The 112,219-nt window shown below is 68.6% G+C and carries 108 protein-coding genes and 2 tRNA genes (1 of these 110 cut by a window edge); 53 read left to right on the top strand and 57 right to left on the bottom strand.

Going from position 1 to position 112,219, the window contains the following annotated elements; translation table 11 throughout:
• Positions 1–631: the 3' portion of an ABC transporter permease gene (locus ABFX50_RS28070; RefSeq protein ID WP_346150342.1), read on the top strand. 44 nt of this gene lie to the left of the window's left edge; the window shows 631 of its 675 coding nt (coding positions 45–675); the start codon falls outside the window, past its left edge; its stop codon occupies positions 629–631.
• Here ABFX50_RS28070 and ABFX50_RS28065 read toward each other — a convergent pair.
• Positions 609–1,505 carry an SMP-30/gluconolactonase/LRE family protein gene (locus ABFX50_RS28065; protein ID WP_183653271.1) on the bottom strand — a complete coding sequence of 299 codons (897 nt, stop codon included), beginning with the start codon at positions 1,503–1,505 and terminating at the stop codon, positions 609–611. The genes ABFX50_RS28070 and ABFX50_RS28065 overlap by 23 nt on opposite strands.
• A 35-nt stretch (positions 1,506–1,540) precedes the next feature.
• Here ABFX50_RS28065 and ABFX50_RS28060 point away from each other — a divergent pair, with 35 nt between their 5' ends.
• Both ABFX50_RS28060 and soxR read left to right on the top strand, forming a co-directional pair.
• Complete coding sequence (locus ABFX50_RS28060) at positions 1,541–2,269, top strand: metallophosphoesterase (RefSeq protein ID WP_346150340.1); 729 nt, start codon at positions 1,541–1,543, stop codon at positions 2,267–2,269.
• Positions 2,266–2,796 (top strand): redox-sensitive transcriptional activator SoxR, encoded by a 531-nt coding sequence (soxR, locus tag ABFX50_RS28055; RefSeq protein WP_346150338.1) that lies wholly within the window; start codon positions 2,266–2,268, stop codon positions 2,794–2,796. Before ABFX50_RS28060 ends, soxR begins: the two co-directional genes overlap by 4 nt.
• Here the strand turns inward: soxR and ABFX50_RS28050 are convergent.
• Positions 2,735–3,181: a universal stress protein gene (locus tag ABFX50_RS28050; RefSeq protein WP_183653261.1), complete on the bottom strand. Its 447-nt coding sequence runs from the start codon at positions 3,179–3,181 to the stop codon at positions 2,735–2,737. The two genes, soxR and ABFX50_RS28050, sit on opposite strands and share 62 nt — an antisense overlap.
• Positions 3,182–3,356: 175 nt before the next feature.
• Between ABFX50_RS28050 and ABFX50_RS28045 the strand changes: the two genes are divergently transcribed.
• Positions 3,357–4,019: a TetR/AcrR family transcriptional regulator gene (locus ABFX50_RS28045; protein ID WP_346150335.1), complete on the top strand. Its 663-nt coding sequence runs from the start codon at positions 3,357–3,359 to the stop codon at positions 4,017–4,019.
• Here the strand turns inward: ABFX50_RS28045 and ABFX50_RS28040 are convergent.
• Positions 3,982–4,704: an HAD family hydrolase gene (locus ABFX50_RS28040; protein WP_346150333.1), complete on the bottom strand. Its 723-nt coding sequence runs from the start codon at positions 4,702–4,704 to the stop codon at positions 3,982–3,984. The genes ABFX50_RS28045 and ABFX50_RS28040 overlap by 38 nt on opposite strands.
• 228 nt (positions 4,705–4,932) lie before the next feature.
• Positions 4,933–7,752, bottom strand: a complete 2,820-nt coding sequence (gene dnaB / locus ABFX50_RS28035) for a replicative DNA helicase (protein ID WP_346150331.1) — start codon at positions 7,750–7,752, stop codon at positions 4,933–4,935.
• A gap of 304 nt (positions 7,753–8,056) precedes the next feature.
• Between dnaB and ABFX50_RS28030 the strand changes: the two genes are divergently transcribed.
• On the top strand, positions 8,057–9,352 hold the full coding sequence (locus ABFX50_RS28030; protein ID WP_346150329.1) for an MATE family efflux transporter: 1,296 nt from the start codon (positions 8,057–8,059) through the stop codon (positions 9,350–9,352).
• A gap of 81 nt (positions 9,353–9,433) precedes the next feature.
• The gene (locus tag ABFX50_RS28025; protein WP_346150327.1) at positions 9,434–10,873 is read left to right on the top strand and encodes an APC family permease; all 1,440 of its coding nucleotides are present in this window, start codon (positions 9,434–9,436) and stop codon (positions 10,871–10,873) included.
• A 7-nt stretch (positions 10,874–10,880) separates the two neighbouring features.
• Here the strand turns inward: ABFX50_RS28025 and ABFX50_RS28020 are convergent, their stop codons facing one another.
• From ABFX50_RS28020 to rpsF, 7 genes are all read right to left on the bottom strand, one after another.
• Positions 10,881–11,624 carry an amino acid ABC transporter ATP-binding protein gene (locus tag ABFX50_RS28020; protein ID WP_183653244.1) on the bottom strand — a complete coding sequence of 248 codons (744 nt, stop codon included), beginning with the start codon at positions 11,622–11,624 and terminating at the stop codon, positions 10,881–10,883.
• Positions 11,625–11,799: 175 nt separating this feature from the next.
• Positions 11,800–12,654: an amino acid ABC transporter permease gene (locus ABFX50_RS28015; protein ID WP_346150325.1), complete on the bottom strand. Its 855-nt coding sequence runs from the start codon at positions 12,652–12,654 to the stop codon at positions 11,800–11,802.
• A 119-nt stretch (positions 12,655–12,773) separates the two neighbouring features.
• Positions 12,774–13,640, bottom strand: a complete 867-nt coding sequence (locus ABFX50_RS28010) for an ABC transporter substrate-binding protein (protein ID WP_346150323.1) — start codon at positions 13,638–13,640, stop codon at positions 12,774–12,776.
• Positions 13,641–13,996: 356 nt separating this feature from the next.
• Positions 13,997–14,443 (bottom strand): 50S ribosomal protein L9, encoded by a 447-nt coding sequence (gene rplI, locus ABFX50_RS28005; RefSeq protein WP_183653235.1) that lies wholly within the window; start codon positions 14,441–14,443, stop codon positions 13,997–13,999.
• A gap of 14 nt (positions 14,444–14,457) precedes the next feature.
• Positions 14,458–14,694, bottom strand: a complete 237-nt coding sequence (rpsR, locus tag ABFX50_RS28000; protein ID WP_020543048.1) for a 30S ribosomal protein S18 — start codon at positions 14,692–14,694, stop codon at positions 14,458–14,460.
• Positions 14,695–14,807: 113 nt separating this feature from the next.
• Positions 14,808–15,398 (bottom strand): single-stranded DNA-binding protein, encoded by a 591-nt coding sequence (locus ABFX50_RS27995; protein ID WP_346150320.1) that lies wholly within the window; start codon positions 15,396–15,398, stop codon positions 14,808–14,810.
• Between the two features lie 79 nt (positions 15,399–15,477).
• Positions 15,478–15,768, bottom strand: coding sequence for a 30S ribosomal protein S6 (rpsF, locus tag ABFX50_RS27990; RefSeq protein ID WP_183653229.1), 291 nt, complete (start codon positions 15,766–15,768; stop codon positions 15,478–15,480).
• Positions 15,769–15,958: 190 nt separating this feature from the next.
• Here rpsF and ABFX50_RS27985 point away from each other — a divergent pair, with 190 nt between their 5' ends.
• Positions 15,959–16,270, top strand: coding sequence for a hypothetical protein (locus tag ABFX50_RS27985; RefSeq protein ID WP_346150317.1), 312 nt, complete (start codon positions 15,959–15,961; stop codon positions 16,268–16,270).
• Positions 16,271–16,315: 45 nt separating this feature from the next.
• On the opposite strand, the gene ABFX50_RS27980 is transcribed toward ABFX50_RS27985, so the two are convergent.
• Together ABFX50_RS27980 and ABFX50_RS27975 are read right to left on the bottom strand one after the other, a co-directional pair.
• A complete protein-coding gene (locus ABFX50_RS27980; RefSeq protein WP_346150315.1) occupies positions 16,316–19,405 on the bottom strand; it encodes a phosphocholine-specific phospholipase C in 3,090 nt (1,029 codons plus the stop codon).
• A 127-nt stretch (positions 19,406–19,532) separates the two neighbouring features.
• Entirely contained in the window at positions 19,533–19,709 is a 177-nt protein-coding gene (locus ABFX50_RS27975; RefSeq protein WP_183653220.1) for a hypothetical protein, read from the bottom strand.
• 77 nt (positions 19,710–19,786) lie between these two features.
• Between ABFX50_RS27975 and ABFX50_RS27970 the strand changes: the two genes are divergently transcribed.
• Entirely contained in the window at positions 19,787–20,530 is a 744-nt protein-coding gene (locus ABFX50_RS27970) for a deoxyribonuclease IV (protein ID WP_346150313.1), read from the top strand.
• 63 nt (positions 20,531–20,593) lie between these two features.
• Here ABFX50_RS27970 and ABFX50_RS27965 read toward each other — a convergent pair whose 3' ends face one another.
• The 4 genes from ABFX50_RS27965 to ABFX50_RS27950 all read right to left on the bottom strand — a co-directional run bounded on the left by ABFX50_RS27965 (position 20,594) and on the right by ABFX50_RS27950 (position 26,087).
• On the bottom strand, positions 20,594–21,640 hold the full coding sequence (locus ABFX50_RS27965) for a mannosyltransferase family protein (protein ID WP_346150311.1): 1,047 nt from the start codon (positions 21,638–21,640) through the stop codon (positions 20,594–20,596).
• Positions 21,640–22,968: a glycosyltransferase family 87 protein gene (locus ABFX50_RS27960; protein ID WP_346150309.1), complete on the bottom strand. Its 1,329-nt coding sequence runs from the start codon at positions 22,966–22,968 to the stop codon at positions 21,640–21,642. Before ABFX50_RS27960 ends, ABFX50_RS27965 begins: the two co-directional genes overlap by 1 nt.
• On the bottom strand, positions 22,965–25,559 hold the full coding sequence (locus tag ABFX50_RS27955) for a transglycosylase domain-containing protein (protein WP_346150307.1): 2,595 nt from the start codon (positions 25,557–25,559) through the stop codon (positions 22,965–22,967). Before ABFX50_RS27955 ends, ABFX50_RS27960 begins: the two co-directional genes overlap by 4 nt.
• Before the next feature lie 141 nt (positions 25,560–25,700).
• Positions 25,701–26,087: a DUF5318 family protein gene (locus ABFX50_RS27950; protein WP_346150305.1), complete on the bottom strand. Its 387-nt coding sequence runs from the start codon at positions 26,085–26,087 to the stop codon at positions 25,701–25,703.
• A 133-nt stretch (positions 26,088–26,220) separates the two neighbouring features.
• Here ABFX50_RS27950 and ABFX50_RS27945 point away from each other — a divergent pair, with 133 nt between their 5' ends.
• Both ABFX50_RS27945 and ABFX50_RS27940 read left to right on the top strand, forming a co-directional pair.
• Positions 26,221–26,793: a PadR family transcriptional regulator gene (locus ABFX50_RS27945; protein WP_183653205.1), complete on the top strand. Its 573-nt coding sequence runs from the start codon at positions 26,221–26,223 to the stop codon at positions 26,791–26,793.
• Positions 26,794–26,805: 12 nt separating this feature from the next.
• Complete coding sequence (locus tag ABFX50_RS27940; protein ID WP_183653202.1) at positions 26,806–27,885, top strand: inositol-3-phosphate synthase; 1,080 nt, start codon at positions 26,806–26,808, stop codon at positions 27,883–27,885.
• Positions 27,886–28,102: 217 nt separating this feature from the next.
• On the opposite strand, the gene idi is transcribed toward ABFX50_RS27940, so the two are convergent.
• Positions 28,103–28,687: an isopentenyl-diphosphate Delta-isomerase gene (gene idi, locus ABFX50_RS27935; RefSeq protein ID WP_183653200.1), complete on the bottom strand. Its 585-nt coding sequence runs from the start codon at positions 28,685–28,687 to the stop codon at positions 28,103–28,105.
• A gap of 117 nt (positions 28,688–28,804) precedes the next feature.
• Here idi and ABFX50_RS27930 point away from each other — a divergent pair, with 117 nt between their 5' ends.
• Positions 28,805–30,100: an MFS transporter gene (locus tag ABFX50_RS27930; RefSeq protein WP_183653196.1), complete on the top strand. Its 1,296-nt coding sequence runs from the start codon at positions 28,805–28,807 to the stop codon at positions 30,098–30,100.
• On the opposite strand, the gene ABFX50_RS27925 is transcribed toward ABFX50_RS27930, so the two are convergent.
• A complete protein-coding gene (locus ABFX50_RS27925) occupies positions 30,060–31,490 on the bottom strand; it encodes a CCA tRNA nucleotidyltransferase (RefSeq protein ID WP_346150301.1) in 1,431 nt (476 codons plus the stop codon). The two genes, ABFX50_RS27930 and ABFX50_RS27925, sit on opposite strands and share 41 nt — an antisense overlap.
• Positions 31,491–31,571: 81 nt before the next feature.
• Between ABFX50_RS27925 and ABFX50_RS27920 the strand changes: the two genes are divergently transcribed.
• The 8 genes from ABFX50_RS27920 to trxA all read left to right on the top strand — a co-directional run bounded on the left by ABFX50_RS27920 (position 31,572) and on the right by trxA (position 40,391).
• Positions 31,572–32,081 (top strand): YbaK/EbsC family protein, encoded by a 510-nt coding sequence (locus ABFX50_RS27920; protein ID WP_346150299.1) that lies wholly within the window; start codon positions 31,572–31,574, stop codon positions 32,079–32,081.
• 47 nt (positions 32,082–32,128) lie between these two features.
• Positions 32,129–34,213: a DUF6049 family protein gene (locus ABFX50_RS27915; protein ID WP_346150297.1), complete on the top strand. Its 2,085-nt coding sequence runs from the start codon at positions 32,129–32,131 to the stop codon at positions 34,211–34,213.
• Complete coding sequence (gene murJ / locus ABFX50_RS27910) at positions 34,210–35,817, top strand: murein biosynthesis integral membrane protein MurJ (protein ID WP_346150295.1); 1,608 nt, start codon at positions 34,210–34,212, stop codon at positions 35,815–35,817. Before ABFX50_RS27915 ends, murJ begins: the two co-directional genes overlap by 4 nt.
• 130 nt (positions 35,818–35,947) lie before the next feature.
• Positions 35,948–37,438 carry a protein kinase family protein gene (locus ABFX50_RS27905; protein WP_346150293.1) on the top strand — a complete coding sequence of 497 codons (1,491 nt, stop codon included), beginning with the start codon at positions 35,948–35,950 and terminating at the stop codon, positions 37,436–37,438.
• 5 nt (positions 37,439–37,443) lie between these two features.
• A complete protein-coding gene (sigM, locus tag ABFX50_RS27900) occupies positions 37,444–38,055 on the top strand; it encodes an RNA polymerase sigma factor SigM (protein ID WP_376773230.1) in 612 nt (203 codons plus the stop codon).
• Positions 38,045–38,992 carry a zf-HC2 domain-containing protein gene (locus ABFX50_RS27895; protein ID WP_183653183.1) on the top strand — a complete coding sequence of 316 codons (948 nt, stop codon included), beginning with the start codon at positions 38,045–38,047 and terminating at the stop codon, positions 38,990–38,992. The genes sigM and ABFX50_RS27895 overlap by 11 nt, the downstream gene beginning before the upstream one ends.
• A 137-nt stretch (positions 38,993–39,129) precedes the next feature.
• Positions 39,130–40,062, top strand: a complete 933-nt coding sequence (trxB, locus tag ABFX50_RS27890) for a thioredoxin-disulfide reductase (protein ID WP_183653180.1) — start codon at positions 39,130–39,132, stop codon at positions 40,060–40,062.
• A gap of 14 nt (positions 40,063–40,076) precedes the next feature.
• The gene (trxA, locus tag ABFX50_RS27885) at positions 40,077–40,391 is read left to right on the top strand and encodes a thioredoxin (protein ID WP_312895737.1); all 315 of its coding nucleotides are present in this window, start codon (positions 40,077–40,079) and stop codon (positions 40,389–40,391) included.
• Positions 40,392–40,503: 112 nt separating this feature from the next.
• Here the strand turns inward: trxA and ABFX50_RS27880 are convergent, their stop codons facing one another.
• Positions 40,504–41,121, bottom strand: coding sequence for a GNAT family N-acetyltransferase (locus ABFX50_RS27880; protein ID WP_183653177.1), 618 nt, complete (start codon positions 41,119–41,121; stop codon positions 40,504–40,506).
• A gap of 259 nt (positions 41,122–41,380) precedes the next feature.
• On the opposite strand from ABFX50_RS27880, the gene ABFX50_RS27875 reads away from it, so the two are divergent.
• The 3 genes from ABFX50_RS27875 (at position 41,381) to ABFX50_RS27865 (ending at position 46,263) form a co-directional block, all read left to right on the top strand.
• Positions 41,381–42,613 (top strand): aminotransferase-like domain-containing protein, encoded by a 1,233-nt coding sequence (locus ABFX50_RS27875; RefSeq protein WP_346150460.1) that lies wholly within the window; start codon positions 41,381–41,383, stop codon positions 42,611–42,613.
• A gap of 1,165 nt (positions 42,614–43,778) precedes the next feature.
• Positions 43,779–44,726: a D-alanine--D-alanine ligase family protein gene (locus tag ABFX50_RS27870; protein ID WP_183653172.1), complete on the top strand. Its 948-nt coding sequence runs from the start codon at positions 43,779–43,781 to the stop codon at positions 44,724–44,726.
• Between the two features lie 490 nt (positions 44,727–45,216).
• A complete protein-coding gene (locus tag ABFX50_RS27865; protein WP_346150290.1) occupies positions 45,217–46,263 on the top strand; it encodes a threonine aldolase family protein in 1,047 nt (348 codons plus the stop codon).
• 1,068 nt (positions 46,264–47,331) lie between these two features.
• Here the strand turns inward: ABFX50_RS27865 and ABFX50_RS27860 are convergent.
• From ABFX50_RS27860 to rpmH, 9 genes are all read right to left on the bottom strand, one after another.
• Positions 47,332–48,297: a ParB/RepB/Spo0J family partition protein gene (locus ABFX50_RS27860; RefSeq protein ID WP_346150288.1), complete on the bottom strand. Its 966-nt coding sequence runs from the start codon at positions 48,295–48,297 to the stop codon at positions 47,332–47,334.
• Positions 48,298–48,488: 191 nt separating this feature from the next.
• Positions 48,489–48,617, bottom strand: coding sequence for a hypothetical protein (locus ABFX50_RS27855; protein ID WP_346150286.1), 129 nt, complete (start codon positions 48,615–48,617; stop codon positions 48,489–48,491).
• 816 nt (positions 48,618–49,433) lie between these two features.
• Positions 49,434–50,390 (bottom strand): ParA family protein, encoded by a 957-nt coding sequence (locus tag ABFX50_RS27850; protein WP_376773298.1) that lies wholly within the window; start codon positions 50,388–50,390, stop codon positions 49,434–49,436.
• Positions 50,391–50,536: 146 nt separating this feature from the next.
• The gene (gene rsmG / locus ABFX50_RS27845; RefSeq protein ID WP_183653163.1) at positions 50,537–51,208 is read right to left on the bottom strand and encodes a 16S rRNA (guanine(527)-N(7))-methyltransferase RsmG; all 672 of its coding nucleotides are present in this window, start codon (positions 51,206–51,208) and stop codon (positions 50,537–50,539) included.
• 173 nt (positions 51,209–51,381) lie between these two features.
• On the bottom strand, positions 51,382–51,870 hold the full coding sequence (locus ABFX50_RS27840) for a R3H domain-containing nucleic acid-binding protein (protein WP_183660311.1): 489 nt from the start codon (positions 51,868–51,870) through the stop codon (positions 51,382–51,384).
• 44 nt (positions 51,871–51,914) lie between these two features.
• Entirely contained in the window at positions 51,915–52,868 is a 954-nt protein-coding gene (yidC, locus tag ABFX50_RS27835) for a membrane protein insertase YidC (RefSeq protein WP_346150283.1), read from the bottom strand.
• Between the two features lie 4 nt (positions 52,869–52,872).
• Positions 52,873–53,139 (bottom strand): membrane protein insertion efficiency factor YidD, encoded by a 267-nt coding sequence (gene yidD / locus ABFX50_RS27830; RefSeq protein WP_183653157.1) that lies wholly within the window; start codon positions 53,137–53,139, stop codon positions 52,873–52,875.
• Positions 53,136–53,480: a ribonuclease P protein component gene (gene rnpA, locus ABFX50_RS27825; RefSeq protein WP_183653154.1), complete on the bottom strand. Its 345-nt coding sequence runs from the start codon at positions 53,478–53,480 to the stop codon at positions 53,136–53,138. The genes yidD and rnpA overlap by 4 nt, the downstream gene beginning before the upstream one ends.
• Positions 53,481–53,550: 70 nt before the next feature.
• Positions 53,551–53,688, bottom strand: coding sequence for a 50S ribosomal protein L34 (gene rpmH / locus ABFX50_RS27820; protein WP_043614899.1), 138 nt, complete (start codon positions 53,686–53,688; stop codon positions 53,551–53,553).
• Between the two features lie 435 nt (positions 53,689–54,123).
• Between rpmH and dnaA the strand changes: the two genes are divergently transcribed.
• The 14 genes from dnaA (at position 54,124) to ABFX50_RS27750 (ending at position 70,134) form a co-directional block, all read left to right on the top strand.
• A complete protein-coding gene (gene dnaA / locus ABFX50_RS27815; RefSeq protein WP_346150280.1) occupies positions 54,124–55,641 on the top strand; it encodes a chromosomal replication initiator protein DnaA in 1,518 nt (505 codons plus the stop codon).
• A 524-nt stretch (positions 55,642–56,165) separates the two neighbouring features.
• The gene (dnaN, locus tag ABFX50_RS27810; protein ID WP_346150278.1) at positions 56,166–57,305 is read left to right on the top strand and encodes a DNA polymerase III subunit beta; all 1,140 of its coding nucleotides are present in this window, start codon (positions 56,166–56,168) and stop codon (positions 57,303–57,305) included.
• 45 nt (positions 57,306–57,350) lie between these two features.
• Entirely contained in the window at positions 57,351–58,292 is a 942-nt protein-coding gene (gene gnd / locus ABFX50_RS27805; protein ID WP_183653148.1) for a phosphogluconate dehydrogenase (NAD(+)-dependent, decarboxylating), read from the top strand.
• An 80-nt stretch (positions 58,293–58,372) separates the two neighbouring features.
• Positions 58,373–59,605, top strand: a complete 1,233-nt coding sequence (gene recF / locus ABFX50_RS27800) for a DNA replication/repair protein RecF (RefSeq protein WP_183653145.1) — start codon at positions 58,373–58,375, stop codon at positions 59,603–59,605.
• Positions 59,595–60,086, top strand: a complete 492-nt coding sequence (locus tag ABFX50_RS27795) for a DciA family protein (protein ID WP_346150276.1) — start codon at positions 59,595–59,597, stop codon at positions 60,084–60,086. The genes recF and ABFX50_RS27795 overlap by 11 nt, the downstream gene beginning before the upstream one ends.
• A 305-nt stretch (positions 60,087–60,391) precedes the next feature.
• Positions 60,392–62,335: a DNA topoisomerase (ATP-hydrolyzing) subunit B gene (gene gyrB, locus ABFX50_RS27790; RefSeq protein WP_183653143.1), complete on the top strand. Its 1,944-nt coding sequence runs from the start codon at positions 60,392–60,394 to the stop codon at positions 62,333–62,335.
• Positions 62,336–62,368: 33 nt separating this feature from the next.
• On the top strand, positions 62,369–64,870 hold the full coding sequence (gyrA, locus tag ABFX50_RS27785) for a DNA gyrase subunit A (protein ID WP_183653141.1): 2,502 nt from the start codon (positions 62,369–62,371) through the stop codon (positions 64,868–64,870).
• Between the two features lie 3 nt (positions 64,871–64,873).
• Positions 64,874–65,473: a DUF3566 domain-containing protein gene (locus ABFX50_RS27780; RefSeq protein WP_346150273.1), complete on the top strand. Its 600-nt coding sequence runs from the start codon at positions 64,874–64,876 to the stop codon at positions 65,471–65,473.
• A gap of 130 nt (positions 65,474–65,603) precedes the next feature.
• Positions 65,604–65,677, top strand: a tRNA-Ile gene (locus ABFX50_RS27775).
• Between the two features lie 646 nt (positions 65,678–66,323).
• Positions 66,324–67,073, top strand: coding sequence for a class I SAM-dependent methyltransferase (locus ABFX50_RS27770; protein ID WP_346150271.1), 750 nt, complete (start codon positions 66,324–66,326; stop codon positions 67,071–67,073).
• Positions 67,074–67,245: 172 nt separating this feature from the next.
• On the top strand, positions 67,246–67,440 hold the full coding sequence (locus tag ABFX50_RS27765; protein ID WP_346150269.1) for a helix-turn-helix transcriptional regulator: 195 nt from the start codon (positions 67,246–67,248) through the stop codon (positions 67,438–67,440).
• Positions 67,430–67,810 (top strand): hypothetical protein, encoded by a 381-nt coding sequence (locus tag ABFX50_RS27760; protein WP_183653135.1) that lies wholly within the window; start codon positions 67,430–67,432, stop codon positions 67,808–67,810. The genes ABFX50_RS27765 and ABFX50_RS27760 overlap by 11 nt, the downstream gene beginning before the upstream one ends.
• A 177-nt stretch (positions 67,811–67,987) precedes the next feature.
• The gene (locus ABFX50_RS27755; protein WP_346150267.1) at positions 67,988–69,451 is read left to right on the top strand and encodes a serine hydrolase domain-containing protein; all 1,464 of its coding nucleotides are present in this window, start codon (positions 67,988–67,990) and stop codon (positions 69,449–69,451) included.
• Between the two features lie 47 nt (positions 69,452–69,498).
• A complete protein-coding gene (locus ABFX50_RS27750; RefSeq protein ID WP_346150265.1) occupies positions 69,499–70,134 on the top strand; it encodes a class I SAM-dependent methyltransferase in 636 nt (211 codons plus the stop codon).
• A 110-nt stretch (positions 70,135–70,244) separates the two neighbouring features.
• Here ABFX50_RS27750 and ABFX50_RS27745 read toward each other — a convergent pair whose 3' ends face one another.
• Positions 70,245–71,501 (bottom strand): epoxide hydrolase family protein, encoded by a 1,257-nt coding sequence (locus tag ABFX50_RS27745; RefSeq protein ID WP_346150263.1) that lies wholly within the window; start codon positions 71,499–71,501, stop codon positions 70,245–70,247.
• A 186-nt stretch (positions 71,502–71,687) separates the two neighbouring features.
• On the opposite strand from ABFX50_RS27745, the gene ABFX50_RS27740 reads away from it, so the two are divergent.
• Complete coding sequence (locus tag ABFX50_RS27740; protein WP_346150261.1) at positions 71,688–72,302, top strand: HNH endonuclease family protein; 615 nt, start codon at positions 71,688–71,690, stop codon at positions 72,300–72,302.
• A gap of 45 nt (positions 72,303–72,347) precedes the next feature.
• Positions 72,348–73,043 (top strand): alpha/beta fold hydrolase, encoded by a 696-nt coding sequence (locus ABFX50_RS27735; RefSeq protein ID WP_346150259.1) that lies wholly within the window; start codon positions 72,348–72,350, stop codon positions 73,041–73,043.
• A gap of 225 nt (positions 73,044–73,268) precedes the next feature.
• Here the strand turns inward: ABFX50_RS27735 and ABFX50_RS27730 are convergent, their stop codons facing one another.
• Positions 73,269–74,141, bottom strand: a complete 873-nt coding sequence (locus ABFX50_RS27730; protein ID WP_346150257.1) for an NAD(P)-dependent oxidoreductase — start codon at positions 74,139–74,141, stop codon at positions 73,269–73,271.
• An 81-nt stretch (positions 74,142–74,222) separates the two neighbouring features.
• On the opposite strand from ABFX50_RS27730, the gene ABFX50_RS27725 reads away from it, so the two are divergent.
• Positions 74,223–74,804, top strand: coding sequence for a TetR/AcrR family transcriptional regulator (locus ABFX50_RS27725; protein ID WP_346150255.1), 582 nt, complete (start codon positions 74,223–74,225; stop codon positions 74,802–74,804).
• Positions 74,805–74,824: 20 nt separating this feature from the next.
• On the opposite strand, the gene ABFX50_RS27720 is transcribed toward ABFX50_RS27725, so the two are convergent.
• Genes ABFX50_RS27720 through ABFX50_RS27710 form a run of 3 tightly spaced genes read right to left on the bottom strand, consistent with a single transcriptional unit; the run spans position 74,825 to position 77,987 of the window.
• A complete protein-coding gene (locus ABFX50_RS27720) occupies positions 74,825–75,481 on the bottom strand; it encodes a TetR family transcriptional regulator (protein WP_346150253.1) in 657 nt (218 codons plus the stop codon).
• Positions 75,444–77,132, bottom strand: a complete 1,689-nt coding sequence (locus ABFX50_RS27715; protein WP_346150252.1) for a sugar phosphate isomerase/epimerase and 4-hydroxyphenylpyruvate domain-containing protein — start codon at positions 77,130–77,132, stop codon at positions 75,444–75,446. The genes ABFX50_RS27720 and ABFX50_RS27715 overlap by 38 nt, the downstream gene beginning before the upstream one ends.
• Before the next feature lie 9 nt (positions 77,133–77,141).
• Entirely contained in the window at positions 77,142–77,987 is an 846-nt protein-coding gene (locus tag ABFX50_RS27710) for a shikimate dehydrogenase (RefSeq protein ID WP_346150251.1), read from the bottom strand.
• Between the two features lie 145 nt (positions 77,988–78,132).
• Here ABFX50_RS27710 and ABFX50_RS27705 point away from each other — a divergent pair, with 145 nt between their 5' ends.
• The gene (locus tag ABFX50_RS27705; RefSeq protein WP_346150250.1) at positions 78,133–79,482 is read left to right on the top strand and encodes an MFS transporter; all 1,350 of its coding nucleotides are present in this window, start codon (positions 78,133–78,135) and stop codon (positions 79,480–79,482) included.
• 61 nt (positions 79,483–79,543) lie between these two features.
• On the opposite strand, the gene ABFX50_RS27700 is transcribed toward ABFX50_RS27705, so the two are convergent.
• Together ABFX50_RS27700 and ABFX50_RS27695 are read right to left on the bottom strand one after the other, a co-directional pair.
• Complete coding sequence (locus tag ABFX50_RS27700) at positions 79,544–80,932, bottom strand: sensor histidine kinase (protein ID WP_346150249.1); 1,389 nt, start codon at positions 80,930–80,932, stop codon at positions 79,544–79,546.
• Between the two features lie 52 nt (positions 80,933–80,984).
• Positions 80,985–81,389: a DUF7144 family membrane protein gene (locus ABFX50_RS27695; protein ID WP_346150248.1), complete on the bottom strand. Its 405-nt coding sequence runs from the start codon at positions 81,387–81,389 to the stop codon at positions 80,985–80,987.
• Positions 81,390–81,430: 41 nt separating this feature from the next.
• Here ABFX50_RS27695 and ABFX50_RS27690 point away from each other — a divergent pair, with 41 nt between their 5' ends.
• The 6 genes from ABFX50_RS27690 to ABFX50_RS27665 are packed head-to-tail and all read left to right on the top strand — an operon-like array spanning position 81,431 to position 88,313.
• Positions 81,431–81,607 (top strand): hypothetical protein, encoded by a 177-nt coding sequence (locus tag ABFX50_RS27690; RefSeq protein ID WP_346150247.1) that lies wholly within the window; start codon positions 81,431–81,433, stop codon positions 81,605–81,607.
• A gap of 25 nt (positions 81,608–81,632) precedes the next feature.
• On the top strand, positions 81,633–82,088 hold the full coding sequence (locus ABFX50_RS27685) for a hypothetical protein (RefSeq protein WP_183653099.1): 456 nt from the start codon (positions 81,633–81,635) through the stop codon (positions 82,086–82,088).
• A 5-nt stretch (positions 82,089–82,093) separates the two neighbouring features.
• Positions 82,094–83,344, top strand: a complete 1,251-nt coding sequence (locus ABFX50_RS27680; protein WP_346150246.1) for a hypothetical protein — start codon at positions 82,094–82,096, stop codon at positions 83,342–83,344.
• The gene (locus ABFX50_RS27675; protein ID WP_346127470.1) at positions 83,341–84,549 is read left to right on the top strand and encodes a VWA domain-containing protein; all 1,209 of its coding nucleotides are present in this window, start codon (positions 83,341–83,343) and stop codon (positions 84,547–84,549) included. Before ABFX50_RS27680 ends, ABFX50_RS27675 begins: the two co-directional genes overlap by 4 nt.
• A 9-nt stretch (positions 84,550–84,558) precedes the next feature.
• A complete protein-coding gene (locus ABFX50_RS27670; RefSeq protein ID WP_183653089.1) occupies positions 84,559–85,668 on the top strand; it encodes an ATP-binding protein in 1,110 nt (369 codons plus the stop codon).
• A complete protein-coding gene (locus tag ABFX50_RS27665; protein WP_346150245.1) occupies positions 85,665–88,313 on the top strand; it encodes a DUF5682 family protein in 2,649 nt (882 codons plus the stop codon). The genes ABFX50_RS27670 and ABFX50_RS27665 overlap by 4 nt, the downstream gene beginning before the upstream one ends.
• Positions 88,314–88,347: 34 nt before the next feature.
• Here the strand turns inward: ABFX50_RS27665 and ABFX50_RS27660 are convergent, their stop codons facing one another.
• Together ABFX50_RS27660 and pdxR are read right to left on the bottom strand one after the other, a co-directional pair.
• Positions 88,348–89,562: an MFS transporter gene (locus tag ABFX50_RS27660; RefSeq protein ID WP_346150244.1), complete on the bottom strand. Its 1,215-nt coding sequence runs from the start codon at positions 89,560–89,562 to the stop codon at positions 88,348–88,350.
• Positions 89,563–89,576: 14 nt separating this feature from the next.
• Positions 89,577–90,959 (bottom strand): MocR-like pyridoxine biosynthesis transcription factor PdxR, encoded by a 1,383-nt coding sequence (gene pdxR, locus ABFX50_RS27655; protein ID WP_346150243.1) that lies wholly within the window; start codon positions 90,957–90,959, stop codon positions 89,577–89,579.
• 68 nt (positions 90,960–91,027) lie between these two features.
• On the opposite strand from pdxR, the gene ABFX50_RS27650 reads away from it, so the two are divergent.
• Positions 91,028–91,207 carry a carboxymuconolactone decarboxylase family protein gene (locus ABFX50_RS27650; RefSeq protein ID WP_346150242.1) on the top strand — a complete coding sequence of 60 codons (180 nt, stop codon included), beginning with the start codon at positions 91,028–91,030 and terminating at the stop codon, positions 91,205–91,207.
• Complete coding sequence (locus ABFX50_RS27645; protein ID WP_183653073.1) at positions 91,208–92,452, top strand: MFS transporter; 1,245 nt, start codon at positions 91,208–91,210, stop codon at positions 92,450–92,452. It abuts the gene before it with no gap.
• Here ABFX50_RS27645 and ABFX50_RS27640 read toward each other — a convergent pair.
• The 5 genes from ABFX50_RS27640 to ABFX50_RS27620 all read right to left on the bottom strand — a co-directional run bounded on the left by ABFX50_RS27640 (position 92,348) and on the right by ABFX50_RS27620 (position 97,688).
• A complete protein-coding gene (locus tag ABFX50_RS27640; protein ID WP_346150241.1) occupies positions 92,348–94,564 on the bottom strand; it encodes a heavy metal translocating P-type ATPase in 2,217 nt (738 codons plus the stop codon). The two genes, ABFX50_RS27645 and ABFX50_RS27640, sit on opposite strands and share 105 nt — an antisense overlap.
• A gap of 31 nt (positions 94,565–94,595) precedes the next feature.
• Positions 94,596–95,636, bottom strand: a complete 1,041-nt coding sequence (locus tag ABFX50_RS27635; protein WP_346150240.1) for a hypothetical protein — start codon at positions 95,634–95,636, stop codon at positions 94,596–94,598.
• The gene (locus ABFX50_RS27630) at positions 95,633–95,845 is read right to left on the bottom strand and encodes a heavy-metal-associated domain-containing protein (RefSeq protein WP_183653068.1); all 213 of its coding nucleotides are present in this window, start codon (positions 95,843–95,845) and stop codon (positions 95,633–95,635) included. The genes ABFX50_RS27635 and ABFX50_RS27630 overlap by 4 nt, the downstream gene beginning before the upstream one ends.
• Before the next feature lie 31 nt (positions 95,846–95,876).
• Positions 95,877–96,158: a metal-sensitive transcriptional regulator gene (locus tag ABFX50_RS27625; RefSeq protein ID WP_183653066.1), complete on the bottom strand. Its 282-nt coding sequence runs from the start codon at positions 96,156–96,158 to the stop codon at positions 95,877–95,879.
• Positions 96,159–96,335: 177 nt separating this feature from the next.
• The gene (locus tag ABFX50_RS27620) at positions 96,336–97,688 is read right to left on the bottom strand and encodes an MFS transporter (protein WP_346150239.1); all 1,353 of its coding nucleotides are present in this window, start codon (positions 97,686–97,688) and stop codon (positions 96,336–96,338) included.
• Positions 97,689–97,932: 244 nt separating this feature from the next.
• Here ABFX50_RS27620 and ABFX50_RS27615 point away from each other — a divergent pair, with 244 nt between their 5' ends.
• The 4 genes from ABFX50_RS27615 (at position 97,933) to ABFX50_RS27600 (ending at position 99,564) form a co-directional block, all read left to right on the top strand.
• Positions 97,933–98,052 carry a DLW-39 family protein gene (locus ABFX50_RS27615; protein ID WP_312895735.1) on the top strand — a complete coding sequence of 40 codons (120 nt, stop codon included), beginning with the start codon at positions 97,933–97,935 and terminating at the stop codon, positions 98,050–98,052.
• A 19-nt stretch (positions 98,053–98,071) separates the two neighbouring features.
• A complete protein-coding gene (locus ABFX50_RS27610; protein WP_346150238.1) occupies positions 98,072–98,800 on the top strand; it encodes an HAD-IA family hydrolase in 729 nt (242 codons plus the stop codon).
• Between the two features lie 101 nt (positions 98,801–98,901).
• Positions 98,902–99,369: a hypothetical protein gene (locus ABFX50_RS27605; RefSeq protein WP_346150237.1), complete on the top strand. Its 468-nt coding sequence runs from the start codon at positions 98,902–98,904 to the stop codon at positions 99,367–99,369.
• Positions 99,370–99,491: 122 nt separating this feature from the next.
• Positions 99,492–99,564, top strand: a tRNA-Ala gene (locus ABFX50_RS27600).
• A 90-nt stretch (positions 99,565–99,654) separates the two neighbouring features.
• Here ABFX50_RS27600 and ABFX50_RS27595 read toward each other — a convergent pair.
• The 11 genes from ABFX50_RS27595 to ABFX50_RS27545 form a co-directional block, all read right to left on the bottom strand.
• On the bottom strand, positions 99,655–100,836 hold the full coding sequence (locus ABFX50_RS27595) for a tyrosine-type recombinase/integrase (RefSeq protein WP_346150236.1): 1,182 nt from the start codon (positions 100,834–100,836) through the stop codon (positions 99,655–99,657).
• Entirely contained in the window at positions 100,836–101,060 is a 225-nt protein-coding gene (locus tag ABFX50_RS27590) for a helix-turn-helix domain-containing protein (protein ID WP_192778829.1), read from the bottom strand. Before ABFX50_RS27590 ends, ABFX50_RS27595 begins: the two co-directional genes overlap by 1 nt.
• Before the next feature lie 16 nt (positions 101,061–101,076).
• The gene (locus tag ABFX50_RS27585) at positions 101,077–102,675 is read right to left on the bottom strand and encodes a replication initiator (RefSeq protein ID WP_346150235.1); all 1,599 of its coding nucleotides are present in this window, start codon (positions 102,673–102,675) and stop codon (positions 101,077–101,079) included.
• Positions 102,672–104,090 carry an FtsK/SpoIIIE domain-containing protein gene (locus ABFX50_RS27580; protein WP_346150234.1) on the bottom strand — a complete coding sequence of 473 codons (1,419 nt, stop codon included), beginning with the start codon at positions 104,088–104,090 and terminating at the stop codon, positions 102,672–102,674. The genes ABFX50_RS27585 and ABFX50_RS27580 overlap by 4 nt, the downstream gene beginning before the upstream one ends.
• Positions 104,091–104,175: 85 nt before the next feature.
• Positions 104,176–104,415, bottom strand: a complete 240-nt coding sequence (locus tag ABFX50_RS27575; protein ID WP_346150233.1) for a hypothetical protein — start codon at positions 104,413–104,415, stop codon at positions 104,176–104,178.
• Complete coding sequence (locus ABFX50_RS27570) at positions 104,412–104,678, bottom strand: hypothetical protein (protein ID WP_346150232.1); 267 nt, start codon at positions 104,676–104,678, stop codon at positions 104,412–104,414. The genes ABFX50_RS27575 and ABFX50_RS27570 overlap by 4 nt, the downstream gene beginning before the upstream one ends.
• Entirely contained in the window at positions 104,675–105,079 is a 405-nt protein-coding gene (locus ABFX50_RS27565) for a plasmid replication, integration and excision activator (RefSeq protein WP_346150231.1), read from the bottom strand. The genes ABFX50_RS27570 and ABFX50_RS27565 overlap by 4 nt, the downstream gene beginning before the upstream one ends.
• 128 nt (positions 105,080–105,207) lie before the next feature.
• Positions 105,208–106,029 (bottom strand): protein phosphatase 2C domain-containing protein, encoded by an 822-nt coding sequence (locus tag ABFX50_RS27560; RefSeq protein ID WP_346150230.1) that lies wholly within the window; start codon positions 106,027–106,029, stop codon positions 105,208–105,210.
• A gap of 2 nt (positions 106,030–106,031) precedes the next feature.
• The gene (locus ABFX50_RS27555) at positions 106,032–106,901 is read right to left on the bottom strand and encodes a sigma factor-like helix-turn-helix DNA-binding protein (RefSeq protein ID WP_346150229.1); all 870 of its coding nucleotides are present in this window, start codon (positions 106,899–106,901) and stop codon (positions 106,032–106,034) included.
• A 379-nt stretch (positions 106,902–107,280) separates the two neighbouring features.
• Entirely contained in the window at positions 107,281–107,688 is a 408-nt protein-coding gene (locus ABFX50_RS27550) for an ATP-binding protein (RefSeq protein ID WP_346150228.1), read from the bottom strand.
• 92 nt (positions 107,689–107,780) lie between these two features.
• A complete protein-coding gene (locus ABFX50_RS27545; RefSeq protein ID WP_346150227.1) occupies positions 107,781–108,620 on the bottom strand; it encodes a helix-turn-helix domain-containing protein in 840 nt (279 codons plus the stop codon).
• A gap of 255 nt (positions 108,621–108,875) precedes the next feature.
• Between ABFX50_RS27545 and ABFX50_RS27540 the strand changes: the two genes are divergently transcribed.
• Positions 108,876–109,406 carry a DUF4240 domain-containing protein gene (locus ABFX50_RS27540; protein ID WP_346150226.1) on the top strand — a complete coding sequence of 177 codons (531 nt, stop codon included), beginning with the start codon at positions 108,876–108,878 and terminating at the stop codon, positions 109,404–109,406.
• Between the two features lie 292 nt (positions 109,407–109,698).
• On the opposite strand, the gene ABFX50_RS27535 is transcribed toward ABFX50_RS27540, so the two are convergent.
• The 3 genes from ABFX50_RS27535 to ABFX50_RS27525 form a co-directional block, all read right to left on the bottom strand.
• Entirely contained in the window at positions 109,699–110,010 is a 312-nt protein-coding gene (locus ABFX50_RS27535) for a barstar family protein (protein ID WP_346150225.1), read from the bottom strand.
• Positions 110,011–110,205: 195 nt separating this feature from the next.
• Positions 110,206–111,072 carry an SMI1/KNR4 family protein gene (locus ABFX50_RS27530; RefSeq protein WP_346150224.1) on the bottom strand — a complete coding sequence of 289 codons (867 nt, stop codon included), beginning with the start codon at positions 111,070–111,072 and terminating at the stop codon, positions 110,206–110,208.
• Between the two features lie 222 nt (positions 111,073–111,294).
• A complete protein-coding gene (locus ABFX50_RS27525; RefSeq protein WP_346150223.1) occupies positions 111,295–111,810 on the bottom strand; it encodes a hypothetical protein in 516 nt (171 codons plus the stop codon).
• Positions 111,811–112,219: the final 409 nt, after the last annotated feature.

Below are 112,219 nucleotides of genomic sequence, written 5' to 3'. Positions count from 1 at the left end.
CGGGTGGTACCTGCTGTTCGCGATCGGGCTGCCGCTGTTGCTGCTGCAGTTCCTCGGCAAGGTGGCAGGGCCGGCTTTCCCCGCCCTGATGGTCATGCTGTCGGCGCTGACGCTGTCGTTCAGTGTGCTGCCCGGCGTGCTGGCCGCCTACAGGGAGCAGGGCGTGCTGCGCAGGATGTCCACCACGCCGGTCTCGCCGCTGCGCATGCTGACCGTCCAGCTCGTGATCAACCTGGTGGTCGGGATCGTGGCCACGACGTTGCTGGTCGCCTTCGGGCCCGGCCTCCCGCGCAACGTGGCGGGCTTCGTGCTGGTGTTCCTGCTCGGCTCGGCGGCGCTCATGGCGATGGGGCTGGTGATCGCCGCCGTGGCGCCCAACGGCAAGAGCGCGCCGATCATCGGGTCCGCGGCGATGTTCCCGCTGATGTTCGTGGCGGGGATGTGGGTGCCGAGGGAGTATCTGCCGGAGGTCGTCCGCGTGATCGGCGACTACTCGGTGGCCGGACCCTTCGCCCAGGCGCTGAGCGCCACCTGGGCGGGCCAGGCGCCGCAGCTGCCGCACCTGCTGGTGCTCGCGGCCGGGCTGGTGGTCTTCGGCGGGCTCGCCGTCAGGGTGTTCCGCTGGGAGTGAGGCCCCGCACGTTGGTCATCAGCGCGTAGAGCGAGGTGGAGGCGGCGATGAACAGCCAGTTGCCCTTGAGCCCTCCGAAGGTCAGGTTCGCGACCTTCTCGGGGATCGGCAGCCTGCCGATGAGCGTGCCGTCGGGGTCGAAGCAGAGCACGCCGCCATCGCCCGCGGCCCAGATGCGGCCCGCATCGTCGAGCCTGATGCCGTCGGAGGTTCCCTCCGCCAGCACCTTGCCTCCCGACAGCGTGCCGTCGGCGTGCACGTCGAAGGCGCGCAGGTGCTTGCGGCGGGTGTCGACGACGTACAGCAGGCTCTCGTCGGCGGAGAAGGCCAGGCCGTTGGGGCGCTCGAAGTCGTCGGTCACCTTGCGGACCTCGCCCGTGACGGGATCGGCGCGGTAGACATGGCAGCCGTCGATCTCCTGCTCGGCCCGCTGCCCCTCGTAGTCGGTAGTGATGCCGTACGGCGGGTCGGTGAACCAGATCGACCCGTCCGACTTCACGACCGCGTCGTTGGGGCTGTTGAGCCGCCTGCCCTCCCAGCGGTCGGCGATCACGGTGATCGAGCCGTCGTGCTCGGTGCGGGTGACCCTGCGGTTGCCCTGCTCGCAGGAGATGAGGCGGCCCTGGGCGTCGCGGGTGTTGCCGTTGACGTAGCCGGACGGCCGGCGGAAGGGGCCGACGTTCCCCGTCAGCTCGTCCCAGCGCAGCATCCTGTCATTGGGGATGTCGCTCCAGACGAGATAGCGGCCGGCGGGGAAGTAGCACGGGCCCTCCGCCCAGCGCGTTCCCGTGTAGAGGATCTCTATCCGCTCGTCGCCGCCGATACCGGAGAAGCGCTCGTCGAGGAGTTCGAACTCGGCTCTGATCGTGTCCACGTGCCGATGCTAGCCGTACCTTTAAGCTTGGAAAGATGCAGGTATACGCGCACATCAGTGACACCCACATCGGTGGCTCCGACCAGAGCGTCGAACGCACCCGCCTGGTCATGCGCCACCTCCTCTCCTTTCCAGGGCAGCTGGACGCCATCCTGGTCACCGGCGACATCGCCGACCACGCGCTCGTCGAGGAGTACGAAACGGCGCGCGACCTGCTGCGCTCGCCCATCCCCCTGATCATCTGCCCGGGCAACCACGACAGGGTCCCCGAGTTCGAGAAGATCATCGGCCCGGCCAACCAGGTGCTGCGGCTCGATGGCGCGACGATCGCGCTGGCCGACTCCAGCATCCCCGGCAGGGACGACGGCCGCCTGTCCGACGAGACCATCGCCTGGCTGGACGAGGTGCTGTCGGAGCGGCCCGAGGTGCCCGCCTTCGTCGGCATGCACCACCCCGCCGTGCCGCTGGGCGTGCCGTACGTCGACGAGATCCGCCTCCAGGAGCCCGAACGGCTGGCCGCGCTGCTCGACCGGCATCCGCAGGTCGTCGCCGTCTTCGTGGGCCACGCCCACACCGCCGTCGCCACCACCTTCGCGGGACGACCGCTGATCGTGGCGCCGGGCGTCGTCTCCACGCTGGTGACCCCGACGGAGAGCGGCGCGACCGTGATCGTCGACTACGACCTGCCGCCCGCCTTCGCCCTGCACCTCTTCGACGCCGACGCGGGCACACTGGTGACGCACTTCCGCCCGGTGACGCCATGACGGCACCGTGGAACGCGAAGGAGCTGACCGTGGGGCAGCTGTCCGAGCGCAGCGGCGTCGCGGTCTCGGCGCTGCACTTCTACGAGGCCAAGGGCCTGATCACCAGCCGCCGCACCACCGGTAACCAGCGCCGCTACAGCCGCGACACTCTCCGCAGGGTGGCCTTCGTCCGGCTGGCCCAGCGCATCGGCATCCCGTTGAAGACCATCAAGGACGCCCTGGCCGAGCTGCCGGAGGGCCGCACCCCGACCCGCGCCGACTGGGCGCGCCTCTCCGCCACGTGGCGCACGGAGCTGGACGACCGCATCGAGCAGTTGCTACGGCTGCGCGACGACCTCACCGACTGCATCGGCTGCGGCTGCCTGTCGCTCGACAGGTGCGTGCTGGCCAACCCGCGTGACCAGCTCGGCGAGGAGGGGCCGGGGGCCAGGCGCATCGACACCCACCTGCGGCCCCCCTCGTGTGTCACTCGCCAGGAGGAACGATCAGTGTCGGACGGCGCGCGTGGTGCAGCACGTGATTGCTGACGCTGCCGAGCAGCACCGAGCGCACGCCCGCGAGACCGCGTGAGCCGGTGATGACCAGCGAGGCGTCGAGCTCGTCCGCGAGGTCGACGATCGCCTGCCAGATCGAGCTCCTGTCGGCGACCGCGCGGTAGCCGACGTCGGTGAGACCCGAGGCGAGCGCCAGCTCCGCGCCCTCTTTGGCGTTCGCCTCCGCCTGGGCCCTGTACTCCTCGGGCTCCTCGTTCACGATCGCCGCGGCGGCCGCGGCGCCGTGCCTGGCGAGCTGCACGAGCAGCGGCTCCCATACCGTGACGATCACGGTGGGCTCCGCGGCGAGATGCTTGGCGGCGAACTCGATCGCGTGGCGCGAGTCGGCTGAGCCGTCGTAGGCGATGAGGTACGTCATGGTCCCGATTCCCTTCGCTTTACCTATCGCGTGTAGCGCTGGGATGATCAGCGGGGATTCCTGACCACGCTGTCTGCTGCGTCACACGACGCGCTCGCGCGAGGCGGGCCCAGGCCACCCACTTCGCCTTCCGGGTAATGTGACTGATCGACCAGATCGGTCACGAGGAGGGCCTGTGGAGCGCGCCGACCGCATCCTTGACGCCGCCGCCGCGCTCCTGGTGCGGCTCGGCTACCGCAAGGTGACGATCGAGGACATCGCCCAGCGCGCCGGCATCGGCAAGGGCACCGTCTACCTGCACTGGCGGACCAAGCAGCAGCTCTTCGACGCGCTGCTGCTGCGGGAGGCCATCGCCTACCTCGAGAGCCTCATGGCCGAACTGCGCCGCGACCCCGCGACCGTGCTGCCCCACCGCCTGCTGTCGTTCTCCTTCGTGGACGTCCACGGCAGGCCGGTGCTGCAGACGCTGGTCACCGGCGACACCAGGGCGCTGCAGGGCCTGCTGGCCGACAGGCCGCTGCGCAGCCAGGAGCTGCTGGCCACCAAGCGGATGTTCGAGCTGCTGGTCGGCCACGGCCTGCTCCGCGACGACGTGCCCCACCTCACCTACGCGATGAGCGCGCTCAACAGCGGCTTCTACCTCGTCGACGCCCTCGATCCGCAGGCCGCCGAGCTGGACGTGCGGGCCAAGGCCGACGCGCTGGCCTTCGTCGTCAGGCACGCGCTCGAGCCCGCGACGCCCCCGGGTCCCGAGGAGCTGGCCCAGGCCGCCGCCGAGGTCATCGCCGTCTTCGAGGAGCTCATCCCGCCCTACCGCCAGTGGATCTACCAGGGCTGAGCGCCGCCACCAACTCCTCGAGGGAGCCGATGACCGTCACCCCCTCCTCCTGGACGGCGGAGCCACCTGCCCTGTCGAGCCAGAACGCGCGCAACCCCGCGGCACGGGCGCCGAGCGCGTCGACGTCGTACTTGTCCCCCACGTAGGCGACCTGACCGGGCGGCAGGCCCAGCAGCTCGCAGCCGGCCAGGAAGATCTCGGGGTGCGGCTTGGCCCTGCCGTACTCGTGGGAGCACACGATCGCCTCGCCGAAGTGGTCGAGCAGGCCGAGCGTGGTCAGCTTGGTGCGCTGGTGCTGCAGCGAGGAGTTGGACACCACGCCCAGCTTGAAGTGCGGCGCGAGCGCCTCCAGCACGGGAGCGGCGTCGGGGAATGCCGCCCACGCCTGGGTCACCAGGGCCGAGTAGCGCCCGAACCACGCCTCCTGGTCGGGGATCGCCCTCCCGAGGAAGCGCCTGACCCTGACCATCCGCTGCTCCTCGAAGGACAGCTCGCCCCGCAGGAACCTGGTGTACTCCTCCTCCATGATCCCCCGCCAGAGCGCCACCGCCTCCTCGGGCGAGGGGAAGCTCTCCAGCAGGCCCTCGGCCGCCAGATGCCCGAGCAGACCGGTCCGCTCCGAGCTGGTGTAGTCGAAGAGGGTGTCGTCGATGTCGAACAGCACACCACGGATCTCGTCTGCCAAGGCACCACCCAGGAAGAAGCCAGCCAACGTCCACAATCTAGCCGGAACCGCTCGCGATGACCCTGGACGGCCGGGCCCGGCAGGACCGCCGGGTGCGCGCGCCGCTGCTTGGTTCTCTCGCGGTGCGGGGTGACGACGACCGTCCGATCGAGGTAGCCGGCACCAGGGTCCGGGCAGGACCGTGTCGGCCGACGCGCCGCGCCCTTCCTCCCGGCGCGCTCGGCCTTCCTAGTGCTGGGCCATGTCCACGAAGCGGCTGTAGTGGCCCTGGAAGGCCACGGTCACGGTCGCGGTGGGACCGTTACGGTGCTTGGCCACGATCAGGTCGGCCTCACCCGCCCTGGGCGACTCGCGCTCGTAGGCGTCCTCGCGGTGGAGCAGGATGACCATGTCGGCGTCCTGCTCGATCGAGCCCGACTCGCGCAGGTCGCTGACCGCAGGCCGCTTGTCGGTGCGCTGCTCGGGGCCTCGGTTGAGCTGGGAGATCGCGATGACAGGGACCTCGAGCTCCTTGGCGAGCAGCTTGATCGAACGCGAGATCTCCGAGACCTCGTTCTGCCTGGACTCTGTCTTCTTCGGCGAGCTCATCAGCTGGAGGTAGTCGATGACCACGAACCGCAGGTCGTTGCGCTGCTTCAGGCGACGGCACTTGGCGCGGATCTCCATCATCGACATGTTGGGCGAGTCGTCGATGAACAGCGGCGCCTCGGCCACCTCACTCATCCTGCGCGCGAGGCGGGTCCAGTCGTCGTCGTTCATCAGGCCCGAACGCATCGAATGCAGCGCCACGCGCGCCTCGGCCGACAGCAGACGCATGGTGATCTCGTTACGCGACATCTCCAGCGAGAAGATGACCGTGGTCATCCCATGCTTGATGGCCGCCGACCTCGCAAAATCCAATCCGAGGGTGCTGTTGTGCGTGGGGATGCAAGCCCTGCCGGCAAGGTACATGTGATCGCCGTTGTCCACTTCGACACAGCGGACTGGCACCGAGGGGATGGGTCTGACATCGACGATGTAGCGGACCCGGGTGGACGGGTGAGCGGTGCCGACCAGCCTGGCCGCCTTGCGTGAGAGCCGGAAGACCCTGTCGGCCGTCGTAAAGTTGATCATGTAGCAGACAGCGGAGTCCGGTGTCCTTCCGCGAACGGCCTTCGTCCGCATGGCCGCCTTGTATCCCAGGCTCAGGACAAGCTCCAGCACGTCCTCAGCGAGCCGTCGATCGGTGACGGCGAACTGGATCTGACCCTGCTTGTTGATCGTTCCATCGGAGTCGAGCAGCCCGGCGAGGAGGTCTCGCCGTTGGCGCTCCGAAGCCCTCAGATAGCGCGAGGGGACGTGCTTGGCGTTCAGGACCCCCAGGGACCGCAGGATGCCCTGGACGGTCCCGTGGTCACGGTGGCACGCCTGGCACCGTCGCAGACCCGAGGAGGGCCTGCCGCAGTCAGGACAGGTGGGTGACGGCACGGGGGCGGAGATCCCTGGTGCCTTGCCTCCGCAGCGCCGACCGCAGGTGCGGACCTGCGCGGTTCGCGGCACGAAGGCTGCACCGCACACCGCGCAGTCGCGGTGGGGAAGCGGCTCGGGCTTCGGCAGCGCCATGTGGAACTGCATCGGAGCCGAAGCGGAGGGAACGATGCGCAACCCCTCGGATTCAAGATGGGAGACGATCTCCGGATCCGCGGTCGTGAACCTCGCTCCGGAGCTGTGACCGTCACCCAGCCAGATCCCGAGCGCGTACGGCGACAGCGGCAGGTCCTGCTCCTCCAACTGGAAGGCCGCCGCCACCTCGACAGCGTGGTTCGGCCGCCGATCAGCCGAGGCGCAGCGCAGCGTGGCGGCGATCTCCTCAGTGGTGTGCACGGTGGCGTGCGTCGCTGTGGTGGCGGCGTTCTTCGGCCTGGTGATCCGGCTGTGCAGGGCGGCGAGCAACCGTTCGGACGGGTAGGTGGGTGCCCGGCCGACGGCTCCGGCCGCGCCGACCTGCCCCTGCACCGTGTGGAGGACGGGGCGGAACTCCTCGCCGACGAGCGCCAGGGCCTCTCGATGGGTGAGGGGTCGCTCAGGCTGCTGCGCGGCGCCCTCGTGTGCGGCTCTCACTCTCCGGATGGAGTCCTCGTGCCAGTAGAGAGCGCGCATGGGCTTGGGACGGCGGCCGGCCCTGGTGCTGGTCCGCCACTGGTGCCGGCCGTCGGCCACGATGACCGAGCCGTCGCTGAACTCCACCTCGTAGCACGGCCTGTCCGTCATGACGTCGGTGGCGGCGACGACCATGGTCGGCTTGCCGTCCGCGCCGATGAGGTAGTCACCCACACTGACCTGCCCCATGGTGGTCCATCCGGACGGCGTCGGCAGCGGGGTGTCGAGGGCCAGCGCCTTGCCGATCGCCGGGCGCGCGGCCACCACGATCATCTGGCCGGGGTGGAGGCCGTTGGTGAGGGAGTCGAGGTCCTGGAAGCCGGTGGGGACGCCGACCATCTGGCCGCCGCGGGAGCCGATCGCCTCCAGCTCGTCGAGGGCGCCGGGCATGATGTCGGACAGCGGCGCGTAGTCCTCGGAGGTGCGGCGCTCGGTGACCTTGTAGATCTCGGCCTGGGCGCGGTCGACCAGGTCGTCGACCTCTTCGTTCTGCCCGCCGTAGCCGAAGGAGACGATGCGGGTGCCGGCCTCGATGAGGCGGCGGAGGATGGCCTGCTCACGGACGATCTTGGCGTAGTAGCCGGCGTTGGCCGCGGTGGGGACGACGGCCGTGAGGGTGTGGAGGTAGGCCGCGCCACCGACCCTGGCCATCTCGCCGCGCTTCTGCAGCTCGTCGAAGACGGTGACGGCGTCGGCGGGTTCGCCCCTGCCGTACAGGTCGGTGATGACCTCGTAGATCATCTGGTGGGCTGGGCGGTAGAAGTCGTCGGATCGGATGAGTTCGACGACGTCGGCGATGGCGTCCTTCGACAGCAGCATGCCGCCGAGAACGGACTGCTCCGCCTCGATGTTGCTGGGTGGGGTGCGCTCGAATCCTGGGCCGCCGCCGCCCGGCTCTTCGTCTTCCATCGGTTACCGCGCCCCCTCGAACACACCTAGCAGGCGGTCGCACCACCCCCACTTGTAGTCGACCGGGCTGACAGTTTCGCCCGTCGTTAGACGGTACGGCAACGCAGCCTGTGGACAACCCTGGGGGCAAGCTGTGCAGGAACCGGTGGATGGTGCGCGAGTGCTGTGGACGAGCCTGGGGATAACTCGGCAGCTTGCTGTGGAAACACGCTCTGACCTGCGGAGATATTGTCCACCAGCTGTGGAGGAAAGAAAGTTGGTGCAACAGGCCGAAGGACCGGGAGGTAAGGGGCATAATGGCTAAATGCTCATTACTAGTCGGGACAGGGAGATTCTCCGACTGGCGCTCCCGGCGCTCGGCGCGCTGGTCGCCGAGCCGCTCTTCCTGATCGCCGACTACGCGATCGTGGGCCACGGGCTCGGCACCTCGGCGGTGGGCGCGCTCGGCGTGGCGGGGACCGTCCTGTCCACGTTGGTCTACCTCTGCGTGTTCCTCGCCTACGGCACCACCGCCTCGGTGGCCAGGCAGATCGGCGCAGGACACCCCGAACGGGCGATGCGCAGCGGCGTCGACGGCCTCTGGCTGGCGTTCGGGATCGGCATCGCGCTGATCGTGGTGGGCTGGCCGCTGTCCCCGGCGATCGTGGACCTGTTCGGCGCGACCGCGGCGCAGTCCGCCGACGCCGTCACCTACCTGCGCATCAGCCTGCTGGGCACGCCGGGCATGCTCGTCGTGCTGGCCGGCACCGGCGTGCTGCGCGGCATGCAGGACACCAGGACCCCGCTCGTGGTGGCGGTCGGTTCCTTCGCGCTGAACGCGCTGCTCAACGCCTGGTTCGTGCTGGGCCTGCACTGGGGCATCGCGGGCTCGGCCTGGGGCACCGTCCTGGCGCAGACCCTCGGCGCGGCCGTCTACCTGTGGGTGGTCGTCGGGGGCGCGCGGCAGGCGGGGGTGCCGCTCACGCCCGACCTCGCCGGCATCGGACAGGCGGGCACGGCCAGCGTCGCCCTCCTGATCAGGACCGTCTGCCTGCGCATCGTGCTGCTCGTCGCGACCGCCGTGGCGACCAGGATGGGCACCGCCGAACTGGCCGCCCACGCCATCGCCACCCAGCTGTGGACCCTGCTCGCCCTCGGCCTCGACGCCATCGCGATCGCGGGGCAGGCCATCACGGGACGCTCGCTCGGAGCGGGCGACGCCGACGGCACCAGGGAGGCCACCAGGCGCATGGTCTGGTGGGGCGTGTGGTCGGGTGTCGTGCTCGGGGTGCTGGTCGTGGCGGGACGCCCCTTCTTCCCCGGCGTCTTCGACGCCGATCCCCACGTGACGGGCGAACTGCTCGACGTGCTGTGGGTGGTCGCGCTCTTCCAGCCGATCTCCGGCGTCGTCTTCGTGCTCGACGGCGTGCTGATCGGCGCCGGCGACCAGCGCTACCTCGCGTGGGCGGGGGTGTGGACCACCGTCGCCTACCTGCCGGTCGCTCTCGTGGCCGACGGTCTCGTGGTCCTGTGGCTGGCGCTCGGCGTGTGGATGATCGCCAGGCTGCTCACGCTCGGGTTCAGGGCGTACGGCACCCGGTGGCTAGTTACCGGAGGGTGACCAGTCGTCAACCGGTCCGTGCTTGTCTGGCACGGTCCACGACGTGCACGGTGGAGCCTTCCTAGGGATTGGGCCCTCGACGTGCGCCGCCTTCCCCTCGCCGACGCGATCGGCCTCCGTACCGGTGCCAGGCACAGCCTCCACCGGCTCTACCGGCCTGCCGATCTGGTCGTGCTCGGCCTCGGCGTGATGATCGGCGCGGGCATCTTCAGCATGGCGGGACGGCAGGCCGCCACCACCGCGGGCCCCGGCGTGATCCTCTCCTTCATGATCGCGGGAATCGCGTGCATGCTGGCGGCCCTGTGCTACGCCGAGCTGGCCTCCGCGATCCCCGCCTCGGGCAGCGCCTACACCTTCGCCTACGTCATCTTCGGCGAGGTGTGGGCGTGGGTCGTCGGCTGGGCGCTGATCCTGGAGACGCAGCTGGCGGCGGCGGTCGTGGCACGCGTATGGGCCCTCTACGCCACCCGGACCCTCGCCGACCTCGGCTTCGGTCAGGCGATCCCGCAGGGGGCGCTGGCGGCCTTCGTGCTGGCCACGCTGACGGCCACGGTGGCGCTCAGCGCGCGCATCGGACTGCGGGCTCTCTGGGTGATCGTCGTGGCCAAGCTGCTGGCCATCGGGGCGGTGATCGTGGTCGGCGCGACACACTTCGACGCCGCCAACCTCGGCGGGTTCATCGCGCCCGCCCAGCCGTCCTCGGGGCCGGCCGACACCGTGCTCGGGCTGTTCCTGGGGCCCACGGGGAGCTTCGGGTGGTTCGGCGTGTTCGCGGCGGCTCCGGCCATCGCCTTCGCGTACGTCGGGTTCGACCTCGTCGCCACGGCTTCGGAGGAGACGGTCGAGGCGCCGCGTGCCGTACCGCAGGGAATGATCAGGAGTCTGGCGATCGCCACGGTGCTCTACATCGCCACGGCCGTGGTGATGGTGGGCATGGTGCCGTACACGCGGATCGCACAGCAGGCGCCGCTGACGGCGGCCTTCGAGACGCTCGGCGAGCACGTGATGGTGCACGTCATCAACGTCGGCGCGGTCCTCGGCCTGACGACCGTGATCCTGGTGCTGATCGCAGGACAGACGCGAATCGTGTACGCCATGGCCCGCGACGGCCTGCTGCCCCGCGGGCTCGGCAGGCTCAGCCGCCGCTACCACACCCCCTCCAGAGTGACGCTGGTGATCGGGACGGTCGCGATCCTGCTGGCCCAGCTGGCGCCCGTGCTCATGCTGGAGCAGCTGGTCGTGATCGGCACGCTGTTCGCGTTCCTCATGGTGTCGGTCGGCGTGGTCGTGGCGCGCCGCACGATGCCGTCCGCGCCCAGGGAGTTCACGGTGCCCCTGTCACCGCTGATCCCCGCGCTGTCGGTGCTGGCCACGCTGTGGCTCATGATCAACCTGCGGGTGCAGACCTGGGTGTGGTTCACCGCGTGGATGGCGGTGGGGCTGCTGGTCTACCTCGCGTACGGCAGGCGGCGCAGCCCGTTCGCCGCGGACCTGGCCCGTGGCGGCCGGCACCGCCGCTGAGGCGTGGTCAGAGCCTTCCCGCCTCGATCACGCTGCGCAGGAAGTCGCGCGTCCTCGGGTGCTGAGGGTCGGAGAAGATCTGCTCGGGGGTGCCGCGCTCCAGCAGCACGCCGCCGTCGAGGAAGCACACCGTGTCGGCGATGTCGCGGCAGAAGCCCATCTCGTGCGTGGTGAGGATCATCGTCATCCCCGACTGCTTGAGCTCCCTGATGATCCCCAGCACCTCGGTGACCAGCGCGGGGTCCAGCGCCGAGGTGACCTCGTCCAGCAGCATCAGCCTGGGCTGCATCGCCAGCGCCCTGATGATGGCCACCCGCTGCTGCTGCCCGCCCGACAGCTGGTCGGGGTAGGCCCCCGCCTTCTCCGCCAGCCCGAACCGCCCCAGCAGCTCCCTGGCCTGCTCCTCCGCCTCACCCCTGGCCACCTTGTGCACCTGTCGAGGGGCGAGGGTGATGTTGTCCAGCACGCTCATGTGCGGGAAGAGGTTGAACGCCTGGAAGACGATGCCCATCCGTTTGCGCACGTCGTCCACGTCGACGCCGGGATCGGTGATCTCCTTGCCGTCCAGGAGGATCGCGCCGTCGTCCACGGTCTCCAGCAGGTTCACGCACCGCAGCAGGGTGGACTTGCCCGACCCCGAGGCGCCGATGAGACAGACGACCTCGTGGGTGTCGACCTCGAGGTCGATCCCCCGCAGCACGTGGTGGCCGTGGTAGTTCTTCCAGACCCCGTCGACGGTCAGCACGCTCACGCCACACCTGCTCTCTTCAGTGCCGTACGGCAAGCCGTCCCACGCGCCTGCGCGGTCACCGCCGACCGCCCGTCCAGGGGACGCTCTTCGTGCGCCCCCGGCTGACCGCCGCTACGGCGCACCGGCGGGCGGCGCCGTACGGCCAGGTCGACACCTTCGCCCGTCGCGGCCGCCATCACTGCCCGCGCCGTCTCTGCGACCTGGCCGCCAGATAGTCGGTGAAACGCGCCAGCGGGATCGTCAGCAGGATGAACAGCAACGCCGCCACCAGGTAGGGCGTGTAGTTGAAGCTGGAGGCCGCGTGGATCTGCGCCTGCCTCAGCGCCTCGAGCGGCCCGATCGTGGCGACCAGCGCGGTGTCCTTCTGCAGAGAGACGAAGTCGTTCAGCAGCGGCGGCACCACCCTGCGCAGCGCCTGAGGAAGCACCACGAACCTCATGGTCTTCCCGTGGCTCAACCCCAGCGACCTGGCCGCCGCCACCTGGCTCGGGTGGACCGAGTCGATGCCCGACCTGATCACCTCGGCGACGTACGCGCCGTACGACAGGGTCAGCGCGATGATCCCCAGCGTCGCCAGGTCGCTCGGCACACCCTGCAGCTGCAGCGCGGGCAGCCCGAACCCGATCAGGTAGATCACCAGGATCGTCGGCACGCCACGGAAGATGTCGGTGTACGCCGTGGCCAGCGCCCGCAGCGGAAAGAAGATCGGCGCCTTGAGCCCGCGCGCCAGCGCCACGAGCAGGCCGACGATCAGGATCAGCGGCTCGGCGATCAGGAAAATCTTGACGTTGAGCAGGAATCCGCTGAGCACGTCGGGCAGCGCGCCGACGAACTCGTCCCAGTTGAAGAACGTCTCCTTGACGCTGGCCCAGCCGGGAGAGTTCGTCACACCCCAGACGAGAAGGATGAGGAAGACGATCGTCGAGACCGTCGCGACGGACGCCGAACGGCGGGCCCGCGTCCTGCGGACCCGCTCCCGCTCGACCTGCCGATCACTCTTGACCCACTCGGTCGCGGTTTGGCTCGTCATCGGCCTACTTCACCTTCGGTGTCCATGCCGTGCATGGCCGGACCCGTCGGTTCCACCGACGGGTCCCGGCCTGCCGACCGTGCCGCGACTCGCCGCGGCACGATCGGGAGCGGCGGCCGTTACTTGAGCTCGGGAGCGCCTGCGGCGGAACCGAGCCACTGCTGCTCGATCTTCGCCAGCTCACCCTTGGACTTCAGCGTCTCGACGGCCTTGTCGACACACGGCTTGAGCGCGCTGCCCTTGCCCATGACCAGCCCGAACTCCTCGGGGGTTCCGGACGTGGCGGCGAACTGACCGACGATCTTGGAGTTCTCCACCTGGGCGGCCGTCACGTAGAACGCCGTCGGCAGGTCCACCACGACGGCGTCGACCTGCTTGTTCTTCAGCGCGTTGACCGCGTCGATCTGCTCGTTGTAGACGTTCGGCTCGACCGACGGCTTGACGACCTCCTTCACCGCGGTCAGCGAGGTCGTGCCCACCTGGACACCGATCTTCGCCTCCTTCAGCGAGGCCAGGTCGGTGGCTCCGGCGAACTTCGACCCCTCGACCGCCACCACGGCCTGCTTGACCGTGTAGTAGCCCTTGCTGAAGTCCACCGCCTTGGCGCGGGCCGGGGTGATGGAGACCTGGTTGATGTCGAAGTCGAACTGCTTGGGGCCCGGCGCGTAGGCGGAGTCGAACTTCACCGTCGACCACTGCACCTCGTCCCGGTCGAAGCCCATCTCCCCCGCCACGGCGAAGGCGACCGCGCTCTCGAAGCCCTGGCCGTTGGAGGGGTCCTCGTCCTTGAACCACGGCGCGTAGGCGGGCTTGTCGGTGCCGATGGTCAGCTTGCCCTGGGTGACGAGCTTGAGCTGGTCCTTGGTGCAGGCGGTGGAGGGAGCCCCGCTGGGCGCGGCGGTGCTCGCGGTGTTGTCGGCGGGCGCACACGCCACGGCGGCCATAGCCATCGCTCCAAGCGCGAGCAGCATCGAAGGGCGGACCATGGGCGAGCCTCCACGTTTTACCTAGATGAACGTGCAAATTGTACGCGCCTCAAATAGAGGTACAGCCCCGACCCATATGCCCGGAACACCCTTCCCGCCGCCCACCCACACCGTCACGTCCAGACAGAACCCCCGGACAGGCGGGAGGTGAGAAAGCTGGGCGCCGAGCGGACCCGGAAGCCATGGGACCAGGACCGAGGCGACGACCCGAGGGGGACGCAGGCGCGACGGAACCCGCGAACGAAAGAGACAAGGGACCCGGAAACGAGTAGGCCGAGCCCCGGGAGCGCGAAGGCGCGGAAAAGGGAAAGGCCCCCGCGTCCTGGGGACGTGGGGGCCTGACCCGAAGGGGACCGTCAGCCGGCGACGACTTCGACGTCGACGTTGGCGGAGACCTCGGGGTGCAGCTTGACGCTGACCTTGTGGGAGCCGACGCTCTTGATCGCGTTGACGATCTCGATGCGACGACGGTCGAGGACCGGGCCACCGGCCTTCTTGACCGCGTCGGCGATGTCAGCGGTGGTGATGGAGCCGAACAGACGGCCGGACTCGCCGGCGCGCGTGGTCAGCTTCACCTTCAGAGCGCCGAGCTGGCCGGCGACTTCCTTGGCAGTGCCCAGGTCGCGGATCTCGCGGGCGTCGCGCGCCTTCTTGATCGAAGCGATCTGCTTCTCGCCGCCACGGGTCCAGAGGATCGCGTAGCCACGGGGCACGAGGTAGTTGCGGCCGTAGCCGTCCTTGACCTCGACGATGTCGCCGGGGGCGCCGAGGCCGGAGACCTCGGTGGTGAGGATGAGCTTCATGTCGCAAGTCCTCCTTAGCGCGCGGTGCTCGTGTAGGGCAGCAGAGCCACCTCACGGGCGTTCTTGATCGCGGTCGCCACGTCGCGCTGGTGCTGGGTGCAGTTGCCCGTCACCCGGCGCGCACGGATCTTGCCGCGGTCGGAGATGAACTTCCGAAGCAGCGCCGTGTCCTTGTAGTCGACGTAGGAGATCTTGTCGTGGCAGAACAGGCAAACCTTCTTCTTGGGCTTGCGCAGTGCCGGCTTAGCCATCGTGGTGCTCCTTTCAGAGCCCCGCCGTGAAGCGGGAATGGACTCGGGCTTGTTGACAGGTGGTCAGGCCTCGCGACCTGACCGGTGAGGGGCCCGCGAACGGGCCCTTCAGACTAGAAGGGAGGCTCGTCGCTGAAGTCTCCGCCGCCGCCGCCGAAACCGCCGCCGCCCTGGGGCTGGCCGCCGAAGCCGCCGCCCTGGTTGCCGCCGCCGTAACCGCCGCCACCGCCGCCACCGCCGCCGAAGCCGCCGCCCTGGGGCGGGGCGGGCGAGGCAGAGGCCCACGGGTCGTCGGCGGGGCCGCCGCCGAAGCCGCCGCCACCGCCGCCGCCCTGACGGGTGGTGCGGTTGACCTTGGCCGTGGCGTTGCGCAGGGACGGGCCGATCTCGTCGACCTCGACCTCATAGACCGTGCGCTTCTCGCCTTCCTTGGTCTCGTAAGACCGCTGCTTGAGCCGTCCCTGCACGATGACGCGCATGCCGCGCGTCAGCGACTCGGCGACGTTCTCGGCCGCCTGCCGCCACACGTTGCAGGTCAGGAAGAGGCTTTCGCCGTCTTTCCACTCGTTGGTCTGGCGGTCCATGAACCGCGGAGTGGACGCGACGCGGAACTGGGCCACAGCTTGCCCCGTGGGGGTGAAGCGCAGCTCAGGATCGTTGACAAGATTGCCGACGATGGTGATGACGGTGTCGCCTGCTGCCATGGCTGGGGCCCTTCCTCGACTCTTGGTTACGGCTCAGACTACGGCGCGCCCCCGACAGAAAGCCGGGAGAACGAGCCGCCTAGTGCACGTCCGGGCGGAGAACCTTGGTCCGCATGATGCCCTCGTTGAGGTTCATCTGGCGGTCGAGTTCCTTGACCGTGGCCGGCTCGGCGGACAGGTCGATGACGGCGTAGATGCCTTCCGACTTCTTCTCGATGTCGTAGGCGAGCCGGCGGCGGCCCCACACGTCGACCTTCTCCACGGTGCCACCGTCATTGCGGACGACGGCGAGGAACTGGTCGAGGGACGGCGCCACAGTGCGCTCATCGAGCGAAGGGTCCAGGATCACCATTACTTCGTAACGACGCATGATGGACTCCAACCTCCTCTGGACTTTTGCGGTCACGACACTCTGCCGTGACAGGAGGACGCTGACGTTTTCGCCGAAGCGCCCCTTTCGGCGACCCGGCGGCGGGGTTGACCCAGCACAACGCAGCCTGTACAGGTTACCAGCCGCTCATGGATGGGAACTCCTCTACGTGATGAGGGGGTGGTAAGCCATGCCACATGTGCTTCGTCCCGCCGAGCGCGAGAGGTTCAGGCTGACGCTCAACAGCGACGGCCGCGCGCATCCGGTCGAGAACCTGCTGTCCATCGGAACGCTGCTGTGCGGTCTGGTCGCCTTCGCGGCCACCTTCTTCCCCGGGGGCCATGTGGTCGCCTCGTGGGTGGGGGCGCTGGGATTCGGCGGCGGCCTCTATTCGCAGTACGTCTCGGCGACGACGGCCGAGCGGACACTCAACATCGTCGGGATCGTGGCCTCGTTCGTCGGGGTCGCGCTGGGAATCGCGCGCGGCGGTTTCATCCCGTAGCCAGGGCCGAGGTGGGGAGGCCGCCCAGGGCCTCCCCCGCCGGGGTCAGCGGATGGGCTTCACGTCCAGGCGGACGTTGTCGATCGCCCAGTACCAGTTGTTGCCCGCGTCGAACACGCGGAACCTGAGGGTGACAGAGGTGGCGCCCGCGGGAACGGCGATCTCCTTCGTCACCAGGCGGTTCTTGGCGTCCGCGCCCGCGTTGTCGGTGCCTGAGGCGGCGCTGCCGTACAGCAGCAGCCGCCGCTCCTCCCCCGTGCTGAAGACCGCCGTGACGCTGGCCTGCTGGGGGCTCTCCTGCCGGTAGTGCGACTCGAAGCCGAGGTGCAGGGTCGTCGCGCCTGAGGGGATCGGCACAGGGGGTGAGACCAGCGTGGAGTCGAACCTGCCCTTGGACGAGGGGGATCCCTTGTCGTCCCAGTCGTCGGGGTCTGCCACGGCCAGGACGCCGAGGCCGCGAGAGAAGTCGGCGCGCTCCTGGCCGCCCGTCGCCCACATGCGCTTGGTCATGAACGTCCAGCCCTGCAGGTCGCGCGTGCCCTGCGGCATGGTCGGCGCGTTCACCACGCTCCAGCCCTCGGGTGCGGCGGCCGTCCAGCCGACCAGGCCGGCGGCGGCCGGCCTGTCGAGCGAGGGTCCGAGCCTGGGCTCCAGCGACTCGAAGTCCTCGCCGAGGAGGTGGCCTGTCGGCGAGGCGAACACGCGGGCCGCCACCTCGCCCTCGGCCAGGACGTACCTGGAAGGTGTGCGTCCCCGTACCACCGCCAGCAGGCGCAGGGGTGTGGTGTCCGTCAGGGTCGCGGGGGCGGTGACCTCCCAGGTCGCCCGCGCGCTCGCGCCCGCTTCCAGCGTCTCCGGTACGGCCTGCGAGGGAGTCGCCGTCCATCCCTCCGGCACCCGCAACCGCGCCTCGACCTGCGAGACGGCCTCGGCGGCCGTCAGGGTGAGCGTCACGGTGGTGGGCCTGCCCGGCCGTACGCCTGGCTCGTCGATCGTCGTGGACGCCGGCGCGAGCCTGAGCGCGGCGGTCAGCGCGTCGGGCAGCCCCATCGCGGGGTCGGTGACGCCCTGGCCGTCGCCGGGCACCTTGCCTGCGTGGCGACGCAGGAAGAAGGGGTCGTCGGAGACGCCGACCGCGAGGTCGTACCAGCCTTCGGCGGGCTCCTCCAGCCGGAATATGCGCTTGGCGTGCCCCTGGACGCGCTCCTCGCGCACGCCCGCGCCGTACGCCAGGTCTCCGACGAGGACGGTGCGCCGCGTCTTGTCCCTGTTGCGCACCTCGATGCGCCGTGGCCCTTCGAAGGTGACGTCGACGCCCTCCGAGCGTCCGCCCCTGAAGTGCCACAGGTACCCGTTGGGCCCGTGGACGCGCAGGTCGTAGCCGCTCTCGCCGAACTCCCAGCCGTCGGACAGCGACCTGCCGGGCTCGACGGTGTAGAAGCGCGGCAGCACGCCCGGTTCGGGATAGACGTGGAAGACCGCCGCGAGCGTCCCCGAGTTGGCGAAGGTCAGCGTGACCCTCCCCTCCTCGACGGCGGGCGTCACGGCCAGTCGGTACGGCAGCGGCCGCTGCGTCCTCGTCCCCCGCTGCTGCCGGGGGAAGACCTGGGGGCTGGGCACGGAAGGCGAGGGCCGCTTCTCCGAGTCGACGACCTTCTGCCTGTTGCCCGAGGTGTCGGGGACCCGCGGCCACACGGGGTCCTGGCCCGAGAAGTCGAACACCGACATCAGGTCGCCTGTGACGGCCCTGCGCCACGGGCTGATGTTGGGTTCGGCGACGCCGAAGCGCCGCTCGAGGAAGCGCAGCGTCGAGGTGTGGTCGTAGACGGTCGAGTCGACCACCCCGCCCCTGGTCCACGGCGAGACCACGATCATCGGCACCCGTACGCCCAGGCCCATGGTGTGGGGGCCTGAGATCACGCTCTCGCCGTCGGGCAGCGTGTCGGACCACGCGCCGTCGACCTTGTAACGACCCTCGTGGTTGACGACCCTGAAGTAGCTGCTCGACCCCTTGGCCACGCGCATGACCAGCTCGCCGTCCGTGGAGACCGTGCTGGCTCCCCTCCCCGCGCCCGGCGGCGGCACCGGCGGCAGGCAGTGGTCGAAGAAGCCGCCGTGCTCGTCGTAGTTGAGGATGAAGACGGTCCTGGCCCACACCTCGGGATGTTCGGCGACCGCGTTCATGAGCCTGGCGGTCAGGTGCTCGCCGTCCGGCGGCGCCCAGCTGGCGTGCTCCGACAGCGCCTCGGGGGCGACGATCCACGACACCTGCGGCAGCGCGCCCGAGGCGACGTCCCCGGCGAAGGCCCGCACCAGCGCGTCGCCCATCGCGTGACCGTCGCCAGTGGTTCCGACCCTGGCCATGCCCCTGTCATGGAGCGGCTCGCCCGGCTTGGCCTTCTGGAAGGGGGCGAACCAGGCGAGGGCGTTGTCGTCGTAGTTGTCCTTGGCCTGGTAGGTCTTCCAGCTGACGCCCGCGGCCTGCAGCCGTTCGGCGTAGGTGGTCCACTCGTACCCGCCCGGGATGTAGCTGTTGTTGGTGACGGGCAGGTCGCGGACCGTGCCGCCGCTGGTGCCCGTCATGAAGTGGTCGCGGTTGGTGTTGGTGTTGCACTGCACCGAGGCGTGGTACTGGTCGCAGATCGTGAACAGCGAGGCGAGCGCGTTGTAGAACGGCATGTCGGCGGGCTCGTAGAAGCCCTGGCCGAGCCAGCCGCTGCCGCGTCTGGTCACGTAGCCGTCGCCGAGCCCCTCGTTCCACAGGGGCAGGGTGTCGACGTAGCCGAAGGCGGGCGCGCCCGACCGGTAGGCCCTGGTGTGGGCGGCGTTCATCGCGAACGGCAGCGTGTAGCCCTCGGGCTTGGTGGGGTCGGGCTGGTGGAAGATCGAGCGGCCGTTGACGCCTCTGACGGCTGCCCTGTCGCCGAAGCCGCGCACGCCCTGGAGCGTTCCGAAGTAGTGGTCGAAGGCGCGGTTCTCCTGCATGAAGATCACCACGTGCTCGACGTCCTGCAGCGAGCCTGGCTGGACGGGGGCGGCCAGCGCCGCGCGCATGCCCGGTGGCAGGGCCAGCAGCGCCGCGGCGCCTGCGGTACCGCCGAGAAGGGCGCGTCTGGAGATGGGGGGCGGGGTCATCGGGCTCCTCTGTCGTTCTGGACCACGACATGGATACGGGAGCCCGATGTCCGCTAGCTAGAGAGGAAACGAATGTCTTCTGAAGCTTTTTGTGTGTAAGTGAGGATTATGAGCGTTTATGAGCGTTCTAGCCTACGTGGAGGTCTCCGCCGAGGAGGATGACGAACCACAGGAAGGTGGCGAGCAGCGCTTCGGCCACGTCCTTGAGCAGGGCGGGGGTGATGTAGTCGTAGATCCAGGCCACGTAGAGGCCGACCAGGATGTAGATCAGGAACAGGAAGCTACCTATGCGATAGCGAGACATCTCTCGCGCTCCTATCGTCGGGGGGCTGCGCCTCGACTGCCCTTTTGCGTGCCCGGCAAACGGATACTGTGGATCGCATGGTGCGCATCGGAGCTCATGTCGATCAGGACGATCCCGCCGCCCACGCGGCCGAACGCGACGCGGAGATCGTGCAGTTCTTCCTCGGCGACCCGCAGGGCTACAAGGCCCCCGTCCTGCCGGACAAGCCCGTCGAGGGCGTCGACGTCTACATCCACGCGCCCTACCTGATCAACGTGGCCACCACCAACAACCGCATCAGGATTCCCAGCCGCAAGCTGCTGGAGCAGCACCTCAAGGCGGCCGCGAGCCTCGGCGCCAAGGGCCTGATCGTCCACGGCGGCCACCTCAACAAGGACGAGGACCCGCAGATCGGCTTCGACAACTGGCGCAAGGTGTTCGAGCGGATGGACTGCCCCATCCCCGTCCTGATCGAGAACACCGCGGGCGGCGACAACGCCGTGGCCCGCAGGCTCGACAGGATCGCCAGGCTGTGGGACGCGCTCGACGGGTTCGACGTGGGGTTCTGCCTCGACACCTGCCACGCCCACGCGGGCGGCGAGGAGCTCGTGGACGTCGTCGACAGGGTCAAGGCCATCACCGGCCGCATCGACCTGGTCCACTGCAACGACTCGCGCGACGCCTTCGACTCGGGCGCCGACCGGCACGCCAACCTGGGCCAGGGCCAGATCGACTCCGAGCTGATCCTCGAGGTGTGCCGCAGGGCGGGCGCGCCGATCATCGTGGAGACGCCATTCGCAGGTCAAGCCGATGACATCGCCTTCCTCAGGAAGAATCTCTAAGGGAAATACACAGCCTGTGGATAACTTCCATGGATTACTTCGCGGCGGAAGTGGGTAAAGATCTCAGCCGGCCCAGGCGCCGGTGAGGAAGCGCAGGGCGTTCAGCACCATCAGCGGGCCGAGAAGCAGGCCGTACCCGATGATCCATCGAACGGGCAGCCTGGCGATCAGCACCCACAGCGGGAACCACAGCAGCAGCGAGCGCGGCACGGACAGGTAGTAGGCCGAGGTCAGCAGCGCGCCCGCCTGCAGCCCGCAGTAGACGAACTCGCTCCACCTGCGCGTGGCCAGCAGCCAGACCAGGACGGCGACGGCCACCACCGCCCCCGCGATCTCCATCCTGAAGGCGACGGCGGACTCCCCCGCGGTCATCGCCGACTCCCACGTCGTCTGCCACGCCCGCCACGGCCAGACCAGCTCCCTGCCCCAGCCCGCCTCCTGGGCGTGCTTCCACGCCAGCCAGTCGCCGGTGAGACCGCGCAGGTACCAGGAGTAGGCGATCAGCGGCACGAACGGGATGACCAGCCACGGCAGGTCCCGCTTGTGGGGCCTGCTGAACGCGAACTCCACGATCAGCGCGACCGCCAGGAACAGGCCGGTGATGCGGATGCTCGACGCCCCCGCCGCCAGCAGGACGGCCAGCGGCCACTGCCTCCTTCGCGCGGCCAGCCACGCGGGGACGGCGAACGCCAGGAAGAGGGATTCGCTGTAGCCCGCGGCGAGGAAGACCGCAGTGGGGAACAGCACCATCGCCACGACGGCCAGCTCGCCCGAGCCGCCCTCGAACTCGGCCAGTCTGGCCAGCGCCACCGCCGCCACCCCGCCCGCCACCAGCGAGATGAGCAGCCCGCACAGCGCCCAGTCGTCCACCACCAGATGGACGAGCCTGAGCACGGCGGGCATCCCCGGGAAGAACGCGGGGAGCCCGGGATCGCGCGCCTGCGCCGGATCGCCCCTGTAGCCGTACTGGGCGATGGTGACGAACAGGCTGGCGTCCCACTGCTTCCACCTGGACAGGTAGTCGCGCCCGCCGACCAGCCACGGCACGGCCATCAGGCTGACGAGCAGGAGCCCCAGGCGGGAGCCGGTCCAGACGCCCAGAGCCCGCATCAGGCGAGGGAGAACCTGTCGGGTGCCCGATCGAAGACGCCGCCACCCTGGTCGTCGATGCCCGCCTGCCGTACGACGTCCTTGTCGGGACGGAGGATGTCGCGCACCACGAAGGCCATCATGATCAGGATCGTGATGACGCGGCCCCAGACGGCGGTGAAGTAGACGTCGTCACCGATGCCCAGATGCCTGCTCGACTCGTCCTGGTAGAGCAGGTAGAGCCAGATCGCGAAGAAGTACCAGACCTCGGCGACCTGCCAGAGCGCCAGCGGCTTCCAGTTGGGCCTGGCCAGCACGGCGAACGGCACCAGCCACAGCACGAACTGCGGCGACCACACCTTGTTCGTCATCATGAACGCCGCCAGCGCCAGGAAGCAGATCTGCGCCAGGCGCGGCCGCTGCGGCGCGAGCATCGTCAGCACCGCGATGCCCAGGCAGAGCAGTCCCAGCGAGAGCATGCCGAGCAGGCTCGGGTCCATCGTGCCGAGGATCGGCCAGCCCTTGCGCTCGAAGAACAACCACGGCGAGCCCCAGTCGATGCCGCGCTCCTGGGAGAAGACGTAGAAGCGGCGCCAGCCGTCCCATGCCAGCAGCATGAACGGCACGTTGACGACGAGCCACGCGGCCACGGCCGCGGCCATCGAGACCAGGAACGGCCGCCACTTCCAGGTGCGCAGCGTGAGCAGGAACAGCGCGCCCACGAACATCAGCGGATAGAACTTCGTGGCGATGGCCAGGCCGAGCAGCACGCCCGCGGCCACCTGACGTCCCCGCGACCACGCCAGCAGGAAGCCCATGGACAGCGCACCGGCGACGAGGTCCCAGTTGACGTAGGCGGCGAGGATCACGGCGGGTGCCAGCGCGTACCACAGCGCGTCCCACCGGCGTGAGGGCCCCGCGACCGCGGCCATCAGCAGCACCCCCACCACCAGGCAGAGCCCGAGCAGGACCACCGTGATGTCGTAGAAGTAGACGGCCTGCGCCGCCGCGGCCCCGTCCAAGGCGGCCTGGCTCGAATCGGCGGGCGGCGCCAGCCAGCGCGCCACCCAGGCGATGACCTGCATCACCTCGCCGAGCACGACCGGGTACTCCACCTGCTTCTCGAACGCCACGTCGGCGAAGTAGGGGTTCTCCGTGACCAGCTTCCGGTCGAAGTAGAGCGGGTAGATGTCGGTGTAGCAGAAGTTCGCGTACGTCTGGATGGAGTTGTTCCAGCCACCCGTCCTGCAGGGCAGCTTCCACACGTAGGCGAGAACCGCTCCCAGGGCCGCGAACAACCCCAGGGGCAGGTACGGCACCAGCCGTGCCGTCAGCAAGGGCCGCGTCATTCCTGGTCGCGCCTGGCGGGGTCGGCCATGGGGTCAGGAACGACGGAGCCGCCGCCCATCGGGTCCTCCTCCTGGCCGACGTCACCGAGCCTGTCGGCGTCGGTGGTGCCGTCCTCGGGCAGCCCGTCGCTGTCGCTGTCGCCCTCGCCACAGCCGAGCAGGCCGCAGTCGGTGTCGTCGTTGCCCCACGGGTCCTCGGGCGTGCCGAACGGGTTGCTCGGCGTCGGCTTCGGGGTGGGCGTGGGCTTGGTGACGATGTTCTCGGGCTGGCCGATGCTCGCCTTGGTCGGGAACTGCTCGATCTCCTTGCCCTCGTGCGCGGCGAGCATGAAGGCGCGCCACACCTCGGTGGGCGGACCAGCGCCCTCGAAGCCCAGGCTCACCTCGTAGGCACTGGTGTAGGGCTTCTGCATGGAGTACTTGGAGTTCTTCTTGCCGTCGGACCACGGGCAGTTGGAGTGCTTGGGCGGGACGACCTTGCCCGACTTCGTCCTGCACTCCTCGCGGTAGAAGCCGACCGCGGTGGAGATCTGCGGGGTGTAGCCGACGAACCAGGCTTCCTTCTCGTCGTTGTTGGTGCCCGTCTTGCCTGCGGCGGGCCTGGAGCCCAGGCCCTTTCCTGCGGCGGTGCCGTTCTTCAGCACCGCCTGCATCGCGACGGTGGCGTCGGCGGCGGCCTCGGCCGAGATCACCTTGCGGGGCGTCTGCCTCTCGCGCACGACCGGAGTCTTGTCGGCGGTGTCGACCTTCTGGATCACGTGGTAGTCGATGTGCTTGCCGCCGTTGGCGAAGATCGAGTATCCCGCAGCCTGCTCGACGGGCGACACCAGGGCCGAGCCGATCGAGAAGCCGTAGGTGTGGTCCTTGATGTCCTGTTCCATCCGCTTCTCGCCGAGGCCGGCCTCCACGGCGATCCGCTTGACGTCCTCGAGCTGACCAGGGAGTTTGTAGGCCATGGAGACGTAGGCGGTGTTGACGGAGTCGGCGGTGGCCTTCACGACGTCGACGGCGGGGCCCACGTTGTGGCTGTTGCGGTAACCGCCGGGCTGCTGGCCGGGGATCACCTTGGGCACGGTCTCGTTGCCGGGGACGTAGCTGTTGAGGCTGTAGCCGGCGTCGAGCCAGGCGGCGAGCACGTACGGCTTGAACGCGGAGGCCGCCTGCTTGTAGGACTTGAAGGCGTCGTTCCACGGGTCGGTCAGGTAGTTGCTGCCGCCGTAGAAGGCGAGGACCCGGCCCGTCTTATTGTCAACCGCAGCCAGACCCGCGTGGTACTCCTTGGACATTCTCTTCAGGACGCCCTCGGCCGCAACCTTGGCGTCCTTCATGAGCTTTCTGTCGAACGTCGTGGTGATCCTGTAGCCACTGCGCTCGACCTCGTCGCTGGAGATCTGGTACTTCTCCTTCAGCTCCGCCAGGGCCGCCTCGACCATGTAGCCCTTGACCCCGGCGAGCTCGTTCTTCTTGCTGGCGGCATCGACTTGGGGGTACTTGGCCGTCGTGGGCAGGCTGGCGTACTTCTGCGGGAACTGCTGGGCCATGTAGTCGATGACCGTCTTCCAGCGGTGTTTCAGCCTCGGGTCGTTGATTTCCCAGTTGGGCTGCTGGATGCGGGCCGCCAGGTAGGCCGCCTCCGCGGGTGTGACGTTGCTGGCCCTCTTGCCCTTGCCGAAGTACGCCTCGGCTGCCGCCTCGATGCCGTAGGCACGTCCGAAGTTGACGGTGTTGAGGTAGTTCTGAAGGATCTGCTCCTTCGAAAGCTCCTTGTTCAGCTTGACCGCGACGAAGATCTCTTTGATCTTCCGCTCGATGGTCTGCTCCTGGCTGAGGCCCTGGTAGTAGTTCCGGGCCATCTGCTGGGTGATGGTGGAGGCGCCCTGGAGCTGCTGGCCCGTCGCGGTGCTCCACACCGAGCGCGCCATGCCGGAGAGCGAGATGCCGGCGTCCTCGTAGAAGGTCTTGTTCTCGATCGCGACCGTGGCGTCCTTCACAGCGTCGTTGATGTCGCTGATGTCGACGTTCCTGCGGGGCGTTCCCCAGCGGGCGATCTCGGTCTTGCCGTCGTTGTAGTAGATGATGCTTTCCTGAGCCGTCGCCTCCACCTGCGCCGCCGTGGGCAGGGGCGTGTTGGCGTAGCCGACCCAGATCATGGCGAAGACGCCGGCCGCGACCACGACCATGCCCGCCATGACGATCTTCCAGTTCGGGATGAACCGTTTCCAGCCGCGGCCGCCCTTGCCTTCACCACCGCCGCCGCCACCACCGCCACGGCCCGGGCCCTCGGGGCCGCGCGGTCCGCGTCCACCACGGGAGCGGCGAGGGGCGGGACCGCCCGCCATGGTCTCCTCCATGGCACGGCTGCGGGTGGCCGGGCCACCGGTGGGGTACTGCGCGGTCTGCTGAGGCGGCGCCTGCTGCGGGCCCGACGGCTGCCACGTGGGCTGCGGACCTGACGGGCCCTGCCTGCCGGGAGATCGCTGAGGACCTGAGGGGGCGGGCGGCTGCGCGTCCATGGCCCCGGTCTGCTCGTAGGCGGCCTCGGGACGGCGGGCGGTGCCCCAGCCGGTTTGCGGCGGCTGCGAGGCGGGCACAGAACTCGAGCGACGGCGCCTTCCCTGGCGAGCCGTCCCCTCGGGGCGCGGTGTGCGTCCGTTCGGTTCGGAGCCATAGCTGCTGTTACTCAACACGTCCTCGCATCGTCGTCGTCGTGCACGGCGGGCGCCGTCCTCGGTTCAGGTGGTGCCGACGGTGTCGGGCGGTCCGTTGCCGAGGACGTTGGAGACGGTCAGGTGGTTCCAGGAACAACCTTGACAGACCTCGACCGCGTAGACCCGGAACTCCACGTAATCATGGGCCATGTCGCGGGGCTCTGACGTGGGCTTTGCCCGACCGGCATGTCGCCCCGGGGAATCCCCGTAGACATAGGTCACGTTGGTGACGTTCTTCCTCTCGCACACCGGGCAGGGGCGTTCGGTCGATCCACCGAAGTGCCGGGCGGCGCGAAGGAGACAGGGCTGTGCGTCACAGATCTCCCGGGCGGAAGCACGGCCTGAAGGGCGTGGGCGCAGTGCCGCGCGCTTCGCCAGCCCGTAGTCCACCACCCTCCTCTGTGACCACATGCGCGCCAGACTACGGCTTTTTACCGATTGCTCCCAACCTCTTGGCAAAACCATTAATTGCAGCGATATAGCGCGGCGACGTATCATCAGGATGTATCGACTCGATACATCGACGCGAGAGGGGGCGGTTCCATTGGCCAGCGGGCAGGGCAGAGTCCTGGAACTGGCCGTGCTCGGGTCGCTGCACGAAACCCCGCTCCACGGCTATGAGCTGCGCAAACGGCTCAACGCCCTGCTGGGTATGTTCAGGGCCTTCTCCTACGGCTCGCTCTACCCGTGCCTGAAGTCGCTGCTCGAGCAGGGGCTCATCGCGGAGGAGCACCCCACCGCGGTCACGGGGCGATCGAAGATCGTCTACAAGCTCACCGCGGAGGGCAAGGAGCGGCTGCAGGAGTTGCTGACCCAGGCGGGCCCTTCCGCGTGGGAGGACGAGAGCTTCGGCGTCCACTTCGCCTTCTTCCGCCACACAGAGGCCGAGGTACGGCTGCGCATCCTCGAAGGACGTCGCAGCCGGCTGGAAGAACGACTCGACGGCGTCCGCACCGCGCTCGCCCGAACGAGGGAGCGGCTCGACAGCTACACCCTCGAGCTGCAGCGTCATGGTCTGGAGTCGGTGGAACGCGAGGTGCGTTGGCTGAACGAGCTGATCGCCACAGAACGCAGGGCGTCGCAAGAGCCCGCGAAAGATATGTCATCAGATGAGTAAGGAGCGAGTGCGATGGGTTCGGTACGCGTAGCCGTTGTCGGTGTCGGCAACTGCGCGACGTCGCTGATTCAGGGCGTTCACTACTACAAGGACGCCGACCCGGACACACGAGTGCCGGGTCTGATGCACGTCAAGTTCGGTGAGTACCACGTCGGCGACATCGAGTTCGTCGCCGCCTTCGACGTGGACGCCAAGAAGGTCGGGCGCGACCTGTCCGAGGCGATCGTGGCGAGCGAGAACAACACGATCAAGATCACGGATGTGCCGCCGACCGGTGTCATCGTCCAGCGCGGGCACACCTTCGACGGTCTCGGCGAGTACTACCGCGAGATCATCGAGGAGTCCGACGAGCAGCCGGTGGACGTCGTCCAGGTTCTGAAGGACGCGAAGGTGGACGTCCTGGTCTCCTACCTGCCTGTGGGTTCGGAGGAGGCGGACCGCTTCTACGCGCAGTGCGCGATCGACGCGAAGGTCGGCTTCGTCAACGCGCTTCCCGTGTTCATCGCCTCCGACCCCGAGTGGGCGGCGAAGTTCGAGGAGGCCGGCGTCCCGATCGTCGGTGACGACATCAAGTCGCAGGTCGGCGCCACGATCACGCACCGCGTCATGGCCAAGCTGTTCGAGGACCGCGGGGTCGAGCTGCTGCGCACGTACCAGCTCAACTTCGGCGGCAACATGGACTTCATGAACATGCTGGAGCGCAAGCGCCTCCAGTCCAAGAAGGTGTCCAAGACCCAGTCGGTCACCTCGCAGATCCCGCACGAGATGGCCAAGGCCGACGTGCACATCGGCCCGTCCGACCACGTGCCGTGGCTGGACGACCGCAAGTGGGCCTACGTCCGCCTCGAGGGCCGCTCCTTCGGCGACACCCCGCTGAACCTGGAGTACAAGCTCGAGGTCTGGGACTCGCCGAACTCGGCCGGCATCATCATCGACGCCGTGCGCGCCGCGAAGATCGCGATGGACCGTGGGATCGCGGGACCGATCCTGTCGGCTTCGTCCTACTTCATGAAGTCGCCGCCGGAGCAGTACTCCGACGACGAGGCGCGCGACTACGTCGAGAAGTTCATCCGCGGCGAGGTCTCTCGATAGACATCCCGTACGGCACGCCGACGTAAGCGCCGACGTCTCCCGCTGGTCGAGGTCCCTCTCCGTGCGCTACTCCAGCGGCACGGGGTGCTCTCTCCAACGGCGAGACGTCGGCGTTCGTCCGTGGTGTGACCCATCCTGGGGCTTGCGTGGCTGGAATCACCCAGGGGCCGACGTCTCGCCGTGACGGCCTCGCCACGCGAGAAGCCGGGGCGGCGGGTCAGCCGCGGGCGGCGGGCGGCAGGTCGGCGACGGGGGCCGACGGCCACGTGAGCGGGTCGGCGCCGAGGTCGTCGAGGAGCGGCACCTGGTCGCGGCACCACGGCGAGATGGCGAGCAGGCCCGACATCACGCCCGAGGTGAACTCCTTCCACGGCATCCACAGCACCTCCCCCACCTCGTCGGGGTTCGGCCTGGCGGCGGCCGTGGTCAGCACCCGGTAGACCGGGCAGAGCTCGTGCTCCACGATGCCGTTGCCCATCACCGCCCGGTAGGAGAAGCGCGGCAGCACCAGGTCGACGCTCTCCACGACCAGGCCGAGCTCGTAGGACAGCCTGCGCAGCACGGCGTCGCCGAGCGGCTCGCCCGGCAGCGGGTGGCCGCAGCAGCTGTTGGTCCACACGTCCGGCCAGGTGATCTTGTGGGAGGCCCGCCTGGACAGCAGCACCCGCCCGTTCTGGTCGAAGACATAGCTCGAGAACGCCAGGTGGAGAGGGGTGTCCGGGCCGTGCACCGACGTCTTGGGCGCCGTGCCGATCGCGTTTCCCTCGCTGTCGACCAGCACCACGTGTTCGTCAGAGGTCACAGAAAGTAGCGTACGTGATCATGACGTATCCCTGGAACACTTTTGCCTACCTGTCACACCAGCTATCTCAGGGTTGACCCCGATGTTCGGACCGTGGACGGCGGCTAGGCTGACGTCGTGTCTTATGCCGCCGATCTCCGCACGGTCCTGAAGGGGCGCGACTTCAGACGGTTGTTCTCCACCCGGCTGGTCTCGCAGTTCTCCGACGGGATCTTCCAGTTCGGCGTCGTGGGTTTCGCCTTCTTCAGCCCCGAGAAGCAGACGACCGCCCTCCAGGTGGCGATCGGCCTGGCGGTGCTGCTGCTGCCGTACAGCGTGCTCGGCCCCTTCGTCGGCGTCTTCATCGACAGATGGTCGCGCCGGCAGATCCTCGTCGTCGCGCCGATCGTGCGCGGCGCCCTGCTGCTGGTCGCGGCGACCTTCGTGGCCACGGGCCTGCCGGACGAGTTCTTCTACGCGGTCGCGCTCGCCGTCCTCGGCGTCAACAGGTTCTTCCTCGCCTCCCTCGGCGCCTCGCTCCCCCATGTCGTGCCGCGCGACCAGCTCATGATGGCCAACGCCGTCACGCCCACCTCCGGCACGGTCGTCACCTTCGTCGGCGTCGGGTTCGGCATGCTGCTGCGCTCGGTGTTCGGCAGCGAGGCGGCCGGCACCGCGCTGCTGCTGGCCACTTCGGGCGTGGTGTTCGGGCTGAGCGCGCTGATCGCCCGCACGATGCACCGCGACCTGCTCGGCCCCTCCTACGACCCCGACCGCCCGCAGGCCCGCGAGGCCATGCGCAACGTGGTCACCGGGCTCGCCGACGGCGCCAGGCACCTGATCCACCACCGCGCCGCCGCGGCGGCGATGGGCGCGATGGCGACACACCGCTTCATGTACGGCTTGGCGACCGCGATGGGGATCATCCTCTACCGCTACTACTTCACCAACGGCGACGCCGAGGCCGCGCTGTCAGGCGTCAGCGTCGTGGTGGCGACCTCCGCCGTCGGCTACGGCCTCGCGGTGATCATCACTCCGTGGGCCACCGACCGCTTCACCATCGAGCGCTGGGTGCCGATCATGCTGGTCACGGCCGGCGTGCTGACCGCGATCCTGGTCATCCCCTTCCAGCCGTGGGGGCTGTGGATCGCCGGCTTCGTGCTCGGCGTGACCGGCCAGAGCGTCAAGATCTGCGCCGACACCAGCGTCCAGCGCGATGTCGAGGACGCCTACCTCGGCAGGGCCTTCTCCATCTACGACATGCTGTTCAACGGCATGTACGTGCTGGCGGCGGCGCTGGCCGCGGCGATCCTGCCCGCCAACGGCAAGTCGCTGGTAGCCGTCGCGATCATCACGATCGGCTACCTGCTCGGCGCGGTGGTCTACCGGATGGTCACGCCGACTCGCGTGACCACGCCAGCAGAGCCTCAGTAGCGGCGTCCTTGCCGATGAGGCCCTTGTCGAGGCGCAGCTCCAGCAGGAACTTGTAGGCCTTGCCGATCACGGGCCCCGGGCCGACGCCGAGGATCCGCTGGATCTCGTTGCCGTCGAGCTCGGGCCTGATCTTGGCCAGCTCCTCCTCGTCGGCCAACTTGGAGATGCGCTCCTCGAGCTGGTCGTAGGTGCGGGAGAGCGCCTGCGCCTTGCGCTTGTTGCGGGTGGTGCAGTCGGCCCTGGTCAGCTTGTGCAGCCGGTCGAGCAGCGGCCCCGCGTCACGCACGTAGCGGCGCACCGCGCTGTCGGTCCACTCGCCGGTGCCGTAGCCGTGGAAGCGCAGGTGCAGCTCGACCAGGCGGGCGACGTCGGAGACGACGTCCTTGGGGAACTTCAGCTCCGACATGCGCTTCTTGGTCATCTGCGCGCCGACCACCTCGTGGTGGTGGAAGGAGACCCTGCCGCCCTCCTCGTGGCGGCGTGTCTTCGGCTTGCCCACGTCGTGCATGAGCGAGGCCCAGCGCAGGATGCGGTCGGGCTTGCCGTCCTCCTCCTGGGCGATGGCCTGCTCCAGCACGATCAGCGTGTGCTCGTAGACGTCCTTGTGCCGGTGGTGCTCGTCGATCTCCAGCCTGAGCTTGGGCAGCTCGGGCAGGACGTGGGCGGCCAGGCCCGTGTCGACGAGCAGGCGCAGGCCCTCACGCGGGTGCGCGCCGCAGATCAGCTTGTCGAGCTCGTCGCGGATCCGCTCGGCGGAGACGATCTCGATGCGCTCGGCCATCGCGGTCATCGCGGCGATCGCTTCAGGAGCGACCGTGAAGCCCAGCTGCGAGGCGAAGCGCGCGGCGCGCAGCATGCGCAGCGGATCGTCGTCGAAGGACTGCTCGGGCGTGCCTGGCGTGCGCAGCAAGCCCGCCGCCAGGTCGCGCATGCCGCCGTAGGGATCGACGAACTCGTGCGTGGGCAGCCGCACCGCCATCGCGTTGACCGCGAAGTCTCGGCGCTCCAGGTCGGCCTCGAGGGTCTCGCCGTACATGACCTCGGGCTTGCGCGACTTGGGGTCGTAGGACTCGCTGCGGTAGGTGGTGATCTCCAGCAGCCAGCCGCCCTTGCGCACGCCGACGGTGCCGAAGTCGATGCCGATCGTCCAGACCGAGTCGGCCCAGTCTCTGACCAGCTCCAGCACCCTTTCGGGCCTGGCTTCGGTGGTCAGGTCGAGGTCGTTGCCGATACGGCCCAGCAGTATGTCGCGCACCGACCCGCCCACCAGGGCTAGCTCGTGCCCTCGAGCGGCGAACAGCTCGCCGAGCTCGTTCGCCACTGGCGCGATCTTGCGGGAGATCTCAATTGAGTCGGACAAGCTGCATAGGTCCTTCTGATTGCGGAACATATCCCCCGAGCCACACAGGGTCCGGGTTACCGTCGGTCAGAGACCGTCGGGGGCCCATGGAACGAGGCTAGGAGCTCATCTATGAAGGACGCTCTCGCGATCCACCGCTGGCTCCTCGCACACCAGGTCCATCATGAGATCGTACGCCTTCCGCGCCCCATGAAGTGCGCGGAGGAACTGCCCGCGACGATCGGCGCCGAGCCCGAGCGGTGCGTGGCGGTGACGGTGTTCGAGGCACGCGCCAGACTGGGCCGCGAGGTGGTCGCCTTCGTCTCCACCGTCGCCCACCCGCCCTCTCCTGGCCAGGTCGGCAGGCTGCTCAGGGTCAGGAGCGTACGGCCGGCCCCCGCCTTCGTGGTCAACGCCACCACCGACTACGCGGCGGGGCTCGTCTCCCCGCTGCTGCTCCCCCGCGACCTTCCCCTCCTCGTCGACGACCGGCTCACGGGCGACGGGGGCTTCCTTTTCACCCCCACGGGCGAGCGCCGTACCGCGCTGCGTCTGCACTCGCTCGACCTGCTGCGATCCCTGCCCAGCAGGACCATCGAACTCCCCGCAGAAGCCCGGGAGGCGGTCGCGGTCCGGCACTGAGCCCGTACCATGGCGGGCGTGCGTCGAACTCCTCCTCGGGCAGACGCGTGATCCGTAAGGCCACGCTCCTCTCCGTCCTCATCGCCGCGTTGCTCACCCCCTCGGTCGTGACGACGGCGAGCACGGCTGCCGCCGCGCCTGTCAACGCGCAGCAGGCGAAGCTGACCATCGAGTCGATCACGCCGGACGTGCCGAGCGGGCTCACCGATGAGATCAAGGTCTCCGGCAAGGTCACCAACGCCGGCACGACGCCCATGGGTCCTGTGGTCATCCGGCTGTGGCTCCCCAGGCAGCCGTTCGCCGACAGGGCGGCCATGGAGGCCTACCTCGCGGGCGGTCCCGTCGCCGAGTACGCCTCGCTCACCTCCACGATCACCATTCCCTCTCTCGCGGCGGGCGGGTCGGCGCCTTTCGAGCTGGTCACGACGCCCGCGGCGCTCACGGTGAGGCGGTTCGGCGTCTACCCGCTGGGCGTGGAGGTGCTGAACAACTGGCAGCCGGTCACCAAGGTGCGCACCTTCCTGACCTACGCGCCGCCGACCACTCCCCCGATCCCGAAGACCAAGGTGGCGTTCGCGCTGCCGATCATCGACCAGCCGCACCGCAGCGACGACTCCATCTTCATCGACGAGACCCTGCGCACCTCGCTGCTCGGCAACGGCCGCCTCGCCGACCTGCTGCGCATCGCCCAGTCCAAGCCCAAGAACGCCACCTGGTTCGTCGATCCCGCGCTGCTCGACGACGTGCTGGCGATGACCAGGGCGCACGAGGTGCGTCCCAAGTCGGGCGACAAGACCCACCGCCCCGCCGACGCCAGCGCGCGCCAGTGGCTCGACCAGCTGCGCACGGCGCTGGCCGGTCAGAAGGTGGTGGCCACGCCGTACGCCGACCCCGACGTGGCGGCCCTGGCCCACCAGGGGATCGACGGGGTGACCGACAAGGCCGTCACGATCGGGGGCTCCACCGCCAGGGAACTGCTCAAGCAGGACGTGCCCACCTCGATCGCCTGGCCTGTCGCGGGCAAGATCGACGACGACGCGCTCGACCTGCTCACGGTCAGCAAGGTGTCGACCGTCCTGCTCAACGCCGACAACCTGCCGCCCGACCCTCCCGTGACCACCACCCCCGACGCCGCGGCGACGATCAACAGCGTCTCGGGTCCCGTCACCGCCCTGCTGGCCGAGCCAGGGCTCAGCCGTACGCTCGAGCTCGAACCAGGGGTGGCAGGCTCCTCCACGCTGCAGAAGCAGCGGTTCGTGGCGGAGAGCGCCCTCATCGCCGCCGAGCCCGGCGTCACGACGCCCCGCTCGCTGGTGGTGGCGCCCGCGCGGCGCTGGAACCCCAACCCCACGCACGTCATGAACCTGCTGAAGACCGCGCAGGGGCTGCCCTGGCTCACCAGCGTCCCGCTCGACTCGATCAAGCCGGGCAAGGCCGCCACTCCGCGTTCGGGCCTGGTCTACACCGACGAGGACCGCAAGGCCGAGCTCAGCAAGAAATACCTCGACTCGGTCAGGCGGGTGGTGGGCAAGGCGCAGCTGACCTCCTCGATCACCACCGACCACCGACCCTCCGACTTCGACAGGGCGGTGCTGCGCCTGACCTCCTCCGCGTGGCGCACCAAGACCGGCACGGGCAGCAGGGAGGTCAAGCAGGTCGACCAGGCCGTCGAGGACGATCTCGGCCTCGTCACCATCACCGACAGGACACGGGCGCTGGCCGGTGAAGAGGGTCAGATCCCGATCAGCGTGAAGAACGCGCGGAAGGAGGCGATCTCCCTGATGGTGGACGTCTCCCCCGACAACCCCGACGCGCTGAAGATCGTCAGCGACGACAAGCCCCAGCGGCTCGACATCGGCCCGGGGCAGATCCGCACGATCCAGGTCAAGATGCGCTCGAAGGCGAGCGGCGACTCCACGGTGACGGTCCGGCTGCGCACGCTGGACGGCAAGGCCTACGACACACCGCAGAAGCTCAGGATCAGGACGACCGGCTACACGGGAATCGCCCTGGTCATCACCGGGGCGGCGCTGTCCGTCATGCTGGCCGCGGTGGCGATGCGCATCTTGCGGCGCAGGTCGCAGCGGCGACTGGCGAAGACGGCGAAGGTTAGGGAGAACGAGCGCGTATGAGCCGAATGTTGCGGGCGAGCGCGATCATGGCCGCAGGCACGATGGTGTCCAGGGTCACGGGTTTCGTGCGCACGATCATCCTGGCCGCCGCGATCGGCACCGCTCTGATGGGCGACGCCTACCAGGCCGCCTACACCATCCCCTACAGCATCCTCGACCTGCTGATCCTCGGCGTGCTCAGCAGCGTGGTGGTGCCGATGATCGTGCGGGCCCAGCAGCAGGACCCCGACGGCGGCAGGGCCTACGAGCAGCGCCTGCTCACCATCTCGACGGTCGCCCTCACCGTCGTGGCGGTGCTCGCGGTGCTGGCCGCTCCGCTGCTGATCGATCTGTACACCAACTGGCGGCCAGGCTCGCGGGAGTTCGACGTCGCGGTCTCCCTGGCCAGGTTCATCCTGCCGCAGCTGGCCTTCTTCGGGGTCGGCGCGATCGCCGGCGCGATCCTCAACACCCGCGACAGGTTCGCCGCCCCGATGTGGGCGCCGGTTCTCAACAACCTGGTCGTCATCGGCGTGCTGCTGGCCTACATCGTCGTCAGCACGGGCCGAGGCGACATCTCCAAGGTCACCACCTCCGAACTCGCGCTGCTCGGCCTCGGCACGACGGCGGGAATCGTCGCCCAGGCCCTCGTGCTCATCGTGGCGCTCAAGCGGGCGGGCTTCTCCTTCAGGCTCCGCTTCGACGTGCGCAACGCCAGGCTCGGCGAGATGGGGAGGGCGGGCATCTGGACGATCGGCTACGTGGTGGTCACGCAGCTCGGCCTCGTCCTCACCACGAACCTGGCCACCGCGGCGGGAGCGGCGGTCAAGGATCACGGCCTCACGCCGTACAACTTCGCGTTCCAGCTGTTCCAGCTGCCCTACGGCATCATCGGCGTCTCCGTCATCACCGCCATGCTGCCCAGGATGAGCAGGGCCGTGGGCGAGGGCAGGCTCGACGACGTCCGCTCCGAGTTCGGCTCAGGGGTACGGCTGGTCGCCTCCGTCATGGTGCCGATCTCGCTGCTGCTCATGGTGCTCGGCCCTGCGATCACCGTGCTGATCTTCGGGCACGGCGCCTCGGCTCCGGAGAACGCCGTCTACATCGGCAACGTGCTGCAGGTCTTCGGCCTGGCGCTGGTGCCGTTCTCGATCTTCCAGCTGCTGCTGCGCGTCTTCTACAGTTTCGGCGACACCCGCACCCCCGTCTTCGTCGGCGCGGGCACGACCGCGGTCAACGCGGTGCTCATGCTGGTGGCCTACTACACGCTGCCCGCCGCGTACGTGGTCATGGGGCTGGCCTTCGCCTACGCGGTGGCTTACGCCCTGGGCGCAATCGTGGCCTGGACGATGGCCAGCCGCCGTGTGCAGGGTCTCGGCGGTTGGACCGTGGGCTCGGCGCTGACCAGGATGTACATCGCCGCGCTGCCCACGGCGGTCGTGGCTCTGGGGGCCGTCTGGGGGGTCCAGGAGCTGTTCGGGGCCCTGAGCCTGATCAACTCACTGATCATTCTGTCCGTCGGCGGCGGGCTCGGCGGAGCCCTGTATCTGCTCGTCGCCCACAGGATGCGTATCCCGGAGGTCACCTCGATCGTTGGAATGGTGGCCGGGCGGGTAGGCCGTTAAGGAACCCGGTGGGAACTGGCGCGGCACTAGCATGGTGCACTAGAGGCGGCGAATGGAGCAGGAGGGGCGTGGGCGGATCCACCCGGCATAGCGAACCTGCGTGGCCTTCGGCCGCGTGGGTGATCGAAGCATGAGCGCCTCCACCGTGGAACCAGGCACCCGCCTCGCCCAGCGCTTCAGGCTCGAGGACCGCGTCAGCGAGTCCGAGGGCGCCACCCTGTGGAAGGCGATCGACGAGATCCTCGCGCGCCCTGTCGCGGTGCACACCTTCGATCCCGACTTCCCGCGTGTCACCGAGGTCGTCACCGCCGCGCGCGCGGCGAGCAGGCTCACCGACCCGCGCCTGACCCAGGTCTTCGACGCGGCCGAGGACGACGGGCTCGCCTACGTGGTGAGCGAGTGGGTCACCGGCGAGTCCCTCTCCGACCTGCTGGCCGGCGGGCCCCTCGAGCCCGAGCGCGCCGCCGTCCTGGTGGCCGAGGCCGCGGAGGCGCTGGCCCACGCGCACGAGCACAACCTCCACCACCTGTGCCTGCGCCCCGGCAAGCTCGTCTGGACCACCGGCAACACGGTCAAGGTGCTCGGCGTCGCCGTCGACGCCGCGCTGGAGGGGCTCACCACCGACGATCCCGCGCTCGACGACGCCGAGGGCCTGGGCCGCCTGCTCTACGCGGGCCTGACAGGACACTGGCCTGGCGACGAGGAGGAGGGCGGCCTGCCCGCCGCCCCGATGAGCGACGGCCACTTCTGCACGCCCCGCCAGGTGACCGCGGGTGTGCCCGGCTACCTCGACACCATCACCTGCAGGGCCGTGCTGCCCGAGTCGCGCAAGAGCCACAGCGCGCTGTCCACTCCCGGGCAGGTGGCCGAGGCGCTCGCCGATGTGGCGAGGCCGCTGACGATCCAGTACACGCCGCCGCCTTCGCCGCCGCCCGCCCCCGCCGCCGTCTCCCGCTCCGAGGGTCTCGACACCCAGCAGCGGACGTACGTCTCCCAACCTCTGCCCCCCAAGCAGCCCAGCACCCTCAACAGGGTGCTGATGACGTTCGTGGTCCTTTTGGTGATCGCCGCGGTCGGCGTCGGCGCCTGGACTCTCGGCCGCAAGCTCGGCAATCCCGCGCCTCCCGAGGCCGCGCAGAGCCAGCCGCCCCCTTCGGCGACCGCCGAGCCGCAGATCGTCAAGCCGTCGAACGCCACGGGCTTCGACCCTCTCGGCGACGATGGAGCCGAACATCCCGAGCTGGCCGACGACGCCGTCGACGGCAAGCCCGACACCTTCTGGCACACCACCAACTACAACAACGCGACCCTCGGCAACCTCAAGCCCGGTGTGGGGCTGCTGCTCGACATGGGTAAGCCGACCAAGATCGCCGACGTGATCGCGACGCTGTCCAGCGCCTCAGGGGCCAGCGTCGAGCTCAAGGTGGGAGACTCCCCCGACCTGTCCTCCCTCAAGACGGTGGCCAAGCAGAAGGACGCGTCGGGAAAGGTCACCCTGACGCCGGACGAGGCCGCAACCGGTCAGTACGTTTTGATCTGGTTTACTCGTCTTCCTGCGGATGCCGGGAAGTTTCGTGGCACCATCTATGACGTAGTGGTGTATTCCCCCGGAACGGCATAAACCTTGTGAATTCCCCACCTGAGCCACTCTCTGACGCCGAGCTGCTCACCCGGCACCTCGACGGGGATCAGCATGCGTTCAGTGAAATAGTCAAGAGGCACCGCGACCGCATGTGGGCGGTCGCCCTGCGCACGCTGGGCGACCCCGACGAGGCGGCTGATGCCGTACAGGACGCGTTCGTCTCCGCTTACAGGAAGGCGCACAGCTTTCGCGGCGAGGCGGCCGTCACGACCTGGCTGCACCGCATCGTGGTCAACGCCTGCCTCGACAGGATGCGCCGCAAGTCGGTCAGGCCCGTCGCCGACGACGAGCTCATCGAGGCGGCCGAGCGTGACACGCCCATGCCCGACCAGACCGGCGAGCGCGAGGTCTCCATGGAGGTTTCGGCCGCCCTCAAAATGCTTCCAGCCGACCAGAGGGCGGCGCTCGTCCTCGTGGACATGATGGGCTATTCCGTCGAAGACGCAGCTCAAGTGCTGTCCGTGCCCAGCGGCACCGTGAAGAGCCGCTGCGCACGGGGTCGCGCGAAACTTGCCCCGATTCTTTCGCATCTGCGGAACCGAACTGACCTGACCCGCGTCTCATCCGCGAAGGGAGCAGAACTTCGTGACGGGTGACACGCACTACGATCTGGAGATCTTGGCCGAGCTGGCCGAGGGTCTCCTGGACGCTGCCACGGCCGAACAGGTCCGCGAGCATCTCGCGGTTTGCGACCCCTGTGGGGAGCTCCTGGCGGACCTGGCCGCGGTTCGCGAGGTGCTCGCGGCGACTCCCACACCGGCCATGCCGATGGGTGTCGCGATGCGGATCGACCAGGCCCTTGCTCGTGAGGCCGCAGGTGGGGGTCTCGACCTCCTCGACGGTCCTGACTGGGAGGAACTGACCAGACAGACCCCCGAGCCCGTACGGCTCGGCACGGCCGCCGACGACGGCGACCTCGTCCCTGCCTACTCTTCGGGACGCGCCGCCTCGGGACACGGCTACTCCGGACACGGCGCCTCGGGGCACAGCGGTTCAGGGCGACGCCCTGGCGCGCGGCGACCAGCGGGGCAGCGACCTCCTGCGCAGCGTTCTCCTGGACGGCGCAGATGGGGGATGCCGCTGGTGGCGGCGGCCGCGGCAGCGGTCGTGGTCGGCGCCGCGGGCCTCTCGACCGGGCTGCTGGCGGACGGATCCGATCCGTCGCCAGGCAGAAGCCTGCTGGCCCAGCCCCAGCCCTCGGCGTCGCAGCCGGCGCTGAGCTACATGGTGACCGACACCGACTACAACTGGAGCTCCCAGGACCTCAAGCAGCCGCTGAGCACCTTCCTGGGTGCGGCTCCGGGCTCCAAGGACGCCGGCGGTGTCGATCCCAAGGTGTCGGCGTGTGTCGAGCGGGTGGCCGCCCGGAGCAAGCTCAGGCCGTTCACGGTGGACCAGAGCGAGTTCAACGGCCAGGAGGCACTGATCATCGCCTCGTGGAAGGACAAGACCGCGCTGCGGGTCAGGGTCGATGTGGTCGACCCGTTCAAGTGCAAGAACATCGTCAAGCCCACACTGGGCAACTGGAAGTAGATCCCCTTTCCGACGCGAGGAGCCCGCCCTGTGCGGGCTCCTTTCGTTTGCCCCTGGCGATGTGGGTAGGGCTGGGAATCACGGACGCCTAGGATCTGTTGACGCCACTGGCAAACAGAGAAGGAAGGCGTGGAGCGTTGAGCGACGTCCGAAATGTGATCATCATCGGTTCGGGCCCCGCGGGGTACACCTCGGCCGTCTACTCCGCCCGCGCCGAACTCAAGCCGCTGGTCTTCGAGGGTTCGGTCACCGCGGGTGGAGCCCTGATGAACACCACCGACGTGGAGAACTTCCCCGGGTTCCCCGACGGCATCATGGGCCCCGACCTCATGGACAACCTGCGCAAGCAGGCCGAGAGGTTCGGCGCCGAGCTGGTGGCCGACGACGTGGTCGAGGTCGACCTCGAAGCCAATCCCAAGGTGGTCAAGACCCACACCGACACCTACTACGCCAAGTCGGTCATCCTCGCGATGGGCTCCGGCTACCGCGAGCTGGGCCTGGTCAACGAGAAGCGCCTGTCAGGACACGGCGTCTCGTGGTGCGCGACGTGCGACGGGTTCTTCTTCCGCAACAAGGACATCGTCGTGGTCGGCGGCGGCGACACCGCCATGGAGGAGGCGACCTTCCTCACCCGCTTCGCGCGCATGGTGACGGTCGTCCACCGCCGTGACGAGCTGCGCGCCAGCAAGATCATGCAGGAGCGGGCCTTCGCCAACGAGAAGATCCGCTTCGTCTGGGACTCCGAGGTCGTCGACGTCCTCGGCGACGACAAGGTGACCGCCGTCCAGCTGCGCAACCTCAAGACGGGCGAGGAGTGCGAGCTGGCCGCCGACGGGCTGTTCATCGCCATCGGCCACGACCCGCGCACCGACCTGGTCAAGGGCCAGATCGAACTCGACGACGACGGATACATCAAGGTCGCCGCGCCCACCACCGCGACCAACATCCCCGGTGTGTTCGCCGCCGGCGACGTCGTCGACCACACCTACCGGCAGGCCATCACCGCCGCGGGCACGGGATGCTCGGCGTCACTCGACTCCGAGCGCTGGCTCGCAAGCAACGAGAACTAACGAAGGAGCCCACTGTGAAGGCAGTCACCGACGCCTCGTTCGAGGCGGACGTCCTCAAGAACGACAAGCCTGTCCTTGTCGACTTCTGGGCCGAGTGGTGCGGCCCGTGCCGCCAGGTCGCCCCGATCCTCGAGGAGATCTCGAAGGAGTACGGGGACAAGCTGGAGATCGTCAAGCTCAACATCGACGAGAACCCCAACGTCCCCCGCGACTACGGTGTGCTCCAGATCCCGACGATGAACGTCTACAAGGGCGGCGAGGTCGTCAAGCAGATCATCGGCGCCAAGCCGAAGGCCATGCTGCTGCGCGAGCTCGACGGCATTATCTAGCCCGACCCGCTTCACCGGGCCCCGGGGGTTCACCCCTCGGGGCCTTTCGGCTGTACGGCGTCGGCCGATGCCGCACAGGATGCGCCGAGGGCTCGCGGAGCCCCCAGATCGCTCAGACGGGGCGCAGGGCGCGTTCGGGACTCATGGATCCCAGGAGCCGCTCCAGCGCCACCTCGACGTCTTCACGCCACGACACGGCGCTCTTGAGCTCCAGCCTGAGCCGGGGGAAGCGCAGATGCGGCCGAACCGTCTTGAATCCCACGGAAAGCAGGTATTCGGCGGGCACCACGCAGCTCGGCTCCTCCCACTTCAGGTCGCCGAAGGCCTCGATCGCCCGCACACCGCGCCTGGTGAGGTCCTTGGCCACGCCCTGGATGAGCATCCGGCCCAGCCCGCCGCCGGAGAACTCGGGGATGATGTGCGCGGTCATCAGCAGGACGGCGTCGGCGCTGACGGGCGAGGTGGGGAAGGCCACCGAGCGGGGCGTGTAGAGCGGCGGGCTGTACAGCACGAACCCTGCGGGCACACCGTCGACATAAACGATCTTCCCGCAGCTCCCCCACTCGAGCAGGGTGGACGAGATCCAGGCCTCCTTCTCCAGCCCTGGATCACCCGTCTTGACGGCTCTCTCGCCGCTCACGGGGTCGAGCTCCCAGAAGACGCACTGCCGGCACCGTCGCGGCAGATCGTCGAGGTTGTCCAGAGTGACGTTGGCCAGCCGACGCGACAACTATTGCCCCAATCGTTGCTGTGCGGAAAAGCGCGCGAATACCGCGTCCCCAGCTGGCATCGTAACTCAGGGACGAAGTCGGCAGCGGACTGTCCCGGTCGCGGCCGGGTCAACGCTCTGACGTACTCTGGTATCTCGGTTCAATGCCACACCTAGGAGGTGGACCGTGACAGAAGAGACGGATCACGGTCGGACGCCCGCGACCCAAGGGTCGCGTATCGACGCCTACGTCGATCGGTACGCCGCGCGAGCTACCGGGATGGTCGCCTCCGAGATCCGAGCTCTCTTCGCCGTCGCGTCGAGGCCCGAGGTGGTCTCGCTCGCCGGCGGCATGCCGTACGTCACGGCCCTTCCCCTCGATGTCGTGGGCGAGCTGGTGTCCGATCTGGTCGCCCGCCGCGGTCCCGTGGCCCTGCAGTACGGCTCGGCGCAGGGAGACCCGCACCTGCGTGAGCAGATCTGCGAGGTCATGCGCATGGAGGGCATCGACGCCAGCCCTGACGACGTCGTCGCCACCGTCGGCTCCCAGCAGGCGCTCGACCTGATCACGCGGATCTTCATCGATCCGGGCGACGTGGTGCTCGCCGAGGGCCCCTCGTACGTCGGCGCCCTCGGAACATTCGCCGCATACCAGGCCAAAGTGGTCCATATCGCTATGGACGATCAGGGCCTCATCCCCGAGTCGCTCGCGCAGACCATCTACGCGCTGCGCGCCGCGGGCAGCCGCATCAAGTTCCTCTATACGATCCCGACGTTCCACAATCCCGGCGGCGTCACCCTGAACGTCGCCCGCCGCCAGCAGGTCCTCGACATCTGCCAGCGCGCCGGGATCCTGATCGTCGAGGACAATCCGTACGGCCTGCTCGGCTTCGACGGCGACCCCATGCGGGCGCTGCGCGCCGACAACTCCGACGGCGTGGTCTACCTGGGCTCGTTCTCCAAGACGCTGGCCCCGGGGTTCCGCGTCGGCTGGGCGCTCGCTCCGCACGCCATCCGCGACAAGCTCGTGCTCGCCATGGAGTCGGCCGTGCTGTCGCACTCGACCTTCACGCAGCTGGCCGTCGGCCAGTACCTCGCCACGCAGCCGTGGCGGGAGCAGATCAAGTCCTTCCGCGAGCTCTACAGAGAGCGCAGGGACGCGATGCTCAGCTCCCTCGAGGCCCTGATGCCGCCGGACGTCACATGGACGCGTCCTGGCGGCGGGTTCTTCGTGTGGGCGTCCCTGCCCGAGGGGCTCGACTCCAAGGCGATCCTGCCGCGGGCGGTGGCCGAGCGGGTGGCGTTCGTTCCCGGAACCGGGTTCTTCTCGGACGGCAGCGGCGCCAGGCACATGCGGCTGTCGTTCTGCTTCCCCGAGCCTGACCGGATCCGCGAAGGGGTGCGGAGGCTGGCGGGGGTGATCGAGCAGGAGGTCCAACTGCGCGACACGTTCGGGACGGGGTCGATTCTGGGGCACCACGGGCTGGACACACCTGGGCCAGATCTGGCCTGAGAGCCGCCGAAAACGTGAGCACGTCCGCTGCGGGCGTGCTCACGTTTTTTGTGTGAGAGCGATTCTGCGGGGCGGGGGTTTTCGGGGGGCGGCGGGTGGGAGCCGATTGAGAGCGCTCCTGAAACCCGATTTCCGCCCTTCTTCGCCGGCACCGCCTGACCGCCGCCGGCTCCCCGCCCCAAGGTTCTCCGCATCGCTCGGTCATCGCCGCCGTCTCAGCCATCTCTACACCCCACGTTTCCTCGCACCCCGCACCGCCGGCCCGCCGTCTCGCCTCCCCGTCTCGCCTCCCCGTCTCGACGCCCCGCGCTCCCAGATCCCGTCACCGCGGATGGCCACCGCCTCACCGTCATCCCAGCGCCCCACGATTACCCCCACCGCCGGGCCACCGTCTCTTCGCCCCGTCTTGTCTCTTCGCCCCGTGCTTTCCAGATCCCCTCACCGCGGCCGGCGACCGCCTCACGGTCATCTCAGCGCCTCACGGTTTCCTCGCAACCCGCACCGCCGGCCCGCCATCTCACCGCCCCGTCTCTACACCCCATGCTTCCCAGATCCCCCTCACCGCGGATCGCCCCCGCTTCACCGTCATCCCAGCGCCCCACGGATTCCCCGCACCCCGCACCGCCCCGTCTCTCCGCCGCAGCTTCACCGTCGTTCCTGCGCCCCATGCTTCCCCGCCCCCACCGGCGACGGATTACCGTCTCGCCACGCATCTCCATTCCGCGGTTCTCGCACCCCGTCTGCAGCTGTCTCTCCGCCCTACGCTTTGCCGCTCCACCTCCCCGTCCCACGTCTCCGCTCCTGTGTCCTGGTCGGCTCTCCGGTCCCCTGTCTCTGGGACCCCTGTTCTCCGGCCATGTCCCCTTCTCTTTCTCCGCGGCCGCGTTCTCTGTTCCCGTGTTCTGTCTCCTGCTTTTCCGCGCTCGTCACCGCTCCCCCCGCGGCGGGTCGGCGGCACCCGGGGTGGGGCGCCGTTGGGGCGGTTGGCCACCGCGCACGGGGAGCGTCCCTTGGACGGGCGGTCAGCGGTGACTAGGGAGGCGCTTGGGTGGCTTGCCGTACAGGAGAAAGATGGAGGGGACGGACCGCCGCGGGGCTCTGGTCAACCGGCTGGACGGGTACGGTGGAACATCGTGCGGCGCCGGCGATCTACGGAGGGTTTTTGATGAGCGACCTGGGACATGTGCTCGTGCTTGCCGGCGGACTGTCCTACGAGCGCGAGGTCTCGCTGCGGTCCGGTCGGCGGGTGAGCGAGGTGCTGCGCGCGGCAGGCATCGACGTCGAGACCAGGGACACCGACGCCTCCCTGGTGCCGGCCGTTCTCGCCGATCCGCCGGACGCGGTGTTCGTGACGCTGCACGGCGGGGCCGGCGAGGACGGCGCGATCCGTTCGGTTCTCGAACTGCTGGGAGTCCCCTACGTCGGAGCGGATCCGGACGCCTGCCGGGTGGCGTTCGACAAGCCGACGGCCAAGGCGGTGGTGAGGTCCGTGGGGCTGCGGACGCCTGAGTCGGTGACGCTGCCCAAGGAGACCTTCCACGACCTCGGCGCCTCGGCCGTGCTGTCACGCATCGTCGAGCACCTCGGGCTTCCGCTGTTCGTCAAGCCCGCTCGCGGCGGGTCGGCGCTGGGGGCCTCCATCGTGCGCACCGCGGAGGAACTGCCGGCGGCGATGGTGGGCTGCTTTGCCTACGGTGACACGGCGCTCGTCGAGCGGTACATCGAGGGCGTCGAGGTGGCCATGTCCGTGGTCGACCTGGGCGACGGTCCCGTGGCGCTGCCGCCCGTGGAGATCGTCCCGGACGAGGGGGTGTACGACTACGCCGCCCGCTACACCGCGGGGCACACGGAGTTCTTCGCCCCCGCGCGCCTGTCACCTGAGGCTGCTGAGGCTTGCGCGCAGATGGCGGTGACGGCGCACACGGCACTGGGGCTGAGGGACGTCTCGCGTACCGACCTCATCGTGGACGCGGCGGGCCAACCGCACTTCCTCGAGGTGAACGTCGCTCCCGGCATGACCGAAACGTCGCTGCTGCCGATGGCGGTGGAGGCGGCAGGCAAGGACCTGGGCGCGCTGTGCCGAGGCCTCCTCGAACGAGCCGCCCACCGCTGACCCCCTCCTCCGCTGCGGCGTCCAAGCCTCTGAAGACAAACGCTCGACGGCCGGCGGTTCGGAGGCACCGCCTCGTCCATCAGCTCCCCACTACGGCCGAGCACCCGCCTCATGGGATCTCAACCGCAGGCTGTGCACCGCCCCATTGGGATCTCAACCGGAGGTTGTGCACCCGCTCATTGGGATCTCAGCCGGAGGCGGTGCACCAGCGGTAACCGGCATTCCACTCCCAGGGATCGTCGTCAGGCGCTGGCCCATCGTGTCATGCGGCCCCTCACTTAGAGCACAGCGGATCGCCCCTCCCCCAGGGCGTCGTTCCAGCCCTTCCCTCGCGGCCGCCCCCTCCCCAGGACATCGTCTCGGTCTCCCAAGGAAACCTCTTCAGGCCCTCCCACGTCCGGCCCCAACGAGACGTTTCTGCCCCTCCCCAAGGCACATGGAGGAGACCCCGCCAAGAACGCGGGCGTCGTCGGCTCATTAGCCTGGCGATGTGCTCATCGACTCGCTGTATCCCAAGAGCTTCGCCAGCGACAACCACGCAGGCGTCCACCCAGCGATCCTCTCCGCCATCTCCACCGCCAACGAAGGCGACGCCCCCGCCTACGGTGGCGACTCCTGTACCGCCGTCTTCGAGCGACACATCAAGGACGAGTTCGGCGACCACGCGGAAGGGTTCGCGGTGCTCAACGGCGCGGGCGCCAACATGGTGGGCCTGGCCCTCATGCTCGGCCGCTACGACGCCATCATCTGCGCGGACACCGCGCACATCGCCACCCACGAGGCCGGTGCCGCGGAACGCCTGCTCGGCGTGAAGCTCATCACCATCCCGACGAAGGACGGCAAACTCACGCCGCAGGACATCTCCTCTCGCCTGGGGGGCCTCGGCAACCCGCACGAATCGCAGCCGCGTGTGGTGTCCATCTCCCAGGTGACCGAGCTCGGCACCTGCTACTCCCCCAGCGGGATCGCCGCCCTCGCTGAGACGGCACACGAAGCCGGCCTCTACCTCCATGTGGACGGCGCCCGCCTGGCCAACGCGGCCGCCTTCCTCGACTGCTCCCTTCGTGGGATCACGACAGACGTGGGCGTCGACGTGTTCAGCTTCGGGGGGACGAAGAACGGCGCACTGGCCGCGGAGGCGGTGGTGGTGCTGGAGCCGTCTCTCGCCCGTGGGGTGCCGTTCCTCCGTCGCCAGTCACTCCAGCTGGCCTCGAAGATGCGCTTCATCTCGACGCAGCTTTCGGCACTTCTCACGGACGAGCTCTGGCGAACGAACGCGGCCCACGCGAACGCCATGGCGCGACGCCTCGCTGAAGGAGTGTCCACGCTTCCCGGTGTCGAGATCACCTATCCAGTCGAATCCAACGCCGTCTTCGCCTCCCTGCCGGAGAAGGCGACGGCCGCATTGCAGGAGCGGTACCTGTTCCACGTCTGGGACGAGCACACCGGCGTCGTCCGCTGGATGACCGCCTTCGACACCAGCCCGGCTCAGGTTGACGACTTCATCGAAGACATCGAGAGACACCTGAACGCCTAGATCCAGGAAGCCGCCAACCCCTCCCCTCGCGCATTCCCTAAGCCCACGCAGCGCAACGGGGAGGGCGGCGCGACAAGACGGCACCGCTCGCGGACGAGACGCCCAACGCCACGCGGAGCGCACACGCATGACGCCACTCAGGGAAGCACAACGCACCACATCGCGCGGAGAGCGCGGGGCACGGAGAGCGGAGGACGCGGGGCACGGAGGACGCGGGGCACGGAGGACGCGGAGAGCGGAGGACGCGGAGAGCGGAGAGCGCGAGGCACGGAGAGCGCGAGGCACGGAGAGCGCGAGGCACGGAGAGCGCGAGGCACGGAGAGCGCGAGGCACGGCACCACATGGAAAGCGCGAGACCTATCGGGGCGACCCCCAGCCCGGTGGCCAGAGCGCTGTAGCCGAGCACCTCCGGCAGATACGGAACGGCGACAACGTCGGCAGGCGCCACGCAGAGAGCATGATCCAACACACGGAAAGCGCGACGCCCAGGGATGTCAGCTGCCGCCATGCCGAACTCATGGCTCTCTGTTTCACGTGAAACGGCATGCCTACTCAGCCATGCCTCTATCTACGGCACGGTTTCACGTGAAACGGAAGCCGCAGGCGCTGGGCTACGGGGACCGGACCGCAGGCGGCGGCAACGGGCAGCCGGAGGCGACGCGGCCCAGCCAGCAGGCGCGGGCGGCGGACAGGGGGCAGGAGGCAGGAGGCCTGCGGCGAGGAGCAGCGGGCAGGAGGAGGGGCAGGGCGCAGGGCCAGGATAGGAGAAGTGGGAGCGAGAAGCAGGGGCGGAGCCATACGACTCGATCCCACCGGCGAAGGGGACCTGCCGATCTCTAGAAAGCTGCCCGGTGAAGGAATCCGCCTTCGGACCTCGAGTGGTTTCACGTGAAACGCGATGCCCGCCCGAGCTTCCCCATGGCGGCCGAGCGAAAGGTTGGGGGCGGGGTTTCACGTGAAACCCCGCCCCCAACATCAAGCGTCCGCGGTCTACGCTGTGCCGCCTGCCTCAGGACTGCGCTGCCTGAGTGGAAGGCAGGCTCAGCAGGTGGAGCGTGAGGGCGGGCGCTAGGCGACCTCGTCGCCCTCCCGCATGGCGTGTGCCGCTTCCGGGGCCATGGTGCTGATGATGCGTTCCAGGTCGTCGATCGTGGCGAACTCGACGACGATGCGGCCCTTCCTGTGCCCCAAATCCACCTTCACCTTGGTCTCGAAGTGGTCCGAGAGGCGGTCGGCCAGGTGGACGAGGCCCGGCATGGACGGACGCTTCGCCGCGCGTTCCTTGGGCGCCGCCCCCGCTGCCTTGGCGCCGCCTGTTGCCACGATCTCCTCAACCGTCCGCACCGAAAGGCCCTCCGCAACGATGCGCTTGGCGAGGTACTCCTGCGCCCGGGAGTCGTCCAGGGCGAGCAGGGCACGGGCGTGCCCGGCGCTGATGACGCCTGCGGCGACCGTCAGCTGGACATTGGGCGGGAGGTTCAGGAGGCGGAGGGTGTTGGAGATGTGCGGACGCGAACGTCCAACCCGCTGGGCGAGCTGCTCGTGGGTGGCGCCGAAGTCGTCGAGCAGCTGCTGGTAGGCGGCGGCCTCTTCGAGGGGGTTGAGCTGCTCGCGCTGAAGGTTCTCGATCAGGGCGTCGCGGAGGAGATCGTCATCCTGGGTGTTGCGGACGATCGCAGGAACGGGGTCAAGACCGACCAGCTGGCAGGCGCGCCAGCGGCGCTCCCCCATGATGAGCTCGTAGCTCCCGCCACCGATCGAACGCACCACGATCGGCTGGAGCAGACCCACCTCCTTGATGGAGGCAGCCAGTTCCTCGAGACGTTCCTCGTCGAAAAAGTCACGTGGCTGGCGAGGGTTCGGGGTGATGGACTTGAGGGCGATCTCCCTGAAGTACGCCCCGGCGATCGGTTGCGGACCGTTGTCGTGTGTCGAGCCGCCAGATGGTGACACCGCCCCAGTGCCGTCAACGATCGGGCCGGTCGGGATGAGCGCCCCGAGTCCCTTTCCCAGTCCCCGCCGCTGTTGACTCACTGCGTCTCCTCATCCACCCGGCCGCTTCCGGTCACATCAGGAGAGGTTACCGTCGCAGGCGCATCCGAGTGCCCGCTCGCCACACGCAGTTCGGTCGGGTTTGCCACATCCCGCCCAAGCCGTACCTGGAGCCTGCGACTTCAACGACGCGCGAGGGAGCGAGCCAGCCTCGGGTGAGCACCGCGCGGTGCTCACCCCGCGCGGGTGAGCTCGACTCGGGTGAGCGCCCCAGGGGTGAGCACGACGCGGATGAGCACGACGCGGATGAGCACGACGCGGATGAGCACGACGCGGATGAGCGCGAACGCGAGGCAAGGCACCGGGCCAGGCCGGTGACCGGGATCGTGAGTCCGGCGAGGGGGTGGTCCCCTAGAGCTGACAGAGACAGGGGCGGAAGGCGGCTCAGGCCGGGCTCGGAGGGGCGAGACAAGGAGACGCCAGGGCGAGTGCGCCGCCCGGACGACGCGAGGGCGAGACCCAGGCGAGCGAGATGAGGAGGCGGCTCAGGCGAGTGCCGCCCGGGCCGGCGTGGTGCGGCTTAGGCGGACGCCGCTGAGGCGCGGGCAGCTCAGGCGCGGGGCGGCTCAAGCAGGGTGGCCGGACGCGGGGCAGCTCAAGCGGGAGGTGGCTCAAGCGGGAGAGGTGGCCAGACGTGGAGTAGCTCAAGCGGGAGGTGGCTCAGGCGCGGGATGACTCAGGCGCGGGGGCAGCCCAGGCGAACGTGCGTTGACAGGCAAGGCAGCGGCTTGGGCAGGCGGGCGCCCCTCAGTCGCGGCAGCTCAAGCGAGAGGTGGCTCAGGCGAAAGGTGGCTCGAGCGGGTGATGGCTCGGGCGAGTGCGCGCGGGCCGGCCAGGGTGCGGCTTAGGCGAGGCGGGCTGGCGAGGGGTGACTCAGGCCGGAGGTAGCTCAGGCACAGGGGCTCAAGCGGGCACCGGTCAGGTGCGGGGCGTCTCGGGCGGGTAGTGGCGGCTCGGTCAGGTGCGGGGCGTCTCGGGCGGGTGGTGGCGGCTGAGGATGAGCAGAGGCCGGGAGTGGGGGCGGCTGAGGATGAGCGCCGAGGCTTGGGTGGGTGACGGGTGAGGGGGGCGGGAAGGGGAGAGTCTTGATTGTGAAGACTCCCCCGCTCTCAAGCCGCTCAGACCGTCACCGCCCGGTAGGCGATCTCCCTGGCCGCATCCATGTAAGCCATCGCCCCACTGGACCCCGGGTCATACGTCATGACCGACTGCCCATAGCTGGGCGCCTCCGACAGCCGCACGCTCCTCGGGATGACCGTGTTCAGCACCGTGTCCCCGAAGTGCGCCCGCACCTCGTCCGCCACCTGCGACGCCAACCTCGTCCGCCCGTCGTACATCGTCAGCACGATCGTCGACAGGTTCAACGTCGGGTTCAGGTGTGCCTTGATCAGATCGACGTTGCGCAGCAGCTGCCCCAACCCCTCCAGCGCGTAGTACTCACACTGGATCGGAATCAGCACCTCGTCAGCCGCGACCAGAGCGTTGACGGTCAGCAACCCCAGCGACGGCGGGCAGTCGATGATGATGTAGTCGAGCTCGGCCTCGTACGCCGACAGCGCGCGCCGAAGCCGCGCCTCGCGGGCCACCAGCGAGACCAGCTCGATCTCCGCGCCGGCCAGGTCGATGGTCGCGGGAGCGCAGAAGAGGCCCGGCATGTCCGGGACCGCCTTGACGATGTCGGCCATGGGAAGGTCGTCGACGAGCACCTGGTACACGTCGGGGACATCGCCACGGTGCTCCGTGGCCAGGGCCGTCGAGGCGTTTCCCTGGGGGTCCAGGTCGACGACGAGCACGCGCTCGCCGTTCATCGACAGGGCGGCCGCGAGGTTCACAGAGGTGGTCGTCTTGCCGACGCCGCCCTTCTGGTTGGCGACGGCGATGACGCGGCACTTGGAGGGACGCGGCCAGGAGCCGTCGGCCGGCGCGGCGGTACCTGACGAGGGGGCTTCCGACGGGGAGATGTCCTGCGTGGGGGCGTCCGCCGTCTGGGTCGCAGATGTTTCACGTGAAACCACGGAGCTGAGTGCCTCTCGTACCAGCGGCGAATCGCCGGGGTTAAGGGGGGTCTGGGTCACGATGGCCATCCTTTCAACCAGCGGCCGGGTGCTGCCCGCAATGCTGTGCCGCGACACGTCCATTTCCGGCCAGCCGAGACCTGACGGGCTCTCGGGGCGGGCTTTACCCGGCCACCCGAGTCCGCTTGACGTGTCCGGCACAACTGTCACCTCTTTCGCCGGCGCCGTCCTGACGCCGGCGCGCGACCCGCGACTACTCGGACCAAAGTTGCAGGCGGCTCGACCTTACCGTGCCCGACCGAGATCAGCTCGGCCGTCCGCACCCCGCTGGCCCGCAATTGCGCGTCGGCGTCGGCGAGTTCCTCCGCGGCCCGCTCCCCCTTCATGGCGATGAGCTCGCCGCCTTCGCGCAGGAGCGGAAGGGACCACTTCAGGAGACGGTCGAGCGGAGCGACGGCTCGGGCACTGGCGACGTCGAACTCGCGCTTGCCCGCCAACTCCTCGGCCCTGCCGCGCAGTACCTCGACGTTGTCGAGCTTGAGCGCGGCGACGCACTCCTCGAGAAACACGGTACGGCGAAGCAGCGGCTCCAGCAGCGTGACCGTGAGGTCCTGCCGTACGATCGCCAGGACCAGCCCGGGCAGACCCGCACCGGAGCCGATGTCGACCAGGCGGACGCTTTCGGGAATGGCCTCGGCGACCACGGCGCAGTTGAGCAGGTGGCGGTCCCAGATCCTGGGCACCTCACGCGGACCGAGCAACCCGCGGACCACCCCGGGACCGGCCAGCAACCGTGCGAACTCCTGCGCCCTGTCCCACGCGTCGCCGGTGAACACCTCGCGCGCTATCTGCGGTGGAGCCGTCAGCTCGTCGCTCACTGATCCGGTGGCCTTTCCTGAATGTGCGGGTCGGGGGTGGGTGCCTACAGGAACGAAGACTAGCCGTCCGGGCATCCACGCCGACCGAGGAGCGGATGGATGCCAGCAGAAAGGCCGCCAGCCCCGAAGGGGCCGACGGCCTGGCGCGTGCCTGCCGTACCCGATGGACGGGATCAGACGGGCAGGACGACCACGAAACGGTGGGGCTCCTCGCCCTCCGACTCGCTGCGCAGCCCCGCGGCGGCGACAGCGTCGTGCACGATCTTGCGCTCGAACGGAGTCATCGGGTGCAGCGACTTGGGCTCGCCGTTGCGCCTGACGGTCTCGGCGACCTCGGTGCCCAGCTTGCTCAGCTCGGCCCTGCGCTTCTCGCGGTAGCCGGCGACGTCGAGCATGAGCCTGGAGCGCTCCCCCGTCTGCCTGTGGACGGCGAGCCGGGTCAGCTCCTGGAGCGCCTCGAGGATCTCGCCACTCTGGCCGACCAGGTCGGTGCCCTTGACGCCGACGACGGAGACCAGCGCGCGGTCCCCTTCGACATCCATGTCGATGTCGCCGTCGATGTCGGCGATGTCGAGCAGACCCTCCACGTAGTCCGCCGCGATCTCACCTTCTTGCTCAAGCGCCGCAAGATCCGGAGCCTTCTCCTGCTCGGCCTCGGTCACGTCGGGCCTCTCTTTCGTGCTGTGGATCGACGTCGTGATGTGGGTCAAGACTTCTTGCTGCCCGTGCGCTTGCTGCGAGGCTGCTTGCTGGGCTGCTGACGGATGATCTTCGGCTCCGGCTTCTCCGGCGGCGCCTCCTCGACGGCCGGCGCGCTCTTCCTCACCTTGGACAGCAGGCCACTCTTGGGCGCGACGGGGATGACGTTGCCCTTGGCGTCGAACTCGGGCGCGGGGTTGCGGGAGTAGAACCAGTGCTGCTGGCCGAGCGTCCACACGTTGGTGGTGACCCAGTAGAAGATCAGACCCAGCGGGAAGTTGAGGCTGAAGAAGGCGAACAGCGGGGAGATGTACATCAGGATCTTCTGCTGCGACGCCATGGGGTTGTCGGGCATCTGCTGCATGGAGCGGGTGACGCTCTGCCTGACGGTGAGGAACGTCGTCAGCGAGCTGATCGCCACGAAGATGCCCAGTACGATCTTGGTCTGGACGACACTGGCGCCGAAGGCCTGGATCTGCTCACTGCCCATGAAGAAGTTGGCGGGCAGCGGCGCGCCGAAGATGTGGGCGGCTCGCGCGCTGTCGACGAACTGCTGCGTCATCCCGAACTTGAGTTCGCCGTGCGCCATCGCGTTCAGCACGGTGAACATCGAGATGAAGATGGGGAACTGCGCGAGGACCGGCAGGCAGCCGCCCAGGGGGTTGGCGCCCTGGCCACGATAGAGGTTCATGACCTCTTCGTTCATGCGCTGCTTGTCTTTCGCGTAGCGCTTGCGGATCTCCTGCACCTTCGGCGCGAGTTCCTGCATCTTCTTCGACGAGCTCATCTGCTTGAGGAAGAGCGGGAAGATCAGCAGCCGCATGGCGACGGTGATCGTGATGAGGGTCAGCGCCCACGTGAGCCCGCTATCGGGGTCGAGGAAGGTGCTGTAGCCCTGGTGAATCCAGGTGAGGACTTGGGCGATGGCCGTGTAGAGCCAGTTAAGCCAGGACAGCTCCACCGAGCTAGCTCCCTTGCGTTTCGTGGGACCGAACCGGGCGTGGGGGCACCGGGTCAAAACCTCCGGGATGGAATGGGTGGCAACGCCCGATACGCCGGACAGTCAGCCATATGCCGCGCAAAGCACCATGTACGGCAATCGCCTCAAGCCCATAAGCACTGCATGAGGGGTAAAAACGGCAGCGTGGACCCAACATCGGGCTGATGAACGCCCGATAGAACCTGATCGGGGCCATGAGCGCCCGAGCAGTCAGGCCGGTCTGCTCCGTCATCGTTGTTCTCGCCTTGACAAACGATCCAGCGCGGCATCGAGTTCAGCGGCAAGGCGCTCGTGTCGCGCGGACGCGGCAGGTGGATTAGCGCGTACCACAAGCAGGCTACCTCGCGGCAGCCTTGCTAGACGGTCCCGCATCAGGTGTCGAAGCCGGCGCTTGACCTTGTTGCGCACGACTGCGCCGCCCACGGCCTTGCTCACCACGAAACCGACCAGTGGCGGTCCGTCCCCCGCGACTTTCAAATGCAGGACGAGGGTGGGGCGACCGGCGCGCGCTCCGCGCTTGACCGCGACGGAGAAATCCTCACCCCGCCGCATGCGGGACTCTTGTGACAACACGTCAGATCAGACGCCTATCGCCCGCCGACGAGAAGCGCCGGCGGGCGATCAAGCTGGGACAGGGCGACCGTCAGGCCGACAGCTTCTCGCGGCCCTTGCGGCGACGAGCGGCGAGGATCGCGCGGCCGGCCCGGGTGCGCATACGCAGCCGGAAGCCGTGGGTCTTCGCGCGGCGACGGTTGTTCGGCTGGAAAGTACGCTTGCTCACGAGTGGGCTCCAGGCTTGAAAGTGCACCCCCGCCTTCGAGCGGGAGCGCGTGACACACATGGCTGGCCTGCCGAAGTCGAGAGGGCATGCAAAAGAGCCGTCACGCGACAAGCCGACCGTCGTACGTTACGGGCCAGGCATGCTCCAGGTCAAACCGGCGGAGTTTTCCACGTTTCCACAGGCAACTTTTCCACCGGGGTTCGCGCGTCCACAGTCTGTGCACTCAGGTGCCACTAGTCTGTGGACAACGACTTGAACACAGGTGTGCACAACTCCCCGACCCCAGCCGTAACGGAGGGATCACTCTGTGCACAACTTGTGGATCTCCTGTGGAACACCTGGGGAGATCGCACATCGGACCGCCTGTGGATATTCGAGCAGTCAGCGATCATGGCTGCTGCTCTGTGTGGATAACAATGGAGGGGAAGCCACACCATGAACGGGGACGACCTCGGCACGGTATGGGCGCGCGCGCTGGCCAACTTCCTCAACGACAACCTGCCGATCCAGCAGCGCACCTGGCTGGCGATGGTCAGGCCGATCGCCATGGCGGGCGACACGATCGTGCTCGGTGTCCCCAACGAGTTCCTCAAGGACCTCATCGAGGGCAAGCTGCGCTCCCATGTGGGCCACGCGCTCTCCCAGGAGCTCGGAAGGCCCGTACGGCTGGCCGTGATGATCGACACCACCACGCCGGACCAGCCCATGGTGGAGTCTCATCCCCAGCCTGTGAATCCGGGTTTTCCCCAGGCGCCTGAGCCTGTGCAGAGTTATGCACAGCCCAGCTACCAGGCCCCGGAGGCCGCCCCCTTCTACGCTCCGCCGCCCGAGCCGCCTCAGGTATCCACCGAATATCCACAGGCGCAGCCCGAGCCTCCACAGAACCGCTGGGAAGCCAAGAGCACCAAGCCGAGCGAGCCTGCGAGGCTGAACCAGAAATACACATTCGAGACATTCGTCATCGGAGCCAGCAACCGCTTCGCCCACGCGGCGGCCGTCGCGGTGGCCGAGGCGCCGGCCAAGGCGTACAACCCGCTGTTCATCTACGGCGACTCGGGCCTGGGGAAAACGCACCTGCTGCACGCGATCGGGCATTACGCCCAGTCGCTCTACGACGGCGCGAGGGTGAGGTACGTGAGCTCGGAGGAGTTCACCAACGACTTCATCAACAGCATCCGCGACCACAAGGCCGACGGTTTCCGCAGCCGCTATCGCGCGATCGACATCCTTCTTGTGGACGACATCCAGTTCCTTGAGGGCAAGGAGCAGACGCAGGAGGAGTTCTTCCACACCTTCAACACCCTCCACAACGCCAACAAGCAGATCGTCATCTCCAGCGACCGGGCGCCCAAGCAGCTGATCACCCTGGAGGACCGGCTGCGCAACCGGTTCGAGTGGGGGCTGATCACCGACGTCCAGCCGCCCGAGCTTGAGACCCGCATCGCGATCCTCAGGAAGAAGGCGATCCAGGAGGGCCTGGCCGCGCCGCCCGAGGTGCTGGAGTACATCGCCAGCCGGATCTCGACGAACATCCGCGAGCTCGAGGGCGCGCTGATCAGGGTCACCGCCTTCGCCAGCCTCAACAGGCAGGGTGTGGATCTGCAGTTGGCCGAGGTGGTGCTGAAGGACCTCATCACCACCGACGCCAGCTCCGAGATCACGATCGCCACGATCATGGCCAAGACCGCCGAGTACTTCGGCATCTCCATCGACGACCTGTGCGGCAGCTCGCGCAGCAGGGCACTGGTCAACGCCCGCCAGATCGCGATGTACCTGGCCAGAGAGCTGACCGACCTCTCACTTCCCAAGATCGGGCAGCAGTTCGGCGGACGTGACCACACCACCGTGATGCACGCCGAGCGCAAGATTCGCTCGCTCATCGCCGAACGCCGCTCCATGTACAACCAGGTCAACGAGCTGACGATGCGCATCAAGCAGACATCGAAGGCCTGACTGTACACAGCCTGTGGATAACTCTGTGGACCAGCTCAGACGGCCTCTTCCGGCCCCGACGAAGATCAAAAAGCGCCGACGACGCCCACAGAGCCTGGGGATAAGGGTGGGGACATCTTGAGGACAACCTGGGGACAACTCGTGGACAACTTGTGGATGCCCTGTGAACAGCTGAAACGGGAGCCCCAGGTGACCCTCTTTTCCCCGTGGATAACCTGTTGAAACCCAGTGGATAACCGGTGGACGAAGACCCCCCGATCTGGGGACGGCCTGTGGGTGACGCGGCGTCATCCCCAGGCGGCGAAGTTCTCCCCAGGCTTCGCCCACACCGGCAGTGGATGAATTCGTCCGGGCTGAGCTGCGGAAACGTCGGCTGTCCACAACATCCACAGCCCCTATGAAGATGACTTCCTCTATCTCTAACTAAGAAACTCAAAGACCCATAGAGGGGTTCTCCCGGAGCTCAGGTGCGGGAGAGTGAACACTGAACAAGCAGCGACGACCAAAGCAGGAGGCTGATCCCCGTGATGTTCCGGATCGAGCGCGACGTGCTCGCTGAGGCGGTCGCATGGACGGCTCGCAGCCTCCCTGCGCGCCCGTCCGTGCCCGTCCTGGCCGGCATGCGCATGGAAGTCACCGACGCGGGCCAGTTGAAGCTCTCGGGCTTCGACTACGAGGTCTCCGCCGAGGTGACCCTCGAACCACAGACCGGTGAGCCGGGTGTGGTGCTGGTCTCGGGCAAGCTGCTCGCCGAGATCACGCGCGCGCTTCCCGCACAGCCTGTGGATTTCGTGGTGGACGGCGCCAAGGCGGTCGTCACCTGCGGCAGTGCGCGGTTCACACTGCTGACCATGCCTGTGGAGGACTACCCGTCGCTCCCGGCGATGCCGCCCGCCGCGGGCAAGGTGGGCAGCGACGTGTTCGCCTCGGCCGTCGGCCAGGTCGCCGTCGCCGCGGGCAGGGACGACACGCTGCCGATGCTCACCGGTGTGCGCATGGAGATCGAGGGCGACACCGTCACGCTCGCGGCCACCGACAGGTACCGCCTGGCCGTACGGGAGCTGAAGTGGCAGCCCGGCCAGCCTGACATCTCGGCGATCGCGATGATCCCCGGCAAGACGCTCGCCGACACCGCCAAGGCGCTCGGATCCACAGGCGCCGAGGTCGAGATCGCGCTCAGCTCGGCCGGCGGCACGGGCGAGGGCATGATCGGCTTCTCCAGCGCCGGGCGCCGCACCACCACGCGCCTGCTCGACCCCGAGTTCCCCAAGTACCGCTCGCTGCTGCCGACGGAGTTCTCGGCCAAGGCCGACCTGTCCACAGGCCCGTTCGTCGAGGCCGTGAAGCGTGTGGCGCTGGTCGCCGAGCGCAACACCCCCGTACGGCTGGCCTTCCGCGGCGGCGAGGTCGTCCTCGAGGCGGGCAGCGGCGACGAGGCGCAGGCTGTCGAGGTGCTGCCTGTGGATTACGAGGGCGAGGAGATGAACATCGCCTTCAACCACCAGTTCCTTCTCGAGGGTCTGGGCGCGATCGACTCCGATGTCGCCAGGCTGCAGATGACCACCTCGACGAAGCCCGCTATCCTCACTGGCGGCAAGCCTGTGGACGACGGTGGGGCTCCCGACTACCGTTACCTGATCATGCCCATCCGCTTGTCCAGCTGACACAGCCATCGGCGATGATGGAAGCCTGACAAGGGGGTTATCAACATGCAGATCGGCATGGTCGGGCTCGGCAAGATGGGCGGCAACATGGCCGAGCGGTTGCGCCGCGGCGGTCACGAGGTGGTCGGATACGACCGCGACCCGGCGGTCAGCGACGTCTCCAGCCTCAGAGAGCTCGTCGACCGGCTCCAGGCACCGCGCGCGGTGTGGGTCATGGTTCCCGCCGGCGAGCCCACCCAGCTGACGGTCAACGAGCTCGGCGAGCTCCTCGACGAGGGCGACCTCGTGATCGACGGCGGCAATTCACACTATGTGGACGACCAGCGTCACGCCGAGGAGCTCAAGGCGCACGGCATCGGCTTCGTCGACTGTGGCGTCAGCGGCGGCGTCTGGGGCCTGCAGAACGGCTACGCGCTCATGTGCGGCGGCGACAAGGCCAGCGTCGAGCGGCTGATGCCGGTGTTCGAGACGCTCAAGCCCGAGGGCGAGGACGGCTTCGTCCACGCGGGCGACGTCGGCGCCGGCCACTTCGCGAAGATGGTCCACAACGGCATCGAGTACGGCATGATGCAGGCCTACGCCGAGGGCTGGGAGCTGCTCGAGGCCTCCGACATCGTCAAGGACGTGCGCGGCTCGTTCTCGAGCTGGCGCACCGGCACGGTGATCAGGTCATGGCTGCTCGACCTGCTGGTCAGGGCGCTCGACGACGACGAGCACCTCGACGAGCTCAAGGGTTATGCACAGGACTCGGGCGAGGGCAGGTGGACCGTGCAGGCGGCTGTGGACCACGCGGTCCCGTTGCCGGTGATCACCGCCGCGCTCTACGCCAGGTTCGCCTCGCGCCAGGACGACTCGCCCGCGATGAAGATGGTCGCGGCGCTGCGCAACCAGTTCGGCGGCCACGCGGTCACCTCCGCGGCGGGCTCCACCGAGAAGGGCGCGGACTCCCCAGGGGCCGACGTGACCCCGCCGCGCGAGGCGCAGTGATCCCGCGGGCCATACTCGTTTTCCACAGGGGTGCCCGGCGTTGACCCCAGTGGTCGGTGTGGCCCACTAACCTTCGTGGGGTGCATGTCGCCCATCTATCGCTGACCGACTTCAGGTCCTACGCCGCCGTGGAGCTAGGCCTCGAGCCTGGCGTCACGGCGTTCGTCGGGCCCAACGGCCAGGGCAAGACCAACCTGGTCGAGGCCATGGGGTACGTGGCGACGCACTCCAGCCACAGGGTCGCGAACGACGCCCCTCTCGTACGGCAGGGCGCCGCCCGCGCGATCGTGCGCTGCGCCGTCCACAGGGACGACAGGCGCGCGCTGATCGAGTTGGAGATCAACCCGGGCAGGGCCAACAGGGCGCGGCTCAACCGCTCCCCCGTCTCCCGTCCGCGCGACGTGATCGGCCTGCTGCGCACGGTCCTGTTCGCGCCCGAGGACCTCGCGCTGGTGAAGGGCGACCCCGCCGAGCGCCGCCGCTTCCTCGACGACCTCCTGGTGGCCCGTGCGCCGCGTTTCGCGGCCGTCAGGGCCGACTACGACCGCGTGCTGAAGCAGCGGGGCGCGCTGCTGCGTACGGCCGCCCAGGCGCGTCGTGGGCGCGGCGGATCACGCAGGGCCGAGAGCGAGTCCGCCTTCGCCGCGGCGGGCGCGGGAGACGTGCTGAGCACGCTGGAGGTGTGGGACGCCCACCTCGCCAGGCACGGCGCGGAACTCCTCAGAGCCAGGCTCGATCTGATCGAGTCGCTGCGCCCGCTGGTCGCCTCGGCCTATGCTTCGCTGGCGCCCACGAGCGCCCCCGCCGAGCTGTCATATCGCAGCACGTTGTCCACAGGTGGGGACGACGCGGAGGACGAACAGGCCGGTGGGAGCGGATCTTCTGATGCACAGACGTTATCCACAGACCTGGGGATAACCCTTGAGTCGAGGTTGAGGGAGCGGCTGCTCGAGGTCCGCCAGGCGGAGCTGGAGCGGGGCGTCACGCTGGTCGGTCCACACCGCGACGACCTGATCCTGGGCCTCGGCGATCTGCCCGCGCGGGGCTACGCCAGCCATGGCGAGTCGTGGTCGTTCGCGCTGTCACTGAAGCTGGCCGCCTACGATCTGCTGCGCGCCGACGGCGGCGATCCCGTGCTCATCCTCGACGACGTCTTCGCCGAACTCGACAGCCAGCGCAGGCGCCGCCTGGCCGAGATCGTCGCTCCCGCGGAGCAGGTGCTGATCACCGCCGCGGTCGCCGACGACGTGCCCACGGAGCTGATCGGCTCCCGTTTCGATGTCGCAGGGGGGAGTGTGACCCGTGTCCGCTGAGGAGAACCCGACCGCCCGGGGGGCGGCGCTGGCCAGGGAGAAGCTCGCCCAGGCCAAGGCCGACGCCGCCAAGCGCGGGCAACTCCCCCGCCGCGAGCCACGCAGGAAGGCCCAGAGGGACGCCGGCGACCCCCAGCTGTTCGGCAGGGCGATCATGGATCTGCTCGCCGCCCGCGGCTGGGAGCGCTCGGCCGCGGTCGGCGGTGTCTTCGGCAGGTGGCCCGAGATCGTGGGCCCTGACCTGGCCGCCCACACCAAACCTGAGGCCTTCGAGGACGGCGAGGTGGTCATCGCGGCCGACTCCACGGCGTGGGCGACCCAGGTGCGGCTGCTGGCCCGCACGCTCATCCGCAGGCTCAACGAGGAGCTGGGCGAGGGCACGGTCAAAAAGGTCAAGGTCAGAGGACCACAAAACGCCCCTCGACCGGTGGGCGGCCTGCGCGTCACGGGCAGCCGCGGACCGGGCGACACCTACGGGTAAATCCCACACCGGGCGATCAGATTGCCCCTGAGCCGCTGAGCACCTCTCCCAGAGGGGGGATGCTCTACAGGGGGGAAAACGAGCTACAGGGCATCACAGGCGCGTTCAATGCCACTAACAGCCCTCAGAGCCGGTAGAATGAAAGCGGATTCCGGACACGTCCGCTTGCGTGTCACCCGCGGCATGCGAGCCGACTCCCCTGGGTGACCGCGCATCGGGGCACTCACGACGGTGACGGGCACGGCAGGGGCAACTGGCAGGTGTCGCCTCCCCCGCCGCGTGTCCGCGGCAGGAGGATTTCGCAGTTGTCCTACGACGCTAGCTCAATCACCGTACTCGAAGGGCTTGAAGCGGTCCGCAAGCGCCCGGGTATGTATATCGGATCGACCGGCGAGCGCGGTCTCCACCACCTTGTCTACGAGATTGTGGACAACTCCGTCGACGAGGCCCTCGCCGGCCACGCCGACCGCATCGACGTCACCCTGCTCGCCGACAACGGCGTGCGGGTCGTCGACAACGGTCGCGGTATCCCCACGGGCATCCACCCTGTGGAAAAGGTCTCCGCGGTCGAGCTCGTGCTGACGACGCTGCACGCGGGAGGCAAGTTCGACGGCAAGTCGTACGCGGTCTCCGGCGGTCTGCACGGCGTCGGCTCGGCCGTCGTCAACGCGCTGTCCACAGCCATGGACGTCGTGGTCAAGCAGAACGGCCACGTCTGGCGCCAGCGCTTCGAGATGTCCAAGCCCGTCGCTCCCCTGTCGCAGGACGAGGCCACCGAGGAGTCGGGCACCTCGATCACCTTCTGGGCCGACCCCGGCATCTTCGAGACCACGACGTGGAACTTCGAGACGCTCTCGCGCCGCTTCCAGGAGATGGCCTTCCTCAACAAGGGCCTGACGATCACTCTGACCGACGAGCGGCCCGACCACATCGACGGCGAGGTCCACAAGGTCGAGTACTTCTACGAGGGCGGCCTGTCCGACTTCGTCGCGCACCTCAACTCCAAGAAGGAGCCCGCGCACGCGTCGGTCATCGACTTCGAGGCGCACGGCGAGGGCATCTCAGTCGAGATCGCCATGCAGTGGAACAACTCCTACTCCGAGTCGGTCTACACCTTCGCCAACACCATCAACACCGCCGAGGGCGGCACCCACGAGGAGGGCTTCCGCGCGGCGCTGACCTCCATCGTCAACCGCTACGCGCGCGAGCAGAAGTTCCTCAAGGAGGGCAAGGACGACAACCTCTCCGGTGAGGACGTCCGTGAGGGCCTGACCGCGATCGTCTCGGTGAAGCTGGCCGACCCGCAGTTCGAGGGCCAGACCAAGACCAAGCTCGGCAACACCGAGGCCAAGTCGTTCGTCCAGAAGGCCTGCAACGACCACGTGCGCGACTGGTTCGAGCGCAACCCCGGCGAGGCCAAGGACATCATCAACAAGTCGCTGCAGGCCGCTCGGGCCCGCATAGCGGCTCGCCAGGCCCGCGACCTGACCAGGCGCAAGTCCCTGCTCGAGTCGGGCAGCGGCCTGCCGGGCAAGCTGGCCGACTGCCAGTGGAACGAGCCCGACAAGTGCGAGCTGTTCATCGTCGAGGGCGACTCGGCGGGCGGCTCGGCCAAGGGCGGTCGCGACTCCCGCTTCCAGGCGATCCTGCCCATCCGCGGCAAGATCCTCAACGTCGAGAAGGCCAGGATCGACAAGGTCCTGAAGAACAACGAGGTGCAGGCGCTGATCACCGCGCTCGGCACCGGCGTGCACGACGAGTTCGACATCGCCAAGCTGCGCTACCACAAGGTGATCCTGATGGCCGACGCCGACGTCGACGGCCAGCACATCAACACCCTGCTGCTGACGCTGCTGTTCCGCTTCATGCGGCCGCTGATCGAGGCGGGCCACGTCTACCTCTCCTGCCCGCCGCTCTACAAGATCAAGTGGGACCGTAAGGGCGACGACGCCTCCTACGCCTACTCCGACCCCGAGCGTGACGCGGTCATCGCCCAGGGCATCGCGGCCGGCAAGCCCGACCCCCGCCCGCGCGACAACGTCCAGCGCTTCAAGGGTCTGGGCGAGATGAACGCCGGTCAGCTGTGGGAGACCACGATGAACCCGGAGACGAGGCTCCTTCGCCAGGTCACGCTCGACGACGCGGCCCAGGCCGACGACCTGTTCAGCGTGCTCATGGGCGAGGACGTGGAAGCCAGGCGCGACTTCATCATCCGTAACGCGCGCGACGTCCGCTTCCTCGACGTCTAGCGGTAGCCGTACCACGAAGAAGGATTTTCACCTGTGACGGATGTGACAACTCCACCACCGGCTGACCGTATCGAGCCTGTGGACATTCAGTCCGAGATGCAGCGCAGCTACATGGACTACGCGATGTCGGTCATCGTGTCCCGTGCGCTGCCTGACGTCCGCGACGGTCTCAAGCCCGTGCACCGGCGGGTGCTCTACGCGATGTACGACGGTGGCTACCGTCCCGACCGCGGCTACTTCAAGTGCGCCCGCGTCGTCGGTGACGTCATGGGCACCTACCACCCGCACGGCGACACCTCCATCTACGACGCGCTCGTACGGCTGGCGCAGCCGTGGTCGCTGCGCTACCCGCTGGTCGACGGCCAGGGCAACTTCGGCTCGCCGGGCAACGACCCCGCGGCGGCGATGCGGTACACCGAGTGCAAACTCGCGCCCATCGCCATGGAGATGCTGCGCGACATCGACAAGGACACCGTCGACTTCAGGCCCAACTACGACGGCAAGTCGCAGGAGCCCGACGTCCTGCCCGCGCGCATCCCGCAGCTGCTCGTCAACGGCTCGGGCGGCATCGCGGTCGGCATGGCCACCAACATCCCTCCGCACAACCTGCGCGAGGTCGCCTCGGCGGTCAAGTGGTGCCTGGAGAACCCCGAGGCCACCGACGAAGAGCTGCTGGAGGCGTCGATCGGCCTGGTCAAGGGCCCCGACTTCCCGACCAGGGCGCTGATCGTCGGCAGGCGCGGCATCGAGGACGCCTACCGCACGGGCCGCGGCTCGATCACCATGCGGGCCGTCGTCGAGGTCGAGGAGGACGGCAAGGGCCGGCAGTCGCTGGTCGTCACCGAGCTGCCCTACCAGGTCAACCCCGACAACCTGGCGCTCAAGATCGCCGAGCTGGTCCGCGAGGGCAAGCTCACCGGCATCGCCGACGTCCGCGACGAGAGCTCCTCCAGGGTCGGCCAGCGCCTGGTGATCGTGCTCAAGCGCGACGCCGTCGCCAAGGTCGTGCTCAACAACCTCTACAAGCACACCCAGCTGCAGGACACCTTCGGCGCCAACATGCTCGCGCTGGTCGACGGCGTGCCGCGCACGCTGCGTCTCGACCAGTTCATCAGGCACTACGTGGCCCACCAGGTCGAGGTCATCGTCCGCAGGACGCGCTACCTCCTGCGCAAGGCCGAGGAGCGCGCCCACATCCTGCGCGGGCTGCTCAAGGCGCTCGACCGGATGGACGAGGTCATCGCCCTCATCAGGCGCTCCCCCTCGGCCGCCGAGGCGCAGGGCGGCCTGATGACGCTGCTCGACATCGACGAGATCCAGGCCCAGGCCATCCTCGACATGCAGCTGCGCAAGCTCGCTGCCCTGGAGCGCCAGGCGATCCAGGACGAGTTCGACCACCTGATGACGCTGATCGCCGAGTACAACTCGATCCTCGACAGCCCCGTCAGGCAGCGCGAGATCATCAACGAGGAGCTCGCCGAGATCGTCGGCAAGTTCGGCGACGACAGGCGCACCGAGATCATCGCCTACGACGGCGACATGTCGATCGAGGACCTCATCGCCGAGGACGAGATCGTCGTCACCATCACCCGCGGCGGCTACACCAAGCGCACCAAGACCGACCTTTACCGGGCGCAGAAGCGCGGCGGCAAGGGCGTGCGCGGGGCGCAGCTGCGCCAGGACGACATCGTCGACCACTTCTTCGTCACCACGACCCACCACTGGCTGCTGTTCTTCACCAACAAGGGCCGCGTCTACCGGGTCAAGGCCTACGAGCTGCCCGAGTCCGGACGTGACGCGCGCGGTCTCCACCTGGCCAACCTCCTGGCCATGCAGCCCGACGAGACGGTCATGGAGGTCCTCGACCTGCGCGACTACCTCGTCGCGCCGTACCTCGTGCTGGCCACCCGCAGTGGCCTGGTCAAGAAGACCAGGCTGTCGGAGTACGACTCCCCCAGGACCGGCGGCCTGATCGCCATCAACCTGAGGGAGGACGACGAGGTCATCGCCGCCCGCCTGGTCTCAGAGGAAGACGATCTGCTGCTCGTCTCCAAGGGCGCCCAGTCCATCCGCTTCACCGCCACCGACGACGCGCTGCGCCCGATGGGACGCGCCACGAGCGGCGTCATCGGCATGAGATTCCTTGACGGCGACGAACTTCTCGCCATGAATCGCTTGGCAGATGGTGAGGACGTGCTTATCGCCACGGAAGGCGGGTACGCAAAGCGGACACCCGTCGACCAGTATCCGTTGCAGGGACGTGGCGGAAAGGGCGTGCTGACTGCGAAGATTGTCACCTCTCGTGGCAAGCTGGTCGGAGCCGTCATGGTCAACCCGGAGGACGAGGTTTTCGCGATCACGTCCAACGGCGGGGTGATCCGGACGAGCGCCGGGCAGATCAAGCAGTCCGGCCGCCAGACCATGGGAGTGCGCCTGATGAATCTCGCCGAAGGCGACAGCGTCGTGGCCCTCGCTCGGAACGCCGAGTCGATGGAGACGTCGGTGGAGGCTGAGGAAGACGGGGGAGGAGAATAGTCCATGAGCGCCCAGGGCGGTCCCGCCAAAGCGACGTCGACTCGTGAGAACGGGCAGAAACCCGAGACCGAGGTTCTCGACATGATCGGGGACGAGACGGAGACGGAGCAGGAGCAGCAGGTGGAGGAGCAGAACGAGACGGTCCGCATCCGTCCGTCGCTGACCTCCGAGGCGCCTCCGCCCGTCGTCGAGCTGCCGAAGAAGAAGGCCGCAGCAGCCGCCCGCCTGCCACGCAAGGCGCACCTGGTGCTGCGGCGGGTGGAGCCGTGGTCGGCGATGAAGTTCAGCTTCGTCGTCTCCCTGGTGTGCTTCGTGGTGCTGTTCGTGGCGGTCGCCGTGCTGTACGGCGTGCTGTCGGCCCTCGGAGTCTTCGAATCGATCGTCCAGACGGTCAACCAGCTGACCCAGGCCGACGGCCAGACGACGGGCAGCTTCGACGTGTCCAGCTGGTTCGAGCCTGTGCGGATCCTGGGATACACCGCGCTGATCGGCGCCGTGAACGTCGTGCTGATCACCGCGCTGTCCACGCTGGGCGCCGTCATCTACAACATCGCGGCCGACCTGGTCGGCGGCGTCGAGGTGACGTTCAGCGAGGCCGAGTAGTCCGAAGTCCCGTCCCTGCTCGCGTCTGCGGTCTGGCGGCGCGAGCAGGGGCCGGGACACGGTAAGCTTTTCCCCGTCGGAACAACCGGTTCGCCTCTGTACCGCAGATGCGATACGGTTCTTCGTGCGCGGGGCTATAGCTCAGACGGTTAGAGCGCTTCCCTGATAAGGAAGAGGTCCCAGGTTCAAGTCCTGGTAGCCCCACCCAGCTCAAAGGCCATTCCCACTTAGTGGGGGTGGCTTTTTTGAATTTCTGAGTGACTATGGCCATGTCTCGTTGAAGATCACGAGCTACAGCAGGAACAGCGGGCTTCTCTGTCCGGTGGGCGCCCTGGAGGGCCGCAGGCGATGAAGTATCGTGCGTTGCTGTGCTGGGTCAGCGCCATCTCTCTGTCCGCTTTGCCGCACTGGCCGTTAGTGCAAGTGGATACAGAGATTCAGATATGCGCCTTCCTGGACACTGAAGGCGGGTACACCGGCCGTGATGTGCTCGGCCTGGGGTTTGGCGCGATGGCCACTCTCCTTCCCCTTGCCCTGGTTGTGCTGGCGGTGGCCGTAAGGCGGTCATCGCCCCAGAGACGCCGGATCCTCACATGGATGGGAGCAGGCGGAGCGCTCGCGACGAGTGCCTACTACGCCCTGTCTACTGTGGCGTTCTTTGAGCCTTACTGCCCTGTGGGTACGCAGGGGGTATGGCTCGTGCTTCCGCTCTACGGCGCTGTTGCGGTGTTTGTGTTGATTGCTGGAACGCCTGGAGTCGAGGACAGGTCCAAGGCGGACACCGAGTGGCGATCTTGAGCAACGCTTTAATCCAGTAGCCGGCACCCTTGAACTTCATTAGCGTGACCGGGTGCTCAGCTACAACGATCTTGTCGGACAAGCCCTGCACGCATCCCTGCGCGGATGGGACTTCAGCTGGCTACGCGACCGAACGAGTGGCGGGAGCCCATCATGGCGATACACCGAGCGGGCCTCAGCGCTTCTCTCAGCGGCACCGCGACTGCTCGACCTGGACACCGGCGGCGGCGAAGTCCTGGCCTCCCTGGCTCCACTGCCTCGTCACACTGTCGCAATGGAAGCGTGGCAGCCGAACATCCCCATCGCCGCCGAACGGCTTCGACCGCTTAGCGCCACTGTGCTCGGCGGTACGGCGGATGCCATCCCCGTGAGCGAAGCCACTTTCGACCTCGTGCTCAACAGGCACGGAGCGTTGAACGCTGCCGAGGTCGCCCGAGTTCTCACCCCCGGCGGCCGACTTCTCACCCAACAGGTCGGCACCCGCAATGATGTGGAGCTGAACGTCGCCCTCGGCGCACCTGCCCCCGATCCAGAGGCATGGACGCTGGCCGTCGCAGTAGATCGCCTTCGCCGCTACGGGTTTCGTGTCCTGGACGCTCGCGAAGAGATGATCGACTATGTCTTCCATGACATAGGTGCCGTGGTCTTCCAACTACGAGCCGTCCCGTGGCAAGTTCGCGACTTCGATCTCAACCGCTATGAGCGGCCGCTACAGAGTCTCCACGAGCGCATCTGCTCAGAGGGCGCCTTCACCGTTCGCAACCACCGCTTTCTCATCGAGGCCGCACTGCCTGACATCTGACGGCCATTCCACCGGCACGTGGCGGAACAGGTCGTCGCCTGCAGCGAGGACATCTACTCGCTCGTCCTGGTGGCGAGCAGCTCGAGCACTCAGAACGTAAAGGTCCCTTGACACCCTCATGGTGTCAAGGGTACTTTCCATTCGAGGGTCAAGGTAAAAGGAGCTTTACGTTGTGGACAACGACGTCAGGCGGTTGCGCAACGTCGCAGGGCTCTCCCAGCAGGCCCTCGGGGAGCGTCTCGGTGTCTCCCGGCAGACGATCAACGCCATTGAGCAGGGCCGATACGACCCTTCGCTTCCGCTCGCCATCCGATTGGCCCGCTTCTTTGGCCGATCCGTCGAGGAGATCTTCCATTGTGACGACTAAGCGATGGTTCTTCCCAGTGTTCTGCCTCCTGCTCGGCCTGCTGATGGGCGTGCCGGTCATGGCCCGCGGCGAGATCGTCTTGGGGCTCGCGCTCGTCGGGATCATGGCGGGATACGCCACCTTCCTGTTGCTGACGCGCAAGCGCAGCGAGACCACCGCGATGCTGAGCGGGGAGCTGGGCGACGAGCGGCGCAGGCTCAACGAGCTGCGCGCCCGCGGCGCCACAGCCAACGTGCTCAGCATGGTGGTGGTCGGCGGGTTCTTCGTACAGATCTGGCGCGGGGAGGATCCCATGCCGTTCGCCCTCTTAGGAGCCGTCGGAGGGGTGGCCTATGTGGTCGCGCTCGTCTACTTCTCCCGTCGCGGCTGATCATCGAAGCTGACCAGTCGCATCCCGGCGGCCACCTCCCGCTCGACCTCGTCCCCACGGCCCCGCGGGTCCCTGCGGCCCCGCGGGTCCCTGCGGCCCCGCGGGTCCCTGCGGCCCCGCGGGGCCGATCGCGGCAGCCGACGCGATTCGATCCGATCTTGAGAGGGGATGCGTTCCATGTTCCAGCGGAGTGGCCTTTGGCCGACACCGGGCCGGCTGGCGTCCGCCCTGGTCGCGGCGGGGCTGGCCGCGGTCGCGGCCTTCGCGGTCGCGCCCACGCCGCCGCGCCTGGGGTCCGCGACGACCGGCGACCACGCGCTGGCCGAGGCCGTACGGCGAGCGGCCGGATCCGACGGTCACCGCGCGCTGTCCGTGGCGCTGATCGAGAACGGCGTCGTCCGCACGGCGGGGGTCGGCGACACGGGCGGTCCCGCGCCGCGTTCGGTCGACGCCTCCACCCCGTTCGAGATCGGCTCGGTCGGCAAGGCGCTCACCGGCATGATCCTCGCCGACATGGTCGCCGAAGACGGCCTCGACCCGCGTTCTCCTGTGCCCGGCCTCCAGGGCTCGATCACCTACGAGGAACTGGCCAGCCACCGCTCCGGCCTGCCCCGGCTGGCCGGTGGTCTCGGCCCGCTGGTACGGGGGGCCACCGCGAACTACACCCACGGCAACCCCTACGCCGGACAGGACGTCTCAGACGTGCGCGAGGCGGCCAACTCCGCCGAGCTCTCAGGGCGCGGCACGGTCGCCTACTCCAACCTCGGCATGTCCGTGCTCGGGCACGCGCTCGGCGAGCGAGCGAAGCTGCCCTACGCCGACCTGCTGAAGCGGCGGGTGCTCGAACCTCTCGGGATGAAGGCCACGACCACCTCCACTCCGCCGGCGGGCCGGGCACACGGGTACGTGGAGGCCGGGCACGAGGCGGACCCATGGACGAGCGACGGTTACGCCCCTTCGGGCATGAGCATCTGGTCCACAAGCGCCGACCTCGCCCTCCTCGTCGACGCGATGCTGAAGGGCGGCGCCCCGGGGGGCGACGCCGCGACGCCGCGCTTCACCGACGACGACACCAGCCGCATCGGCTACGGCTGGTACACGACGAGGACCGCGAAGGGCGAGGTCACCTGGCACAACGGCGGTACCGGTGGCTTTCGCGCATACGTCGGATTCGACCGCGCGGGCGGGCGCGGCGTGGTCGTGCTGGGCAACACCGACAGGGATGTCGACCACGTGGGCCTGCGGCTGCTCGGCCACGAGGGGCCGCGGCCCGCGTCCGGCGATCCGCTCCTCCTTGTGATCACCGTCGGCCTGCTCCTGGCCGCGGTCGTGACCTCGTGGGAGATGGCCACCCGCCGCACGCCTACCCGTAACCGCCCCCAGGCCGACCGGCTCGGGATCGTCAGCATGACGGCCAACGCCGCCCTGGTGCTCTGGGTGGCCTGGATGGCCGGGGCTTGGGGCACGGTGCCTTTCGCCGTGTTCATCCTCGTCGCGGCGGCCACCGCGGCGGGCACGGCCCTGCACGCGGCCCGCTGGCGAGAGCTGCCCACGGCGCGGCAACGCAGCCGCTGGCTGTCCACCGTCGTCGGCCTCGTCCTCGACGCGGTGATCGTCGCGCTCCTCCTCTTCATGACCTGACCCGGAAGAAGGCATGCCGACGGGCCGTCATGGCTCATCATGACCGGATGGGTGTGCGCTACGACGAGGTGATCGACTCTCTCCGTACGGCCTACGACGGCCGTGCCGAGTGGCGTGACGGGACGGCGAAGACGCCGTGGAAGCTAGCCGAGCGGGAGACCTTCCTCAACCGGCTGCGGGACGGCGACCATGGGCGGCTGCTGGAGATCGGCGCAGGTGCGGGCCAGGACAGCGCATACTTCCAGGCCGCCGGCCTGGACGTCGTCGCCGTCGACCTGTCACCCGCCATGGTGGCGCTGTGCAGGAAGAAGGGCGTCGACGCCCATGTCATGGACTTCCTGCACCTCGACTTCGCGCAGGAGTCCTTCGACGCGGTGTACGCGATGAACTGTCTGCTGCACGTGCCCGACCGTGATCTCTCCGCGGTGCTGGACGCCGTCCACGCGCTGATGAAGCCCGGCGGGCTGTTCTATCTCGGCGTGTACGGCGGCGGCGTCCTGAGCGGGGAGGGTCCTTTCGAGGGAGACGACCACCGGCCTCCTCGCTTCTTCTCGTTCAGAAGCGATGAGCAGATCCAGGAGTTCGCGCGCGAGTCCTTCGAGATCGTGGACTTCCATGTCGTGGGGTCGGGCACGCTCCGCTTCCAGTCCCTGACGTTGCGCCGCGGCTTCGGGACGGGCTGATCCCCGCCGTCTCGCCGGTGCGGTGTCCACGAACCTTCGCCGGGTCGGTGTGGGTCGTCAACCTCGGCGCTCCTCAAGCCCCGAGCCGGTGCACGTTGGTGGGCACCGCACTAGCAGCGGCCGCGGAAGGTTCGGCGAAGGTCGTCGACCCATTCGCCGGGGATCTCCCACGGGATGAAGTGGCCGCCGTGGTCGTGCGCCGTGAGGCTGACGTGGTTGTACCAGGCGGCGCGGTCACTGGCGAGGAAGCTCTGGACGCGCTGGTCGGTGCTGACGCCGGGCGGGTTCTCGTAGCCGACGAAGGTGATGCCCGTGGGCGCCTCGACGACCGGCTGCCGGTCGTGGGAGGGGGTCCACGGGTAGCGGTTGTTGTTGGCGTAGGTGCGGATCGAGGTGCCGATCGTGTTGGTGACCCAGAAGATCATGGCGTGGGTGAGCAGGTCGTCCTTGGTGAAGACGGTCTCGACGTCACCGCCGTTGTCGCTCCAGGCCATCCAGCGCTCGAGTATCCAGGCGAGCATCCCCGCGGGTGAGTCGGACAGCCCGTGGGCGAGCGTGCTCGGGCCGAGCACGTGCGCGGCGAGATGGACGGCGAACCGCCTGTCCAGCTCGACGATCCTGGCATGGACGTCGGCGGGCAGGCCATCGGGGATGGGACGACCGCCGCTGAGGTCCCAGGCCCTGTCGCCGTTGAACAGGGTGAGCTTCTGGCCTGAGCCGATGTGGATGCCGTGGAGCTCGTCGGCGTACTTGTGCCCGAGCTGGCCGGTGACCAGGGCTCCGACGTCGCAGCCCGCTGCGGCGTACTTCTCGTGGCCGAGGGTGCGGGTCATGAGGGAGTGCCAGAGGTCGGCGACCTTCCAGAAGTTCATGTCCGGGTGGTTCGGCAGCGGGGTGGAGAACCCGAAGCCGGGAAACGAGGGGACGATCACGTCGAACGCCTCGGCAGGGTCGCCGCCGTACGCGCCCGGATCGGCCAGCGGGTCGACGACCTTGGACCAGTGCCAGAACGTCCAGGGCCAGCCGTGCGTGAGGATCAGCGGCGTCGGGTCGGGCCCGACCCCCGGCCTGCGCATGAAGTGCACAGGCACGCCCTCCACCTCGACGCGGTAGTGCTCGTAGGCGTTGATCGCGGCCTCGGCCCTGCGCCAGTCGTAGCCGGTGCGCCAGTAGTCGACGAGTTCTTGGAGATAGGCCCGCTTCACGCCGTAGTACCCGTCCTCGTTGCCCTCGTCGTCCGGCAGGCGGGTCAACTCCAGGCGCTGCCTGAGGTCGGCGAGCACGTCGTCGGGCACGTGGATCGGCTCGGGCTCCAACGGGAACGGCCGGGCCTGGGGACCGGTCGATGGGGTGGCTTCGTGGCTCATCGTCGTCTCCTCCAGCCTGTGAGATCTGGTGAAGGCGCAGCGTAGTCGGCAGCGATGTGGCGGCGTACGGAGGGTTCCCCCGGGTAAGCAGAGCGCGAATATCGCTGCCGCGGGCGGGGAGTGACTGATATGGGTGGAAGTATGATCTTCTCGAGGCGGGTGGTCGCGGTCGCTGTACTCACTCTGTTGGTCGTTCCGATCACCGCGGTCACCGATACCCAGGAGGCGGCGGCTGAGCCGCGCAAGCGGTCACAGGCCGAGGCGGGGGCGCTGGCCCGCCGCATGCTGGCCAAGGTGAAAGTCGCCAGGCCACTGTCGATCCGTGGATACAGTCACCGGCGGTTCCAGCCGCGATGGGCGCACCACAAGGGCAGGTGCGACGCGCGCGAGGTGGTCCTGGCCCGCGACGGGCGAGGCGTGCGCAGGAACGCGGCCTGCCACCCGGTCAAGGGCCGCTGGTACAGCCCGTACGACGGTAAGTGGCTGAAAAGCGAGAAACAGGTCGACGTCGATCATGTCGTGCCGCTGGCGTACGCCTGGCGCTCCGGCGCGAGCAGGTGGAGTCAGGCACGGAGGCGCGCCTTCGCCAACGACCTCACCCGACCTGAGCTGATCGTGGTCAGCCACTCCGCCAACATCGCCAAGAGCGGCCAGGGACCGCAGAGCTGGCGTCCGCAGCGGCGCGGCTACTGGTGCCGCTACGCCACCTCATGGATCACCGTGAAGCACCACTACCGGCTCTTCGTGACCCGCAGGGAGAAGGTGGCGCTGCTCAACATGCTCAGGACCTGCCGAGGCTGACAGGGGGCATCCTCCGTTGCCGGAGGGGATGAGTAGGGTCGGCGCATGGATGTCATTCTGATTGCCGGATTCTGGTTGAACGCCTCCTCGTGGGACGGCGTCGTACCCGCGCTCGAGGCCGCGGGGCACCGGGTGCACGCGCTGACGCTGCCGGGGCTCGCCTCGATCGACGACGATCGGACGGGCATCGGCCTCGCCGATCACGTCGCCGCCGTCGTCAAGGCCATCGACGAGCTCGATGGGTCCGTGGTGCTGGTCGGGCACAGCGGCGGCGGGGCGATCGCGCACGCCGCGGTCGACGCGCGGCCGGATCGGGTCGCCCATGTCGTCTACGTCGACTCTGTGCCGTTCGGCGACGGCAGTGTGATCAACGACGAGCTGCCCGTGGTGGACGGCGAGATCCCGCTGCCCGACTGGTCGGTGTTCGGGGCCGAGGATCTCACCGACCTCGACGACGAGCTGCGGGAGCGGTTCAGGGCGACGTCGATCCCCCAGCCGGTGGGGGTCGCGACCGACAAGCAGGTGCTGCGCGACCCGCGCCGCTACGACGTGCCGATCACGGTGATCACCTGTGAGTACCCGGCCGAGACGGTGCGCGAGTTGACGGCGAACGGCCACCCGTACACGGCGGAGCTCGCCAAGGTCCGTGACGCGAAGATCGTTGATCTGCCGACCGGGCACTGGCCGCAGTTCACGAAGCCCGCGGAGCTCGGTGCGGCGATCGTGGAGGCCCTCGCCTGAGTCTGCTGACCGGGTGCCCGGGCCGCTCGTCCGGACCGAGCGGCGCCGCACCCGGTCCGTGGCTCGCCCGCGAGAAGCGCGAGCAGCCCGCGAGAAGCGCGAGCAGCGCGCGCGGTCCGCGAGAAGCGCGCGGCCCGCGAGGCCGCGACGGGTCATCCGCGGCGACCACGTCAGCTCGGTCGTCACGGTCGTGGGCGGCCACGCCGTCGCCGTGCCCGACGGCCGCTATCGCTTGAGCACCTCGATCAGGCGGGTGAGGCTGTCCTCGCCGTGTCCCTCGGCGGCGGCGCGGCGGAAGAGGTCGAGGACGGTCGCGGGCAGGGAGCCGTCCACGCCCGAGGCCTCCACGGTGTGCAGGACGTGCTCCATGCTGGCCACGCCCATCGCCACCCTTTCCACCTCCCCCTCGTGGTTGCCCGCCGCGATGCGAGGGGCGTAGTACTCCAGGAAGTACCTGAAGTCCATGGTCTTCACGGCGTTGGGCAGGAAGCGCTCGGCCGAGATGCCGTTGGCCTCCGCCACCGCCTGGGCGTGCAGGTAGCTCACGAGGCCGGTCCAGAACATGTCCATCCCGATCTGGTAGAACAGCGCCGCCAGGCCGGGGTCCTCGCCCAGGTGGTCGATCCCCGTCAGCACCTCGAGGGCGGCGCGATGGGTCTCGATCGCGTCTTCGGGGCCGCTGTAGTACGTCTCGGCGCCCTCCTTGCCGATGAGGGGAGGGGGGACCTGGACCCCGCCGGTGATCTGCACGGCGCCCCGCTCGGCCAGCCACGCCGCCGCCTTCCTGGCCTTGTCGGGGGTGTCGGAGGTGAGGTTGGCCACCGTACGGCCGGCGAACGCGGCAGCGGGCGCCTGCTCCAGGATGGCGTACACGGCGTCGTAGTCGGTCAGGCTCAGCACCACCAGGTCGTTGGCCGTCACCGCGGCCTCGACGCTCGGCGCGAGCCTGGCGCCGCGGGCGACCAGGTCGTCTGCCTTGGCGGCCGTACGGTTCCACACGGTCACGTCGTAGCCGCTGTCCAGGTAGGTGTGGGCCATCGCCTGGCCCATGGGGCCGAGGCCGATCACGGTCACGGAATTCATGGCTGTCTCCTTCATTGCGCTAGAACGAACGCTCTATCTAGAACGAGGACACTAGCACGCCGCTAGAACGAACGCTCTATCCAGTAGGCTGGAGTCATGGTGACCAAGCACGAGATCGGCACGCGGGAGCGGATCGTCCGCACGACCTCCCGGCTGCTGCAACGGCAGGGCTACGGGGCGACGGGCCTCAAGGAGATCTCCCGCGAGGCCGAGGCGACACTCGGCTCGGTCTACCACTTCTTCCCCGGCGGAAAGCGGGAGCTGGCGGTCGAGGCGATCCGCCACGGCGACAAGGAGTTCGCCGAGGCCCTTGCCGCCTGGTTCGACCGCGTGGACGACCCGGGCGCGGCCGTCATCGCCTGTACCCGCGAGCTGGCGGCGGGCCTGCGCGAGTCGAACTGGCTCGACGGCTGCCCCATCACCACGGCGGCGCTCGAGAGCGCGGGGCACGAGCCGGACATTCAGCGGGCCGCGGAGGAGGCCTACGAGAACTGGCGCGCTCTGGTGCGCGACAAGCTCCTCGAATCGGGCCTCACCGAGGACGTCGCGCGCGAGCTGGCCCACACGGTGATCAACACGTTGGAGGGCGCGGAGATGTCCGCGCAGGTCTCACAGAGCGAGGAGCCGCTGGAGATCGCGGGAAGGCACCTCGCCAGGCTCATCGACTCCTACCGGTGACGCTCGCGGCCGGGCGCGCCTCAGGGTCTCGCGCCGCCGCCGCGCAGGTACCCGACGATCATCTCGCCGACCATGCCGCGCTGCCTGTCGCGGTGCTCGGGCGCGGTCATGTCGCGGCCGAACAGCGCCCCGAACGTGTGCTGGTTGGCCACGCGGAAGAAGCAGAACGCGCTGATCATCATGTGCACGTCGATGGCGTCGGCCTCGGTGACGAAGTCGCCGCTCGCGGTGCCCGCGTCGAGGATGCGCTCGATGAGGTCGAGCACCGGCGTGCCGAGGTTGCCCAGCGCCTCGGACTTGCGGATGTGCTCGGCTTGGTGGATGTTCTCGATGGCGACGAGCTTGATGAACTCGCGGTGCGCGTCGTGGTGGTCGAAGGTGAGCTCGGCCAGTGTGCGGATGGCCTCGACGGGCGCCAGGTGCTCCACGTCGACCGTGCGCTCGACCTCGCGCACCTCGGCGTAGGCCTTCTCCAGGACCGCGATGTAGAGCTGTTCCTTGCTGCCGAAGTAGTAGTAGATCATGCGCTTGGTCGTGCGCATGAGGGCGGCGATCTCGTCGACCCTCGCCCCCGCGTACCCGTGGCGCGCGAACTCGTGCTGGGCGACCTCGAGGATCTCCGCCCTGGTTCTGTCGGCGTCACGCTGACGCTCCCTGGTGGCGGGCTGCGAGGTCATTGGCCCATCTTAGGTGTTGTACGGCGAGGCGGACCGGGGCGTTGACCGCCCCGTATCCCCTGTAGCCACCGATGCGCTGGACGATCTCGAAGAAGACGCGTCCGACGGTGACGGTGTAGAGGTGCAGGAACTCGCCGTGCTCGTCGCGGTCGTGGAGGACTCCCAGCTCTCTCAGCGAGGGGTCGGCGTCGAGGTCGTCGTAGTAGTTGCAGGGGATCGGCAGCAGCAGCTCCGGATGCTCGGCGCGGAGCCTGCGAGCGGTGGCCAGGAGATCGTCGGTGGCCAGCGCGACGTGTTGCAGCGGCATGCTCTCAGCCCCGACCTGGGCGAGGTTGAGCACCACGCGGACCCTGCCGTCGGCGCTCGACATCGCCTTGCTGCGGAGCAGTCCGTAGGGGTCGGGCAGTTCCAGGCTCTCCTGGGGGCGGAGGCCGAGCACGGTGCGGTAGAAGAGCGTGGCCCCGTCGAAGTGGTGCCATGGCTGGGTGAGCGCCACGTGGTCGATGTGGGTGATGTCGCCAGGGGCAGGGAGGGAAGGGGCGAAGCCGTCGCGCCATGCCGCGTCGGGGAAGGAGTGTCTCGTGCCGTCGGGAGCTTCCATCGTCGGCGACAGCAGCGAAGCGGCGTGCTCGGTCGCCGCGGCCTGGTCGGGTGTCTCCAGGCCGACGGCGAGCAGTGAGGGGTCGGCCGCCGCGGTGTCGACCAGGAGGCGGGCCTCGCCCTGCTCCCACAGCTCGACCGGTTCGTCAGGGTGTGCGCCGGTCCTGGTGAAACCGAGCGCGGTCAGCACACCGCCGACGGGCCCCGCGAGCTCGGCGAACGCGAAGCCGGTGGGCTCGGCGGGGTGGTCGGCGCCGCGCAGGGCCTGCTCCAGGGCGATGAGCGAGCGCATGCCGTCACGGGAGGTACGGCCGGCGTCGGCCTGCCGGAAATGGTCGTTGAACACCTCGAGCGACAGCGGCCCCTCGTATCCGGCCTTCAGCGCGTGGCCTACCAGGCCCGCCAGGTCGAAGGTGCCCTGGCCGGGGAAGCAGCGGTAGTGGCGGCTCCACTGGAGCACGTCCATCGCCAGCAGCGGGGCGTCGGCGAGCTGGAGGAAGAAGATCTTCTCCCCGGGGATGGCCTCGATGCCGATGGGGTCGGAGCCGCGCGACAGGATGTGGAAGCTGTCGAGGCAGGTGCCCAGGTTGGGGTGGTCGGCCAGCCGGACGATCCGCCAGGCGTGGAGGTACTCGTTGACGTGCCGCCCCCATGCCAGCGCCTCGTAGGCGATCCTGATGCCGTGCTCGGCGGCCCTTTCGGCCAGGAGCCGCAGCTGGGAGGCGGCCAGCTCGTCGTCGTCGACCGCCTGGGGCGAGACGTTGGAGCAGACCAGCAGCGTGTCGGCGCCGAGCCGCTCCATCACGCGGAACTTGCGCTCGGCCCTGCGCAGGTCGGGCGACGGCATGGCCTCGAAGTCGCGGAAGGGCTGATAGAGCTCGATCGACAGGCCCAGGTCGGCGGCGCGCAGCCGTACCTCCTCCGGCGGCAGTGGGCAGGTCAGCAGGTCGTTCTCGAAGAGCTCCACGCCGTCGAAGCCGGCGGCGGCGATCGCGGCCAGCTTCTCCGTCAGCGTGCCGCTCACCGACACGGTGGCGATGGACTTGCGCATGGCTCCTCCTCAGGCGGCGACCAGATCGGTCAGGTGGGTGAGCATCCGCTCGGTGTCGGGAACGCGGCCGGTGAACAGGCGGAAGGCGTGCGCGGCCTGGAAGACGACCATGCCGCCGCCGTCCAGCGTTCTGCAGCCCAGCGCGCGGGCCTGCCGCAGCAGCTCGGTCTCCAGCGGCCGGTAGACGATGTCGGCGACCCACAGGCCCGGACGCAGCAGGGAGGCGGGCAGCGGCAGTCCAGGGTGGCGCGCCATGCCGGTCGGGGTGGCGTGCGCCAGGCCGTCCGCGCCGGCGAGCAGCTCGGGCAGGTCGGCCTGGACGGCGGGGCGCGCCCGCCCGGTCCCGAACCGGGTCTCCAGCTCGGCTGCCAGGGCCGTCGCCCTCGCCGGATCGGCGTCGACGACGGTGAGCGTGTCGGCTCCCATGGTGAGCAGCGCGTGCGCCACGGCCGCCCCCGCGCCTCCCGCGCCGAGTTGGACGACCCGCCTGGTGGGCGCGTCGGGCAGGCCCCTGGCGAACGACTCGGCGAAGCCCGTCCAGTCGGTGTTGTGGCCGATGGCGCGCTCGCCGTCGAAGACCACCGTGTTGACGGCGCCCAGCATGCGGGCGTCATCCGACAGCTCGTCCAGATGGGGGATGACGGCCTGCTTGCACGGATGGGTGATGTTGAGCCCGTCGTAACCGAAACGCCTGGCGGTGCGGACCAGCTCACCGACGTCCTGCCCGAGGACGTCGGTGTCGAGCAGCCGGTAGACGTAGCTCAGGCCGTGGTGCGCGGCCTCCCGCTCGTGCAGCGGCGGGCTGAGCGAGGGGCCGATGCCGGAGCCGATCAGCCCGGTCAGGTACGACGTCATGCAGTTAATGTACGGACTAGTACGTTACTTATCTAGAGCGTCTTGACATGTGACGAGCGTCACCTGCAGCATTGCGGCAGCGTTAATTAACTATCTAGTTCGTAACCACTGGTCGCGGGGGGACCGCCTCACCGAAGGAGCAACCGTGACCGACAGTTCACCGGGCGCCCAGCAGGGAACGCCGCGCAAGGCGGCCGTCGCCGCGTGGATCGGCAGCGCTCTGGAGTACTACGACTTCTTCATCTACGGCAGCGCAGCGGCCCTCATCTTCTCCAAGGTCTTCTTCGACGACTCCGACCCCGCGACCGCCACCCTGCAGTCGCTGGCCAGCTTCGGCGTCGCCTACGCCGCCAGGCCCGTGGGCGCCTTCTTCCTCGGCCACGTCGGCGACAGGTTCGGCCGCAAGAAGATCATGGTCTTCACGCTCGTCCTCATGGGCGTCTCGACGTTCCTCATCGGCTGCCTGCCCACGCGGGACCAGATCGGCGGCCTGGCGCCTGTGCTGCTGGTCCTGCTGCGGGTCCTGCAGGGCCTGTCCGCCGCCGGTGAGCAGGCCAGCGCCAACTCCATGACGCTCGAACACGCACCGGCCGACCGTCGCGGCTACTTCACCAGCTTCACACTGAACGGCACCCAGTTCGGCCAGATCCTCGCGACCTTCGTCTTCATCCCCGTGGCGGCCCTGCCCGAGGAGCAGCTGCTCAGCTGGGGATGGCGCGTGCCGTTCTGGCTCAGCGTCGCCGTCGCCGTCGCCGGCTGGATCATCCGCAGGAAGCTGGAGGAGACGCCTGCCTTCGAGCAGGAGGTCGCCAAGGGGACGGTCCCGAAGATGCCGCTGGCCGTGCTCTTCCGCGACCACTGGAGCAGCGTGCTGCGCGTGGTGGGCGCCGCCCTCATCGCCACCGTGAGCACGATCTTCACCGTGTGGGCGCTCAACTACGCCACGAGTGACGCGATCGGGCTCGACAGGGCCACCATGCTCTGGGTGGGCGTGGCCGCCAACGCGGTCGCCCTCGTCGCCATCCCGCTGTGGGCCAGGCTGTCGGACCGCATCGGCCGCAGGCCGGTCTTCCTCGTCGGCGCCGTCGGCAGTCCGATCATGATCTTCGCCTATCTCGCTGCGATCAACTCCAAGAACTACCCGCTGATCTTCCTCGTCGGGATCCTCACGCTCGGCGTCGTCTACAGCGCCTCCAACGGCATCTGGCCCTCTCTCTACGGCGAGATGTTCAGCACCAGGGTCAGGCTCTCCGGCATGGCGATCGGCACGCAGATCGGCTTCGCGATCGCGGGCTTCGCCGTCGCCTCCGCGGCGGGGATCGTCTCGCCTGAGGGCTGGCTCGGCCTGCAGGGCTGGACCGGCGTCGGGATCTTCACCGCGATCCTCTGCGCCATCAGCGCGATCGCCGTGGCCACGGCGCGCGAGACCTACAGGGTCCCGACGGAGGAGCTCGGTCTGGCCGGGGGATCGGCCGCGCCGTCGCCCTCCCGCTGACCTCGGGCGGGCAGGGCGCCCAGGGCTCGTGCGGCGTCAGCGCTTCGCCGGCTGAGCCGTCCTACGAAAGCGCCGGGAGTCTCAACACCAGGCGGGCGCCGCGTTCGCTGTCGGCCACGACGAGCGATCCGCCGTACGAGCGGGCGATCTCGCGGGCGATCGGCAGGCCGAGCCCGGTGCCGCCGGTGTCGAGACGGCGTGCGCTGTCGAGCCTGGCGAACCTGTCGAAGACCCGCTCCCTGGCCTCGAAGGGAATGCCCTCCCCGTCGTCGTGGACCTCCAGCACCGCCTGCCCCTGGGAGTGGTCCGTCCAGACGCTCACCTCGATCACGGAGTGCGCGTGCCGCTCGGCGTTGGCCAGCAGGTTGCCGAGCACCCGCGCCAGGCGGAGCCTGTTGGCCTCCACGACCGTCCCCGCCGCCAGGCGGGTGACGATGGGCACGCGCCGACGGTGCAGCTCCACCTCGGAGACGACCAGCTCGGCCAGGTCAAGGCGCTCGGCGGGTTGGAAGGCGCCCGCGTCGAGGCGGGCCAGCTCGAGCAGGTCGGCCACGATGTCGCTCAGCCGCTGGGTGTCGCGCAGCGCCGCCCGCACCGTGGACTTCCAGTCGGAGTCCTGGGGATCGTCGAGCGCGACCTCCAGCCGCGTCAGCAGGCCCGTGATGGGGTTGCGCAGGTCGTGGGAGGCGTCGGAGACGAATCGCCGCTGCTGCTCGGTGGCCTGCTGGAGATGCCCGAGCGTGTGGTTGACGGTCTCCGCGAGCCGCTGGATCTCGCCCGAGGTCTCGGGGACGGGCACCCGCCTGTGGAGCGCGGCCGTGCCGCTGATCTCGGCCATCTCCCTCGTGATGGCCTCCACGGGTCGCAGCGCGGTGCCGATCGTGGTCCACGTGGCCAGGCCGATCAGCGTCAGCAGGACGATCGCCATGACGGCGAGCAGGACGTTCCCCTGCCATCCGCTGACGCCCGAGGGGAAGGGCACGGCGCCGTAGACCAGAACGGGCGTGCCGTACGCGGTCTGGCCCACCGCGATGCCGACGACGCGCACGCAGGTGGGCAGGGAGGAGGGGCACTCGGTGGTGTCGACCCTGCTGTCCGCTTCGAGGGGGCGGGCGCGGGAGATCGGCGGCAGGCCGCGCAACGGGGGCGTGGCGCCGAGCACCCTGCCGTCGTCCGCCACGACCTGGAGCATGTCGCTCTCGCCCGGCAGCACAGGGATGGGGTCGTTCACCGGCGTCACGGTGATCTGGAAGGCGACGTGCAGCGCCGCGTGGGCCGCCCTGGCGGAGGCGACGTCCTCCGTGGACAGCTGGAGGAGCGTCCTGACCAGGATCGCGCACACCAGGAGCACGGTGGCGGCGACGCCCAGCGCGACGAGCGTCGCTCTGCCGCGCACCGAGCGGAAGAGCCGCGCGTGGAGGCGGCGGAAGGATGCTCCCTGGCCTCTCATCGGCCCTCCGGACCCCGCTGGTGACGGGCCTGCTGTGCTGCCCCCTGACGTGTCAGTCGTTCAGCGCCGCCGCCTCCCGGCCGTGCACGATGATCGCGTAGAGGACGAACACGTCCAGGGCGATGACGATGAGCGACCACCACGGGTTGACGTTGATCCAGGCCATCTGGGTCAGCGCGTTGAGCATCACCAGGACCGCGCCGACCACTCTGGCCCAGGTCTGGCCCACCGACAGCGCGACGCCCGTGATCACCGCCAGGATGCCGAGGATCAGATGGATCCATCCCCAGCCGGTGATGTCGAAGGCCAGCAGCCGACCGGCGGCGGTGACGTAGAGGTCGTCGCCGACGATAGCCAGCGACCCGGTCAGGATGTTGAACATGCCGACCATGATCATCATCATGCCGGCGAACCAGACCCATCCGACCCAGCCGGTGACCCGTGCGTTGTATGCCATACCGTGCCTGTGCCCAGCGGATATGCGGTGATCACGCGGCTATGGGATACCTTGACCCGCTCGTGGAGTCGCCGCGACCCGAGGCCCGCGACGTGGTCGCGCGCGACGAAGAGCTCAACCTTGGGACGGCGACCGCCACGGTCGGCACACCCAAAAAGCACCGCGAATTGACCCTGCTGGGCTTTGGGGTAAATTACCGGGTCACTGATCATCCATGAGCCGTCAGGGCTGGAGGTCGAGGTCGTGAACGCGGACAGACCCGCGTGGGAACAGGCCAGCGCGGAGAGAGTCGTCGCGCCTGTCCAGCCCCGCAAACTGGCGAAAGTGCCCTTCGTCGAGCTGGCGGACGGGCGGCTGCAGGGTGTCGTGTCGAGCGGTTCCGACATCGAGCGGGTGTACGTCTCCTCGATCACCGCGGGGACGCTCACCATCAACTGCAGCACGAACAACAACCGCCCGTGCGGCGGACTGAGGGGATCGGCGTGCAAGCACCTGCACGCCCTGCGTGACGAGGCGGTGCTGCAGTACGGCGTCGACAGGGTCGCGCGCTACCTCAGGGCCGAGGAGGGCGCCCTCCTCAGCGGTCAGCCCGAAGCGGCGCCCGCGGCCATGGTGTTCAGCCGCTTCCTGCGGCACCTGGCCTACCTGGAGCTGCCTGAGTCCACCGTGCCCATCCCCGAGATGCATTGGTTCCGTTGATGCGAATGGACGCTCCCTCGGAGGGAGTCGAAGAGGCCCTCGAGGTCGTGGCAGGGTTCGACGAGGCCCTGACGCACGGCTTCGCGAGGCTCGCGGGAGACCAGCTGAGAGACCTGGCGGGCGCGCTGGCGAGCACACCGCTCGGGCAGCGGGCGGCCGAGGCCGCGGAGAAGATCGCCGCGGGGTCGGTCGCGGAGGAGCACCTGACGGTGCTGGCCGGTGGCCGGGCCGCGCTGCTCGGCGCGGTGCACGACGCGCTGCTGTCCCAGCTCGACACGGCCATGGGCAGGCGGAGAGCGGAGTACGTCGCGGGAGAGGGCCGCTCGGCCGCGGGCGTGGGCTGCCGGTCGTGGCTGGCCGAACTGGCCATCACGGGGTGGAAGGGTGTCGACCACGACCTGGTCTCCGCCTCGGCGCAGCCGATCGAGGCGCTGCTCGCCGATCCCGGCATGCGCAGGCTGGCTGTCCTGCTCGACGGGCTGGCCGCCGAGCTGAGCGCGTCATGTCCCGTCGCGACGATGGAGCGGCTGCCCAGGCGCAGGTGGGCGGACCTGTGGACGAGGGCGCTGCTGCTGTCGCAGGGCGGCTGGCCAGAGCCCGCCGTCGAAGAGGTGTCGGGGACGCTGCTGATCCTCGGCGTGGACGTGCAGGAGCACGGCACCGCCGTACAGGTGCAGGTGCACGGGGTGCTGGACGAGCGCCTGGTGCGCACCAGCGTGACCGTCGCGAAGGTCGACACCATCGTCGGGCTGGCCGTGTGGCCGCTGCTGAGCGGATATCCGAAGCTGGTCAGGGCGCTGGCCGAGCAGCGGGCCGTCGAGGTCAGGGACCTGCCGCTGCTGGGCGGAGGCGACCTGGTCTGGCACGAGGACCGCGTCACGCTCAAGGACCCCGTCGACCCGTTCGTGACGGCGAGGGTGGCGCTCGCGGGGGCCGTGGCGCCCGCCGTTCCCCCGCTGGAGCGCCACCCCGTGCGCATCGCCGAGCCCGTGCTGGTCGAAGGCGATCTGAGCGGCTACACCTTCGACAGGCTGACCACCTCGGGCCCGATCACCGATGACGTGCTCAAGGGCGCCTCCGCGTGCGTCGGGCTGATGAGGTGGGACGGCGGGCAGTGGACACTGCAGCCGCTCGCCGTGCAGAAGGGCAAGAAGAAGCCGCACAACGCCGAGCTGGCGCTCAGCCCCAAGGCGGCCAAGGCGGGCGAAGCGGTGACGGTGCTCAAGGAGCGAGCAGGGCGGTTGCTGCGCAAATGAGCGACGAGAACCGGCGGCAGGTCCTCTACTGGCGCCTCATGGCGCGGCTGTTCGAGCCCGACGAGCAGCCCGCGCTCGAGGCGGCCAGCGTGGCCATCGTGGAGGACATCGGCCTTCCCGCGGCGCTGCTCGACCCCTCGGTGTCGATGGACAACCTGCTGCAGCGCTTCCCCGAGATCGACCTGGAGGACCCCGACCCCGTCCGCAGGGCCGCCGTGGTCTCCAAGCTCCTGCTCAACGTCTTCAACACAGGGTCGGGCACGGTCACCGCCACCCAGCTGGCCACCTGGAAACGCGACGCCGCCTGCTTCCAGCAGGTGATGGGCGAGGGCCACGGCCTCAAGGAGATCGAGGCCGACCTGGTCAAGCGCATGCACCTGCGCGAGGTCCTGGCCGATCCGCAGCTGGCGGGCCAGCTCACTCCCAGCATGTCGCTCATCGAGCAGCTGCTGCGCGACAAAGCCAACCTGTCGGGCATCGCGCTGGCCAACGCCAAGGCGCTGATCCGCAGGTTCGTCGACGAGGTCGCCCAGGTGCTGCGCACCCAGGTCGAGAAGACCAGCTCGGGCGTGATCGACAGGTCGGTGCCGCCGAAGCGCGTCTACCGCAACCTCGACCTCGAGCGGACGATCTGGAAGAACCTCACCAACTGGAGCCCCGAGGACGAGCGGCTCTACGTGGACAAGCTCTTCTACCGGCAGACGGCGAAGAGGACCACGCCCGCCAAGCTGATCGTGGTCGTCGACCAGTCGGGCTCGATGGTCGACGCGATGGTCAACTGCACGATCCTCGCCTCGATCTTCGCCGGCCTGCCGAAGGTCGACGTGCACCTGGTCGCCTACGACACCAGGGCGCTCGACCTCACCCCCTGGGTGCACGACCCGTTCGAGGTGCTGCTGCGCACGACACTCGGCGGCGGCACCAACGGCACCGTCGCGATGGCCCTGGCCAGGCCCAAGATCACCGATCCGCGGAACACCGTCATGGTGTGGATCTCGGACTTCTACGACAACCGCTCGCTGATCACCGACTTCGAGTCGCTGCATCGCTCGGGCGTGAGGTTCATCCCGGTCGGCTCGGTGAACAGCTCGGGTAACGCGAGCGTGGACCCATGGTTCAGGCAGCGGCTCAAGGACCTGGGCACGCCCGTGATCTCGGGCCACATCCGCAAACTCGTTCTCGAGCTCAAGAGCTTCCTCGCCTAGGAGACCCCTGTGCTGCGCGCCCCCGCTGAATCCAAGTACGCCGAAGAGCTCGACTACCTGGAGTCGATCGACCAAGGACACAAGCCGTTCTCGTGGCGGCTCAGCCCCCGCATGGTGCGGATCTTCGTGCTGGGCTCCGAGCGCTCGGACGGCCTCGACCGCGAGATCCCGCAGAAGTGGTTCGGTGACCGCAGCTTCGTCGAGCGCAGCATCGTCACGCTCGCCTCCGACCGCGGCCTGCTGCTCATCGGCGACCCCGGCACCGGCAAGAGCTGGCTGGCCGAACTGCTCGCCGCCGCGATCTGCCGCAACTCGACCATGGTCGTGCAGGGTACGGCCGGCACCACCGAGGACCACATCAAGTACTCGTGGAACGTCTCGATGGTCATCGCCAAGGGCCAGTCGCGCGAGTCGATGATCCCCTCGCCGATCATGACGGCGATGGAGAAGGGCGTGATCGGCCGCTTCGAGGAGCTGACCAGGTCCACCAGCGACGTGCAGGACGCGCTCATCTCCATCCTCTCGGAGAAGTACGTGTCCATCCCCGAGCTGGGAGAGGGCGAGGACAACATCGTCTTCGCGCAGCCCGGCTTCTCCATCATCGCCACCGCCAACAGCCGTGACAGGGGTGTCAACGACCTGTCCTCGGCGCTGAAGCGGCGCTTCAACTTCGTCCGCATCCCGGTGGTGACCAACAAGAAGAGCGAGGCGGAGATCGTCCGCTTCCGCACCACCGAACTGCTGCGCAGGCACCAGATCGACCTGGACGTGCCGCCCACGCTGCTCGACATCCTGCTGCAGAGCTTCGCCGACCTGCGCGCCGGCGCCGCCTCGGCCACCAGTGACGACCAGAAGCTGGAGTCCGCGCTGTCCACGGCCGAGCAGATCGGCGTGCTGGAGGACGCGATTTTGCACAGCCAGTTCTTCGGCGACAGCACGCTGCGGGCGGCGACGCTGGCGAGCTCGCTGGTCGGCTCGCTGGCCAGGCGCACCCCTGAGGACCTGGCGATCCTCAACAAGTACTGGCACGGCGTCGTCGAGCCGCGCAGCAAGAAGGACGGCGGCGAGTGGCCGGAGTTCCTCGAAGGCGGCCGTCAGGCGATCGCCACGCTCTCATGAGCCCTTTCGACCCGCTGCGCGAGCAGCTCGCAGGCGCGGCCGCGGCCTTCGGCACCGGCCTGGTCGACGACGTCGAGCAGGCGCTGAAGGCCGAGCTGGAGATCTTCCCCGTCTGCCACCACTCGCCCGCCTCCGCGCTGGCGATGGCGCGCAGGCTGAGGGAGAAGCAGCCCAAGGTCATCTACCTGGAGCTGTGCGAGGACCTGCGGCCCGTCCTCGACGAGCTGCGCAACTGCCGCCTTCCCGTGGCGCTGCAGGCCTTCGCCACCGACATCGAGGGCTTCCCTCCCGAGTGGGCGCCGCTGAGCGTGATCGCGCCGATCACCGAGTCGTCGGCGGAGTACCAGGCCATCGCCTACGCCCTCGACACCCCCGGCGTCGAGATCGTGCTCGTGGACCGCTCGGTCGACCACGTCTTCCAGTGGGAGCCGCGCGAGCGGGGCGAGGCCGTGGGCGTCGAGATCGGCGACCTGCGCCCGCGCTTCGCCGAGCTGGAGGAGCACCTGCTGCACCACGGCAAGGTGCGGCACTGGTCGGAGTGGTGGGACCAGTACGTCGAGCAGCCCCTCGTCGGCGCCGACTATGACACCTACCGGCAGGTCATGGTGCTGATCGGCAGCCTGTTCAGGCGGCTGAGGCCCCAGGGCAACGAGATGGACGAGGACCGCGAGCGCTACATGTGGACGCGGATGCGCGAGCACCTCGCCGCCACCGGCGCGGACCCCGACACCTGCCTCTACGTCTGCGGCGCCTTCCACGCCGCCAGCCCCGTGATGGGCGAGCACCTCGACATCACCCCGCGTACGGCGACCCGCTGGCTCTACGGCCTCATCCCCTCCAGCCACTCGGCGATCGAGGAGCAGTTCGGCCTGGCGCCGGGCTCGGTCTCGATCGCCTCGGCGACCTGGAGCAAGGCGGTCAAGCGCAGCGGCGTCACGCCGTACCAGCTGGGGGGCAAGAGCAAGGCCCGCGCCCTGCCGCCGCCCGCGCCCTTGGAACGGGACGACAGGCTGTCGGGCTTCCTGACCCAGCCTCCCGCCCTCGACGGCTTCGACGAGGCCGAGCTGCTCGGCTGGTGTGTCGACATCGTCCGGTTGGCCAGGCGCAACGGCTACCTGGCCAGCACGGCCGACGCCATCGCGATCTACGAGACCTCCATCCTGCTGGCGGGCATGCGCAACAGGAAGCGGCCCACGCCCTACGACTTCCAGGACGCCGCGGTCACCTGCATCGAGAAGGACGTCGTGCCCGGCAGGCGCGACGTGCGTCGCCTGTGCGAGATCATGCTGGGCGGCGACAGGATCGGCCAGGTCGGCTACGACTCGCTGCCGCCGCTGGCCCGCGACGTGCTCGACCGCCTGGAGCCGCTCGGGCTCGACCTGCAGAAACGCACCCTGTCCAGGGCGCTGATGAACCTCGACCTCAACCCGGAGCTGGTGCCCTGCTCCGACCTGCTGTGGATGCTGCGCTACCTGCTGCCCGAAGGGGCGGTGAAGCCCATCATGGGCTCGCGCAGGCTGGGCGAGCGGTCGATCCAGGAGAGCTGGGACCTCTGGCTCGGCAAACACCAGCGCGAGCTGATCGAGCTCGGCTACGAGGGCGTGACCATCGAGCAGGTCATGGAGCAGCGGCTGCGCCGCGCCGCGTGGGACCCGAAGGCCACGGCCGCCGTGGTGCTGGGCGCGGTCGAGGACTCCATCCTGTTCCTCGGCAGCCGCAGGTTCACCGACGAGCTCGGGGCGCGGGCGGTGGAGCTGCTCTCGGCCGAGCGGACCGTGGACGACGCGCCCGAGGTGCTGCGCAGGATCAGGCGGCTGCTCGCGCACTACCGGTCGTCAGGCGGCGCGCTGCCCGGCTGGTGTGAGGCGTTCGTCACGGCGGGCTACGCGCACTACTGCACGCTGCTGCCGAGCGCCTTCGTCGACGAGGACACCGGCGTCCGCCAGGTCGGCGCGATGCTCGGATTCCTGTTCTCCATGGAGAGCCTGGCGATCTCGCTCGGCTGCGACAGGGCTCAGCTCGAGCTCGCGGTACGGCAGTCGCACCCCGAGGCTCCCGCCAAGGTGGCGCTGGTGTGGGCGGCGCAGTTCCAGCTGGGGCTGCTGACCATGGCGGACCTGCGGTCGCGCTGCGACGACCTGCTGAACAACCCTCTCGTCGTGCCCTCGGTGCCGCTGTACATCACCGGGTTCGTCCAGGCGCTCGAGCCCGCTCCCGTGCTGACGCCTTTCGTGGTGGAGGTGCTGTCGGGCGCCTTCGGCAGGCTGCCCGACGACGTGCTGCTGCCGTGGCTGCCGAACCTGATCACGACGCTGCGCAGGGAGGCGCCCGAGCTGGTGCCCGTGCTGGTGCGGGAGGCGGGCCTGACCTATCCCGCGAGCCTGGCCGCCGTCGACGCGTGGGTGCCGCCGTGGTCGGCGCAGTCCGCGAAGGGCACCAGGGGCCGGGCTCCCGTGGTGGCGGGGCCCGTCACCGGCCTGCTCGCGGCCCACCCCGCGCCGACCGACGCCGTCGCGGCGCTGCTCGGCTGTTCGGGCGAGTGGCAGACCGGTGACACCGACAGCGGCGGCCCTGGGCACGCGGAGGTCGCCGCCCTGCTGAAGGCGCATCCCGAAGCAGCAGGCGCCGTCGCGGCCCTGATCTAGGGGAAGGCGCCGAGCGGCACGCCGCCGCGCGGCCTCACGGCGAGGTGAGGCCGCGCACCCCCGGCGACGTCAACGCGGCCAGCCCGCAGACCACCACGATCGCCGCGCAGCCGACCAGCGCGGGGCCAGGGCCGATCGCGACGGCGACGGGGCCCGCCACCAGCAGGCCGATCGGGCCGAACATCAGCGATCCGAGCGCGTCGTAGGAGCTGACGCGCGACAGCGACTCGGCGGGGATCTCCCGCTGCATCGTGGTCTGCCACAGCACCCCGAAGACGTCCATGCTGACGCCCATGATCACCGCGCCGAGCACCACCGTCCACAGCGGCGCCCCCACCCCCAGCAGCAGGTACGGCAGCGCCGTGGGCAGCGTCAGCAGCGTTCCGAGGAAGATCGGCCGCCTGGGCCGCAGCCGCATCGCGACCACCACGCCGCCGATCATCCCGACCGCCTCGCCCGCCAGCACGGCCGACCACGCGGGCGCCCCTCCGAGGCTCTGCTTGGCCAGCAGCGGGCCGAGCACGCCGTGCGCCGCCTGCATGGCCATCACCAGCACGGAGAACTGGGCGACGACCACCCACAGCCACTGCCGCGAGATGAACTCCTTCCAGCCGTCGCGCAGGTCGGCCAGCACCGAGTGCCTCTCCTCCGCCAGCCGTTCCACGGGCTTGAGCCGCAGCACCGCGATGAGCCCGGCGCCCGCCGCGAACATCAGCCCGCTGACCACCAGCGACCAGCCGCCGCCGATCAGCGCCACGGTCGCCCCGCTCAGCACCAGCCCCAGCACGCGGGCGGAGTTGGCGCCCAATCCGAGCAGCGCGTTGCCGGTCTGCAGCCGCTCGGGCGGCACGACGTCGGGGATGATGCCGGCCAGCGCGGGCCACATCATCGCCACCGCGATGCCGCTGATCGCCGCGACGATCACCAGCGCGGGCATGGGTGTCCAGCGGGTCAGCAGCATCACGCCGAGGGCCGCGAAGGCCAGGGCGCTCATCGCGTCCGCCGCGAACATCACCCTGTTCCTGGGCAGCCGGTCCGCGATCACCCCACCGACCAGCATGAAGACCACCATCGGCACCGCCTCGGCGGCGAGGACGACCGACAGGGTCGTGGCCGTGGCGCCGGGCAGTTCGAGGATGCCGAAGGCCAGCGCGACGGGCGCGAAGGAGCTGCCGAGGACCGAGACGGTCCTGGCCGAGAACAGCAACGCGAAACGGCGATCGCGAAGCAGGCCGAGATCGCCCGCCATAGTCCCCCCAGGTATCAAAGGGACAATGGTCTCACCCGCAGCGCGGGAATGAGCCGCCGCAGTCCCTCTCCGATCCGCTCCAGCGGGATGCCGCCGTAGCCGAGCACCACGCCCTGCTCGGACGGCCCCGCGTAGTAGCTCGGCAGGCTCTCGACCGCGACCTCGGGGGCCCGTGCGGGATCCACCTCTCCCTTGGCGCACAGGTGCAGCCCTGCGGCCGACGGCACCAGGTCGAGGTGCTCGCGAAGGAACGCGGCGATCAGCACGTGCCTGGCCGCGTACTGCCTGGTCGCCCTGCGCACGTGCCTGGCCAGCAGGCCCTCGTCGATGAACCTGGCCAGCGCCGCCTGCGCGGTCGTCTCGCTGTGCCAGTCGGTCAGCTGCTTGGCGACGCGCAGCGCGGGCTGCAGCGAGGCGGGGGCGACGAGGAAGCCGAGACGCAGCATCGGGGCGAGGGTCTTGGAGAAGGAGCCGACGTAGATCACCCTGCCGCTGCGGTCCAGGCTCTGCAGCGGCTCCAGCGGGCGGTCCTCGAAGCGGAACTCGCTGTCGTAGTCGTCCTCGATCACCACGGCGTCGCGCTGCCGCGCCCAGGACAGCAGCGCCGTACGGCGGGCCAGCGACATCGGCGTGCCCAGGGGGAACTGGTGCGACGGCGTGACGTAGACCAGCCGCGCCGTGCGCGGGATGGCCGTGACGTCCAGGCCCTCGGCGTCGACGGGCACCCCCGCTACGCGGGCGCCGAGCGAGTGGAACAGCCGCCGCGCGGGCGGGTATCCCGGCTCCTCCACCGCCACGCAGTCACCCGGCTCGATCAGCACCCTGCCGACCAGGTCGAGCGCCTGCTGGGCGCCCTGCGTGACGATCACGTCGTCGGGCGCCGCCCGGACCGAGCGGGAGACGCCGAAATAGCGGGCGATGGCGACGCGCAGCCCTTCGTGCCCCTCAGGGGCGAGATAGCCGGCCGCCGTCACCCGCAGCTCGCGCGTGACCAGGCGCCGCCAGCTCTCCAGCGGGAACAGGGTCAGGTCGGGCGTGCCCACCCTGAAGTCGAACGCCGGCGGGCTCCTTCTCATCTCCGTTGCGGCGATCTCGCCCCACACCCCACGCGGCCTTACGCCGCTTCCGTGCGGCGCCCTGCGCCGCGTCGAGGGCCTGACCGGCGCGCTGACGAACGTGCCCGCGCCCGCCCTGCCCTCGAGGAAGCCGTCGGCGGTGAGGCGTTCGTAGGCGACGGCCACGGTGTTGCGGGCGACGTCGAGGCTGCGGGCCAGCTCCCGCGTGGGCGGCAGCCGCTCGCCCTGCCTGAGCCGTCCGTCGAGGATCGCGTCGCGCAGCTGCCGGTAGATCTGTGCGGCGAGCTCACCCCTGCCCGCCAGGCTGATGTGGAAGTCCATCTTGGCCCAATCAGATCGCTAAGAATTGGAGCTTACACTCGGCCAAGTCTCGCCTCTAACCTCTCCTCATGACGCAAAGGGTGGAAATCGGCACAATCCTCCCGGACGCCTACCAGGCGATGGCCGGGCTGGAGAAGGTCATCGGGAAGAGCGGGCTGCCCAAGCCCCTTCTCGAGTTGGTACGGCTGCGCGCCAGCCAGATCAACGGCTGCGTGATCACCCACATGACCCCGGAATCGCTCAAGTAGATGAATCCCCGCCGCGTCCTCACCGTCGCCCAGCTCACCAGCTCGATCGGCGACGGGGCCTACATCGTCACCTCGACGCTGTACTTCACCAGAATCGTCGGCCTGTCCCCCTTCGAGATCGGCCTCGGCCTGACCATCGGCTGGGCGCTCGGCACCGTCGCGGGCGTCCCGCTGGGGAACCTGGCCGACCGGCGGGGGCCGCGCGGCGTCGCGGTGCTGCTGGCGGTGGCCACGGGCGCGGGGGTCGGCACGTTCCTCGTGGTGCGCTCCTTCCCGCTGTTCGTGCTGGCCGTCTGCCTCTACGCCGGCGCGCAGAGCGGGCTGTCGGCCGCTCAGCAGGCGCTGCTGGCAGGGCTGGTGCCGCCCGCCGAGCGCACCAGGGTGCGGGCGGTGCTGCAGTCCACACTCAACGCGGGGATCGCGGTCGGCGCCGGGCTCGGCGCCCTGGCGCTGCACTTCGACACCTCGGCGGCCTACCTCACGGTCTTCGCGGTGGACATGGCGAGCTACCTGGTCGCGGCGGGGGTGCTCGCGCTGGTGCCCGCCGTGGCCGGCGTGCCGGCGGTGAAGGGGGAGCCGCGCCTCGCCGTGCTCAGGGACCGGCCCTACGCCGCGATCACCTTGCTCAACACGGTCATGCTGCTCTACAGGCCGCTGATCAGCCTGGTGCTGCCGCTGTGGATCGTCCAGCGGACCGACGCGCCCGCCTGGACCGTCTCCGCCGTGCTGGTGCTCAACACCGTGTGCGTCGTGCTGTTCCAGGTGCGCGTCGCGCGCAGGGTCCGCGACCTGGCCTCCGCCTCCCGATTCGTACGGCTGGCGGGCCTGGTGCTGTTCGCCTCGTGCCTGGTGTTCTCGCAGGGGCACACCGTGTTCGTCCTGCTGGCGGCGGCGCTGCTGCTGGTGCTGGGGGAGATGATGCTCTCCTCGGGCGCCTGGGAGATCAGCTTCGGGCTGGCTCCCGCCGGCAAGCAGGGGCAGTACCAGGGCTTCTTCGGCACCGGCACGGCGATCGCGAGAATGGCGGGCCCGGTGCTGCTCACCAGCCTCGTCATCGGCTGGGGCACACCGGGCTGGGTGGTGCTCGGGGCGTTGTTCGCGGCGGCCGGCGCCGCCATGACGCCGGCCGTCCGCTGGGGCCTACTTGAAGCCGCGAAGACGCAGGCTGTTGGTGACCACGAAGACGCTGGAGAAGGCCATCGCGGCACCGGCGATCATCGGGTTGAGCAGCCCGAGCGCGGCTAGCGGCAGCGCCGCCACGTTGTAGGCGAAGGCCCAGAACAGGTTGCCCTTGATCGTGGCCAGCGTCCTGCGGGAGAGCCTGATCGCGTCGGCGGCCACCCGCAGGTCACCGCGCACCAGCGTGAGGTCGGAGGCCTCGATCGCCGCGTCGGTGCCCGTGCCCATCGCCAGGCCCAGGTCGGCCTGGGCGAGCGCGGCGGCGTCGTTGACGCCGTCGCCTACCATGGCGACCGACTTGCCCTCGGCCTGCAGCCGCTTGACCACGTCCACCTTGTCGGCGGGCAGGACCTCGGCGATGACCTCGTCGATGCCGACCTCGGCCGCGACCGACCTCGCCACCTTCTCGTTGTCGCCGGTGAGCAGCACGGGGGTCAGACCCAGCGCCCTCAGTTGCTGGATCGCCTCCTTGGAGGTCGACTTGACGACGTCGGCCACCACGAGGACCGCGCGCGCCTTGCCGTCCCATCCGACCGCCACGGCGGTACGGCCGGCCTCCTGCTCGCGCTCCAGCGCCTCGGTCAGCTCCTCGGGCAGGTGCTGAGACCACTCGGCCAGCAGCCTGGGCCGGCCCACGAGCACGGCGTGCCCGTCGACGATGCCCTGCACGCCGAGGCCCTCGACGTTGGCGAAGTCCTCGACCGTCGCCTTGGAATCGGCGGCGCGGGCGATGGCCTGCGCGATCGGGTGCTCGGAGGCGTGCTCCAGCGCTCCCGCGAGGCGCAGCACCTCCTCGCGCTCCTCGCCCTCGGCCAGGTGGACGCCGGTCAGCGTCATCTTGCCCTCGGTGACCGTGCCGGTCTTGTCCAGCACGACCGTGTCGATCTTCCTGGTCGACTCGAGCACTTCCGGGCCCTTGATCAGGATGCCCAGCTGGGCGCCTCTGCCGGTGCCGACCAGCAGCGCGGTCGGCGTGGCCAGCCCCAGAGCGCAGGGGCAGGCGATGATCAGCACCGCGACCGCGGCGGTGAAGGCCGCGCCCGCGCCGCCGCCGGTGCCCAGCCAGAAGCCGAGCGTGCCGATGGCCAGGGCGATGACGATCGGGACGAAGATGCCGGAGATCCTGTCGGCCAGCCGCTGGACCTCTGCCTTGCCGGTCTGCGCGTCCTCCACGAGCTTGGCCATCTGGGCCAGCTGGGTGTCGGAGCCGACCCTGGTGGCCCGGACGATCAGCCTGCCGCCGGCGTTGACCGTCGCGCCGGTCACCGCGTCGCCGGGGCGGACCTCCACCGGGACCGACTCGCCGGTCAGCATCGAGGCGTCGACCGCGCTGGTGCCCTCGTCGACCACGCCGTCCGTGGCGATCTTCTCGCCGGGACGCACCACGAACCTGTCGCCGACCTTCAGCTGGTCGGTGGGGATGCGCCGGCCGTCCGCCAGTTCGACGTCCTTGGCGCCCAGCTCGAGCAGGGCCCGCAGCGCGGAGCCCGCCTTGCGCTTGGACCTGGCCTCGAAGTAGCGGCCCGCCAGGATGAACGCGGTGACGCCCGCGGCGGCCTCGAGGTAGATGTTGCCCGAGCCGTCGGTCCTGGCGATCGTGAACTCGAACGGGTGCGTCATGCCCGGCGTGCCCGCCGTGCCGAAGAACAGCGCCCACAGCGACCAGGCGAAGGCGGCCAGGGTGCCGATCGAGACCAGCGTGTCCATGGTCGCCGCGCCGTGGCGCAGGTTCGTCCACGCGGCCTTGTGGAACGGCCAGCCCGCGTAGACCACGACGGGCGCGGCCAGCGTCAGCGACAGCCACTGCCAGTTGGTGAACTGCAGCGGCGGGATCATCGCCATCGCGATCACGGGAACGGCCAGCACCAGCGAGGTGACCAGCCTGTTGCGCAGCGGCCTGAGCTCGTCCTCCGGCTCCTGCTCCTCGCCCTCCGCCTGCGGCGGCTTGGGCAGCTCCGCGGTGTAACCCGCCGACTCCACGGTGGCGATCAGCTCCTGCGGGTCGACTCCCTCGGGAAAGGTGACCTTCGCCTTCTCCGTCGCGTAGTTGACCGTCGCGGTCACGCCCTCGAGCTTGTTCAGCTTGCGCTCGATCCTGTTGGCGCAGGACGCGCAGGTCATGCCGCCGATGGACAGTTCGACGGCGCCGTGGGGCTTGTCGTCGGTGAGGGGAGACATCACCTCTCCTTTCTTACGTCGCGATCCTGCGTCAGTGGCCGTGCGGGGTGGAGTCGTGGTCGGAGGCCGGGCTCGCCGACGGGCTGGCCGAGGGGGCGGCCGTGGGGCTCGCCGCCGGCGCCGCCGCCTGTCCCGCGCGGGCGGTGAAGTCCGCCGTCCGTACGACTCCGCCGTGCTGGAAGTCAAGGAACAGGCGGTAGTCGCCGGTGCTGGGCACCTCGGCGTAGAAGGTGATCTCAGGACCGGGCTTGGTCTTGCCGTCGCCGGGTTCGCCGTCCGGGTGGACGTGGAGGTAGGCCAGGTCGCCCGCGCGCAGCGCCACCAGGTGGCCGTAGGCCCCGAGGTAGGGCTGCAGGTCGGTGACCGGCTTGCCGTCCTTGCTCACCTTCAGTGTCAGCTTGCTCGACTTGCCGGGGGTCAGGTCTCCGTCGAGGGTCACCGTGTAGCCGTCGACCTCGGCGGTACGGCTGACCTGCGGCAACGCCTTGGGCGCGTAGTCGCCGGCGGCGAACAGGTCGGCGCCCAGGGTCAGCGCGCTCGCGCCGGTGGGGAAGATGTCGGCGTAGGCGCGGTAGACGCCGGCCTCGGGGAGGGTCAGCTTGACCGTCCAGACGCCGTTGGCGCCCTCTTCGGGGTGCAGGTGCTGGAAGGTGGTGAGGTCGCGGGAGACGACGATGAAGTGGACCTTCTTGTCGTGCTGGACCTGGTAGTCGGTGACGGGCCTTCCGTCGGGGGCCGTCACGGTGAAGGCGAAGTCGGTGGGCTCGCCGGGCTTGATCGTCGCGGTGAGCGGGGTGAGGGTGTAGCCGTTCTGAGACACTTGGAGCCCCCCGGGGGTATCCTGTGCAGCTGCTTGTGCGGGTTTCGTGGTGGCGCTGTTCTGGCCGCCGTTCTGGTCGCCGTGGCTCGTGCTCTCGCCGTGGCCCGCGCCGGCGGGGCCGGCGCTCTCGCTGGGGGCGGTGGCCTTGGGCGGGGCGCCGACCTCACCGACTGCGCTGCCCACGCCGAGGGCCGCGCCGAAGACGACGGCGAGGCCCGCGACGTAGGTGACGAGCTTGGCGGGGGTGTTCACGACCGGTCCGCCACTTCGTATCCGGCGGCCTCGACCGCGGCGACGATCCGGTCGGTCTCGACGGGGCTGTCGCTCTCGACGGTCAGCAGGCCGCTGGCCAGGTCGACCTCGACGCCGGTGACGCCGGAGACCTCGCCGACCTCCTCCTTGACCGAGCTGACGCAGTGGCCGCAGGTCATGCCCTTGACGGTGTAGGTGGCGGTGCTCATGTCATATCTCCTCGGTGCTTGGTGCGGACTGCTAGGAACGGACGAGTCTGGCGATCGCTTCGGCTGCTTCCTTGACCTTCGCGTCGGCCTCGGGGCCACCCTTCAGGGTGGCCTCGGCGACGCAGTGGGCCAGGTGCTCCTCGAGCAGGGAGAGGGCGAAGGACTGGAGGGCGCTCGTGGTGGCCGACACCTGGGTGAGAATGTCGATGCAGTACTTGTCGTCCTCCACCATGCGCTGAAGGCCTCTCGCCTGGCCCTCGATCCGGCGCAGCCGCCGGAGGTGGTCTTGCCTGGTGCCGGTGTATCCAGCCATGGTCCCCGCCTCTCTCTTCCTTCAGCATAACACCCTACCCCCCTAGGGTATTCCGCGGATCTGGTGATTCGCCTTCCGTGACGGGGCTCAGCCCCGCGCGCTCGCTTGCCGTGTCCCTGGACGGAGGCCGGCCACGCGCCTTGGGTGGCGCTCTCGGCGGCTTGCCGTACGGGGAATCTAGACGTGCGCGGGCTGCTCCTGCGGGACCTGCGCGGGCCGCCGCATGAGGACCAGGGTGAGCAGCGCGCCCGCCGCGGCCACCACGCCCGCGCCGACGAAGGCGGCGTCGAATCCGTTCTCCTGCGAGGTGGCGATCGCGGTCATGACGGCCAGTCCCAGCGCCGACCCCACGTTGTAGGTGGTGTTGACGATCCCCGAGGCCAGCCCGCTCTCCTCGGGCCGCACCCCCGACAGCGCCGACATCATCGCGGGGATGTACGCCAGGGACATCCCGACCGCGGCGACCAGGCTGGCAGGCAGGAAGGCCGAGCCGCTGAAGGCCAGCCCGCCGACGCCCACCGCCAGGACGGCCAGCCCGAGCACGATGAGCGGCTTGGCGCCGAACCGGCCGAGCAGCCTCGCGGTGATGCCGATCATGAAGATCATGACCGCGACCGTCATCGGGAGCAGCGCCGCGCCGCTGGCGAAGGCGCCGTAGCCGAGGTCCTGCTGCAGGAACAGGTTGAGGAAGTACCACATCGGGATCCAGGCGGCTCCGAGCAGCGCCATGGCCAGGTTCGCGGGGGCCAGGCCGGGGGTCTTCCAGATCTTCAGCGGCATGAGCGGCTCGCGCACGCTGCGCTGGGTCAGCAGGAACGCGACGAGCAGGACGATCGCGCCCGCGGCCTCGATCAGCGTCGTGGTCAGCGACTGCTCGGGGGCCTTCACGATCGTGTAGACGGTCAGGGCGATGCCCGCCGTGACGGTGACCGCGCCGAACACGTCCACCGAGCCCCGCTTGCCCTGCGTGGCGGGCAGCAGCGCCGGGATGGCCGCGAGGGTGATCAGGCCGATCGGGATGTACACGATGAACACCCACGGCCAGCTGAGGTACTCGGTGATGACGCCGCCGAGGAAGACGCCCGCCGTACCGCCCGCGGGGGCGGCCGCGCCGTACAGGGCCATGGCCTTGCCCAGCTCGCGCGGGTTGTGCCCGAACAGCATCATGAGCAGCGTCATCGCGGCGGGCGCGATCAGCGCCCCGCCGACACCCTGGACGGCGCGCCCGAGAATCTCCACCCACGCGGACGTGGCGAAGGCCGCCACGACCGAGCCCGCGGTCAGGACGACCCAGCCGATGGTGAAGATCTTGCGGGCGCCGAACAGGTCGGACAGCCTGCCGCCCAGCAGGAGCAGGCCGCCGAAGGCGACCACGTAGGCGTTGAAGACCCACTGCAGCCCGCCCTGGCTGAACCCGAGGTCACGCTGCATCTCGGGAAGGGCGACGCCGATGATCGAGGTATCCATGATCACCATGAACTGTGCGGCGGCGAGCACGACCAGCGCCCACCACCTGTTGTGTTGCGGCATGTCCACTCCTCTGGCTTGTACCCCTAGGGGGTATCTTGACGCCGGTGAACGTAACATACCCCCTGGGGGTTTGCAAACCTTTCGGCGTGGCCCTGTGCACCGTCGTATCGGAAGATTGGGTAGAACTGGATAGGTCCGCACCCGGGGGAGCACGGCCAAGCCTTGCTAGGCTGCCTTGCAACCGTTGCAACCGGGCGTTGTCTCACCCCGGCAGGTGAGACCGTCGAAGAAGTGGGGTCACACCGTGAAGAAGGTGCTCGTTCTGGCGCTGCTCGCCCTCGGGGGGCTGCTCATCTGGCGCAAGGTTCAGGCCGACCGCGCCGAGCTCGACCTCTGGACCGAGGCAACCGGCAGCGAGAACTAACGATCGTGGCGACGAGGGTATGACCGACATCGGCCCCATCAAGCTGGTCTGTCTCGACCTCGCCGGCACCACGATCGGCGACATCGCCACGGTCGAACGAGCTTTCGCCGAGGCGATCGCCACCCAGGGCATCGTCCCAGGGACCGGTGCGTACGCGCGGGCCATGGTCCACGTGCACCGGTCCCGAGGGTGCCCGAAGATCGAAGTCTTCCGCGGGATCTTCCCGGGGAACGAGGCCCAGGCACAGGCCGCGAACCTGACGTTCGAACGCTCCTACGAGGGCGCCATCGAGCGGGCGGGTCTCGTCCCCATGCCCGGAGTCGTCGAGGTCTTCGACAAACTCAGGGGCGCGGGGCTCCACGTCGCGTTAGTCACAGGCTTCAGCAGAACGACCCTGAGCAGGGTGCTGAGCGTGCTGGGCTGGCACGACAAGGTCGACCTCGCCATCTGCCCCGAAGACGCCGGACGCGGGCGTCCATGGCCCGACATGATCCTCCACGCGGTGCTCCGCCTGGGGATCGAGGACGTCAGGCAGGTCGCGGTGGTGGGCGACTCCGAGAACGACATGCTGGCGGGGCGAAGGTCAGGGGCCTCGGTGGTGGCCGGCCTGATGACCGGCGTCCACAGCCGGGACCGCCTGGTGAACGGCGGCGCCACGCACCTGCTCCATGCGCTGACCGAGCTCCCCGAGGTGGTCCTCGGCGGAGAGCGCAACTATGACCCACAGATTGCGAAAGCGCGCGGTTAGTCACTCTCTGTAGTCGGGTAGGCCGCATTGCGTGATCTCTCACTGATCACCACGGACTCACCTGTGAGAGGTGCCTCATGCGTCTTCCGCACGTTTCCGCTGTGCTTGTCCTCGGCACGGCCAGCCTGTTCGCCACCCCCGCCCACGCCGCGACCCCCACCTACGGGTGCCTCGAGATCATGCAGGAGGACGTGTCCTTCGCCATCATGGGGGTGCACTGCGAGTCCTACGAGGGAGCGCCCACCACCGGTGAGCTCCTGACCGAGTTCAGGATCGTTCCGAATGACGCCGAGTCGCCCGGCTACCTCTGCCGCATCCCGCCGGGCCGGACGGTGTCCGGATACGCCGGTGGATACCCCAGCTCGGTCCTCGGCCTCTCGTGCAGGCAGGAAGGAGCCGGGCAGACGCCCTCTCTCACGTTCTCGCTCGCCCCCTCGCCGTCGCCCTCACCCTCTTCCTCACCCTCGCTCCCGAACCAGGCGGGCGCGGATCCTGCCTCCTCCGAATCCTTCAGGCCGTTCGGGCTGTTCCTCGGCTTGGGGCCGTGGGGTCCTGTCGCCTTTCGCTGATCAGGACGCGCCTTCCCTTGGTGGGGCGGGGATCGAGTGGCGGTACACCGTATGCTGTTGCTACGGTGTACAGTCGGAACGCGCGCGACCGTGCTGATGTTTTGCAGGTCAGATGGCGTTTCGGGGCCTTAGCTCAGTTGGCAGAGCGCCTGCTTTGCAAGCAGGATGTCAGGAGTTCGAATCTCCTAGGCTCCACCTCTCTCCACCTGCGAAAAAGCCCAGGTCAGACATGATCGTCTGCCCTGGGCTTCTGTGTGTTTGGGAGGAATTTGGGAGGCGTGCCCGTCACGTGCCCGATCGGTCCTTGAGCGCCCCTCGGGCGAGGTCGTCGAGCTTGCGCGCCACTTCGCGTTGGCGTTCGTCGGTGGAGTGCTGGTAGATCATCGCGGCGCGCGTGCTGGAGTGGCCCATGCGGGTCATCAGCTCGCGGATCGAGGCTCCGGCGTTGGCGGCGAGGTTGTTGCCGGTGTGCCGGAGGTCGTGAAAGTGGATCTTCGGTAGGCCCGCATCCTCCAACGCCTTGGGCCAGACGCGGCGGTTGAAGTTGCTGTTGCGAATCGGGCCTTCGTCGGGCCCGACGAAGACCAAGCCCTCGTCACCCTCCTGGGTGAAGTCCTTCAGGTGGGCGCGAAGCTCATCAATGATCAGCTCGGGGATCACCACAGTTCGTTTGCCCGCCTCCGACTTGGGGTCGGTGAACACGAGCCCTTTTCCGGTGATCTGGATCAGCTGGCGTTCCACGCGGATGGTTCCGGCGTCGAGATCGATGTCACGTCGCTGAAGGCCGGCCAGTTCGCCCCAACGCAGACTTGCGAACGTGCCGAGCAGCACCAGAGCGCGGTACCGCTGCTCGATGACCTCGACGAGCTTGTACACCTGCCGAACCGAGAGGACTCGGCGCTCGGCCGACTTCTCCTGTCCCGCACCCTTGATGCGGCATGGATTGCGTTTGATGAGCTGGTCATCGACGGCGGTCGTGAAGATCGCCTTGAGGAGCCGGTACGCCTTTGCCACCGTGACCTCGCTGACTCCGCCGTCAAGCAGCTTCTTACGCCAGCGCCGGACATGTGGCTCCTTGATCTCGTTCATCGCCTTCTCTCCGAAGGTCGGAACGAGATGCGTGCGCCGCAGGTAGCCGTACAGCTCGATCGTGCGAGGGCGGAGGTTCGGCCGCTCGTCGATCCAGTCTTGTGCGTACTTGCCGAGCTTGACCTTGCCTGCGTCCGGGTCGATCCAGTCACCGTCGAGGATTTCGGACTCGATCTTGGTAAGCCAGACTTCGGCGTCGGTCTTGGTCGCGAACGTCTCGGGCGCCGGGCGGTCGACCCCGTCAGGACCGGCGTAGCGCGCTTGATATCGGCCGGAGGGAAGTTGCCGAACGCGTCCGAAGCGCCGCTTGGTGGACTTCTTCTTTCGCGCTCGGCGAGGAGGCTCGTCGTCAGGAGTGGCAAGGGCAGTCCTGGTCATCACGCGGCCTTTCTGCGCGGTGTCGTGATCGGGTGGACGACGCCGTCGGCGATGAACGCTTCAAGGGCAGCTTCGGGGATACGGACCTTGCGTCCGACGTGGACGAAGGTGATGCGACGTTCCTCGATCAGGCGGCGGGGGAAACGGACGCTGGTGTTGAGCCGTTCGGCCGCCTCCTCGACGGTGAGCAACTTGCCCTGTATGAGGTCGCGAGGTGTGGTCATGCGGCCACCTCGCCCTTCATCGCAGAGAGGGTTGGAGGTGGTTCGCCTGTCGCTCTGGCTTCGAGGGCGAGGAGACTTGCGCAGAACTGTTGACGTCGGGCGATGCCTCGTAGGAGCTGTTCGGCTCTGGTCGTGCGGGTTGGGTCGCTGCCGGAGACCGGGCGCCAGATGTAGCGGTGCCGGTCGTTGGCGGCGGGGTCGTGAGGCCGAGGAGTTCCAGGGCCCAGGCGCGGCGGTCCTGCTTATGTTCGCGGAGGGTCTTGTTGGACCACTTGCGGGAGACCAGGACGCGGCGGCCTGCGTAGCCGAGGTGTTCGGGTCGGTGTGCTTTGCCGCGGCAGTGGCCGGGAGTCATTCCCCGCTTGGCGTCTTTGGGCTGGACGCCGTAGCGGAGCCAGTTGGGGCAGGTGGGCGAGCACGGTTCGTAGCGCAGGGCGTCGACCATGCGGGTGACGTGGTCGCGGCGGGCCTGGTCGTCCTCGTCGTCGGGGTCGAGCGGGTCGCCGAGTGACTTGGTGAGGTACTTGGTCAGGTAGCCGAGGGCCTTGTTGGCGGCGGGGCTTCCGGCGAGGACGCCTTGCACGTCAGCCTGCTCTCCGAAGCGGACGACATGCTGCGGCTCCTCCAGGTCGTCGAGCGCCTGGTCCCAGGTGGGCAGGATCTCTCCCGTCGCCGGGTTGAGGTAGCCGTCTTCGTCGCTCCAGACGGGTAAATTCTCGCGGTCGTGCTTCACTTCGTCGGCCGGTGGCCACCAGACCTGGTGATAGGTCGCGGCGGCGATCTGCTTCATCTCGGCGCGCGGCAGGGTGCCGCGGATGGCCATGTGGAGATGTGGGGCGAGGCGCTTCTGTGGTTCGACGCTGGCGAAGTACTGGACGTCGTAGCCGGCCACGCGGCGGAGGTTCTGCACGAAGCGGTCGACGAGCTTGGAGAAGTGCAGGGCATCGCGAGCTGCTCGTCGGTAGTCGTAGCTGGTGGGGTCTGCGGGTGCGCCCTGGCGGATCTTGCCGTAGGACGGAAGGGTCAGCGTGACGAACATCGAGGGCCGGTAGACCTGGCCCTGTGGGCTGGTGAAGGTGCGGCCGAGAGTGGTCGGCCTACGCGTTCGCTTGGGAAGATCCGGGGCGTCCTGGCGGCGCCTGGTCGAGCGGGTTCGCCTGGCGATCTGGCGGCGGCCGAGGACGTTTCCGCGCATGCCCGCCTCGTTGATCTCCGCGTCGATGGCGACGATCGCGGCGTCCCAGTCCTCGACGTCTTCCTCCGCCTGGTCGCGCTTGGCTTGGACGTCGGCGCGGAACTCGACTAGCCAGCGTTGCTCATCGGTGGCCGCGGCCGGGTCAGCGGTCGGTTCGTGGTCGAGGTGCCAGCCCTCCCGGCACTGCGCCTTGCGGAGCTGCTGGTTGCGCTTGGCGCACGGTGGGCACTTGGCTTCCTGCGTGGAGCCGCAGGGGAGGTCGAAGGGTTCGATCTTGCCGGTGAGGACGTCCTGGCGGCGGACTTCGATGGGGCGGATGCACACGCCGTTGGACTTGGCGATCTCGATGGCGACGTCCAGGACGAGGGGCATGGTGTCGCGGACGAGGCGGGGGAGGTTGCGGTCGGCTCCGTTGGTCACATGGCCTCCTCGAAGAGGGCCGCCATGTAGCGAATGTCCTCGTCGGAGACGTAGGCGGCGCGGGCCCTGATCGGGTCGGGCGACGACTCCAGCCGTATGTAGGCGACGCCGGCGCCCTGGTGGGGGATGGGGGAGATGTGGTCGGCCAGCGCTCCTCTGTCTCTCGCACCGTCGCCGAGGACCATGTCGACTTGTTCGGACTCGTCGAGCCGGAGCGCGATCTTGTCGGGGAACAGGTTCCGGATGGTGATCACATCTTTGCGCGGGTCCTGGAGAGCGGCCAGGACCCCGACGCCGACCGCGCGGCCCTGCGTCGTGAGGGTGGCCAGCGCGGCGGAGATCCGCTGTCGCAGTGCCCGATCGGACTGGTAGGCGGTCAGGAACGCGATCTCGTCGACCACGACCAGGACGAAGGGGTCTTGCACGGTGGGGACGTGGTCACGCTGGACTCCGGCGAAGCGGCCGGCCCGCTCCTGCATGACCTTGACCGCCTCGTCGAGCAGGTCGGCGCAGTCGGCCGGGTCGGCAGCGTAGCGGTCGCCGAAGATGGCGCGGCCGAATGACAGCTCCATGAGCTTGGGATCCAAGGCCCAGATCTCAGCCAGCCCTGTCCAGACGGCCGGGATGAGGCCGCGGATCGCTGACCAGAGGATCGAGCCCTTCCCTGCTCCCGTGGCGCCAGCGACCAGGACGTGTGTGCCGTGCAGCTTGAGAAGCCACGGCTTGCCGTCCTCGGTCTGTCCGATCTCGACCGGTCCGACCGTGGCTGCCTCAGGCAGCGGTACGGCGGGCAGGGGTCCGGCGAGGGGATCGCGACGCGGGAAGGTCAGCAGGAGTCGGCCCGCTCGTTCGACGCTGACTCGGCATGAGGGGGCGCCGAAGCCGTGGGCGAGGTGCTCGATGCGGTCGGCCCAGTCCTTGGCCGCCTGTCCGTCGAGCATCTTCACCGTGACGACGTCCGCCCACGAGGTGCAGGTGACGCGGAGGAGACGGGGCAGGTAGTCGCGGCCCTTGATGTGGCGGCCGAGTCCGGAGACGACCATGACGGGTTGCCAGTGGCGCCGGTAGATCCAGACGAGGCGCCACCAGGCGAGAAGGCGGTAACCGATCCAGGGAAGGACGACCTTGGGATAGATGATGGCCCATGGCCCGATCAGGGCGATCGGGACCGCGACGACGACCAGCGCCAGGCGCCAGCCGTACAGGCTGAAGATCGTGCTGGGGGCGACGGCCACGGCCGAGGCGATGGGGTGCCGCCAGAAGGACCGGACTAGGCCGATGATCAGGCGGACCGCGAAGATCAGGATGGTGACGATCGCGGGGGTCTGGACGATGGCGGGGCGGAAGACGACTGCGGTGTCGGGGGTGGTGGAGACCAGGCCGGAGACCGGATCGCCGGGCAGTTTCTTCAACATTAGGCTGGGGGCCTTCCTCGATGTGAGAACCCAGGGGAGAACCAGGGCCGCCGGAAGTTGGCGCTTCTGGCGGCCCGCTTGCAGATCACGCCTGCTTGGTGTGGAAGCGCTCGCACGCGGCGAGGTAGGCGGCCGCGCTCCTGGCCAGATCCCTGGCGAACGAGAGGTCGGCATCCGTCACCTCGTCCGGGATGGCCGGACAGAACGACACGTTGAACGGGCCCATGTAGAGGGCCAAGATCGGAGATCGGTTGCTGTAGGTGTGGCAGGTTGCCCATGCCCTCTCGCCGCTCTTGAAGGAGTGGCTGCTGACCGTGCGGCTCATTTCGGTGTCTCCGTGGGGGTGGGCAGGGAGCGGAACATGCGCTCCACCGCGACGGCGAAGGCCGCGGCTTCCTTGGCCAGCTCGCGGGCGAACGTGACGTCGGCGGGGGTGATCTGGTTGCTGTGGGACGTGGTGACCAGGACCGAGATGGCGTCGAAGTCGAGGGCGAGGACCGGGGTCCTGCGCGGGTAGGGGTGGGACTTGGCGCTGAACGGGCCGCTCGACTTGAGAGTGATCACCGAGACCGGGCGGGGGCGCTTCATGCCTGGTCCTTGGGCTTGGCGTGGGTGCGAGGAGCGCGCATCCCGGTCGCGCGGATCGAGTAGGCGAGGCGTCCGGTGTTCTGTGCGACGTACGGCGTGACGGTCATCCCGTCGAACTCCACGGGGACGATCGGGAGTCCGGGCGCCGCAGGCGGGGCAACGGGCTGGGTCGGGGCCAGGATCTTCACGGCGACGGTCTTCTGGGAGATTTTGGCGGCGGGGTCGGCGTCCATGACGGCGACCTGCCAGACCAGCTCTCCCGTGACCTTGTCCTTGGCGAAGACGGTACGGCCGTTGGCCGAGGCGTCGAAGTCCTTGACCTGCTCGACCTCGCCGACGAGATAGCAGCCGTGAGGGAAGACCTGGTCGAAGCCGATGGGGATGGGGCCTTGGATGGCCATCGTTCTCTACCTCCTGTATATCCCCCTAGACAGTGCGGCGGGTCCGCTTCCGAGGTCGGTGTCTAGGGGGCTATGCACTGAAGGTAAATCGACGGTCGGAAACTGTCTAGGGGGGTGGACGAATTTGCTTAGGAGAACGTCCAGTAGATGGCGGTCGCGTCATCGAACGTCTTGCCGCGAGGCCACCGGGCACCGTCCAGGTCGCGGGCCTCCGCTTCACGGACGCGCCGGATCAGCTCGTCCGGTCCTGACTCGTCGAACAGATCGAGGGCCTGTCTCCAGGTGATCAGCTCGAAGCGGTCGACCAGTCGGGAGGCGCCGTCGCTGAGCAGCGCGGCGGCTCTCACACTCTCGGCGGGCACGGTCCCGGTCAGCGCCTGGTCGGCGGCCAACGGGTCAACCGCCGCTACCCAGAACCCACCATCCCTGTTGCGGTGATCGCGAAGGGTCTCCACGTAGGCGCGGTGCGCCGCGACGTGCTCGACAGTGTCGGCCGCCAGGGCGTCCATGGCCTTCCGATAGCGTTCGCCGACCTGAGCTTCGCGGTCGTCGCAGATCACCATAGGTTCGGCGGCGCCGATGACGTCCAGGACGAGGACCGAGTCAGCCAGGACGAGCCAGTCGACTGCACTTGCCGTACGGCGCAGCATGACCACAGTCGCGGACGGCGAGCCAGGATGGCTGAGATCGCACGCGAAGTCGTGCATCGAGGCGACGGCCTTGATGCCGTCGGCCAGCACCTCCGTCAGCGAGCCCTCACTCTGGTTCATCCCGGCGAGCAGCGTCGAGCCGAGCGCCTGCACGTACCAGGGGACACCATGCGTGCATCCCGAGTCCGAGCCGGTCGGCGTGCCCACGCCGTCGAGGAGGACGGCCGCACCGGGCGTGGCACCGGCGAAATCCTCGTTGGGACGGCCGGGGGCCGCTTGGGTGGCGAGGGCGACGCGCACGGTTAATTCTCCTCGTCGTGGCGGTAGAGCGGACTTGCCAGTTCCGCCCTGACGGGTTCCCCGGTCTCCGGGTCGTACTCCACCCCGACCACGGTGGAGAACCGCTCCTCGCCGACCTGCCCCCACAGCGTCGCGATCTCGGACGTGATCAGATCGACCACGCCAAGGGTGCCCTGAGGATGGATGCCGGTGAACACCAGGAGGTTCCCCCTGCCGTCCGGACGGGACAGTCGACCGAGGTACGCATAGTCGATCGGGCGCACCGGATCGGAGTCCTCTCCCGAGCGGTACGTCTCGCCGGTACGCCGGTCCCGTAGCGTCCAGGCGCCGTCTTTGACCCACTCCAGCACCGGGTCCGACTCGTACAGCGCCCCCATGACGGGGGAGAGCCTCGGCCCGCAGATCACGATGAGGTTCGGCCGATTCAGGTCGAAGTCGCCATCGAGGGGGACGTGTTCGAGGTTGATGGACAGATCGAAGCCGCGTGCCAGGTCCTCCAGGCGCTTGGCGGCGGTGACGTCCTCCATGGCGACGACGGGACGAGCGTTGTTGGCCTCCCGCTTGAGAGGCGTAGCCAGCGTGATCGTGCCTGTACCGAGGAAGACTCCCTCAGGCGCCGGCCCCGTGTGCTTGATCTGGTGGATACGCCCGCGGGACAGGCCAGCCTGCTGCGCGATCTGGGCATAGGAGATGCCCTGCGCGTGAAGCTCCTGGATCACTCGGCGGCGAAGCCGTGCTAGCTCGGTCACTTCCTGTTGGGCCGCGCTCAGTCGCTCGGTGGCCTGGCGGATCAGCAAGTAGGGATCGTCGATCGCGGCGATCCGCTCAAGGTCACTCGGTGGCACGGTGGTTCCCTTTCCGTGGTGCTCCACCGAGTCTAGGCCCCTAGACGAATCACCGTCTATCCCTCTTGACAGCACAGACTTTAGGGTTTCGCCGGTTACTCGACTTACTGCCCGAATCGCTGATCGCCGTCTGGGGACGCCGCGCGTCAACGCGCTCGACCAGTCAGGAGCGCTATCCACAGCCTGTGGGTTTCCGCCCAGATGGCCCGCCCGGACTCGGCGGCCCGTTCTCCTTGGGCGGTTCTGCGGAGATAGTACAGACCGCCCGAGCCGCACAGTTCGTACACGGGCCGCCTACAGTCACAGGTCCACTCGACCACGCGAACCCGCCCGTCTCGCCGGGGAGTCTGCCAGTCGATCTCTTGGTACTCGGGCCGCAGGGGCGCCGGGTGTGGAGCGAAGCACATCAGGACCGCACCATGGCGAAGGGCGCCGCTTCCAGGACGGCCCACACGGTTCGTCCGTTCTCGTCGCCGACCACGCCCCACTTCGCGGACAGGCCCGAGACCAGCGCCAGGCCCCGCCCGCCCATCTCGGTCGGAGACAGCGGGAGCAGCCGAGGGGAGCGCAGCCCGCCCTCATCCTGTACGGCCACACCCAAGGTCGAGCCGATGACTTCGAGGGAGACGATGAAGCGACCACCAGGGCGACCGCTGTTGGTGTGCCGTACGGCGTTGGTCGCCAGCTCGCTCACGATGAGGACGGCGTCGTCGAGGTCTGGCCAGGTCGGGAGGAATGCGGCGACGAAGCGGCGAGCTTCGAGCACCGAGATGGCCGAGCCGAGGAACACTCGGGTCCCGCGCCAGGAGGACATGGACGGCTCCGATGTCTAGGGGGCTATACATCCATGCCGTCAGCGTATGAGCCATCATGGCCGCAGCTCAAGCTATTCCACTTATAAATAAGTCAGTTCGAGCGAGTGTCGAGTTGCTGAAACTCCGTGCTGATGCGAGCCAGCAACGTCCTCATCTCCTCCCCGTAGACAGCAACCTCCGCGAACGCCTCGAAGGTCTCGACGTGAACCCGCACATCGTCGACGTCGGTCAAGGTGTGCTCAGCGGTCAGGCTCTCGACCATGCTGGCCGTTCCATCAAAGATGGTGAACCCGTGAAGAGGGAAGCGGGGCACCTGCACCGACCACGGAACGACGCCGATTCGCACATGCGGCAGCGTGGACACCTGAACCAGTCGATCAAGCTGCGCCTGTATCAGAGAGGCCGGCCCTGGCCAGGTCCGCACAGCCCCCTCCGTGAGGACGAACGCGAACTCCCGCCCTGCCTGGAAGAGGATGCTCTGCGCCTCGACGCGTACGGCCGCAGCTCGGGACACGGCATCTTCGTCGAGGTCCCTCCCGATCGCGAGCGCCAACCGCGCGTAATCGGCCGTCTGGAGGAGAGCCGGCATCATTGCCGATTGAAACGAGGCCACCTGATGCGCCGCTCGCACGCGGGCTGCGTTCGCCGACTCTCGACCCGCCAAGCCGCCCTTCAGCCGCGCGACCTCGTCACGCAAGCGGGTGAGCAGAACATGCAACTCGGCTCGCGCTTCGCTGGATAGCTCCAGGGCCTCTACGAGACGATCAACCGTCTCAGGCAGCGGAAGCAACTGCCCCGTTTCGATCTGTGAGATCGTCGGCTGCGTCAGGCCAGCTCGCGACGCCAGATCCTTCCCTGTGAGGCCGGCGTCCTTGCGCAGCCGTCGGAGCAACTCACCCAATGCCCGCAGGCGGTCCCGACGATCGTCCACACTCAGCGTTCTACCATCCGCTCGCCGACGTGTTCTGGCGCTAACTTGGATCACTGCCGAATTGTTCTCATAGGTATCAAGCGGCGCTCCGCGCCGCCGAGCGGCCCTCCTGCCGCTCGGCGGCCGGGCGTGCGGCCTGGGGGCCGGTCCCGGCCGCCAGCGCCCCGGGCCGCTCCGCGATCTCACGCTGCTCTTGCTTTGCAGGACAACTGACAGGGTGTACACGGCTTCGGCCGCGACGTCAGAATGCCGATCATGACTCGTGACGACTTCTGGGCGATCCTCGCGGAAGGCCCTCCGCCGACCGGCCCCGACGACGACTGCGAAGAACTGACCTCAAGGCTCAGCCGATTACTCCCACCGGAGATCGTCGCATTCGACCGCCACCTCACCGATCTTCGCCTCGCCGCGCATCGGATCGACCTTTGGGGAGCTGCCTACCTGATCAATGCCGGCTGCTCCGACGACGGCTTCGAGTATTTCCGCTGCTGGCTGGTCGGCCAGGGACGTGAGGTCTACGAGGCCGCACTTGGCAATCCGGATTCCCTGGCAGACTACGGACCGGTCCGCAGTTGCATACTCGACGGTTCCGACGAATGCGAGTGCGAGCAATTCATGTACACCCCTGATAGGGCATACGAGCGCATCACGGGGCACGGCCTGCCAGAGAATATCGGGGAGTATCCGAGGCTCGGGGCGATGTGGGACTTCAGCGACGTCGAGGAGATGCGCCGCCGTTACCCACGTCTGTCCGCGTTACTCGATGAGGCTGACGCGCTCGCCTGAGCGCACTTACAGCCCGAACTGGTCAGTCCCGAAACTCATGAACGCCCCCAATGGCCGTAGTGAAGAACGCCTCCGGCGGGGGGCACTCCGGCTCCGGGATGATCGCAGCACTGGCCTGAGGTTCGTGGGTGGCTAAGGTGGAAGCCTGATCATCCCGCCCGCCATCGACCCGGGACAAGCCGAGCAGACCAGGGCCACGGCTACCAGATCGTTCGTCCAGTGGGGCGCTCCATCTGGTAGCCGTGGCCCTGGCCCGCTTCCCCTGCGGGCGGGACGACGGCAGACGGGATGATCAGGCGGGCGGGGTGTGCGCGGTGCGCAACTCGAAGGCGAAGCGGTCGCGCGAGCCCCATTCCACGTCTTGCGCTTGGACCTCATCGAGGAGCAGGCAGATCTTGTCGAAGAGGTCAGCGCCCAGGTTCGCCTTACTTTCCTCCCAATGAGTCCACACCACCTCCACCGGTCGCTCCACGTCGGTAGTCAGCCTGTCCCAGAGCGCGGCAAGGTTGTTGCCGTAGTACGGGCCGAAGTCCAGAGGCCCCGCCAGTAGACGGTGAAGATCGGCTTCCGAAGTCACCTGCCGTCCATCCACGGTGACGCGCATTGGCCCACCTCTCACGCGTATTTCCGCATTCCACAGCTTGATCGCCGTGCCATTAGCGTGCCATTAGCCCCGGCAACGAGGGGTCAACCACGGTCACTCACGACCAGTCCGGCAACGGCGCTGACCAGGGAACCCGTGGTGCGCGGCCCATGATCGCTGCAATTCCCAAGCTGACAACGCAGAGCTTCGATCTCATTAGGCGCCATCTGTCAGATCGCGTTCAAGCCCGTACTCCCATTCCGTGGCCGCTAGCCATGGGTCATTTTCGGGGATACCCCAAGAGTCATCGCCCGAATGCGAAGTTTCCAGGTTGCGTCCGCTTACGATGCCGTCGCGTTCCTGCTGATCCTGGCGCTCAGGATGTGAAGTTTCCAGGTTGCGTCCGTCCACCCAGCGGTCGAACCACTCTGCAAGGGACGAGCAGATGGCCACGATGCCAACCTTGGGCGACTGCACGTCGGGAAAGTCCCATGCGTCGCCATCCCAGAGGCAGACGGGATTACCGGGCAGAGTGAGCGACACGTACCAGTACATGGAGCATCCGGCTGCCACGAGCGGAAACCCGAGAACGCTGCTCACCTCCGGGCGCTTCTCGTACTCTTCGAGCGCGTCGGGGCCGGCCTCGTATGCCCGGTGCCCGCCGGACGGAAGGCTCAGGAGATCATAGGAGGGGCCGAAGCCGCCGTTGCCGACCTCCGTGTACACCCTCCGCAGGAGCTCGGGTAACTCCTGGCCGATGCGTTGCTCGCAGGCCCGCAGATCCGTCTCAGAGATCGGCGGGTACGGCGGCGCATGTGGGACGTCGCTGAAGTACTTGACGGCTTCGGAGGCACCTGCTTCCAAGGCCGCATTGATGAGGTGGTCAGGTGTGGGGTCGTCGAAGTTGAGTCGCATTGTGCTGCCGCCTTCACGGAGCGTCTGCTGTGTGTGGTGGATGCGGCTCCTGATGTTCTCGCCGTACTCACGTTTGAGCCAGTCCAGTGGGACGTAGACCAGGTCATGGCGGCGTGCGGGATCCCAGGCCCGTCTACGGATGCGCTGGATCAGATCGTCATGTGGCATGCACGACAGAATGCCAGCGCAGCGGCAGCGGCGATTACGGATCAGTGGCTGCGTGCCCGTTGCGTGCCCGTTCCTACGGCGATCAGCGGGGAGTCATGGGGACTCAAGGTCACTCGACCGGCGTATGCCCAGGTCAGCGTTACCCCAGCCCAGGTCGCGTGATCTTGAAAGAGTTCCCAAGCTGATGATGCAGCTTGCTCTATTCCAGCCGGTCTGCCTGGATCACTCAGAATCCAGAAAGTGTTGAAAGGATGGACTCGTAGATTTGAGCACGGTGGGATCACGTGGCGGCTCAGGCCAGATCTGCAGGAAGTAGTGATCGCCTATTTCGATCGCTATTTCTTCGTCCATACCTCTGACGTGGTATCGCAAACGATATGTTCCGGGACCGGCGGGCAGCGGAGGAAGAGGATGCGTCCTCCTCCCTCCTCCCCACTCCTGCAGTGAAAGCCGGCCCGATGGGGACTCGTAACTGATCTCGACGATGTCTTCGTAGCTATCGAGGTCAGAACCCGGATCCCGATCGGCGACAGCCACCGTGAACTCCACCGTTCCCCACTGAGGGCCCACAAACAGGAGGGCACTGCCTTTCTCCACTCGGATGATCCCCACGGGAGGGTTCGGCACCTCACGAAACCCGCCCACGCTGCACCCCTCGTCCACGAGATAGGCCTGCCCGTAATCCACCTCCACATCCAGCTGCTTGACATGCACGACCGGAGTCCCATCTGTGCTCATGGGCGGGAAGCATAGACTCGGCCAGCGACAAGATCCGCTTCCATGCGCTCCCTAGTGTTCGAGATCGCATTTCTCTGCGGGATAGTCCGGCTTCTGCTTCGTGGATTGCGATGGGGCAGCTGCATCTCCGTGTGCCGATGGCGGACGAAGGGGTAGGCCCGGTCTCGGATCGCCGGGCCATTAACCGCTGGCCTGTCGAGAGCTGAGGTAGGAGCCTGCTCGGTCGCGCGGGGACTCTCCGGCCGTGCCCGTCGCGTGCCCGATGGAGCGGGAAACGAGGGGGAACAGCGGGGAGTCACGGGGAACGCGATCAGTGACCCCTTTTCATCCTCCGGCGGCGGGTGCTGATCACGGCATGATCGCGGGTCCGGTGTTCGCCTGATGACGTAGCAGAGCCCCTGGTAGACGG

Origin of the sequence: Nonomuraea recticatena (assembly GCF_039533245.1) — a bacterium.
Lineage (GTDB): Bacteria > Actinomycetota > Actinomycetes > Streptosporangiales > Streptosporangiaceae > Nonomuraea > Nonomuraea roseola.
This window is presented reverse-complemented; position numbering and strand designations above follow the sequence as displayed.

Bases quoted from the DNA above. Each gene is read 5' to 3' on its own strand.
- ABFX50_RS28060 (WP_346150340.1), top strand. From the start codon at position 1,541: ATGCAGGTATACGCGCACATCAGTGACACCCACATCGGTGGCTCCGAC.
- soxR (WP_346150338.1), top strand. From the start codon at position 2,266: ATGACGGCACCGTGGAACGCGAAGGAGCTGACCGTGGGGCAGCTGTCC.
- ABFX50_RS28050 (WP_183653261.1), bottom strand. From the start codon at position 3,181: ATGACGTACCTCATCGCCTACGACGGCTCAGCCGACTCGCGCCACGCG.
- dnaB (WP_346150331.1), bottom strand. From the start codon at position 7,752: ATGGAAGACGAAGAGCCGGGCGGCGGCGGCCCAGGATTCGAGCGCACC.
- ABFX50_RS28030 (WP_346150329.1), top strand. From the start codon at position 8,057: ATGCTCATTACTAGTCGGGACAGGGAGATTCTCCGACTGGCGCTCCCG.
- ABFX50_RS28015 (WP_346150325.1), bottom strand. From the start codon at position 12,654: ATGACGAGCCAAACCGCGACCGAGTGGGTCAAGAGTGATCGGCAGGTC.
- ABFX50_RS28010 (WP_346150323.1), bottom strand. From the start codon at position 13,640: ATGGTCCGCCCTTCGATGCTGCTCGCGCTTGGAGCGATGGCTATGGCC.
- rplI (WP_183653235.1), bottom strand. From the start codon at position 14,443: ATGAAGCTCATCCTCACCACCGAGGTCTCCGGCCTCGGCGCCCCCGGC.
- rpsR (WP_020543048.1), bottom strand. From the start codon at position 14,694: ATGGCTAAGCCGGCACTGCGCAAGCCCAAGAAGAAGGTTTGCCTGTTC.
- ABFX50_RS27995 (WP_346150320.1), bottom strand. From the start codon at position 15,398: ATGGCAGCAGGCGACACCGTCATCACCATCGTCGGCAATCTTGTCAAC.
- rpsF (WP_183653229.1), bottom strand. From the start codon at position 15,768: ATGCGTCGTTACGAAGTAATGGTGATCCTGGACCCTTCGCTCGATGAG.
- ABFX50_RS27985 (WP_346150317.1), top strand. From the start codon at position 15,959: ATGCCACATGTGCTTCGTCCCGCCGAGCGCGAGAGGTTCAGGCTGACG.
- ABFX50_RS27980 (WP_346150315.1), bottom strand. From the start codon at position 19,405: ATGACCCCGCCCCCCATCTCCAGACGCGCCCTTCTCGGCGGTACCGCA.
- ABFX50_RS27975 (WP_183653220.1), bottom strand. From the start codon at position 19,709: ATGTCTCGCTATCGCATAGGTAGCTTCCTGTTCCTGATCTACATCCTG.
- ABFX50_RS27970 (WP_346150313.1), top strand. From the start codon at position 19,787: ATGGTGCGCATCGGAGCTCATGTCGATCAGGACGATCCCGCCGCCCAC.
- ABFX50_RS27965 (WP_346150311.1), bottom strand. From the start codon at position 21,640: ATGCGGGCTCTGGGCGTCTGGACCGGCTCCCGCCTGGGGCTCCTGCTC.
- ABFX50_RS27960 (WP_346150309.1), bottom strand. From the start codon at position 22,968: ATGACGCGGCCCTTGCTGACGGCACGGCTGGTGCCGTACCTGCCCCTG.
- ABFX50_RS27950 (WP_346150305.1), bottom strand. From the start codon at position 26,087: ATGTGGTCACAGAGGAGGGTGGTGGACTACGGGCTGGCGAAGCGCGCG.
- ABFX50_RS27940 (WP_183653202.1), top strand. From the start codon at position 26,806: ATGGGTTCGGTACGCGTAGCCGTTGTCGGTGTCGGCAACTGCGCGACG.
- ABFX50_RS27925 (WP_346150301.1), bottom strand. From the start codon at position 31,490: ATGTTCCGCAATCAGAAGGACCTATGCAGCTTGTCCGACTCAATTGAG.
- ABFX50_RS27920 (WP_346150299.1), top strand. From the start codon at position 31,572: ATGAAGGACGCTCTCGCGATCCACCGCTGGCTCCTCGCACACCAGGTC.
- murJ (WP_346150295.1), top strand. From the start codon at position 34,210: ATGAGCCGAATGTTGCGGGCGAGCGCGATCATGGCCGCAGGCACGATG.
- ABFX50_RS27905 (WP_346150293.1), top strand. From the start codon at position 35,948: ATGAGCGCCTCCACCGTGGAACCAGGCACCCGCCTCGCCCAGCGCTTC.
- ABFX50_RS27875 (WP_346150460.1), top strand. From the start codon at position 41,381: ATGGTCGCCTCCGAGATCCGAGCTCTCTTCGCCGTCGCGTCGAGGCCC.
- ABFX50_RS27870 (WP_183653172.1), top strand. From the start codon at position 43,779: ATGAGCGACCTGGGACATGTGCTCGTGCTTGCCGGCGGACTGTCCTAC.
- yidD (WP_183653157.1), bottom strand. From the start codon at position 53,139: ATGACGGAGCAGACCGGCCTGACTGCTCGGGCGCTCATGGCCCCGATC.
- dnaA (WP_346150280.1), top strand. From the start codon at position 54,124: ATGAACGGGGACGACCTCGGCACGGTATGGGCGCGCGCGCTGGCCAAC.
- gnd (WP_183653148.1), top strand. From the start codon at position 57,351: ATGCAGATCGGCATGGTCGGGCTCGGCAAGATGGGCGGCAACATGGCC.
- ABFX50_RS27780 (WP_346150273.1), top strand. From the start codon at position 64,874: ATGAGCGCCCAGGGCGGTCCCGCCAAAGCGACGTCGACTCGTGAGAAC.
- ABFX50_RS27755 (WP_346150267.1), top strand. From the start codon at position 67,988: ATGTTCCAGCGGAGTGGCCTTTGGCCGACACCGGGCCGGCTGGCGTCC.
- ABFX50_RS27750 (WP_346150265.1), top strand. From the start codon at position 69,499: ATGGGTGTGCGCTACGACGAGGTGATCGACTCTCTCCGTACGGCCTAC.
- ABFX50_RS27745 (WP_346150263.1), bottom strand. From the start codon at position 71,501: ATGAGCCACGAAGCCACCCCATCGACCGGTCCCCAGGCCCGGCCGTTC.
- ABFX50_RS27735 (WP_346150259.1), top strand. From the start codon at position 72,348: ATGGATGTCATTCTGATTGCCGGATTCTGGTTGAACGCCTCCTCGTGG.
- ABFX50_RS27730 (WP_346150257.1), bottom strand. From the start codon at position 74,141: ATGAAGGAGACAGCCATGAATTCCGTGACCGTGATCGGCCTCGGCCCC.
- ABFX50_RS27725 (WP_346150255.1), top strand. From the start codon at position 74,223: ATGGTGACCAAGCACGAGATCGGCACGCGGGAGCGGATCGTCCGCACG.
- ABFX50_RS27720 (WP_346150253.1), bottom strand. From the start codon at position 75,481: ATGACCTCGCAGCCCGCCACCAGGGAGCGTCAGCGTGACGCCGACAGA.
- ABFX50_RS27715 (WP_346150252.1), bottom strand. From the start codon at position 77,132: ATGCGCAAGTCCATCGCCACCGTGTCGGTGAGCGGCACGCTGACGGAG.
- ABFX50_RS27710 (WP_346150251.1), bottom strand. From the start codon at position 77,987: ATGACGTCGTACCTGACCGGGCTGATCGGCTCCGGCATCGGCCCCTCG.
- ABFX50_RS27700 (WP_346150249.1), bottom strand. From the start codon at position 80,932: ATGAGAGGCCAGGGAGCATCCTTCCGCCGCCTCCACGCGCGGCTCTTC.
- ABFX50_RS27695 (WP_346150248.1), bottom strand. From the start codon at position 81,389: ATGGCATACAACGCACGGGTCACCGGCTGGGTCGGATGGGTCTGGTTC.
- ABFX50_RS27690 (WP_346150247.1), top strand. From the start codon at position 81,431: ATGGGATACCTTGACCCGCTCGTGGAGTCGCCGCGACCCGAGGCCCGC.
- ABFX50_RS27680 (WP_346150246.1), top strand. From the start codon at position 82,094: ATGGACGCTCCCTCGGAGGGAGTCGAAGAGGCCCTCGAGGTCGTGGCA.
- ABFX50_RS27675 (WP_346127470.1), top strand. From the start codon at position 83,341: ATGAGCGACGAGAACCGGCGGCAGGTCCTCTACTGGCGCCTCATGGCG.
- ABFX50_RS27665 (WP_346150245.1), top strand. From the start codon at position 85,665: ATGAGCCCTTTCGACCCGCTGCGCGAGCAGCTCGCAGGCGCGGCCGCG.
- ABFX50_RS27660 (WP_346150244.1), bottom strand. From the start codon at position 89,562: ATGGCGGGCGATCTCGGCCTGCTTCGCGATCGCCGTTTCGCGTTGCTG.
- pdxR (WP_346150243.1), bottom strand. From the start codon at position 90,959: ATGGACTTCCACATCAGCCTGGCGGGCAGGGGTGAGCTCGCCGCACAG.
- ABFX50_RS27650 (WP_346150242.1), top strand. From the start codon at position 91,028: ATGACGCAAAGGGTGGAAATCGGCACAATCCTCCCGGACGCCTACCAG.
- ABFX50_RS27645 (WP_183653073.1), top strand. From the start codon at position 91,208: ATGAATCCCCGCCGCGTCCTCACCGTCGCCCAGCTCACCAGCTCGATC.
- ABFX50_RS27640 (WP_346150241.1), bottom strand. From the start codon at position 94,564: ATGTCTCCCCTCACCGACGACAAGCCCCACGGCGCCGTCGAACTGTCC.
- ABFX50_RS27630 (WP_183653068.1), bottom strand. From the start codon at position 95,845: ATGAGCACCGCCACCTACACCGTCAAGGGCATGACCTGCGGCCACTGC.
- ABFX50_RS27625 (WP_183653066.1), bottom strand. From the start codon at position 96,158: ATGGCTGGATACACCGGCACCAGGCAAGACCACCTCCGGCGGCTGCGC.
- ABFX50_RS27620 (WP_346150239.1), bottom strand. From the start codon at position 97,688: ATGCCGCAACACAACAGGTGGTGGGCGCTGGTCGTGCTCGCCGCCGCA.
- ABFX50_RS27610 (WP_346150238.1), top strand. From the start codon at position 98,072: ATGACCGACATCGGCCCCATCAAGCTGGTCTGTCTCGACCTCGCCGGC.
- ABFX50_RS27595 (WP_346150236.1), bottom strand. From the start codon at position 100,836: ATGACCAGGACTGCCCTTGCCACTCCTGACGACGAGCCTCCTCGCCGA.
- ABFX50_RS27590 (WP_192778829.1), bottom strand. From the start codon at position 101,060: ATGACCACACCTCGCGACCTCATACAGGGCAAGTTGCTCACCGTCGAG.
- ABFX50_RS27580 (WP_346150234.1), bottom strand. From the start codon at position 104,090: ATGTTGAAGAAACTGCCCGGCGATCCGGTCTCCGGCCTGGTCTCCACC.
- ABFX50_RS27575 (WP_346150233.1), bottom strand. From the start codon at position 104,415: ATGAGCCGCACGGTCAGCAGCCACTCCTTCAAGAGCGGCGAGAGGGCA.
- ABFX50_RS27570 (WP_346150232.1), bottom strand. From the start codon at position 104,678: ATGAAGCGCCCCCGCCCGGTCTCGGTGATCACTCTCAAGTCGAGCGGC.
- ABFX50_RS27565 (WP_346150231.1), bottom strand. From the start codon at position 105,079: ATGGCCATCCAAGGCCCCATCCCCATCGGCTTCGACCAGGTCTTCCCT.
- ABFX50_RS27550 (WP_346150228.1), bottom strand. From the start codon at position 107,688: ATGTCCTCCTGGCGCGGGACCCGAGTGTTCCTCGGCTCGGCCATCTCG.
- ABFX50_RS27540 (WP_346150226.1), top strand. From the start codon at position 108,876: ATGACTCGTGACGACTTCTGGGCGATCCTCGCGGAAGGCCCTCCGCCG.
- ABFX50_RS27535 (WP_346150225.1), bottom strand. From the start codon at position 110,010: ATGCGCGTCACCGTGGATGGACGGCAGGTGACTTCGGAAGCCGATCTT.
- ABFX50_RS27530 (WP_346150224.1), bottom strand. From the start codon at position 111,072: ATGCCACATGACGATCTGATCCAGCGCATCCGTAGACGGGCCTGGGAT.
- ABFX50_RS27525 (WP_346150223.1), bottom strand. From the start codon at position 111,810: ATGAGCACAGATGGGACTCCGGTCGTGCATGTCAAGCAGCTGGATGTG.